This is a genomic window from Paenibacillus sepulcri, from assembly GCF_042647105.1.
In the GTDB taxonomy this organism is placed as follows: domain Bacteria; phylum Bacillota; class Bacilli; order Paenibacillales; family Paenibacillaceae; genus Paenibacillus_Z; species Paenibacillus_Z sepulcri.
On sequence record NZ_JBHRUP010000001.1, the window covers coordinates 5,287,058 to 5,402,400 of the forward strand.

General features: G+C 53.3%; 95 protein-coding genes (2 of these 95 running past the window's edge). 71 read left to right on the forward strand and 24 right to left on the reverse strand.

The window, feature by feature from the left end:
* The 3 genes from ACFOLF_RS23270 to ACFOLF_RS23280 form a co-directional block, all read left to right on the forward strand.
* Positions 1-381: the 3' portion of an AraC family transcriptional regulator gene (locus ACFOLF_RS23270; protein WP_210038792.1), read on the forward strand. It extends 1,950 nt beyond the left edge of the window; the window shows 381 of its 2,331 coding nt (coding positions 1,951-2,331); its start codon lies beyond the left edge, outside the window; the stop codon is at positions 379-381.
* 114 nt (positions 382-495) lie between these two features.
* A complete protein-coding gene (locus ACFOLF_RS23275) occupies positions 496-2,673 on the forward strand; it encodes a glycoside hydrolase family 88/105 protein (RefSeq protein WP_210038793.1) in 2,178 nt (725 codons plus the stop codon).
* A 116-nt stretch (positions 2,674-2,789) separates the two neighbouring features.
* Positions 2,790-4,151, forward strand: a complete 1,362-nt coding sequence (locus ACFOLF_RS23280) for a glycoside hydrolase family 28 protein (RefSeq protein WP_210038794.1) — start codon at positions 2,790-2,792, stop codon at positions 4,149-4,151.
* 29 nt (positions 4,152-4,180) lie between these two features.
* Here the strand turns inward: ACFOLF_RS23280 and ACFOLF_RS23285 are convergent, their stop codons facing one another.
* Positions 4,181-4,819 carry an NADPH-dependent F420 reductase gene (locus tag ACFOLF_RS23285; RefSeq protein ID WP_210038795.1) on the reverse strand — a complete coding sequence of 213 codons (639 nt, stop codon included), beginning with the start codon at positions 4,817-4,819 and terminating at the stop codon, positions 4,181-4,183.
* 129 nt (positions 4,820-4,948) lie between these two features.
* On the opposite strand from ACFOLF_RS23285, the gene ACFOLF_RS23290 reads away from it, so the two are divergent.
* Positions 4,949-5,278, forward strand: a complete 330-nt coding sequence (locus ACFOLF_RS23290) for a winged helix-turn-helix transcriptional regulator (protein ID WP_210038796.1) — start codon at positions 4,949-4,951, stop codon at positions 5,276-5,278.
* 162 nt (positions 5,279-5,440) lie between these two features.
* Here ACFOLF_RS23290 and ACFOLF_RS23295 read toward each other — a convergent pair whose 3' ends face one another.
* The gene (locus tag ACFOLF_RS23295; RefSeq protein ID WP_210038797.1) at positions 5,441-5,647 is read right to left on the reverse strand and encodes a hypothetical protein; all 207 of its coding nucleotides are present in this window, start codon (positions 5,645-5,647) and stop codon (positions 5,441-5,443) included.
* A 275-nt stretch (positions 5,648-5,922) separates the two neighbouring features.
* Between ACFOLF_RS23295 and ACFOLF_RS23300 the strand changes: the two genes are divergently transcribed.
* Entirely contained in the window at positions 5,923-7,695 is a 1,773-nt protein-coding gene (locus ACFOLF_RS23300; protein ID WP_210038798.1) for a methyl-accepting chemotaxis protein, read from the forward strand.
* A gap of 111 nt (positions 7,696-7,806) precedes the next feature.
* Here ACFOLF_RS23300 and ACFOLF_RS23305 read toward each other — a convergent pair whose 3' ends face one another.
* Complete coding sequence (locus ACFOLF_RS23305; RefSeq protein WP_379113519.1) at positions 7,807-8,355, reverse strand: HupE/UreJ family protein; 549 nt, start codon at positions 8,353-8,355, stop codon at positions 7,807-7,809.
* Between the two features lie 245 nt (positions 8,356-8,600).
* Between ACFOLF_RS23305 and ACFOLF_RS23310 the strand changes: the two genes are divergently transcribed.
* The 7 genes from ACFOLF_RS23310 (at position 8,601) to ACFOLF_RS23340 (ending at position 15,325) form a co-directional block, all read left to right on the forward strand.
* The gene (locus ACFOLF_RS23310) at positions 8,601-9,578 is read left to right on the forward strand and encodes a YpdA family putative bacillithiol disulfide reductase (RefSeq protein ID WP_210038799.1); all 978 of its coding nucleotides are present in this window, start codon (positions 8,601-8,603) and stop codon (positions 9,576-9,578) included.
* A gap of 118 nt (positions 9,579-9,696) precedes the next feature.
* Entirely contained in the window at positions 9,697-10,143 is a 447-nt protein-coding gene (nikR, locus tag ACFOLF_RS23315; protein ID WP_210038800.1) for a nickel-responsive transcriptional regulator NikR, read from the forward strand.
* A 201-nt stretch (positions 10,144-10,344) separates the two neighbouring features.
* Positions 10,345-11,907: an ABC transporter substrate-binding protein gene (locus ACFOLF_RS23320; protein WP_210038938.1), complete on the forward strand. Its 1,563-nt coding sequence runs from the start codon at positions 10,345-10,347 to the stop codon at positions 11,905-11,907.
* 18 nt (positions 11,908-11,925) lie between these two features.
* Complete coding sequence (locus tag ACFOLF_RS23325) at positions 11,926-12,915, forward strand: ABC transporter permease (RefSeq protein WP_210038801.1); 990 nt, start codon at positions 11,926-11,928, stop codon at positions 12,913-12,915.
* Positions 12,915-13,778 (forward strand): ABC transporter permease, encoded by an 864-nt coding sequence (locus ACFOLF_RS23330; RefSeq protein ID WP_210038802.1) that lies wholly within the window; start codon positions 12,915-12,917, stop codon positions 13,776-13,778. Before ACFOLF_RS23325 ends, ACFOLF_RS23330 begins: the two co-directional genes overlap by 1 nt.
* Positions 13,779-13,806: 28 nt before the next feature.
* On the forward strand, positions 13,807-14,733 hold the full coding sequence (locus ACFOLF_RS23335) for an ABC transporter ATP-binding protein (protein WP_210038803.1): 927 nt from the start codon (positions 13,807-13,809) through the stop codon (positions 14,731-14,733).
* A complete protein-coding gene (locus ACFOLF_RS23340) occupies positions 14,723-15,325 on the forward strand; it encodes an ABC transporter ATP-binding protein (protein WP_210038804.1) in 603 nt (200 codons plus the stop codon). Before ACFOLF_RS23335 ends, ACFOLF_RS23340 begins: the two co-directional genes overlap by 11 nt.
* 150 nt (positions 15,326-15,475) lie before the next feature.
* Here ACFOLF_RS23340 and ACFOLF_RS23345 read toward each other — a convergent pair whose 3' ends face one another.
* A complete protein-coding gene (locus tag ACFOLF_RS23345) occupies positions 15,476-15,928 on the reverse strand; it encodes a GNAT family N-acetyltransferase (protein ID WP_210038939.1) in 453 nt (150 codons plus the stop codon).
* A 274-nt stretch (positions 15,929-16,202) separates the two neighbouring features.
* Here ACFOLF_RS23345 and ACFOLF_RS23350 point away from each other — a divergent pair, with 274 nt between their 5' ends.
* The 3 genes from ACFOLF_RS23350 (at position 16,203) to ACFOLF_RS23360 (ending at position 21,060) form a co-directional block, all read left to right on the forward strand.
* Positions 16,203-17,933, forward strand: coding sequence for an ABC transporter ATP-binding protein (locus ACFOLF_RS23350; protein WP_210038805.1), 1,731 nt, complete (start codon positions 16,203-16,205; stop codon positions 17,931-17,933).
* A gap of 70 nt (positions 17,934-18,003) precedes the next feature.
* On the forward strand, positions 18,004-19,827 hold the full coding sequence (locus ACFOLF_RS23355) for an ABC transporter ATP-binding protein (RefSeq protein ID WP_210038940.1): 1,824 nt from the start codon (positions 18,004-18,006) through the stop codon (positions 19,825-19,827).
* 219 nt (positions 19,828-20,046) lie between these two features.
* Positions 20,047-21,060, forward strand: a complete 1,014-nt coding sequence (locus tag ACFOLF_RS23360) for a zinc-dependent alcohol dehydrogenase (protein ID WP_210038806.1) — start codon at positions 20,047-20,049, stop codon at positions 21,058-21,060.
* Between the two features lie 71 nt (positions 21,061-21,131).
* On the opposite strand, the gene ACFOLF_RS23365 is transcribed toward ACFOLF_RS23360, so the two are convergent.
* From ACFOLF_RS23365 to ACFOLF_RS23385, 5 genes are all read right to left on the reverse strand, one after another.
* Positions 21,132-22,322 carry a response regulator gene (locus ACFOLF_RS23365; protein ID WP_210038807.1) on the reverse strand — a complete coding sequence of 397 codons (1,191 nt, stop codon included), beginning with the start codon at positions 22,320-22,322 and terminating at the stop codon, positions 21,132-21,134.
* Positions 22,319-24,121 carry a sensor histidine kinase gene (locus ACFOLF_RS23370; RefSeq protein ID WP_210038808.1) on the reverse strand — a complete coding sequence of 601 codons (1,803 nt, stop codon included), beginning with the start codon at positions 24,119-24,121 and terminating at the stop codon, positions 22,319-22,321. Before ACFOLF_RS23370 ends, ACFOLF_RS23365 begins: the two co-directional genes overlap by 4 nt.
* Positions 24,122-24,311: 190 nt before the next feature.
* Positions 24,312-26,114 carry an S-layer homology domain-containing protein gene (locus ACFOLF_RS23375; protein ID WP_210038809.1) on the reverse strand — a complete coding sequence of 601 codons (1,803 nt, stop codon included), beginning with the start codon at positions 26,112-26,114 and terminating at the stop codon, positions 24,312-24,314.
* A 35-nt stretch (positions 26,115-26,149) separates the two neighbouring features.
* Positions 26,150-28,255, reverse strand: a complete 2,106-nt coding sequence (locus ACFOLF_RS23380; RefSeq protein WP_210038810.1) for a hemoblobin-interacting domain-containing protein — start codon at positions 28,253-28,255, stop codon at positions 26,150-26,152.
* A gap of 295 nt (positions 28,256-28,550) precedes the next feature.
* On the reverse strand, positions 28,551-30,077 hold the full coding sequence (locus tag ACFOLF_RS23385; protein WP_210038811.1) for an MFS transporter: 1,527 nt from the start codon (positions 30,075-30,077) through the stop codon (positions 28,551-28,553).
* A 116-nt stretch (positions 30,078-30,193) separates the two neighbouring features.
* Here ACFOLF_RS23385 and ACFOLF_RS23390 point away from each other — a divergent pair, with 116 nt between their 5' ends.
* From ACFOLF_RS23390 to ACFOLF_RS23460, 15 genes are all read left to right on the forward strand, one after another.
* The gene (locus ACFOLF_RS23390) at positions 30,194-31,159 is read left to right on the forward strand and encodes a helix-turn-helix transcriptional regulator (protein WP_210038812.1); all 966 of its coding nucleotides are present in this window, start codon (positions 30,194-30,196) and stop codon (positions 31,157-31,159) included.
* A 68-nt stretch (positions 31,160-31,227) separates the two neighbouring features.
* On the forward strand, positions 31,228-31,476 hold the full coding sequence (locus tag ACFOLF_RS23395) for a hypothetical protein (protein ID WP_210038813.1): 249 nt from the start codon (positions 31,228-31,230) through the stop codon (positions 31,474-31,476).
* 7 nt (positions 31,477-31,483) lie between these two features.
* Positions 31,484-32,401, forward strand: a complete 918-nt coding sequence (locus ACFOLF_RS23400; RefSeq protein ID WP_210038814.1) for a helix-turn-helix transcriptional regulator — start codon at positions 31,484-31,486, stop codon at positions 32,399-32,401.
* 68 nt (positions 32,402-32,469) lie between these two features.
* On the forward strand, positions 32,470-32,631 hold the full coding sequence (locus ACFOLF_RS23405) for a hypothetical protein (protein WP_210038815.1): 162 nt from the start codon (positions 32,470-32,472) through the stop codon (positions 32,629-32,631).
* A 429-nt stretch (positions 32,632-33,060) separates the two neighbouring features.
* Entirely contained in the window at positions 33,061-34,983 is a 1,923-nt protein-coding gene (thrS, locus tag ACFOLF_RS23410) for a threonine--tRNA ligase (RefSeq protein ID WP_379113521.1), read from the forward strand.
* 602 nt (positions 34,984-35,585) lie between these two features.
* The gene (locus ACFOLF_RS23415) at positions 35,586-37,913 is read left to right on the forward strand and encodes a helix-turn-helix domain-containing protein (RefSeq protein ID WP_210038816.1); all 2,328 of its coding nucleotides are present in this window, start codon (positions 35,586-35,588) and stop codon (positions 37,911-37,913) included.
* A gap of 560 nt (positions 37,914-38,473) precedes the next feature.
* Entirely contained in the window at positions 38,474-39,403 is a 930-nt protein-coding gene (locus ACFOLF_RS23420; RefSeq protein WP_210038817.1) for an ABC transporter permease, read from the forward strand.
* 22 nt (positions 39,404-39,425) lie between these two features.
* A complete protein-coding gene (locus ACFOLF_RS23425; protein WP_210038818.1) occupies positions 39,426-40,313 on the forward strand; it encodes a carbohydrate ABC transporter permease in 888 nt (295 codons plus the stop codon).
* A 96-nt stretch (positions 40,314-40,409) separates the two neighbouring features.
* The gene (locus ACFOLF_RS23430; RefSeq protein WP_210038819.1) at positions 40,410-41,951 is read left to right on the forward strand and encodes an ABC transporter substrate-binding protein; all 1,542 of its coding nucleotides are present in this window, start codon (positions 40,410-40,412) and stop codon (positions 41,949-41,951) included.
* A 27-nt stretch (positions 41,952-41,978) separates the two neighbouring features.
* The gene (locus ACFOLF_RS23435) at positions 41,979-43,898 is read left to right on the forward strand and encodes a hypothetical protein (protein ID WP_210038820.1); all 1,920 of its coding nucleotides are present in this window, start codon (positions 41,979-41,981) and stop codon (positions 43,896-43,898) included.
* A gap of 560 nt (positions 43,899-44,458) precedes the next feature.
* Positions 44,459-45,364, forward strand: a complete 906-nt coding sequence (locus ACFOLF_RS23440) for an aldo/keto reductase (protein WP_210038821.1) — start codon at positions 44,459-44,461, stop codon at positions 45,362-45,364.
* A gap of 117 nt (positions 45,365-45,481) precedes the next feature.
* Complete coding sequence (locus ACFOLF_RS23445) at positions 45,482-47,365, forward strand: heparinase II/III family protein (RefSeq protein ID WP_210038822.1); 1,884 nt, start codon at positions 45,482-45,484, stop codon at positions 47,363-47,365.
* A 19-nt stretch (positions 47,366-47,384) separates the two neighbouring features.
* Positions 47,385-48,209, forward strand: a complete 825-nt coding sequence (locus tag ACFOLF_RS23450; RefSeq protein ID WP_210038823.1) for an amidohydrolase family protein — start codon at positions 47,385-47,387, stop codon at positions 48,207-48,209.
* A 59-nt stretch (positions 48,210-48,268) separates the two neighbouring features.
* On the forward strand, positions 48,269-49,390 hold the full coding sequence (locus tag ACFOLF_RS23455) for a glycoside hydrolase family 88 protein (protein ID WP_210038942.1): 1,122 nt from the start codon (positions 48,269-48,271) through the stop codon (positions 49,388-49,390).
* A gap of 15 nt (positions 49,391-49,405) precedes the next feature.
* Positions 49,406-50,047, forward strand: coding sequence for a hypothetical protein (locus tag ACFOLF_RS23460; RefSeq protein WP_210038824.1), 642 nt, complete (start codon positions 49,406-49,408; stop codon positions 50,045-50,047).
* 120 nt (positions 50,048-50,167) lie between these two features.
* On the opposite strand, the gene ACFOLF_RS23465 is transcribed toward ACFOLF_RS23460, so the two are convergent.
* Complete coding sequence (locus tag ACFOLF_RS23465) at positions 50,168-50,383, reverse strand: hypothetical protein (protein WP_210038825.1); 216 nt, start codon at positions 50,381-50,383, stop codon at positions 50,168-50,170.
* A 315-nt stretch (positions 50,384-50,698) separates the two neighbouring features.
* On the opposite strand from ACFOLF_RS23465, the gene ACFOLF_RS23470 reads away from it, so the two are divergent.
* From ACFOLF_RS23470 to ACFOLF_RS23480, 3 genes are read left to right on the forward strand one after another with little or no spacing between them, the layout of a single operon-like run.
* Positions 50,699-51,547: a protein phosphatase 2C domain-containing protein gene (locus ACFOLF_RS23470; RefSeq protein ID WP_210038826.1), complete on the forward strand. Its 849-nt coding sequence runs from the start codon at positions 50,699-50,701 to the stop codon at positions 51,545-51,547.
* 30 nt (positions 51,548-51,577) lie between these two features.
* Positions 51,578-52,366, forward strand: coding sequence for a hypothetical protein (locus ACFOLF_RS23475; protein WP_210038827.1), 789 nt, complete (start codon positions 51,578-51,580; stop codon positions 52,364-52,366).
* Positions 52,367-52,393: 27 nt separating this feature from the next.
* On the forward strand, positions 52,394-53,020 hold the full coding sequence (locus ACFOLF_RS23480; protein WP_210038828.1) for a phosphatase PAP2 family protein: 627 nt from the start codon (positions 52,394-52,396) through the stop codon (positions 53,018-53,020).
* A gap of 42 nt (positions 53,021-53,062) precedes the next feature.
* Here ACFOLF_RS23480 and ACFOLF_RS23485 read toward each other — a convergent pair whose 3' ends face one another.
* Positions 53,063-53,236: a hypothetical protein gene (locus tag ACFOLF_RS23485; RefSeq protein WP_379219526.1), complete on the reverse strand. Its 174-nt coding sequence runs from the start codon at positions 53,234-53,236 to the stop codon at positions 53,063-53,065.
* Between the two features lie 553 nt (positions 53,237-53,789).
* Here ACFOLF_RS23485 and bioA point away from each other — a divergent pair.
* From bioA to ACFOLF_RS23565, 16 genes are all read left to right on the forward strand, one after another.
* Positions 53,790-55,151 carry an adenosylmethionine--8-amino-7-oxononanoate transaminase gene (bioA, locus tag ACFOLF_RS23490; protein ID WP_210038830.1) on the forward strand — a complete coding sequence of 454 codons (1,362 nt, stop codon included), beginning with the start codon at positions 53,790-53,792 and terminating at the stop codon, positions 55,149-55,151.
* Positions 55,148-55,885, forward strand: coding sequence for a dethiobiotin synthase (gene bioD, locus ACFOLF_RS23495; protein ID WP_210038831.1), 738 nt, complete (start codon positions 55,148-55,150; stop codon positions 55,883-55,885). The genes bioA and bioD overlap by 4 nt, the downstream gene beginning before the upstream one ends.
* A 13-nt stretch (positions 55,886-55,898) precedes the next feature.
* On the forward strand, positions 55,899-56,897 hold the full coding sequence (bioB, locus tag ACFOLF_RS23500; protein ID WP_210038832.1) for a biotin synthase BioB: 999 nt from the start codon (positions 55,899-55,901) through the stop codon (positions 56,895-56,897).
* Between the two features lie 18 nt (positions 56,898-56,915).
* The gene (gene bioF / locus ACFOLF_RS23505) at positions 56,916-58,094 is read left to right on the forward strand and encodes an 8-amino-7-oxononanoate synthase (RefSeq protein WP_210038833.1); all 1,179 of its coding nucleotides are present in this window, start codon (positions 56,916-56,918) and stop codon (positions 58,092-58,094) included.
* Positions 58,091-58,906 (forward strand): alpha/beta hydrolase, encoded by an 816-nt coding sequence (locus tag ACFOLF_RS23510; RefSeq protein ID WP_210038834.1) that lies wholly within the window; start codon positions 58,091-58,093, stop codon positions 58,904-58,906. The genes bioF and ACFOLF_RS23510 overlap by 4 nt, the downstream gene beginning before the upstream one ends.
* Positions 58,869-59,738 carry a malonyl-ACP O-methyltransferase BioC gene (gene bioC, locus ACFOLF_RS23515; RefSeq protein WP_210038835.1) on the forward strand — a complete coding sequence of 290 codons (870 nt, stop codon included), beginning with the start codon at positions 58,869-58,871 and terminating at the stop codon, positions 59,736-59,738. The genes ACFOLF_RS23510 and bioC overlap by 38 nt, the downstream gene beginning before the upstream one ends.
* Before the next feature lie 99 nt (positions 59,739-59,837).
* Positions 59,838-60,434 (forward strand): RNA polymerase sigma factor, encoded by a 597-nt coding sequence (locus ACFOLF_RS23520; protein WP_210038836.1) that lies wholly within the window; start codon positions 59,838-59,840, stop codon positions 60,432-60,434.
* 1,096 nt (positions 60,435-61,530) lie between these two features.
* A complete protein-coding gene (gene ehuB / locus ACFOLF_RS23525; protein ID WP_379113523.1) occupies positions 61,531-62,469 on the forward strand; it encodes an ectoine/hydroxyectoine ABC transporter substrate-binding protein EhuB in 939 nt (312 codons plus the stop codon).
* A gap of 2 nt (positions 62,470-62,471) precedes the next feature.
* Positions 62,472-63,122 carry an ectoine/hydroxyectoine ABC transporter permease subunit EhuC gene (gene ehuC, locus ACFOLF_RS23530; protein ID WP_210038837.1) on the forward strand — a complete coding sequence of 217 codons (651 nt, stop codon included), beginning with the start codon at positions 62,472-62,474 and terminating at the stop codon, positions 63,120-63,122.
* A gap of 7 nt (positions 63,123-63,129) precedes the next feature.
* On the forward strand, positions 63,130-63,795 hold the full coding sequence (gene ehuD / locus ACFOLF_RS23535) for an ectoine/hydroxyectoine ABC transporter permease subunit EhuD (protein WP_210038838.1): 666 nt from the start codon (positions 63,130-63,132) through the stop codon (positions 63,793-63,795).
* 20 nt (positions 63,796-63,815) lie between these two features.
* Positions 63,816-64,667 (forward strand): ectoine/hydroxyectoine ABC transporter ATP-binding protein EhuA, encoded by an 852-nt coding sequence (gene ehuA / locus ACFOLF_RS23540; protein WP_210038944.1) that lies wholly within the window; start codon positions 63,816-63,818, stop codon positions 64,665-64,667.
* A 151-nt stretch (positions 64,668-64,818) separates the two neighbouring features.
* Positions 64,819-65,316, forward strand: a complete 498-nt coding sequence (gene ectA, locus ACFOLF_RS23545; protein ID WP_210038839.1) for a diaminobutyrate acetyltransferase — start codon at positions 64,819-64,821, stop codon at positions 65,314-65,316.
* A 44-nt stretch (positions 65,317-65,360) separates the two neighbouring features.
* Complete coding sequence (ectB, locus tag ACFOLF_RS23550) at positions 65,361-66,614, forward strand: diaminobutyrate--2-oxoglutarate transaminase (protein WP_210038945.1); 1,254 nt, start codon at positions 65,361-65,363, stop codon at positions 66,612-66,614.
* Positions 66,615-66,657: 43 nt separating this feature from the next.
* Complete coding sequence (locus ACFOLF_RS23555) at positions 66,658-67,065, forward strand: ectoine synthase (protein WP_210038840.1); 408 nt, start codon at positions 66,658-66,660, stop codon at positions 67,063-67,065.
* Complete coding sequence (thpD, locus tag ACFOLF_RS23560) at positions 67,065-67,964, forward strand: ectoine hydroxylase (RefSeq protein WP_210038841.1); 900 nt, start codon at positions 67,065-67,067, stop codon at positions 67,962-67,964. The genes ACFOLF_RS23555 and thpD overlap by 1 nt, the downstream gene beginning before the upstream one ends.
* 18 nt (positions 67,965-67,982) lie before the next feature.
* A complete protein-coding gene (locus tag ACFOLF_RS23565) occupies positions 67,983-68,492 on the forward strand; it encodes a DUF2179 domain-containing protein (RefSeq protein ID WP_379113550.1) in 510 nt (169 codons plus the stop codon).
* Positions 68,493-68,606: 114 nt separating this feature from the next.
* Here the strand turns inward: ACFOLF_RS23565 and ACFOLF_RS23570 are convergent, their stop codons facing one another.
* From ACFOLF_RS23570 to ACFOLF_RS23580, 3 genes are all read right to left on the reverse strand, one after another.
* Positions 68,607-69,740: an MFS transporter gene (locus ACFOLF_RS23570; protein WP_210038843.1), complete on the reverse strand. Its 1,134-nt coding sequence runs from the start codon at positions 69,738-69,740 to the stop codon at positions 68,607-68,609.
* An 18-nt stretch (positions 69,741-69,758) separates the two neighbouring features.
* Positions 69,759-70,538 (reverse strand): DeoR/GlpR family DNA-binding transcription regulator, encoded by a 780-nt coding sequence (locus tag ACFOLF_RS23575; RefSeq protein WP_210038844.1) that lies wholly within the window; start codon positions 70,536-70,538, stop codon positions 69,759-69,761.
* Positions 70,539-71,111: 573 nt separating this feature from the next.
* Positions 71,112-71,444, reverse strand: a complete 333-nt coding sequence (locus tag ACFOLF_RS23580) for a winged helix-turn-helix transcriptional regulator (RefSeq protein ID WP_188994965.1) — start codon at positions 71,442-71,444, stop codon at positions 71,112-71,114.
* 202 nt (positions 71,445-71,646) lie between these two features.
* On the opposite strand from ACFOLF_RS23580, the gene ACFOLF_RS23585 reads away from it, so the two are divergent.
* A complete protein-coding gene (locus ACFOLF_RS23585) occupies positions 71,647-72,585 on the forward strand; it encodes an aldo/keto reductase family protein (protein WP_210038845.1) in 939 nt (312 codons plus the stop codon).
* Positions 72,586-72,820: 235 nt separating this feature from the next.
* On the opposite strand, the gene ACFOLF_RS23590 is transcribed toward ACFOLF_RS23585, so the two are convergent.
* From ACFOLF_RS23590 to ACFOLF_RS23605, 4 genes are all read right to left on the reverse strand, one after another.
* Entirely contained in the window at positions 72,821-73,435 is a 615-nt protein-coding gene (locus tag ACFOLF_RS23590) for a YitT family protein (RefSeq protein ID WP_210038846.1), read from the reverse strand.
* Positions 73,436-73,616: 181 nt separating this feature from the next.
* On the reverse strand, positions 73,617-74,624 hold the full coding sequence (spoVAD, locus tag ACFOLF_RS23595; protein WP_210038847.1) for a stage V sporulation protein AD: 1,008 nt from the start codon (positions 74,622-74,624) through the stop codon (positions 73,617-73,619).
* A 1-nt stretch (position 74,625) separates the two neighbouring features.
* Positions 74,626-75,108, reverse strand: a complete 483-nt coding sequence (gene spoVAC, locus ACFOLF_RS23600) for a stage V sporulation protein AC (RefSeq protein ID WP_210038848.1) — start codon at positions 75,106-75,108, stop codon at positions 74,626-74,628.
* A gap of 83 nt (positions 75,109-75,191) precedes the next feature.
* A complete protein-coding gene (locus tag ACFOLF_RS23605) occupies positions 75,192-76,052 on the reverse strand; it encodes a DUF421 domain-containing protein (protein ID WP_210038849.1) in 861 nt (286 codons plus the stop codon).
* A gap of 188 nt (positions 76,053-76,240) precedes the next feature.
* Here ACFOLF_RS23605 and ACFOLF_RS23610 point away from each other — a divergent pair, with 188 nt between their 5' ends.
* From ACFOLF_RS23610 to melA, 4 genes are all read left to right on the forward strand, one after another.
* A complete protein-coding gene (locus ACFOLF_RS23610; RefSeq protein WP_210038850.1) occupies positions 76,241-76,447 on the forward strand; it encodes a DUF1657 domain-containing protein in 207 nt (68 codons plus the stop codon).
* A gap of 110 nt (positions 76,448-76,557) precedes the next feature.
* A complete protein-coding gene (locus ACFOLF_RS23615; RefSeq protein ID WP_379113525.1) occupies positions 76,558-77,967 on the forward strand; it encodes a SulP family inorganic anion transporter in 1,410 nt (469 codons plus the stop codon).
* A gap of 168 nt (positions 77,968-78,135) precedes the next feature.
* Positions 78,136-79,047 (forward strand): AraC family transcriptional regulator, encoded by a 912-nt coding sequence (locus ACFOLF_RS23620; protein WP_210038852.1) that lies wholly within the window; start codon positions 78,136-78,138, stop codon positions 79,045-79,047.
* Positions 79,048-79,204: 157 nt separating this feature from the next.
* Positions 79,205-80,713: an alpha-glucosidase/alpha-galactosidase gene (gene melA, locus ACFOLF_RS23625; protein ID WP_210038853.1), complete on the forward strand. Its 1,509-nt coding sequence runs from the start codon at positions 79,205-79,207 to the stop codon at positions 80,711-80,713.
* Between the two features lie 177 nt (positions 80,714-80,890).
* Here melA and ACFOLF_RS23630 read toward each other — a convergent pair whose 3' ends face one another.
* The gene (locus tag ACFOLF_RS23630; protein ID WP_210038854.1) at positions 80,891-81,706 is read right to left on the reverse strand and encodes a phytanoyl-CoA dioxygenase family protein; all 816 of its coding nucleotides are present in this window, start codon (positions 81,704-81,706) and stop codon (positions 80,891-80,893) included.
* A gap of 84 nt (positions 81,707-81,790) precedes the next feature.
* Here ACFOLF_RS23630 and ACFOLF_RS23635 point away from each other — a divergent pair, with 84 nt between their 5' ends.
* Together ACFOLF_RS23635 and ACFOLF_RS23640 are read left to right on the forward strand one after the other, a co-directional pair.
* Positions 81,791-82,666 (forward strand): helix-turn-helix domain-containing protein, encoded by an 876-nt coding sequence (locus ACFOLF_RS23635; protein ID WP_210038855.1) that lies wholly within the window; start codon positions 81,791-81,793, stop codon positions 82,664-82,666.
* 384 nt (positions 82,667-83,050) lie between these two features.
* On the forward strand, positions 83,051-83,887 hold the full coding sequence (locus tag ACFOLF_RS23640) for an oxidoreductase (protein WP_210038856.1): 837 nt from the start codon (positions 83,051-83,053) through the stop codon (positions 83,885-83,887).
* A 238-nt stretch (positions 83,888-84,125) separates the two neighbouring features.
* On the opposite strand, the gene ACFOLF_RS23645 is transcribed toward ACFOLF_RS23640, so the two are convergent.
* A complete protein-coding gene (locus tag ACFOLF_RS23645; protein WP_210038857.1) occupies positions 84,126-85,139 on the reverse strand; it encodes a LacI family DNA-binding transcriptional regulator in 1,014 nt (337 codons plus the stop codon).
* A 229-nt stretch (positions 85,140-85,368) separates the two neighbouring features.
* On the opposite strand from ACFOLF_RS23645, the gene ACFOLF_RS23650 reads away from it, so the two are divergent.
* The 5 genes from ACFOLF_RS23650 (at position 85,369) to ACFOLF_RS23670 (ending at position 92,915) form a co-directional block, all read left to right on the forward strand.
* A complete protein-coding gene (locus ACFOLF_RS23650) occupies positions 85,369-87,462 on the forward strand; it encodes an amylo-alpha-1,6-glucosidase (protein ID WP_210038858.1) in 2,094 nt (697 codons plus the stop codon).
* Between the two features lie 105 nt (positions 87,463-87,567).
* Positions 87,568-88,875, forward strand: a complete 1,308-nt coding sequence (locus tag ACFOLF_RS23655; RefSeq protein WP_210038859.1) for an ABC transporter substrate-binding protein — start codon at positions 87,568-87,570, stop codon at positions 88,873-88,875.
* A gap of 75 nt (positions 88,876-88,950) precedes the next feature.
* Positions 88,951-89,847 (forward strand): carbohydrate ABC transporter permease, encoded by an 897-nt coding sequence (locus tag ACFOLF_RS23660; RefSeq protein ID WP_210038860.1) that lies wholly within the window; start codon positions 88,951-88,953, stop codon positions 89,845-89,847.
* Positions 89,848-89,862: 15 nt separating this feature from the next.
* On the forward strand, positions 89,863-90,696 hold the full coding sequence (locus tag ACFOLF_RS23665; RefSeq protein ID WP_210038861.1) for a carbohydrate ABC transporter permease: 834 nt from the start codon (positions 89,863-89,865) through the stop codon (positions 90,694-90,696).
* 26 nt (positions 90,697-90,722) lie between these two features.
* Positions 90,723-92,915, forward strand: coding sequence for an alpha-L-rhamnosidase-related protein (locus ACFOLF_RS23670; RefSeq protein WP_210038862.1), 2,193 nt, complete (start codon positions 90,723-90,725; stop codon positions 92,913-92,915).
* Between the two features lie 255 nt (positions 92,916-93,170).
* Here ACFOLF_RS23670 and ACFOLF_RS23675 read toward each other — a convergent pair whose 3' ends face one another.
* A complete protein-coding gene (locus tag ACFOLF_RS23675) occupies positions 93,171-94,157 on the reverse strand; it encodes an NADP-dependent oxidoreductase (RefSeq protein ID WP_210038863.1) in 987 nt (328 codons plus the stop codon).
* Between the two features lie 57 nt (positions 94,158-94,214).
* On the reverse strand, positions 94,215-94,487 hold the full coding sequence (locus ACFOLF_RS23680; RefSeq protein WP_379113527.1) for a hypothetical protein: 273 nt from the start codon (positions 94,485-94,487) through the stop codon (positions 94,215-94,217).
* 209 nt (positions 94,488-94,696) lie between these two features.
* On the opposite strand from ACFOLF_RS23680, the gene ACFOLF_RS23685 reads away from it, so the two are divergent.
* A complete protein-coding gene (locus tag ACFOLF_RS23685; protein ID WP_210038864.1) occupies positions 94,697-95,311 on the forward strand; it encodes a TetR/AcrR family transcriptional regulator in 615 nt (204 codons plus the stop codon).
* A 174-nt stretch (positions 95,312-95,485) separates the two neighbouring features.
* Positions 95,486-96,010, forward strand: coding sequence for a hypothetical protein (locus ACFOLF_RS23690; protein WP_210038865.1), 525 nt, complete (start codon positions 95,486-95,488; stop codon positions 96,008-96,010).
* On the opposite strand, the gene ACFOLF_RS23695 is transcribed toward ACFOLF_RS23690, so the two are convergent.
* Positions 95,997-98,075 carry a glycoside hydrolase family 65 gene (locus ACFOLF_RS23695; protein WP_210038866.1) on the reverse strand — a complete coding sequence of 693 codons (2,079 nt, stop codon included), beginning with the start codon at positions 98,073-98,075 and terminating at the stop codon, positions 95,997-95,999. The two genes, ACFOLF_RS23690 and ACFOLF_RS23695, sit on opposite strands and share 14 nt — an antisense overlap.
* Before the next feature lie 328 nt (positions 98,076-98,403).
* Here ACFOLF_RS23695 and ACFOLF_RS23700 point away from each other — a divergent pair, with 328 nt between their 5' ends.
* From ACFOLF_RS23700 to ACFOLF_RS23725, 6 genes are all read left to right on the forward strand, one after another.
* On the forward strand, positions 98,404-99,336 hold the full coding sequence (locus ACFOLF_RS23700; RefSeq protein ID WP_379113529.1) for an ABC transporter permease: 933 nt from the start codon (positions 98,404-98,406) through the stop codon (positions 99,334-99,336).
* 18 nt (positions 99,337-99,354) lie between these two features.
* Positions 99,355-100,251 carry a carbohydrate ABC transporter permease gene (locus ACFOLF_RS23705; RefSeq protein WP_210038867.1) on the forward strand — a complete coding sequence of 299 codons (897 nt, stop codon included), beginning with the start codon at positions 99,355-99,357 and terminating at the stop codon, positions 100,249-100,251.
* Between the two features lie 80 nt (positions 100,252-100,331).
* Complete coding sequence (locus tag ACFOLF_RS23710) at positions 100,332-102,020, forward strand: ABC transporter substrate-binding protein (protein ID WP_210038868.1); 1,689 nt, start codon at positions 100,332-100,334, stop codon at positions 102,018-102,020.
* 199 nt (positions 102,021-102,219) lie between these two features.
* Complete coding sequence (locus tag ACFOLF_RS23715) at positions 102,220-104,679, forward strand: glycosyl hydrolase family 95 catalytic domain-containing protein (RefSeq protein WP_210038869.1); 2,460 nt, start codon at positions 102,220-102,222, stop codon at positions 104,677-104,679.
* Positions 104,680-104,715: 36 nt separating this feature from the next.
* Positions 104,716-105,759 carry a hypothetical protein gene (locus tag ACFOLF_RS23720; RefSeq protein WP_210038870.1) on the forward strand — a complete coding sequence of 348 codons (1,044 nt, stop codon included), beginning with the start codon at positions 104,716-104,718 and terminating at the stop codon, positions 105,757-105,759.
* The gene (locus tag ACFOLF_RS23725; RefSeq protein WP_210038871.1) at positions 105,743-108,130 is read left to right on the forward strand and encodes a glycoside hydrolase family 95 protein; all 2,388 of its coding nucleotides are present in this window, start codon (positions 105,743-105,745) and stop codon (positions 108,128-108,130) included. Before ACFOLF_RS23720 ends, ACFOLF_RS23725 begins: the two co-directional genes overlap by 17 nt.
* Before the next feature lie 950 nt (positions 108,131-109,080).
* Here the strand turns inward: ACFOLF_RS23725 and ACFOLF_RS23730 are convergent.
* Positions 109,081-111,753, reverse strand: a complete 2,673-nt coding sequence (locus ACFOLF_RS23730; RefSeq protein ID WP_210038872.1) for a family 78 glycoside hydrolase catalytic domain — start codon at positions 111,751-111,753, stop codon at positions 109,081-109,083.
* A gap of 327 nt (positions 111,754-112,080) precedes the next feature.
* Between ACFOLF_RS23730 and ACFOLF_RS23735 the strand changes: the two genes are divergently transcribed.
* Complete coding sequence (locus tag ACFOLF_RS23735; protein WP_210038873.1) at positions 112,081-114,444, forward strand: helix-turn-helix domain-containing protein; 2,364 nt, start codon at positions 112,081-112,083, stop codon at positions 114,442-114,444.
* Positions 114,445-114,532: 88 nt separating this feature from the next.
* Positions 114,533-115,343 carry the beginning of a beta-galactosidase gene (locus ACFOLF_RS23740; RefSeq protein WP_210038874.1) on the forward strand. 1,208 nt of this gene lie beyond the right edge of the window, so 811 of the gene's 2,019 nt are visible here — the first part of the coding sequence; the start codon lies at positions 114,533-114,535; its stop codon lies off the right edge, out of view.

The window sequence follows — 115,343 nt, forward strand, 5'->3', positions numbered from 1 at the left end:
CATAAGGTGGTCAAGGTGCTGGTTCAGGAGATGATCAGCAGGCAGGATTACCACTTGAAGCATATTATTGAGAAGGTCATTCTTTTTTTGAACGAACAATATATGACCGGACTATCGCTTGAATCATGCGCTGACAGGTTTGAAACGAGTCCTTATACGCTCAGCCGGGCGTTCAAGCAGATAGCAGGCATCAACTTCATCGATTACCTGACCGATATTCGAATCCGGAACGCCAAGCTGCTCCTTCTGGACCCCGACCTGAAAATTAACGAGGTCGCAGAGAAGGTTGGCTATCAGCACAGCTACTTCAACCGCATTTTCAAAAAATATGAGGGCATTACACCCAGCAGCTACCGCGAGCTGAACCGGCAAGGAAAATGACAGCGGGATCATCTCACCCAAAGCGCCAAACGGCAGGAAGGCGCATATAACAACGCAGGGACAAGCATGCCGTTGAGTGTTCCCGCAACAATGCGACAGGAGGTTCTTTAAGCCATGAATGAAGCGTATATAAATGAGCATGACAGCATATTTACGGCATGTGGCGGAAGCGTGGGCGAGGCATTAACAACGGTAACGAATCGCTACATCGGCAATCATCCGCAGCATCCGATGACCTGCCGGGCCTTCAATGCCGACGGGATACTGAAAAAGCACGATTACAGCTATGATTTCAATCTGACGGAGCGCTTTCCCGATATGCGAAACGGGCAGTACATCTATGCCTGGTCCAAATTCTGGAGCGAGCAGGACGCGCCAATGACCTTTATTTTGCATTGCTATGGACCCCTTCAATTTTTTGCAAATGGGGCTTCCGTATATAAAGCGAATCTGGCCGATGAATTGAATGCCAAGCGGAGAATACCCGTAACCGTACCTTTGAACAAGGGCTGGAACCATTTTGTCATCCTGTTTACGAAGACTGAGGCTGGCTGCGGGGGCTCCTTCGGACCCGGCTCATACAAGAGCAATCCGACCTACGTGCTGGCCCCGTCACCAGAGAGAAACGGGCACGAGGGCTGGATATACAGCGGTCCGCAGGACAAGCGACGGGAGCTGCCCGGCCCGCAAACCAAAGAGGGTGACAGCGGAATCGTCTGGTATCCGCGCCTGCAGTGGGGTGAGCGGGATCTCTTGCATCCCATGGCACGCATATTTGGAGATTTGAACAACCGTTATGCCGTAGCCTGGACGAAATTAACCTGCACTCTGGACGGCGCATCCTCTATTGTACTAAAGGGCCGGGCAGCGGGAATCGCAGATATATTCATCGACGGGAACAAAATAGCCGAACAGACGACGGGAGATTTTTCCATACCGCTCAATCTCTCATACGGTCGGCACGATCTGCATATTCGCTGCGCCGGCACCGTGGAGAATTGGGGATTCCGGCTGGATGAGCTGCCTGCAGGAGTCCGGCTGGCGCCGCCTTATCCCGTGGAGGGCGGAGCGGACGAGTGGTTATATGCCGGCCCGCTCGAAGCGGATGAGCCGCTGCCGCCAACCGGGACGGCTTATGCGCTGATCGATACGAAAGCGGGCGGCACCTTCTGGCGGCTGGATCAGCCCAATACCTGGGTGCGCCTCTTCGCGGACAACGCTTTGTTCGGCAGATGGAATTATCCGCTTGGCGTTACGCTGTACGGTTTGCTGCAAACCGGCAGGCTGCTCGATCGCGGGGATGTAACGGCCTATGTGCGAAGCCATATCGAAACCTGCACGCGGCTGTACAGCTATGCCATGTGGGACAAGCAGCAGTTCGGGGCGTCGGGTGTGCTCAATACGCTCGCTACACTTGACAGTCTGGACGACTGCGGCTCCTTCGGGGCTACCATGCTGCTGGCGCTTCAGGAGCAGGGCATGAACGGAGCTGACGAGATCGCAGAGTTGATCGCGGATTACATCTCTGGCGAACAATACCGGCTTCCGACGGGGGCCTTGTACCGCAAGCCGCGAATCGCCGATTTTACCCATGAAACGGTTTGGTGCGACGATCTGTATATGAGCGTGCCGTTCCTTTGCCGTTATTATCAGCGCACCGGCGACATCCGCTATATTGAGGACGCGGTCAACCAGCTCCTTCAGTTCAGGAAGCTGATGTATATTCCGCATCTGCAGGTCATGTCCCATGTGTATGACCTCACTTTGAACAAGCCCACCGTGGTGGCATGGGGGCGGGGGAATGGCTGGGTGCTGTTCTCGCTCTCCGAGCTGCTGGCGGCTCTGCCGGAAGATCATGAACAGCGCCGGGAGCTGCTTCGCTATTTTAATGATCTGTGTGAAGGGTATTTGCGGCTGCAAGGGGTGAACGGCCTGTGGCACCAGGTGCTGACAGACGCGGAATCGTATCAGGAGACTTCCTGCACCTCCATGTTTATATATGCTTTTGCGCGCGGCATTCGTTTCGGCTGGTTAACCGGCAAGCAGCGGTATGTCGAGGCGGTCCTGAAGGGATGGAAGGGAATGACGCAGATCTCCATCGACAAAACAGGCAATGTTTACGGCGTATGCAGGGGCTCCGGGTATTCATTCAATGGAGATTACTACAAGGATGACCTGCCTTGGCTGCTTAACGATACGCACGGTATTGGAATCGTGCTGCTTGCCGGGATCGAGGTTCTGCAAATGGAGCAGCTGCTAGCCGGGATGCATGCGGCTCCCCTTGGAAGCTAGTGGCTGTGGCTCACCAGGAGGCTAACTCGGGGGAACTCTTGTGAGCCCCTTCATGCGGATGCTCTGGCTGAAGCTTAAAAAAAATGAACTGCTTTGTGGAGACGGGCGGGAAAGAAATGAGACGAAACGAAGTTTTCTTGGTGAATGATTATGGCGCGGCTGCGGATGGAGACACGCTGGCCACCGCTTCAATTCAGGAGGCTATCGACGCTGCATGGGGCGCAGGCGGGGGCCGGATTGAATTTGCTCCGGGCTCCTATTTGACGGGGGCTCTGTTTCTTAAGTCCAATGTGCAGCTGCATCTGGCTGAAGGTGTGGTGCTGCGCGGTGCCGCAGGCGAGGAGGACTATCCTGAGCTGTGGTCTCGTGTTGCGGGCATCGAGATGAACTGGTACAGCGCATTGATCAACATTTGCGGTCAGGAGAACGCGAGCATAACCGGCAAGGGGACCATCGATGGACAAGGCAACTGCTGGTGGGATAAATATTGGAGCATGCGCAAGGTATATACGGAGCAGGGGCTGCGCTGGGTCGTCGACTACGACTGCAAAAGGCCGCGGAACATTCAGGTTATCGATTCGTCCCGGATCGAACTGAAGGATTTTACCTCTCTCCGCTCAGGCTTCTGGAACGTGCATATCTGCTACTCCGAGCACGTAACGGTGTCTGGGCTGACGATCCGCGACAATCAGGGCCCAAGCACCGACGGGATCGATATTGATTCGTCCTCCCATGTTCTGGTGGAGAACTGCTTCATCGATTGCAACGATGATAATCTCTGTATTAAAGCCGGGCGCGACGCCGATGGACTGAGGGTCAACCGGCCCGCCGAGGATATCGTTATCCGCAATTGCATAACGGGAGCGGGAGCCGGCATCACCCTTGGCAGCGAGACCTCCGGGGGCATTCGCAATGTAGAGATATACAATATCAAATCTGTCGGGACGAGCAACGGCCTGCGGTTTAAATCGGCGCGGAACCGCGGAGGTCTGATTGAGAATATACGGGTCCATAACCTGGATATGATCGATGTGCGTAATCCGTTCGGCTTCCTGCTGAACTGGAACCCCAGCTACAGCTATGCTCAAATTCCGGAAACCTGGGAGGGCGAGGTCCCTGTTCATTGGCAGGTTCTCGCAGAGCCCGTGCTGCCTGAGCAGCGGGGAATACCGGAGTTCCGCAATGTGGAGATCGCCAATGTCACGGTCAGGAATAATCTGCTCCCCGGTTCCGGCAGACCCGTATCCTATGCCTTCGAGGTGGAGGCGTATCCTGAAAAGCCGATCAGCGGCATCCGCTTGAGCAATATCTTGATAGAAAGCCATGCAGCCGGCACAATCTCGCACGCGAAGGACTGGACAATGAACGATGTGGTCATTCGCACATTGGATGGCGTCAATGTCCGCTTGAACCATTGTGATAGCGTTGACCTGCCGGAAGTGGAGCGCTTTGCTCCCAAGGCCTTGGAAGACTCATAGATTGCAAATCCTGGTCTGATCCATGAATATTAATCTCTCAGCAGCGCAAATGCCGCACCAGGCGACTGAAGCCGGATTTCGCTTATGACGCAAGCCAGCATGATGGATTCCTGCAGGCGGCTTTGCCGGATATCGCCCAGGTCGACGACGTCCTTCCACCCCAGATCGTTCAGGAGGAACGCGGCCTGGTTTTTGGCATGCCGTTCATTGCCGGACATAAACATAACGGGTACGCCTTCCCGGTATGCCGGCCGCACCATTCTTTTGTCGCTGACCGTATTGAGTGTTTTAACGACGCGGCTCTCCGGCAGCATCTGCTGCATGATTTCACCTGCTGACGTATTGTCGTACAGCAGCCGTGGACCGCTGCTGAACTCAACCGCGTTGCTTACATCAATAACCGTTTTGTTCTTCATGTATGAATGATCAATGTTATCAAGCACATCCGCCGCGCAAGACCAGGGAAGCGCCATGACAATGAGTTCACCGAACCGGGCCGCTTCGTTGAAGGAAACGACGTCCCCTTGTCCGCCTGCTGCTTGCTTCCATGCCCCGTGCTTCGCATGCTGCGGGTCGCGGCTGCTGATTGCCGCATGATGGCCGGCCCGTATCAGGCCATGGCCTATACCTGCCCCTACGCTGCCTGCCCCGATGATTCCGATATTCACAAACATCCTCTCCTCTCTAGATGAGATTATAAGAGCTTATGATGGGGCGGACAATAAGGCACTTTTTGGTTTCCAATATCCGCGAAACTGATATCGGGTATAATGGTTTTAAAAAAACGAGGTGATTCGATGCCTGTTAAGCCTAACGAGTGTCCGGTCGAAATTGTATTTTCCCTCTTAAGCGGGAAGTGGAAAATCCCCATATATAGACACTTATATAAGAATGGCGCTGTGCGATATGCCGAACTGCGCCGGCATCTGCCATCCATTTCAAAAAAGATGCTAACGGAGCAGCTCCGGGAGCTTGAGGCTGACGGCATAATTGACAGGGAAATTTATAGCGGAATGCTGCCGAAGGTAGAATATTCATTGACTCCGCGTGGACGGTCGATGATATCCTTTCTTGACATGATGAGCGAGTGGGGAGTTAAGCACTTTTCTTCGGGGCATTCACAATGACAGAGGGTAGCGGGAGAAAAAGAGAGCCCTTGATCCAGAGCTTCCGCTTTAACAGTCCGATATAAACGGTACGGAGTTAGACCAATAAGATTGAGGTATCATTTCGCCAGAGGAAGCCTGTTTCAAGGCTTCCTCCGGGAAGCGACGCATTCGTCTCTATAGTTAATGAGCGGCAGTAGACTGCTGACCGCTATTCCATTCCTTGATCTCCAGTTTGCTTTTGTGGCCCCATTTCTTGCCCAGCTTTTTCAGGAAGCTGCTGTTCTTCCGCTCCTCCTGCATCATTCGCAGGCCTCTCATCAGCATTAGGTGTCTGCGATCGTCATCGTGACTCAGCTTCCGCATTTCTTCGAAATATTCGCCATTCATGCTGTTTCGCACTCCTTCTAGGTGGTTTCTTCAAAAGGTAAATCTTTAGTCCTGGTTACTAATACCTATTATATCGGACGCCACTGAACAAATTCTGAAAGAATCCGGGTTTTTATGACATTTTATGGTGTAAATATGAAGGAATTGTGACAAAATGCATCAGGCTATTTTGCATTTACATATATACATATAGGTACTGGAAGCCGATATAAGCAGCATGGTCGTTTTATCGCAGCAGGCAGCAGGAATGATATTGTACAATCCGAAGGGACTGGATGAAGATTATGAAGGGGTTTGTGTGGTTTAGAAAACGCTTAACATTACGGATTGCAGCGGTGGTCATGGCGGTCTTTCTCCTGTTATCGTCATGTTATATCTGGCTGCAAATCAGCAATACGAAAACAGCGGCCAAGGAGGCGATTACGAGCTATGGCACGCGTATGGCCGGCAGCTATTCCAGCCATCTCGATACGCAAAGACTGGAGCAATTTTTAGCCGATCCGCAGGAAAACGAATTGTACTGGACGATCCGGCAGGGGCTTGACCGGTTCCGTGCGCAAATCGGCGCTCTGTATGTGTATATTGTCCAAATAGACGCAAGCCAGCGTCCGCTGATTATGATCGACGGCCAGCCGAAGGATTCGGACTCCGCATCTCCGATCAATGAAGTGACGGATATCCCCGCGGATGCGGTCAAGTCGCTGCTGGCTGGCAGCCCGGCGAATTCGCCGGTAATCGATAATCCGCAGTACGGCAAATATATCTCCTCGTACGCACCGATCAAACGTCCGGACGGAACGGTCATCGGCGTGCTTGGAATCGATACGGAAGCCTCGGTTATTGAAAGCATCGCAAGCGGCGCCATACGCGAAAGCCTTCCCTTTTATCTGCTCATCATCGCGATGACCTTGCTGGGACTCACGCTTATTGTATGGGTGCTCTTCCGTGCATTCCGTCCGCTTAAATGGATTGTATCCGGAGCGGAGAATATAGCGGCTGGCGAATTTGCCAAAGCAAACCGGCAGATGCTTGAGCATCCTGTTCGTTCGGAGGATGAGGTGGGCGCCATGTACAGGGCAATCGTCAACATGTCAACCAGCTTGAACACGATCGTCGGCGGTATGGTATCGAACATTGCCCAGACATCCGCGCAGGTCGCCCAATCCTCGGACCGGTTTGCGGCGGAAGCCCAGCATTTGCTTGAAATGAATACCCGTGTCAGCGAAGCTTCGGGCCTGGTGGCCGAGGGCGCAAGCGCCCAACGCATCAGCTCGGAAGAAAGCGCGGGCTCGATGGGGGAGATTGCGGCTATTATCCAGCGGATCTCCGAAGCGGCATCTGCGGTATCGGACGCATCCGTGCAGGCTCTCGAAAGCGCGGAATCCGGCAGGCATTCCGTCGGACGAATGAACAAGCAGATCCGCACGATTTCTGCGGCTACGGAGGAAGCTGCCTTGCGGGTGGCGACTCTGCGCAATTATTCGGTCGAGATCGAAGGAGCGTTGGCGGCCATTTCCCAAATTGCCAACCAGACGAAGCTGCTTGCGCTCAATGCATCTATTGAGGCGGCGCGGGCCGGCGAGCACGGTGCCGGATTCGCGGTTGTTGCAGGGGAAGTAAGAAAGCTGGCGGATGAGGCTTTCGTCTCCACGGAGCTGATAGCTTCATTGCTGCAAAATGTTCAAAGCGAATCGCTTCGCATCAGCGAGGCGATGGAGAATGGCGCAAGAGAAGTGCATACGGGGGAATCGCTATCCGTGGCGGCCGACGAGTCGTTTACGCATGTGGTGGAAATGTTCCGGGTAGTGACCGGACAAATTCAAGAGATTTCCGCCGGAACCGAGCAAATGACAGCCGGCTCCGAAGAGGTTCTGGCATCCAGCGTCACGATCGCCGAAATCGCCAAAGCCTCTTCCGACCAGACGCTTCAGATCCGGGAACTGGCGGACCAGCAGCTGCGCATCGTTAAGCAGTTTGCCGATTCCGCCGCAGAGCTGAGCGGGACGACGCATCATTTGCTTGCGGCCGTCAAGCAGGTAAAGGTGTAACTCGGACAAATAAAACGAGCCTTGGAAACAATCCGGAGGCTCGTTTTATTTGTCTATTTTTCAGTTCAGAAACAGCGGGCTTCAGGTGCTTGCTTCCCCCAATTAAGGAGTTTAGAAGAATACGCGCTGGGACAACCAGATTCCACCCAAAACAAAGGCCAATACGGAACCTGCGATAACGGCATTTCTGGAAAACTTCCATTTGTGCATCATCATGAGCAGAGGGAGGGCGACGCCGACCAACGTGATCTGAACAACCTCGATTCCGAGATTGAAGCTGAGCAGATCCACAGCCAGCTGGCTTTTGGGAAGATTCATTCCTTTAAGAATGTCAGCAAAGCCCATTCCATGGATTAAGCCGAAGAAGAACGTCAGCACCCAACGGTGACTGACCTGTTTGCGAATAATATTATCGATGGCGACAAAGCAGATGCTCAAAGCGATGGCAGGCTCGACAATCCGGGGAGATACATCAATAATTCCCAATACCGTCAATGATAACGTGATGCTGTGAGCGATCGTAAAAGCGGTGATCATGCCCGTATACTGTTTGAACGTCTGCCTTGCAACAACAAGAGAAAACAAAAATAATAGATGATCGTACCCGGATAAAATATGGTTCATGCCAAGTGTAAAGAAAGAATACCAACCTGAGTTCACTTATGTTCCTCCTCGAATGATACCAAGTTCATTTGCCGTTTCTGGATGAAAGAAGACTGTTTTATGCAGTATACCGTAAGAGAATTGGGAGAATATATCGATTTATGTCATCAAATTATTAAAAAATTATGTAGAACATGACCGGATTTTAAGGTTAATAACCCGAATAAATTTGTAATTGATGTGGAATGTCAAGTAAAATGACACAAGGATAACGTAATCTCAATGAACAAAGGGGAAATCAGATGAGAGAAGCAATCATAATAGGCGGCGGCCCATGCGGACTTTCTGTCGGGATGGCCTTGCAGGAGCAGGGAATTGATTACTTAATACTCGAGAAAAGGGCTATTGTAAATACGATTCTTTCATTTCCTGCTAATATGCGTTTTTATAGTACAAGCGACAGGCTGGAAATCGGAAATGTTCCCTTTTTATCAGAAGAAGAACGTCCCACCCGACATGAGGTAATGCGCTATTATCGCGCTGTCGTTACAAGGCAGCAAATGAATATTCTAACGTTTCATCATGTCATAAGGGTCGAACGTTCATCGGACGGCTTTCTCGTTCATACCCATAATCATCTGGGGAAAGAGGAAGTATTTGAAGCAAGAAGGATCGTAATCGCTACAGGGATATATGATCACCCGAGACTATTAGGGGTTCCAGGCGAGAACTTATCCAAAGTGATGCATTACTATACGGAAGGACACTCTTATTCGGGAAGGTCTGTTCTTGTTGCGGGAGGCAAAAATTCCGCGGTTGAAGCAGCAATCGACTTATATCGCAGCGGAGCGCAAGTATCGTTGGTTCACCGTGGCGCTACGGTTTATCAAGGTATTAAGCCCACCCTGCTGCTCGATATACGGAATTTGATTGAAAAAGGAAGAATCGGGTTTTATCCCGAGTCGGCAATCACGCGTATTGAAGAAGAGCAGGTATTCGTCCAAAGCGGGAATGAGCAAATTAAAATCCAAAATGATTTTGTATTTTCCTTAATCGGGTATCAGCCTGACCTTTCGATGCTGAACGATCTGGGAATTATGTTAGATCATCAAACTCAAATTCCGCTCTTTGACCCTGATACGTATGAAACCAATGTGGCGGACATATTTGTTGCCGGCGTCGTTACGGGAGGAATAACCAATAAAGTGTTTATTGATGATGGACGGCTTCATGGACCGAAAATTGCTGAAAAAATTGCGGCCGATATGGGCAGGAAATAGGAAGGATGCCGTATTTTGGTTAAAATGCCCGGTTTGATGCTGCTCCAAGGGGGGCATTTTTCATTTCATATCGCCTATGATACAATTTAGTGAAATGAAGGCAGGGCAGGGTGGTTTTATGGCAGACAAGGAAGAACTGATCCGGTTCGGAGTGGCGTTTCCGGCTCCATTAATCGAGCAGTTCAATCATTATATTGAGGAACAAGGCTATACGAACCGGTCCGAAGCGATTCGGGATATGGCCAGAAAAGCGATGCTCGATCCTGCGAAGCTTCCATCCGATGCGCATGTTGCCGGCACCATAGTCATGGTGTACGACCATCACATCCGGGATCTTCCTCTTCTACTGACAGAGCTTCAGCATCAGTTCCATCACGACATTATATCCACGATGCATGTTCACCTGAACCATAACCAGTGCCTGGAGGTCATCGTCGTTCGGGGCCGCTTATCGGGGCTTCGCACGCTCCATCATCAGATACAAGTACAAAAAGGCGTACATTATGCCGAGCTTTCCGTTACTTATGCGGAGGAACAGGGCTTGGAGATTCATGATCATAAATAAAAACAGGAATAAGCGATCGCCCCAAAAAGGGGCGGTCGTTTTTTTGTTGAAATATTCCAATATTTTTGAGCATGTCGGTGAAAAAGGGAGTGATTCCCTTTTTTTATTGTGCTACAATTTACTAAAAACGTGCCACATATAAAATCGATGGGATGGAGTGGGGGAAACGTGAGGAAGATTGGGGTTTATTCGATATTGGCGATGATGATTACCGGACTTCTGCTTGCGGGCTGCTCGTCATCCCCCAAGGAGAGCGGGAGCACCGGCAAAGACGAATTAATATTGGCTGTTGGCGCGGAACCGGAAACCGGGTTTGATCCAACGACAGGTTGGGGGCGCTACGGTTCACCGCTGTTTCAGAGCACACTGCTGAAGCGGGACGATGATCTGCGCATTGAGAATGATCTGGCAACCGGCTACGAGGTGAGTGATGATGGTACGGTATGGACGGTCAAGCTGCGGTCCAATGTTGTATTTACCGATGGCAAGCCGCTTACGGCAGAAGATGTTGAATTCACCTTTGATACGGCGGCCGGGAACGGCTCCGCCATTGATCTGACCAATTTGAAGAGCGTGCAGTCCGAAGGGGAGGGCACCGTCATCTTCACACTCAAGGAGCCGCAATCTACTTTTGTTTCTCTTCTTGTTTCAACCGGTATCGTTCCCAAACACGCATACGGAAAAGATTATGCGGAGCTCCCCATTGGATCGGGGCCGTATAAATTTGTGCAGTGGGATAAAGGCCAGCAGGTCATCGCCGAAGCGAATCCCGATTATTATGGCGTGAAGCCGTATTTCAAACGAATGACGTTTTTGTTTCTGAGTGAAGATGCAGCGTTTGCGGCTGCCAAATCAGGCAAGGTCGATGTGGCCTATATCCCGTCCTCCTACAGCAAGGAAACGGCAGCGGGCATGCGTCTTGAGGATATCAAAACCGTGGATAACCGGGGCATCCTGTTCCCCTATGTTCCGTCTGGCGGCCAAACCAGGGACGGCAATCCAATCGGCAACGATGTAACCGCGGATATTGCCATCCGCAAGGCGGTTAATGTGGCCATCGACCGGAGCGCGCTGGTTGAGGGAATTCTGGAAGGCTATGGCTCGCCCGCTTACTCGGCCAATGACGGACTTCCCTGGGGAAATAATCAAATCGTAATCAAAGACGCCGATGTGAATGAAGCGAAGACCATTTTGAGCGATGCGGGATGGACCGATACAGACGGTGACGGGATTGCCGAGAAGGGTTCGCTCAAGGCTGAGTTCAATCTTCTTTATCCATCCGGAGATATTGCCCGCCAATCGCTTGCTCTCGCCGCTGCGGATATGGTCAAGCCTGCCGGCATTCATATGAATGTGGAAGGGAAGAGCTGGGACGATATTGATAAAAGAATGCATGCCGACGCTGTGATGTTCGGCTGGGGCAGCCATGATCCCCTGGAAATGTACAACCTGTACAGCAGCACGTATCAGGGAGTTGATTATTACAACGCCGGTTATTACAGCAATCCGGTGGTAGATGACTGGATGAACCAGGCTCTTCGCGCAACGAACGAAGATGAGGCTTTGAAATATTGGAAGAATGCGCAGTGGGATGGAAAGACGGGACTCAGTTCGCTCGGGGACGCGCCATGGGCGTGGCTTGTGAATATCGATCATCTGTATCTCGTAAACGACAAGCTGGACATCGGCAGGCAGCGTATCCAACCGCACGGGCATGGCTGGCCGATCACGGATAATATCGAGGAATGGAAATGGAACAACTAGCGGAAAAGAGGGTTGGAAATGACATGCAATTTGGGTGCGTATCTGGGGCTGAAGCTGGTTCGTCTGGCGACGCTTCTGGCTGCTGTCAGCATCGTTTCGTTCACGCTTGTCAGTCTCTCGCCAATCGACCCGGTTCAGGCTTACATTGGATCGGATGTCATGCGTGTCGGGCCTGAGCAGCGCCAAAGCATTTCCGCTTATTGGGGGCTGGATAAGCCGCCCGCGGAGCAGTTTGCCCGTTGGGGATCGGCTCTGCTCCGCGGCGACCTCGGCACCTCGATGATATTCCGCGAGCCGGTGGCGGAGGTTATCGGCGAGCGGTTCCTGAATTCCGCCGCGCTGATGGCGATAGCCTGGCTGCTCTCCGGAATTACAGGGTTTACAGCCGGTGTAATAGCGGCGATGAAAAAAAACTCATGGATGGACCGCCTCATTCAGTGGTACTGCTATACGCTGGCGTCCACACCGACATTCTGGCTGGGACTGCTGCTGCTCATGTTTTTCTCCGTTTGGCTCGGGTGGTTTCCGATTGGACTCGGCGTACCCGCAGGCGTTCTTGCGGAGCAGGTTACGCTCGCGGATCGCATCCGGCATATCATTCTGCCTGCGCTGACCCTTAGCATCATCGGAATTGCGCCAATCGCGCTGCATACCAGGCAGAAGCTGATCGATGTTCTGGAGAGCGATTATGTACGGTTTGCCAGAGCCCGAGGGGAGAAGGGATTCGGACTGGTGCGAAGGCATGGTCTGCGCAATATTGCCCTGCCGGCCGTCACCCTGCAGTTCACCTCCTTCAGCGAATTGTTCGGAGGCGCCGTGCTGGCAGAGCAGGTGTTTTCGTACCCGGGCCTTGGACAAGCGACGGTTGAGGCGGGTTTAAGAGGGGATGTTCCGCTGCTTATGGGACTTGTCCTGTGCAGCTCGCTGTTCGTCTTTACAGGCAATACGATTGCGGATCTGCTGTATAAAGTAATTGATCCGCGGGTCCGGGAAGGCAGGGCGCTTTGATGGAAAATCCGGTTCAGCCTGCCGGGAACCCGGCATTTCGTTTCCGGGTCAATCGGCGGAAACGGGCGTTAGCATGGGCTGTTTGTCTCTCGGCTCTTCTTGTCGCGATCGGGATTCTTGCCATGCTGCTGGGGGACGGGCAGCTTGCAACGAATCTGGAAATCCGGAATTTACCGCCTTCGCTGCTGCATCCCTTCGGGACGGATTGGCTGGGGAGGGATATGTTTGTCCGCACGATCAAGGGGCTGGCGCTCAGTATCGGCGTAGGCATGATCGCCGCTGTCTGCAGTGTCATGATCGCCACCGCTGTCGGGCTGGCTGCCGCTACCCTGGGGAAAACAGCGGACCGGATCCTGTCATGGCTGATCGATCTGTTTCTGAGCGTTCCGCATCTGGTCGCTCTCATTCTTATCGCCTTTGTATGCGGCGGCGGCATTAAAGGGGTCATTATCGGCGTTGCCTTGACCCACTGGCCGGGTCTCTCGCGGATTATCCGCGCCGAAGTGCTGCAGCTGCGATCCGCCGAATTCATTCAGGTGTCCAGGCATCTGGGGAAATCGAGCTGGTGGGTGGCATCGCGGCATCTCATTCCGCATCTTGTTCCGCAGCTGTTCGTGGGTCTCATGCTGTTGTTTCCGCATGCGATATTGCACGAGGCCTCCATTACATTTCTTGGGTTGGGGCTGTCGCCTCATCAGCCGGCTATCGGCATTATATTATCGGAAGCGATGCGGTACTTGTCAACGGGCATGTGGTGGCTGGCGGTATTTCCGGGTCTTGGACTGCTCGTGATCGTCCGCTCGTTCGACCGTCTTGGCGACCATATGCGAACGCTCCTTGATCCGCGTCGCGCACATGAATAATTCATTGGAATGCGGGGTGAAAGCCAATATGGCACTGCTGGAGGTCGATAATCTCTCCGTTTCTTTCACGCAATATGACGGCGGCGGGCTGGGTCAGCATTCGGTTCAGCCCATCACGGGCCTGCATTTGAAGGTGGAAGCAGGAGAAGTCATGGCCGTCATCGGTTCGAGCGGTTCCGGCAAAAGCTTGCTCGCTCACGCCATTATGGGCATTCTGCCGGAGAATGCCCGGATGTCGGGAACGATCCGCTATGACGGGAGAACAATGTCCGCCGAGCGGCTGAATACATTGCGGGGCAAAGAAATTGCGCTTGTGCCGCAGTCGGTGAATCATCTGGATCCGCTCATGAAGGTCGGAGCGCAAGTAAGAACGACGGCTGCCGGCCCGGAGCCGCTGGCTGCGCAGCGGGCCATATTCAAACGTTACAGGCTTGCGGAACAGACTGAGCGGCTGTACCCTTTTCAATTATCCGGCGGAATGGCCCGCCGGGTATTGGTGGCGACAGCGACAATCAGCGGCGCCCGGCTTATCGTTGCGGACGAACCAACGCCGGGCATGCATCCGGACGATATGGCGGAAGCCTTGGCTACATTCAGGGAATTGGCCGATGAGGGCTGTGCGGTGCTGCTCATTACGCATGATATCGAAGCGGCGCTCCGGATTGCCGACCGGGTTGCGGTCTTTTATGCCGGAACAACGGTTGAAATCGCCTTGGCTGCGGATTTCGCCGACAATGGAGCGCAGCTGCGGCATCCATATAGCAAGGCGCTCTGGCAGGCGCTGCCGCAGAACGGCTTCCTGCCGCTTCCCGGTGCCCAGCCCGGACCGGACAATTTGCCGCCAGGGTGTCTGTTCGCCCCTCGCTGTGCGGCGGCCACTTCAGCATGCACGGATGACGGACCTGATATGCGGGATCTGCGCGGCGGATCCGTGAGGTGCTTTCATGCTTCTTAAGGGAGAAGGTCTCGGTTTCCGCTATGGCAAGGGACCATGGCTTTTCCGCAGTCTTGAAGTAGCGGTCCAATCCGGTGAAATCGTCGGTCTTGTCGGTCCGAGCGGATTCGGCAAGACGACGATTGGCCGGATTCTGGCCGGTTATGAGAAGCCGGAAGAAGGAGCCATAACGCTTGACGGTCAAGAGCTGCCCCGCAGCGGCTGTCATCCGGTTCAGCTGGTGTTCCAGCATCCGGAGCGGGCCGTCAATCCAAGGTGGCGCATCCATCGCATCCTTGCAGAGGCGGGCGAACCGGAGCCGGCCTATCTGCAGGAGCTGGGCATTGAGAAGGCCTGGCTGAAGCGATGGCCCAATGAATTGTCCGGAGGAGAGCTGCAGCGTATTTGCATCGCCAGAGCATTAGGCAGCAAGACCCGCTTTGTGATCGCCGACGAAATGACCACTATGCTGGATGCCGTTACGCAAGCGCAGATTTGGCATGCGGTGCTTGCGATTGCGCGCGAGCGGAAGCTCGGTCTTCTTCTGATCAGTCATGACCTGCATTTGATTGAGCGGCTCTGCCATCGATGGATCAGGCTGGGTGAGGCATGAGAAAGCTCCCGACCTCAAATAGTCGGTTCATTGTCAAAGTGGAATGAATAGAAAAAAAAGCAGCTGCTTTCATTTGTCCAGGAACCTCCGTCCCGCTTAAGCAGTGGATTCGGAGGCATTTTTATGTGGTTTTTTGAACTGGACCTTCCCCTACAGATCCTGCGCCAACCGTATCATGTCCACTACCTGTATTCCGTTCTCGAATATCTCTTCCGTGTAATGTCTGATGAAGAAGTCCCTGTCCACTCCGGTTATCCGGAACCCGCATTTCTGGTAAAGCGCAAGCTGCCCGATCCCTGAATTTCCAGTGCCGATTTCAATCGTCTTGTAACCGTGGCTCCTGGCCTGCTGAATGGCATGGTTCACCAGCCGCCTGCCTATACCTTGCCCCTGCTTGCTCTCATCAACGGCTATATTTACGATCTCGACGGTTCCCGGCCTCGTTGGCAGCAGCACATAGACGCCTGCGATCTCATCATTCAGTTCTGCGACGAAGCATTGCCCTCTTCGGATATACCCGTCAACGAGCTTGCGGGACGGATCCGCCAATAGCAGCAAATCCATCGGAGCTTGTTCATCTCCATGCAGTTCCCGGATTTCCATTTCATGCCACATCCCTCTAACCATAATTATGTAGTTTAACATAGGAAACTCCAAAGGCATTCCCAAAAGACATCTGCGGGATTAAAGCGGCGTGCAGGCGCGTGGAACCGGGGTAGGGAAAGATCCGTCGAACAGGAGGCTTCGGGAAGCCTGTATTTCTTAAATCCCTCATTCATTAAATGAATGACCGCATCAAATTTTGTGAGGGACGTATCCGCTTTGCGATGTGATATAATTTGGAGGATTATACATAACGGCAAGGGAGTCCTCTAAAGTGAGCTTTCTGAAACCTTACTTCCGCCAATTCGGCAAGCCTTTTTTCGCTGCTCTTCTTTTCCTCATGCTGGAAGCGTTCTGCGATCTGCTGCAGCCTCTGCTGATGTCGCGCATCATCGATGAGGGCGTCGCGAACAAGCAGATGGATTATGTGCTGCAGTTCGGCGGCTATATGCTGCTCGTCACGGCAGCAGGCGCAGTGGGTGCGTCCATGCGCAACATCATCTCCAGTCACGTATCGCAAAATTTCGGCACGAAGCTCCGCTCGGATCTGTTCCGCAAAATCCAATCCTTATCCTTCAACAGCATCGACAAGTTCGACCGCGCTTCGCTGGTCACCCGGCTGACCAATGATGTCACGCAAATTCAGAATTTTACGAACGGGCTGATGCGTATTTTTGTCAAAGCCCCGCTTGTCTGCCTGGGAAGCCTGATCATGGCCGTGCGGCTTAATCCGCCGCTGTCGGTTGTGCTGATTGCCGTCGTCCCGATCGTGGCGGTGCTGATCGTCTCCAATATGCGGATCGGCTTCCCGCGATTTGCCAGGGTGCAGACGGCGCTCGACCGGGTTAACGGACTCTCCAGGGAGTATCTCTCCGGCGTCCGCGTCGTCAAGGCATTTAACCGGTTCGATTACGAGGTCGACAAGTTCGACGAGGTCAACAGGGGCTACCAGACCGCCTCCACCCGCGCCATGCGGACAATGGCGCTGTTCAGTCCCGGCATCATGCTGTCGGTCAACCTCGGCATCGTTGCCGTCATCTGGATCGGGGGCATCCGCGTCGATCAAGGCCAGATGCAGGTCGGCCATATCATTGCTTTCATCAATTATATGACGCAGATTCTGTTTTCCCTGATGATGATCTCCAACGTATTCAATATGTTCATCAGGGCCAAGGCGTCCTCGGAACGGATCGGCGAGGTTTTCGCGGAGCAGGATGCGATGGCCTGGAAAGAAGAACAGCCGCGCGCGCCGGAGGCGACCGGAAGCGTCGAGTTCAAGGACGTATCCTTTGCCTATGTGGGCAAGGAAGCCGTGCTGCGGAACATTACGCTGAGCTGCCTTCCCGGAGAGACCGTCGGCATCATCGGCTCCACCGGCTCGGGCAAAAGCACGCTCGTCAGCCTCATTCCGCGATTCTATGATGCGGATTCCGGAACGGTGGAGGTCGGCGGGGAAGACGTGAGCGCGATCGAGCCGGCGAGGCTGAGGGAGAAAATTGCCATCGTGCCGCAGAAAACCGTGCTGTTCACGGGAACGATCCGCGAGAATCTGCTCTGGGGCAAGGAGGATGCCACTCAGGAGGAGCTGGAGCGGGCGGCGAGGATGGCGCAGGCGGAAGAGTTTATTCTGAAATGCCCCGAGGGTTACGAGACGAAGCTTGGCCAAGGCGGCGTCAATCTGTCGGGCGGGCAGAAGCAGCGGCTGTCGATCGCCAGGGCGCTTGTGCGGCAGCCGTCGATCCTCATTCTCGACGATTGCACGAGCGCCGTCGACGCGGCGACGGAGGCGAAGATCAAGGAGGCGCTGAAGCGCTATGCCGAAGGGCTGACATGTCTGCTGATCGCCCAGCGCATTACGTCCGTCATGGACGCCGACCGGATCGTCGTTCTCGACAACGGGGAGATCGTCGGCACGGGCAAGCATGACGAGCTGATGAGAAGCTGCAGGGCGTATCAGGAAATTTACCGGTCGCAGGCCGGGCAGGAGGTGGATGCCAGTGTCTGAACGCAGTGAGGAGAATGAACACCGCGAGCCGCAGGCTGGTACGCCTGCCCCTCCTCCCCCGCCGATAGGAATGGCGGGACGGGGCGGCTTCGGCGCCGGACGCAGAGGCGGCCCGGTTGTTAAGCCCAAAAACCTGGGCGCGACGTTGAAGCGGATGTGGACGTATGTCGGCAGCGAGCGAAAGCGGCTGACCGTTATCTTCGCCATTATCCTGGTTGATGCCCTCATTACGCTGACCGGTCCTTATCTTATCGGGATGGCTGTAGATGCGATGTCCGGCGCAGGGGGCGGGAAGGCGGTCGGGCAGGTCGATTTCAGCCTCCTTCAAGTCGCGCTGATTGCGCTTGTTGTTTCCTATCTTGCCGATGGCGGGCTGATTTTTCTGCAGGGCTGGCTGATGGCCGGCGTGGCGCAGCGTATCGTCGGGCGACTGCGGACATCGCTGTTCGGCAAACTGCAGAAGCTGCCCATCCGCTTCTTCGATACCCGGACGCACGGCGATCTGATGAGCCGCATGTCCAATGATATCGACAATGTCAGCAATACGGTGGCCCAGTCCGCCGTACAGGTCATGACGGGCTCGGTCGCGCTTGTCGGTTCGCTTGTAATGATGATCGTCCTCAGCCCGTGGCTGACGCTGGCGAGTCTGATTACGGTGCCCGGCGTTTTCCTGCTGACGCGCGCGATCGCCCGCTCGACAGGACCGCTGTTCAAGGAGCAGCAGAACCGGCTTGGCAGGCTGAACGGCCATGTGGAGGAGACGATCTCCGGCATCCACATCGTCAAGGCGTTCAACCGCGAGGAAAAAGCGATCTCCGAGTTCGACGAGGTGAATGCCGAGCTGTGCGGGGTCGGCATCAAGGCGCAGATCCGTGCGGGCTTTCTGATGCCGATCATGAACGTCATCAACAATATCGGCTTCGCCGCAGTGGCTCTCGTCGGCGGTATCCTGGCGGTGAACGGCCATATTACGGTCGGGGTGATCGCCAGTTTTCTCAGCTATTCGCGCCAGTTCGTTCGTCCGCTCACGGATATTGCCAATCTGTTCAATGTGCTGCAGTCGGGTGTTGCCGGCGTGGAGCGGGTATTCGAGGTGCTTGACGAGGAAGAGGAGCCGGAGGACCCGCCGGGCGCTGTGCCGCTTACGAACCCGCGGGGGCATGTCGTCTTCGACAATGTATCGTTCGGCTACCGCGCCGACGTGCCGATTCTGAAGAACGTCAGCTTCGACTCGGCAGAAGGAACGAGCACTGCGTTCATTGGCCCTACGGGAGCGGGGAAGACGACAGTCGTAAATCTGATCACGCGATTTTACGATGTTACAGAAGGCTCCATCCGGATTGACGGGCGCGATATCCGCGACTATACGAAGGACAGCCTGCGCCGGGCATTCGGCATCGTGCTCCAGGACACGTATCTGTTCTCCGGTACGATCAAGGACAATATCAAGTACGGCAAGCCGGATGCCTCCGACGGGGAGGTAGAGCGCGCCGCAGAGCTGGCCAATGCAGCAGCTTTCATCGCCAGGCTGCCGCTGCGCTACGATACCCCGCTCACCGAGAACGGCGGCAATTTGAGCCAGGGCCAGCGCCAATTGCTGGCGATTGCGCGGGTTATATTGGCCGATCCGTCTATACTTATTCTCGATGAGGCGACCAGCAGCATCGATACGCGGACAGAGCTGCATATTCAGGACGCGCTTCGGGGCGTGCTGCGGGGGCGGACCAGCTTCCTCATCGCCCACCGCCTCAATACGATCCGCGATGCGGATACCATTATGGTCGTCGACCGCGGCGCAATCGTGGAGAGCGGCTCTCATTCGGAGCTGATGGGGCGGCGGGGAATCTATTATACGATGTTCACGAATCAGTTCGGAGCGGTGGCCGGCGGTTAGCCGGCTCTTCGCCTGCTTTGTCCTGATCCGGCATTTCCAGTCCGCTGAACAATATTACAAAGGACAAGTGACGGACTGGAAGTGTAAAATGAGGGTAAGCAGAGTCAGTGAAGCTGTAAGCGCTTCAAAAAAACTCTGCGGGGATGACAGTTCAATTATTTCTGACAACCGGGCTGCGGTAAGCCTGCATCCAGCGGTTGCAGTGGGGGGAGTGTAAATATGGAAATAAGAAGCGCGTATTTGAAGGCACCATGGCAGACCGAGATCAGACGGGTCAGCATGCCGGAGGAGCCGCCGGCCAAAGAAGTGCTCATCCGGGTCGAGGCATGCGGCATCTGCGGTTCGGATCTGTTTGCGGCTGAGAGCAAAGCGAAGGAGTGGCAGTCCTTCGGCCACGAGGTCGCCGGCGTCATCGAGAAGCTGGGACCCGGCTGCGACGGCCTGCAGGTTGGACAGAAGGTCGTGCTGGAGTCGTCGAGCTTCTGCGGTCAATGTGAAGTATGCCGCAACGGCAGGGTCGATCTTTGCCGCAGCGCGCCGCATTTTTGGGGCCGCCCGGCCCTGGGGTTCAGCGAATATATGACGGTTCCCGCCTGCTGCGTCGTTCCATATGAGGGGCTCTCGCCGGAGGTGGCCTGCCTGGCGGAGCCGGCAGGCGTCTCGCTGGACATGGTGAAGACGGCCGGCATCGAGCTGGGCTCGCGTGTCTGCATCATCGGACCGGGACCGATCGGGCTGATGGCGATTCCGCTGGCACTGCGCAGCGGCGCGGTCCAGGTCGTCTGCATTGGCCGATCCGGCAACAGCAAGCGTTTGGAGGTGGCGAAGGAGCTCGGGGCGGAGGTCCTTGTTGTCAATGGGCCGCTGAGCGGGCGGACTGATCTGCATAAGAAATTCGACCGCGTGCTGACGACAGCGCCCGCGCACTTCCTGGGAGATGCGCTCCCGCTGCTGGCCTTCGGGGGCATCATCTCCTATATCGGGTTCGGCGCTTCGGGGGACGAGAAGATCGAGCTGGACGTCAATGATTTTCACGTCCGCAAGCTGCAGCTCCGCGCCAGTTATGCCAGCCCCGGCATATACCTGCCGATGGTTCTGGAGTATATGAAAGCAGGAGTCATACCCGGGGACAAGATCATTTCGCATGTTCTGGAGCTGGATCAAATGGAAGAAGCGATGAGGCTGTGCAGCAAGGAAAAGGAAACGACACTGAAGATCGTCATCCGGCCCTGATCGCCGGTACGGCATTCGAGCAGCCGGATCTCATAAAAACACGGAAATGGGGACCTGATACGGTCCCTTTTTCATATCGATGAGTTTCTATCAGCTCTGAGAGAAGAAATTTGTTTCATCCGCAGCTTTTCAGAATCCAGATCTGACAACAGCTGTTTGTATAGTTCATTCACTTCATACGAGGGGCTTATGCCCATTTCTTCATGCAGCATCTCCATAAATTGCAGGTATTGCCGGACCAGAGCCTCTTTGTTCTTCTGCAGCGCCAAGGCCTTCATCAGCAGCTTGATCGTTTCTTCATCCAGCTCGTTGTAGGCGGTCAGCTTCATCAGCAGCCGGAGGGCTGTTGGCGCATCCCCTCTACTCAGCAAGGCAGTGCACAATCTCCGGGAGAAAGAACTGTACATTTGCGATAGCCGTTCAACCTCGCTCCATGCCCAAGGGTAGGCGCGATCCCCGAACAATTCGCCGGCATAGAGCTGTTCAAGCGCAAGCGCCCTTTCGATATCCGCATCCTCCACGACGGTCATCTGTCTGCAGCCTTCTTCGAAGCTGAACAGATCGACGCGGGCATGGTTAAGATTCAAGGCATAATGGCTGCTGTCAGAATGCAGGCTTCCCTTGAGTCCGTTAGCATCGAGAAGCTTGCGCAGCTGATAGGCTGTCGTGTTTAGATAAACTTCCGCATTCTTTCGGGGCATTCCGCCGAAGATATCCTCGATCAGCCTCTCTCTGGTGACAAGACCGCCTTTATGGATGGCCAGATAGCCAAAAAGCTCTGCGCTTTTGCTGGTCTTCCATTTCACGATTTCATTGCGGATACTTCGAATTTCCATCCTGCCCAGACAATTAAACAGGACTCTAATAACGGAGGATTCCTGCTCCGCAGGCACAGGGTCGGGAAGTCGCTCGGAGAGGGCCCTTTGGACGGTTTGGTGAAGCCTTTCCTGCACGACAGGCTTCACCATATAGTCGTAAGCATAGACGTCGAAAGCAGACAGGGCATATTCCCGATGGGAGGTGACGAACACAAGCTTCGTTTGTCTGCCGCTCTCTCTTAACCGCTGCGCAAATTCAAGTCCGCTCTCCCTGGGCATGTTTATATCTATGAATATCAGGTCCACATCATGGTCATTCAAATAAGAATAGGCTGCGGTGGTCTCCTGAAAGCTGCCCATGATTTTCACCTCGCCGATCTTGCCGAGCATCCGTTTCATAATTAAGTGCATGGCTTTTTCGTCATCGATGATAAGAACCTTCACCCGGTTTCACTCCTGTCGATCTGATTAAGAGCATGAGATGGCGCCGGAGGAGGCGTCGGGATCGAGAAATAAAAGGTGCTTCCTTGAGAAGGCGCGCTGTCGAACCAGATTTCTCCCCCGTTCAAGCGGACGAATTCTCTGCACAGGGTCAGGCCCAGCCCGACACCCAGCTCTCCAGCAGTTCCCACTGACGGAACAGGATAGGCCTCCTGCAGCAGGGAGTCGATCTGTTCATCGGGAACCCCCGCTCCCGTATCGCTTACGGATACGATCATTTTATCCTCTGCCCGTTCAGCTCTTAATGTAATGCGTCCTCCATAATCCGTAAACTTAATCGCATTGGAAAGCAGATTGCGGATGATCAGATCAAGCATTTCCTTATCCGCGAAAACAAATGTTTCCTCTGGTATCTCGGACAGGATCCGGATGCTTTTGCCCTCGCTGCGCACCTGCAGGAAACGCACGCTCATCTGAACCGTACGGGCCAAATCCCGCACCGCCGGATTAAACACCATTCCGCCCCTTTGGCTCTGAAACCATTCCAGCAGACTTTCTACCAGGGTAAAGGTTTTCTGGATTTGCTGGCCCATTTCATGAACGATTTCCTCATGGCTCTCTCCGCAATCCTGCATCTCCTCCTCCATCAGCTGCATCAGATTGAGAAGCACCGCAAGCGGGTCGCGGATGTCATGGGCAACCACGTTGAACATTTTATCCTTGAACGTATTCAGCTCCTGCAGCTGTCTGGCATTGTCGAGAAGCCTTTCCTCATAGCGGACCGTTTCCGTTACATCGCTCAACAGAAGCATTTTGCCGGCAGGCTTGAGTTTCTTGTCGATAATAAGCGATACCTGAACATTAAAAAAACGCTCTTGGTCCTGATTGGATATTTGCATTTTGTTTTCCGAGGACGGCTCCTGCATGATCCGTTCCAGCAGCTTTGGATAAAACGTGAAAACAAGCGCGGCCGGCTGTCCGATGGCTTGTTTGCGGTTCAGGCCAACGATGACCCGGACTGCAGCCTGGTTAAAGCCGGTTATCATATGGTCCAGATCAAATACGATGACGGCATCCTTCATCGATTCAAACACCTTTTGCACGGCCAGAGGGGCAAGCCTCAGCATATTGAATTGATAGATTCCGAATAAGAAGAACACGCTGGAAAATATGAATCCGAACGGAGAGATGTCAATAGGCATATTCGTAATTAAATAAACAAGCGTAAACCCGTAAGGCATACAGGAGCCGATCAACATGAGCGTGATTTGCCTCTTCAAGGGAGCTGCCGCTTTCCGGTGCATTTGAAGCAATAAAATCATTCCGATAATAAAGAAGAAATACGAATATACAACATGAACGAGATACATCGGTCCTTTGACCAACGTAACAAGAGGGAAGCCCTCCAGATTATTGATTGTCATGCTCCTGTAAAATAAATGATGCCATTCGTTCGTATTATGGGCAATAAAGGTAATGACAGGTACGATCATAAGCGCTATTACAAGCCATTTGCGGACAAGCGCCTGGCGCCCCGTCAGCTGCAGAACCATGATAAACCACAGCATCGTGCCGAAAGGAATGCCGATATATTCGATCCGCAGCCAGAAGCGTATATGCTCCAGGGAGGGGCTGATAATTTCAAAGGCATATCCGAATGTGTAGAACGCGCTGGTCAGCACCCCCAAGCCGTAGCTTATGGCAACGGGAAGCTCTCTTCTCTTCCAGGAAAGATAGGAGATGACCAGCGTGCAGCAGGTGGCCGCCATCAGCAGCGCCGATAAATACAGATTGTAGCTCATAGATGACTGCTCCCATGCAGAATATGATCTTACATTACGTATCTTCCATGTTACCAGAAACCAAATAAAATCACAGACAAACCTGCGGCAATTCCCGTCTGCTCCGCCTCAACGAGCTTTAAAAAAGAGCACTGGCCCAAAGGTCAGCACTCTTCTTCAATAATCCGGTTAATACCAGTCATCAGGAGCTTTAATTAATAAAATGAGCAGCCTGCATGAACCGTTTTAGCATGGTTGCCGCTTGTGCGCGGCTGGCATTGGCTAAAGGGACAAATGTATCGTTTGTCATACCGGTAATGATATTGGTTTCGACAGACTGCGCTACAGCTGCTTGCGCCCAGCTGCTAATCGCGGCTTTATCTTGAAATTTAGCCAATAGTTCATTTTGTTTCCCGGAAACATCAATTGTTTTACCCGCGGCCTTAATCGCTCTTGCCACCATAACTGCCATTTGCTCACGGTTGATTGTGTCGTTTGGTTTAAATGTGTTGTCGGTAAAGCCGTCAACGAGCTTTGCTTGGACAGCTGCGCCGATTGCGCCTGCAAACCAGTCACTGGATTTTACATCTGCGAAATCAGCCGAAGCTGTCTCAAGCGATAACCCCAGGGAGCGAACTAACAATGCCGCGAATTCTGCTCTTGTGATGCTGCTGTCAGGAGCAAAGCTGCTATCCGTTACACCCTTCACGACCAGCTTGGAGGCCAGCAGCTCAATATCGGCTTTTGCCCAGTGCTTGCTTACATCATGAAATGTTTTAGTGAATGAAAGGACGGTATAGACACTATTGCCGTTCCGCTTGAATGTAACCCTCGTGAGGTTATCTGTCTGCTTCTCAAAGACGGCGGGTACAAAGGAAAACTGACCCGTCGAAGGATCGTAAAGGACAACTGTCGCAGTATCATCCTCAGAAATCGCCAGTTCTATATTTCGATCCACATAGGTTGAACCGAAATGGTTCAGCTCCACCGTTTTCCCGTTTCCTGCCGCTATGACTGAAAATTCAATTGCGCCCCCCAGCTGGGAAGCCGCAATATCCATCGCGCTCTCTTTGATCCTGGCATTCAAGTCTGTTGAAGCCGGGGAGATATTAACTTGGATGCTTATATTCGCATCTGTAGTGCCCAGGCTTTGAGCCAGTGCGGCAAAGTCAATAATACGGAGTGGTAATGAATACTCTCCATCATTGGTCTGCAAGGAAATGATAGTATCAGGCGCATTTAAAGCAGCAGCAGCCAATACGGATGAGGCGATATTGAATTGAACTCCTTCGCCCGCCGGATTATTGAACGAAATAAAAACAATCGGAGCGTCTCCGTGATTGTCCTGACCGGCCGCTTTTGCAAGCGCGTCAGCGAGAGCTGCGCTGTCTTGAGTAACCGTAGTCGTCACACGGCCATCCGCTGCTGTTGAAGATACAGTTGTATTCTTGCTGGTATCCACTTTGACTGGTTCCGCGTTGGATTTGGCTGGAGTGATCGGCTTGCCTGATGCGGGTGCGGGTGCGGGAGCTGGGGAAGAAGGGGGTGTAATCGTTCCAACAGGACCGTTACCCCCAGTATCGCCATCGTCACCATCGTCACTGTCATCGCCATTGTCGCCATTGTCGCCATTGTCACTGTCGTCGCCATCGTTGCCGCCGCCGCTGGAATCCACCGCTTTGACAACAAAATCCTTGCTGTCCGTTTGGTCGGCTTGTCCGGCAATAACTTTATAAGTACCCACTGTCTCGCTATTAGCTAAAGTGAAGGAACTCGAAAACTGTCCGCCGTTTACCTGAACGATATCGTAATACACGGTAGCGTTGTTGGGGCGCAGCACCTGGATTATCACTTCATTCAGAGTGGAGGTGCCGGCAATAACCACAGAACCTCCCGGCTCTACAGCAGCTATTTCATTCAGCGCAACCGCCGTACTGCTTGCAAATACCGCTGCAGGCACGAGAGATAAACAAAGTGTTACAATTAATATCAAACTAAACTTGCGTAATTTCACTTTTACATTCCTCGCTTCCCTTGTATTGTATTTTCCTAAGTCGCATTATGATAGTCTTGAACCATACTCATGGCCTGATCCAGTTCAAGCTGCGTCTTCACCGTAGCCAGGTTTAACCCAAGACCCGCGGCTTCGCTGCTGTATTTGCTTACTACAAAAACCTTTACCGTATAATTTGGATTCGAAGCAGCATCATTTACATTGAAGTTTGCTGAATATGTGCCTGTATTTACTTTTAAATTTGCCGCAACAATGCTGACAGGCGTCGAACCGTTGAATAACTCGAATACGACTGTTTGATTTCCGATTGAATCATTTTCATAGGCGTTGTTGAACAAATTGATTTTTGCTGTAATACCATTTAGCGCACTCACCTCGGGCGCCGTCACATAGAATACTTCAGAGGATTTGTAGGCTCTGCCTTCAAAATATTTGGTGCTGTAACCTGCGGCATCCACATAAAAATCGTAATAGTGACCCTCTTGAAAAACCCCGCTTGCAATGGTGAGTTTACCTTCGGTCAAGGCATATTCAGAACTGTTCAATTCCCTGTACGTTCCGACAGTATCATCATATAATCTGATTACTTTAACCTGGCTTCTCCACTGGGCATTATCTGCAAAAACAAACTCGCTTGCCGCGTTGCTGAGTACATATCCGGTAATGTCAGGCGTGTTGTAGGCAATCTCCTGATCTATTGCGAGATTCCGTTGATAGCCATTCGAAAAGCCGACCACGTTCGCAGCCACTTTAACCTTTATGGAACCGCCTTTTTTCCCATCATGGAAGAAGACCGTGATTTTATTCCCTTTAAGAAGAAGGGTATCCAGCTCGTCCAAAGCTGCGTAGGTTAAGCCGTGATCGGTTGATATCGTAATTTGCTCTTTCAGGTGGGAAACCCCATCGGCTAGCGTATAATCTACCAGCTCCGAGTTTGAATCGGAATAAAACTCCAGGCTCATCCACCGGCCATCATGTGAGAAATACCCGTTGCTGAGACCGATTTCCGTATTTAGCTGGTAAAACCATTCCGTATTCACAGAGGCATCTGATATATTCCCTGCCGCGTCTTTAAAATGACCGGGGTAAAATGAAAAATAATACTGATAGCCTGTCAATGGTGCGGCAAAGTGAATGGTTGCCACATGACCCGAGAAGGTTAACGTAGTATCTGCTGGAAGGCTGTACTCCCAATTATTGGAGTTATACCACTGGATATTCTGCAAAAAGCTCTCGTCATTCTCCAGGGCATTGTATACATCTTCATCGAAGACGATATTAAGATCCTGCGGGCTTGAAAAATAGGAAGATTGATAGACGGGCATCGTCGTATCTGCGGGTGCCGGGTCCACACCTCCGGCATTTGCTGTAATCAAGGCAGTTAACCGGCTATCAGCTTGAACATTCCCGTAGCTGTCCTTAAGGGCATTTCCATCGATCGAGATTTGATTGTCGGCTCCTGACAAGGCCTCGGCAAAATGGATCTGCAGCTTACCGGAATCAATGGATACCGCATCCCCTTCCACTAAGCCTTTCCAATTGGATTGGGTGCCTCTTATTAAATAAATGGAGCTGCCCAGATTCGAGTCCGTATTATCAAAAACATCTTCATTGAAGGTAATCGTGACATCATGATTGTCGCTGCTTATTGCTGTACTTTGGATGACGGGAGGGCTGACATGCAAATTCATTTCCTCATTGAGGTTGCCCGCTTGATCCTTCAGCGTCCCGCTTGCGATTTTAATAATCGTAGCTGCTCCCAGTATGACTTGCATATCGTTATCATAATCTATATATATTTGATCTGACTCACTCTGATAGACTTCACTTTGCTGTTCGGATACAGGCGCAAAATGTTCCCCGTCTGCCGCAACACTTATTTTACTTTTTAAATAAGCGGTTATTTCAGTCTCATCTAATCCATCCGGTGCATTAATGGTGAAAGCTTCGTCAAAATTCAGGTACACCGATTCTCCGTTGGAGGATTCAGCACCTGTAAAAGTTGGGGGGACAGTATCGGGGGCAGCATGAGCTGCAATAGGCGAAATGGTTAAGACGGTTGCAACCGTCATCGCAATTGCCATCGATTGTGAAGCGATCCTCATTAAGCCTGACTTGCTTTTTTCTTTTCTTCTTGCCATGTGATTTCCCCACTCCTGGTTATTAGAATAGTATTTCTGCATACCCGGATTAGTATATTCCTCCCCAATGACAGAAGAATGACAAACTTCGACAATTAATAGAACTTGGCGCTCTGGAGGTAGTAAATTTATGGCGTGACCATGGGGTGGGTTTGTAGGCCTGTAGATGTATAAGTTATATGTTTCATCCCAAGAAATGATCTAAAGCAATTATATAAATCAGTGGTTAAGACCGGTCTATGGCTTACGCAGAACTCTCGCATAGTTTGCTGTCGAAGTCGGGCCAGCAAAGCTATTACCGTTTTTGATTACGGAATTCCTCAGTACGGCCAGTAGCCGGAGCTGCTGACCGGGGAATTTGATGGGTTTTGCCATACCACAGCGTCGAACCGAATTGAAGGAATCCGGCAATATATAGAGGCAGCATAAACTGTCCTTCTTCTATTAATTTGCCAAAAACCCCCGGCCACAGGACGGTCCCTGTCCGAAGCAAAAGAGAGGCTGCTCTGGATGGCCATGAGCGTTTGCGCCGCCGTATCGTTTCCACCATAACAACCGAACGATTCCCGCGTGTCCCAAGATTAAATGCGATACACCCGATGTTCAATACAGCGGTCAGCCAAAACCAGGGGGACCACGGCAGTGCCAGTACAAAAACGATTCCGGCCAGCTGCATACAGACAATGGTTTTTACAGAACCGAACCGTTTGGCTGCGTGGATGCTGACCAGCGAAAATACGCCCGTCAGCATATAAGAGGCAGCCATCACAAGACCGATCATCCCTGAAGATACGCCAAACTTCGCAGATAGCCAATAAGAAGTCATCGTGCTGGATAATGTAACCGCGATGGCGTTCACCATATTTATAAGATTCAGGAGCTCCTGTTGTTTCTCCATGGCGAGCTTCGTCATCTCAGGGGAACTGGGCGGCATCACATCATTCGCATCATTCATCAGTAAAGCTTTCGGCTTGCCGCCCGTAATTCTGAAGACGGCTGCACTGATGAATAGCACAAAAACGAGCACAGGTATATAAAGCGAAACGACCGGCAGCAGGCGATTCCATAGCGGGATTGCCGCTCCCAACACTAGTGCGGCAACCACCAGCAGAGCCGGCAGCTTTCCCTGCGGACTTTTTGCTGCTTGCGCGGGAGCGCTATCCTTTATTTTCCCGGGGTCCGTATGGGCATCCGCCTTAACTTGGGGAGTTTTGCGCTTGCCTCCTGCAATTTTTGCAATAACACAGACGCTTCCTGCAGTGAACAGAAAAATCAACGCGAATAAGGGACGGTATCCAAAAGCACCTGGCAGCAAGTGTCTCCACAGCGGCGGGAGGCTGGAAATTACGGCACCCAATCCCATGCCCAGGTAGCAGAGCAGCGCCTGGGTTCCAAAAATAGAATTGGCATTCCTGCGGGCATAGGATGACAACCAGGCGCGTTCAATGGGCGTGACCGGACCGCCCGATCCGGTATGTCCCCAGCCAAAGCCGGCAGCGGCAACAGCGGCAGACAAAGCGATGCTGCTGCTGGTTACCGTAAGGATCAAAGCGGACACGGCTGTCATAATTTCGAAGAGGAGCATGAAGCGTTTTGGACCCAGAAGTGCATTCAACTCGCCGGCAAACGAAGTCAGGACCGCTCTGACCAAGCCCGTACCTGCGAATAATGCCCCAATGGCACCACCTGTCCATCCAAGCTCCTTCAAGTAAAGGCTTAAATTGACAACGGCGATTCCCTGGCACAGGCTGCGAAGGATCCCGGCGAGCTGCAATAACTGTACCGTTTTATGATGGCCAAGCCATGCCCATACTGTTTTCATGTGAACTCCATTCTAAAAATGTGATCGCCCCATAGGGAATTGAACTCATCTTAGCATGCAATTCTTGACACCTTATGTCAGTGATAGATAAGATAAAGGAAAAAGAGGGTTGAACCATGCGCGCAGACCGGCTCATATCCATTTTGATGCTCATACAGACCAGGGGCAGGATAACCGCGACGGAGCTTGCCCGGCTTCTGGAGGTGTCGGAACGCACCATATATCGTGATATCGATGCGCTCAGCACGTCAGGATTTCCGATTTATGCCGATCCCGGAGTCGGCGGCGGCTTCTCATTGCCTGCAGATTACCAGACCCGGATCGACGGATTGACCACTCCGGAAATTCACGCGCTGTTCCTTAGCGTGATGGATACGCCTTTGCGGCAATTGGGGATTGGCGAATCTCTTCGATCCGCCCTGCTGAAGCTGCTCAATGCGCTGCCTAACCAAAACCGGCAGGATGCGGAATGGATCCGCAACCGTATCTATCTTGACACGGATTTGTGGCATCCCCGCAAAGATAATGCGGCTTTCATCAGAAGCGCGCAGCTGGCCATCTGGGAGGAGAAACAGGCCGTCGTGTCCTATACAACGCGTGCCGGCAATGAAATTACGCGAACAATCAAGCCGTACGGTCTGGTTGCAAAATCGGGCATCTGGTTTATAATCGGCGGGGCGGGGGACAAAACGCAAGCGTACCGCTTATCGCGGATTCGTTCGTTTCAAATGACAGATGAGCCGTTCAGCCGCCCCGAAGGGTTCGATCTGCAAGTCTCGTGGCAGGAGTGGGTTGCCCGTTTCGAATCAAGGGAGGCTTCCTATCCGGTGGTTGTGGAGGTTGCCGAGGCTGCGATTCCGTTCTTGTCCCGGGAGGTGGGAGTGGATGTCCTGCAGCAGGGTGGGCAGTCCCATTCCTCCATACGGTCCGGCTGGAAGAGGTTCACATTGTCTTTTGAGAACGAGACTGCCGCCCGAGGACGTATGTTCGCGCTGGGCTTGCAGGTGGAGGTCATTCACCCGGCGGAGCTCAGGCAGAGCCTCCGGGACCATGCGGCAGAGATACTGAGGATTTATTCTTAATGGCTTCCGGTCACGACTAGCAAATCATACAATTCGTCGCAAAATTTAACGCTGGGGGTTGTTTGTCTTTGCATATTGGCGTAGATTTAGACAACACAGTTCTTGATGCCACTTCCAGGGTAGATGTGCTGATTGATGATGGTCCTCATTATGCGGAGGAATTTGCTCTTGCAAACAAGCCGGTTATTTTATACGAACAGCCTTATAATTCGTCCGTTACTAATGACCTGGTATTGCGCGCTGCAGATTGGATTGAAGTAAAACAGCATATTGACAGCCTGGAATCCAAATATGCGCATACCGGACAAAGGCGGTGATCCATTCATGAAGCTGGAGAGGCTGATATCCATTACATATGCGCTGCTGAACAACGAGGTGGTCTCGGCTTCGGAATTGGCGGACAAATACGGCGTTTCGCAAAGGACCATTTACCGGGACATAGAGGCTATCTGCGCGGCAGGCATCCCCGTCGTATCCTATCAGGGCGTGAACGGCGGGTATGGGATCATTAAAGAATACAAGATGGACAAAAGCCTGCTCGGTTCCGACGATATCGCCTCCTTGATCACCCTTCTAAACAGTACGGCAACCGTATTCCAGGATGAGCGGGCACAACAGACGATTCATCGGCTGAAGACCGTTCAGAGCAAGAATAGCCGTACTCCGAGCCTGACGATGGATCTGGGAAGCTGGAGGGCCTACAATGAAATTCTCCGAACTCTGCGTTCAGCGATTAACGCCGGCCAGCTTGTCCGATTTTATTATATGAGTGCCAAGGATGAGCGTATGGAGCGGACCGTTGAGCCTGTCAGCCTGCTGCTGAAATACGATTCCTGGTATTTATACGGATTCTGCCGTTCGCGCAGCGACTATCGGGTTTTCAAGCTGACGAGAATGTCGGAGCTTGCTGCCCTGCCGGAATTGTTCGAACGCCGTCACAACGTTCCCACCGAAGATATTTTCTCCGGCGGCGGAGATGTTCAGGAGCAGGTCGAGTATGCGGTCATCCATTTCTCGGCAGGCCCGCTCGCCAGGGTGCTGGATGAATTTTATCTGGACGAGAAAAGGTTCAATGAAGACGGCACGCTTACGCTGACGATTGCCCAGTCTATCGATACCGATTGGCTGATGGAAAGGCTGCTGAGCTTCGGCGAGGATGTGGTCGTTCTCGAACCGCCCTCACTGAGGCGCCGGATGAAAAAGAAAATTGAAAATATGTTAGCCCGATATGATGAAGTATGACACTCTGTTGTCATACTTTTTTATTTATAATGAGCTCAAATACGATTAACGGAAGGAAAGTGGAGCTGATGATCAATCATCCCTTTTTCTATGAAGAACAGATGAAACTGCATAATCGTGAGCTCAAAAAAATCGATAGCAATGCCTGGATGTGGATTGAAACGAAGCGGAAGCGGTCCATGAGACTTCTATCTTCAGTGATTGCCCTGATCGGTCTGAAAAGCGTATAACCTGCATGACCGCATATTTTGAGAACATCGTTTGAGTTTGTGCTTGACCGCGTATCGCCAATTCATTATACTGTGGGAAATTGAATATGAGGCGATAATCAAAGACATGGTTCAACGTAACGGACTGTCCAGAGAAGGAGTCAAGGCTGAGAGCTCCCCGGTGACCGGATGTGGAATTACCCCTTTGTAGCCGTGGCATCGAACCCGCTGCGAATGACAGCAGCCGTTAGTAGACGAGACCGAATCATCCCCGTTACCGGATGTTTCAATGAGGATCCTGCCTGTCTAAGCAGCGCATATGACGCGGCTTGAGGCGGATCGAATGAGGGTGGAACCACGAGCTTGAACGCACTCGTCCCTTTCCAGGGATGGAGGCGTTTTTTTGCGTTCACATAAACGAAAATACCGGAGAAAAGGAGGAGAAGGACAATGGCAATGAAGCGGGTTCAAGTAAGAATGCAGGATGGAAAAATACGAGAGGTGGAGCAGGGAACCACGGCTCTGCAGGTTGCCGAGGCGATCAGCGCGAGCTTGCGGAAAAGCGCCGCGTGCGCCCGGGTAGACGGCCGGCTTGTCGATCTGGACACAGCGCTTGTCGAAGACTGCGCTCTGGAAATTGTCACACTGGCAAGCGAGGACGGCCTGGCTGTCTACCGGCACAGCACAGCCCATCTGATGGCCCAGGCCATCAGGCGCTTATATGGGCAGGAAGCGGTAAAGCTGGGCATCGGGCCGGTCATTCAAGACGGCTTCTATTACGACATGGATTTGGCGAAGCCGCTTTCCGTCGATGAACTGGGACCCATCGAGGAAGAGATGAAGCGGATCGCGCAGGAGGATCTGCCGATTACCCGGCGGGAAGTATCAAGGACCGAAGCGCTGCGGATTTTCGGAGAGCTTGATGATCCGTACAAGCTGGAGCTGATTCGCGATTTGCCGGAGGCTGCCGTCATTTCGATCTATGATCAGGGTGAATTTTTCGATCTGTGCCGGGGCCCGCATCTGCCATCAACAGGCCTGATCCGTGCCTTCAAGCTGCAGAGCGTGGCTGGCGCCTATTGGCGGGGCGACTCCAGCAAGAGCGTCCTCCAGCGGGTGTACGGAACAGCTTTTGTGAAGAAAACGGAGCTTGACGAGCATCTGCAGCGGCTGGAGGAAGCGAAGAAACGCGATCACCGCAAGCTTGGCAGAGAGCTGGAATTGTTCATGTTTTCCGAGGAGGCTCCGGGAATGCCGTTTTATTTGCCGAACGGGATGATTATCCGTAACGAGCTGGAGGAATTCTCGCGCAGGCAGCAGCGGCAGGAAGGCTACGAGGAGGTCCGTACGCCGCTCATGATGAATCAGCGGCTGTGGGAGGAATCCGGCCACTGGGACCATTACCATGAGAATATGTATTTTACCGAGGTGGACGAAACAAGATTCGCGCTCAAGCCGATGAACTGCCCGGGACATATGCTGATCTTCAAAAACGCCCTGCGCTCCTATCGGGAGCTTCCCATCCGGATCTCCGAATTCGGACAGGTGCACCGTCACGAGTTCTCGGGAGCTTTGAATGGAATGATGCGGGTGCGGACGTTCTGCCAGGATGACGCGCATCTGTTTGTGCGGCCCGACCAGATTGCGGAAGAAATAAATGCCGTTCTTGCTTTGATTGACCGCTTCTACAGGGTGTTCGGGTTCGATTACAGGCTGGAGCTGTCGACAAGACCGGAGGACTCCATGGGTTCTGCCGAGCTGTGGGAAGCAGCGGAATCAGCCCTGCGCAATGTGCTCGAGGATCGTGGAATCCAGTACCGGCTGAATGAAGGCGACGGGGCTTTCTACGGGCCGAAAATCGATTTTCATATTCTGGATGCGCTTGGGCGCAGCTGGCAGTGCGCCACGGTTCAGCTGGATTTTCAGATGCCGGAGAAATTCGATCTGAGCTACATCGGGGATGATAACCAGAAGCATCGTCCGGTTGTCATTCACCGGGCTGTGTACGGCTCCATCGACCGCTTTATCGGCATTCTTACAGAGCATTACGCCGGGGCATTTCCGCTCTGGCTGGCTCCCGTACAGGTGAAGCTGCTGCCCGTATCCGATCCATTTTCAGATTATGCGGTAGAGGTAAAGCGGCAGCTTGAACGGTCGGGTATTCGTGCCCAGGCGGACCTGCGGAGCGAGAAGCTCGGGTACAAAATCCGGGAAGCGCAGCTGCAGAAGGTTCCTTATATGCTGGTGCTGGGCGAGCAGGAGCAGCAGACAGCCGCTGTGGCAGTCCGCAAGCGGGGAGAGGGCGACCTCGGCTCCATGAGCGTAGCGGAAGTAACGGAGCTGCTGCTCGGGGAGATTGCGGGCAGGCGTTAGCGGGCGGCCAAATGGAAGAGACATCGAGGCTCCCTCAATGCAGCAGAAGCAATGGCGCTGTTGCTCCCGGAAATCGCGGGCAAGGGTAGCGGCGGCCAATCGGAGGACACCGTTGCTCCGTCAAATTGGGTAGGGCAGCGGCACCGCTGTTTAGGGAGAACGCGGCAAGGGTATTCGGGGAACCGGCAAGTCCAAAAAAAACAGCCCATGCGGCAAGCCCCCGGCAGAGATTGTTGTCAGTTACAGCATATTCCTGATAAAAATTGAAGCTTAATAGTACAGCAGAAAGGCCGGATTATGCGGGTTCCATATCGCATAATCCGGCCTTTTTCAACTCTTTGGTATTAAGCTTCACTCTGAAAATGTCGATAAGGTCTGTGGGAAGAAGCATTTTTTGCCGCCAGAGGGCGGTGAAATCCGTTTCTTCTTGCATATTAAGAACGTATAACAGTTGGCGTCTACTTTTCTGAATTTTTTTATGTGAAGAAACTAACTTGACGCCATGTTCTCGCCGCCTATTCCGACAGATACACTCGTCCCGCAAACCTGCTTCGTGATATAATGGCGGCATTATCGCATACAAAAGAGGGAGGGGCATCCCCATGGGCTTGTTTGCGCTCTATCGTTCACGCAATTATTTCAAACGCATCTTCTTCACAACCATCCTGCTTATCGTGCCCCTGCTGCTGATCTTCTGCAGCGTCCTGTACGCCTTCTCGCGGAATACCGCCCTTGAGCTTCAGCAGGACGCCAACCACAAGGTTCTCAGCCAAATCAACTACAATATCGACAACCTGAATGAAATGGTTACGAATTTGACCGTATCCACCTTTAATGACCGCGATATCATCTCTTTATTGAACAGTCCTTCCCTCGATATGTTCCAATTCTATAATAAGCTGGAGAAGATGGACCGGATATTGATCTCCAATCCTTATCTCAGCTCCATTGCGATCTATAACAGCTCAAATAAATGCTATTATTCGACCACCTTTCTTTCGCCGATCAGCTGTGGGGCGAAGGAGCCTTATAATATTTTGAAAGCGTTTTTAGAAAAGAACCGGACGTTCCCCAAGCTTACGCTCCAGCCCATGACGGAAGAGGACGGGGCAGGCAAAGGCTCGGTATTATCGCTGCTGATCTACAGCTCGGCAGGCGACTATTCGTCCAGCCAGAGTATTCTGATGCTGAATGTGAAGTCCTCCTGGATGTTCGATAATATCCGCATGATCAACGAGTTGGGCGATAATTCGTCAGGTTATGCCTTCATTATCGATTCGCAGGGCAATCAATTCAGTCCCCGCGAGCAGGCGGCCCCGGACGACAGCATTATGCAGGAGCTCAATGGCAGGCTGCTGGATGTCGAGGCGCCCTCGGGTTATTTTATCGCCAAGACGGCGCAGGGCAAGCAAATCGTCAATTATCTCACCTCCAGGGTGAATGGCTGGAAGATCGTCAGTGTTCAGCCCTATGATGCCGTTTTTGGCAAAATCAATGCCATCGGGACGTTCTCCCTTGTGGTTCTGCTTTTATTTGTGGCGATTTCGCTGTTTGTTGCCGCATTTGCTTCAATAAAGCTGTACAAGCCGGTCGGCAAGCTGATGAATCAGCTGAATCTTCCGCCGACGCTTGACCGCGAGCGGGTGAGCGGCAGCAGGGACGAACTGGGCTATCTGTCCTTCGTCTATGAGGATATGCAGACGACCATGAGTCTTCTCCGCAACGACCGTGAAGCGAGCCGTGACGTGCGGCATCATTATTTTCTGAAGCGCTGGCTGATGGACAGTCCCGGCATATCCAGGAGCGAATATGAGGAGTACTGCCAGGATCGCGGGTTGGATGCCGACTCCACCTTTGTGCTTTGCCTGCTAAAGATTGACGATTACGCCAAATTCCGCGATTCCCGCAATGAACGGGAGCAGAAGCTGGTCAAATTCGCCGTGACCAACATCGTGGAAGAGATCATCGCTTCGCATGATGCCGATCCGGCGGTGGATATGGCAAGCGACCATCTGGTCCTGCTGATTCGCCATCCTCAGGTCGGAGCGCAGCCGGACTCCGCGCTGCTTGAGCGGCTTCGGCTGATCCAGGATACGGTCAGCGGTTATTACAAGCTCACGCTGACCATCGTCGTGGGCCAGCCTTTCAATGATTACAAGCAGCTGACGCAGCAGTATGAGCAGCTTCAATTTTATTCCCTGCACCGGATGGTCCTGGGCAAGCAGGCGTTGATTACGCCAGAGCTGTATGCGGCGGAAGCCGGCGAGGCAAACGAGCAGATCCCCCTTGATCTGGAGAAGCGTCTCTCTGAGAGCATCCGCAGCAATGATCTTCCTATGATGAAAGCCAGGCTGGATGATTGGATGTTGTGGATCAAGGGCCTTCATATTGAGCAGATCGATTTTGCTGTGCTGCAGGTTATTATGGTCATCCACCAAACCATCCGGGAGCTGAACATTCAGCATGTGCAGACCGTTATGAGCAAGCTGAAGCGCTATACGAACCTGATTCTGGAGCAGGAAACGCTGGAGGATATCCGAGAGCAGATCGAGCATGTTCTGGAAGAGCTGGTCAATGAGCGGAATCATGTCAAGACGGGCAAGCAGAATTTCCTGGTCGAGGCGGTCAAGGAGATTGTACAGCTGAATTATACCGATCCCAATTTAAGCCTGCAAAGCATAGCCGCTATCATGAAAATGTCCTCGGCCTACCTGGGCCGGTATTTCCGCAGCAGCGAATCTCTGTCCGTGGCTGATTATATGAACCAGGTGAGACTGGCGGTGGCGATGAAGCTGCTGGAGCAGGAGGAGGACAGCGTCATCGAGATCATGCATAAAGTGGGCTACAGCAGCGAGAGCAATTTCTTCAAGCTGTTCAAGAAAAATATCGGCATGACCCCGGGCGAATACCGCATCGCGCGGAGAGGGTAAGGGCAAGAGCGATTTGTAAGGAGGCGGGCCGGGCTGCCCCTGCCTAACGGCTGGCTTAATGCAGTATGACAGGCACCACTGGAATCGAATGCTGTTGGAATACCTGTGCAGGATTCCACGATTCCGGGGGTGCCTTTTTTATAGTACTCGGCAGCGCTCGCGAATATAAGAAAGGACAATTTTTCCTGGGGTAGCGGGCAGGCGGGGCCAGCTAGGGTGGGGCATGCAGTGGTGGAGCACGTCGGGTGAGCTGTAGTAAGGTTTTTCCGGCTTAGAGGGGTTCAACCCGAGGTCGACAGCAATGTGGCAGGTTGAACCACATGAGACATGAACCACATGAGACATAACGGCATAGCGCCCAGAGGCCATCGAACGGAGCGGCCGGAATTCCCTGCGGAAAGCCGCAAAAATCACATTTTAACAGTCATAGCCTGAATGAACAGTGCGAATTGAGCAGCCGTGAAGTGCGCAAATCGCAGTCGATGTATGAATTTAGCAGTGTTCAAGAGGCGGGCGGCAGCTTCATAATCGGAAGTAACACGTCAGAGAGGGGTGAGGCCATGAATTCCACCAGTCGGTTTCGCGCCGGATGGAGGCGCTGGAACAGGAACCGGCAGCTGTTCATTCTTACACTGCCGGCTCTTCTGTTCAAGCTCATCTTTAACTACCTTCCGCTAATCGGTTTGGTAATCGCTTTCAAAAACTACAATTACGCAAAAGGCCTGCTCGGGAGCGACTGGGTCGGATGGGACAACTTCAAGTTTTTCTTCACATCCGACAATGCCTTCCGCATTACCCGCAATACGATCCTGTATAATTCGGCCTTTATCGTGCTGACCATTCTGATTGCCGTCACGCTGGCCATTCTCATGAATGAAATCAACCGGCGTTGGCTGAAGCTGCATCAGACCGTGCTTATTCTGCCCTATTTTCTGTCCTGGGTGGTAATCAGCTACGTGACGCTTGGCTTCTTCGATCAGACGAGCGGTTACCTGAACGAGCTGCTCATCCGTTTCGGGGGCCACCCGGTCAAATGGTATCAGGAATCCCAATATTGGCCTTACATTCTGGTGCTGGTGAAGCTGTGGAAAATGGTCGGCTTCTCGACGCTGATTTACTACGCAGGCATCATCGGGATCGATACGAGTTATTACGAAGCGGCCCGCATCGACGGAGCGAACAAATGGCAGGTCATCACGCGGATTACCGTTCCGCTGCTCGTTCCCTTGATTGTGGTTCTGTTCATTGTGGATGTAGGCAATATCTTCCGCGCCGATTTCGGGCTGTTCTATTTTATTCCCAACGATACCAGCTTCCTGTACGGGACAACGGACGTTATCGATACGTATGTCTACCGCTCCCTGCGCGTTGTCGGCAACATCGGGATGTCCACGGCGATCGGCCTCTACCAGTCGGTTGTGGGGCTGGTGCTGGTGTTAGCGGCAAATGCACTGATCCGAAAAGTTAATTCAGACAACGCCTTATGGTAAGCGTTGGAGGAGGTGAGAATCCATGTCCAATACGGCTAGTGCAAAATCCGCGCAGCTGATCATTAATCTGTTCTTTCTCGTGCTGTCGGCGCTGATCGTCATTCCGCTGCTGCTCGTCATTTCCATCTCGATTTCCGACGAAAAATCGCTGTTGACGACCGGGTACCGGCTCATTCCCAGCCATATTAATTTCAGCGCCTACTCCATGATTCTCCAAAATCCCGGACAGCTGCTGCAGGCTTACGGCGTTACGATTCTGGTTACCGTGGTGGGATCTGTGGCGGGCTTGCTGCTGACCTCAATGGTTGCCTATTCCATCTCCCGGGCGGACTACAGCTACCGGCGGGCCACGACGCTGTATGTGTTCTTCACGCTGCTGTTCAGCGGCGGCCTGGTGCCGTTCTATATTCTCGTGACCCAATATCTGGGCATCAAGGATTCCATCTGGGCCCTGATCATCCCTTATCTGATCAATCCGTTCTACGTGCTGATTATGAAAGGATTCATGGAGAAGCTTCCGGGTGAAATTTATGAGTCGGCAAAGATGGACGGAGCCAGCGAATACCGCATTTTTTTCAAAATCGTGCTGCCCTTGTCCACGCCGGCGCTGGCTACGGTCGGTTTGTTCATCTCCTTCGCCTATTGGAACGACTGGTGGCTGGGGCTCCTGTTCATCGACAACCAGAAGCTGGTTCCGCTGCAGCTGCTGCTGTACCGGATTATGAATACGATTGATTATTTGTCCAATAATATCGACAGGGTGAATGTCCAAATCGACATGACACAGTTTCCGAAGCTGTCCGCCCGCATGGCGATGGCCGTTCTGGCAGCCGGACCGATGATGTTCGTGTTCCCTTTTTTTCAGCGGTATTTTGTAAGCGGACTCACGGTTGGTTCCGTCAAAGGTTAATCCGGTTCATCCGCTTCCGCACGGCCAAGGCCGGACGGACTGTGACACATACAGCTTCAAAGAAGAGATGAATAGAAAACGGGAGGTTATAAGAAGATGACAAAGGCGAAAAACAAAGTGCTCATGGTCATGCTCGGCTTGATGGTTCTGGTTCTTTCCGCTTGCGGTTCCAACACCGGCAATAATGACGCGAATGACGCGGCCGGCAGTACAAACACCCCGAACTCCGGGGCAGCCGGCGAAACGGCTGATAATGGCGCCGATACGTCCAAGGAAGTGGAGCTGACCTGGTATTTCCCGGTTTCGGCAGTTCCCGCCGCTATGGATAAGGTCGCTGCGGAAGCGAACAAAATCATCAAGGAAAAAATCAACGCGACTGTCAAATTCATGCCGGTGGCGTTCGGGGATTACACGCAGAAGATGAACACTGTGGTCGCATCCGGGGAGAAAACGGATTTGATCTGGACCTCCAACTGGAATTTTGACTATGTGCAAAATCAGGGCAAGGGCGCATTCCTTCCGCTCAATGAGCTGATTGACAACTATGCGCCGGACGTTAAGGCCAGCATGCCGGATTTTGTCTGGAAGGCGACTGAAATTGACGGGCAAATATACGGCGTGCCCAATTACCAAACGGTAACGAACCGCGAAGGCTTCCTTATTCAGAAGCGCTATATCGACAAGCTGGGCATAGATATCAGCACGCTCAAGAAGCCTTCCGATCTGACGCCGATTCTGGAGAAAATCCATGCGGACGACAGCTCCGTCATCCCGATGGGCATGGACAACAAAGGGAAATTCGGCAATATGAACCGCACCTACAATATGGAAAATGTCATCACGAATATTGCGGTCATCGATCTGAATGACCCGGGCAAAATCATCAATATGTATGAGACGCCGCAGTACGAGGAATATTTGGCCATGGTGCAGGACTGGTTTGAGAAAGGCTATATTAATCAGGACGCGGCAACGCTCAAGAACGCAGCCAATATGAATCTGACCGGCAATGTCATCACTTCCTATCATAATGTGCTGAAGCCGGGCGGAGAAGCGGAATCGAAGGTTCAGATGGGCGGTCAGGATATGGTTTATGTTCCTGTGACCGATGTATACACCGGCACAAACACGATTATTACGACAATGTCGGCGGTCAGCCGGACGTCCGAGAATCCCGAGCGGGCCATGCAGCTGATTAATCTGGTCAATACGGATAAAGAGTTATATAATCTGCTCATCTACGGAATTGAAGGCACGAACTACACGAAAACGGCGGACGACAAGGTCAAGCTGATTCCGGACAGCGGCTATGCTCTCAGCGATTGGGTACTCGGCAATGTATTCAACGGCTATGTGCTGGACGGCAAGGATCCTGAGGTTGCGAAGCAGACAAAGGCAGAGAACGAATCCGCGAAGCCTTCGCCAATTATGGGCTTCAAATTCAAATCCGATGCGGTCATGTCGCAAATTGCCAACGTCACCTCCGTGGTTGACGAGTATTCCCCCGGCCTGAATACAGGAGTCATCAGCGCGGCGGATAAGCTGGCCGAATTCCGCGACAAGCTGAAGCAGGCGGGCATTGACGAAATTATTGCAGAAGCGCAGAAGCAGCTCGACGCCTGGAAGGCTTCACAGTAAGGAAACGAAAAGGAGCGAACTTAACCTATGCCATTATCGGGAGAACGGGCGGAAATGCCCATCCTGCAGGCGGACACCCTATGGGCGCCTCCACAATGGGCGCTGACGGAGCGGCTGCTGATCGATACGCTGAACGAGGCGGCATCGGAATTCGTTGCCCGCTACACACGTCCGGACGGAACGCTGATCTGGCGGGACAATTGGCCCGGAATGGATGGATCGGACGATCCTTATGAAGCGTTCATGTATCTGTCTCTGCTCTACACAATTGGCGGGAGCGAGGAGGTCAAGCGGCTTTCCGGCTTCATGTGGGAAGCGCTTACCTGGCAGTGGACCGCGTATGGCCAGATTCATAATGAGTTTGACGGTTATTATGACTGGATGCATCATGGCGAAGGCTATTTATACTTTTATTTTCTGGGCATGAGCGACCCGGAGTCTCTGAAGAACAGGCAGCGGACCGTAAAATTCGCAGCCATGTATACCGGCGACGATCCTGCGGCTCCCAACTATGATAAGGAACTAAGGCTTATCCGCTCGCCGATTACGGGAAGCCGCGGTCCCCGGTTCGACATGACGGAGGAAGACTGGATCACTCACCGTGGGGTGCTGGATCATTATCCGGCTCCCTTCGAGGATCTGGATGGCGTCGATTACGCCAGCGGCACCTGCCGCTGGTCCGACGATCTGATCTACAGGCAAATCATCCAGCGGATGAACGAACGCAAGGCCAAAGGCGACGTGCCGTTGAACCTGAACGCAACGGGATTGATCACCCACGCCTTCCTGTTCACCGGGGATGAAGCCTATCGCATGTGGGTGCTGGGCTATCTGGATGCCTGGAGAGAGCGGACTGCCAGTAACGGGGGGCTGACGCCTGATAACGTTGGTCTGAGCGGGAAGATCGGCGAATACAACGATGGAAAATGGTGGGGAGGCTACTATGGGTGGCGGTGGCCGCACGGCTTCCTGACGATTATCGAGCCGATGATCAATGCGTCGATGAACGCGCTGCTGCTGACAGGCGACAAAAGCCAGCTGGATCTTGCAAGAAGCCAGCTGGATATGAACTGGAGTCTGGGCAAGGAGGATCAGGAGGGACGCTGGGTCACGCCGAACAAGCATACGGATGCCGGATGGACGGATTACCGTATACCCAATGCCGTGTATCCCATTCATCTGTGGAGCGTATCCATGAGCGAAGAGGATCTGCAGCGCGTCCGGCGCATTGCCATTCCGGAGTTTCTGAGACAAATCGATATTCCCGTCGTATCGGGGCGAAATCCGGATTCAGGCAAGGAAACGAAGCATTTCATCGGCAATCTGATTCCGTGGTTCCTGTTCATGCAGGGCGAATTTCCGGAATATCCCCAGCGCATTCTGGACGCCAATTACCGCCTGATCGCACAGCAATTGGGCAAAATGCGCTCAGAGGCGGGAGATCCCGCCAATTGGGACTGGGAAGATATTAACGGCATCCACACCTGGCAGGAAATGTGCCCGGTCTATATGGAATCGCTTGTACAGCTGACCTTCGGCGCGCCTGCGCATATTTCCCATGGCGGGCTGCAGCATGCCCGCATCCGTTATTATGACGGCCTGGGCAGGCGGCCGGGACTGCCTGAATCGGTCGGCGCTCTGATCGACCGTATATCCGAGACATCCGTTACGCTGACGCTGGTCAATTTAAGCCTGTTCGAGGAAAAGGAAGTTATTTTGCAGGGAGGAAGCTTCGGGGAGCATGCGTTCCGCAAGGCTGAGCTGTATGACGAGGCAGGCAGCAGGACAGGCAGCGCCGACGCGTCCGGCAAGTGGCTGCTGGTCAGGCTGGGCAGGGGCGCAGGCGTCAAATTGGAGCTGCAGATGGACCGCTATGTGAATGCGCCTTCCTATGAAACGCCCTGGCAGCAGGCGGACAGCACGCTCATGCTGCGAGGCAGGACTTAGAAGTCCGGTGATTGTCTGACGGTGCGTGCGGGAACGGCCGGAGAAACGCAAGCTTTGTGTGAGGGGGCGGCTGCGTAAGCAGCCGTATACCACAGCATTGCCGACAAGTGCTGCAGGCGGAAAACCCGTTTTGCAGCTCTCCGCGGATATCAAGTAGACGACGTTCTCGTCTGCGCAGCCGGATTTTTTCAGGGGAAGAAACGGGGTCTGCCGTCTGAGAGCGGCGAAGCTTTTTGAAATATATGGAAGTATATCATTTCATCTATTCTTTGCTTATATGTCTGAGGAATGAAACTTGCTGCGCCGCCAATAGGACGGCGAACGGCCGTTTCTTCTTGAAAATCAGAACGTATAAAATTTGGCCTCACTTTTTCTGATAATTGTGAGGAAGAAACTAACTTTACCGCCAGGGACGGCGATAGCCGTTACTTCTTGCCAGAATGCATAAGTATCACATTTATCCATTACTAGTGGGTCCAATGGAAGTAATTTACGCTGCCGCAAAGGACGGCATTAGCCGTTTCTGCTTGCGGGGGCTGATAAAGCAAGGAGGGAACGAAATGCAGTATACGACGCTGGGCCAAACCGGCATCCGGGTGTCGAAGCTCGGTCTTGGCGGCGCCCCCCTGGGCGGCGACTTCGGCGCAACTACGGATGAAGAGATAGAGCGCGTCGTTCACACGGCGCTTGATTCCGGCATTAATTTCATCGATACCGCTCCCCTGTACGGCAACGGGCAAAGCGAGCTGCGTATCGGGCGCGCGCTGAAGGGAAGACGCGCCGATACGGTGCTGGCAACCAAAGCCGTGAGGCGCGATCAGGCCTATACGTACGAGAATACCCTAAGCTGCTTCGAGGACAGCCTCCGCCGCCTGCAAACCGATTATATCGATCTCATTCAGCTGCATGAGCTGGAGCGGACGACCTTCGAGGAAGCGATGAACGGGACCGTCGCGGCTTTCCTGAAGCTGAAGGAGGAGGGCAAGGTGCGGGCGATCGGCGTCAATGCCGGCAAGCCCGAGCTGCTGCTGCCCTTCATTGCTACGGGGAAGATTGACATGGTGCAAAATTACGGCCGCTACATGCTGATCGATTTCTCGTCGAAGGACACGCTGCACCCCTTCGCCAGAGAACATGGAGTCGGCATTATCAACGGGAGCGTGCTGGGCATGGGACTGCTCGCAGATTCACCCGCTCCCTTCCTTCAGGGCCGGGAATTGCTTGAAGAGGCGGAGCGGCGCAAGGCGCATCTGGACTTTCTGCGCAGGCCCGGACCGAAGGGCCTGATCGAGCCGGCCATGCGCTTCAGCCTGACCTGTCCGGACATTGCGGTTACGCTGACGGGTACGAGCTCCGTGCAGTCGCTGCTTAAGAACATCAGCTATTGCGACGGGCAAGGGCTGCCGGAAGCGGAGCTTGCCCGTTTGTATGAGTTGTTTGGTGGGCTCCCGCCCGTCTTTGGCTGACAAGAGCCGGAACGAAGCCAGGAACCGGCGCCTATACAAGGCCTCCGGCATCGCCGGGAGCGAGGCGCGCTGCAGCAAGTAAATCAGAATGGTTAAGGAAGGCGATGAGCTTAAGCCATGGGCATCGATCAACTGACACTTCGCGAGCTGAAGACGGCGCTTGAAGAAGCGGACAGGGACGGTTATACTTTGTTCCCCGAATCATTAGCGGCCGATAACTGGAAGAAAAGCGCGGCTAAGCCGCTGTTTGCCCCTTTATGGGCGCAGGTGCGGGAGAAGGGCGCGTACTACGCGGCCAATCAGCCCGAGGTGCTGCCGTTCTCCGAATTTATCCTCTTCGGGAAGACGGGGGACCGGCAGACCTTCGAGGCCAAAATATTTGACAGGAGGATGCGCCTTACCGTGCTTTCCCTGCTTCGGCTGACAGACGGCCCAGGCGAATGGGATACGCCGCTTGAAGATTGCCTGTGGGCGATTTGCGAGGAATCGACATGGGTGTTCCCGGCGCATGTGGGGGTATACCGCAACGCGTACCCGGACGATATTTGGGACCGCGAAATTCCGCCGCGCGAATCGGTGGATTTGTTCGCTGCGATTACCGGCTTCGCGCTTGCCGAAATCCTGGCTCTGCTCGGAGATACGCTGCATCCCTGGATTCGAAACCGGATCCGCAAGGAGCTGGACAGCCGCATCTTCGGCCCGTTCTTCCGAGATCCGGCGCCGCATACCTGGGAGCTGAAGACCAACAATTGGCCTGCTGTATGCGCAGCCGGTATCGGCGCGTGCGCTATCTATGAAGAACGTGACAGCGAGCGGCTGTCGGGCATGCTGTGGCGGATTATTGACTCGATGAGGAACCATCTGAGCGGCTTCGACGAGGAAGGAGCAACGGCGGAAGGCGTAGCCTATTGGCAGTTCGGCTTCGGGTTCTATGTCTACTTTGCGGAGCTGCTGCGTGAGCGGACGGGAGGACGGATTGATCTCCTTGAGGGCGATAAGATCGGACGGATCGTCACTTTTCCGAATGCCTGCCTGCTCTCCGGCAGCAAGGTCGTCAATTTCTCCGATTCGGTGGAGCGGATTGATTTTAATCTGGGCTTGTTTGCGCGGCTGCATTCACGTTTCAGTAATGTCGAGGTGCCGCAGCAGCAGCCTGAGGCCAATCAGCTGTTCACTTATTGGGCCAATACGAGCAGGCTGATGATGTGGACATTGGACGGCGGAGATGCGGCCGAGGCGGCTTCCACAGCTGAAGCTTCGTCCAGCTCGGCTGGCGGCGAGCCGGTCCATGAGGATTATTATTTCAAGGGCCACCAATGGGCGATCTCCAAAAGCCGCAGCGGGGATGGTTTCATTGCCTTCGCCGCGAAGGGAGGCAGCAACGGGGAGCCGCATAACCACAACGATCTGGGGCACTTTCTGCTGCATGTGAATGGCGTCAGCGTGCTGGCTGACCCGGGAGCCGGCCATTATACGCGGCAATATTTTCAGCCCGGAATCCGGTACGAGACGCTGACCGCCGGATCGCACGGGCATTCAGTACCAATTATTGGGGGCAGAAGGCAGTCTGCGGGCAAAGAGTACCGGGTGGAGGTCATCCATTATGCACGCACGGAGGAAGAGGTTGGCTTTGATCTGGATTTAACCGGAGCCTATGACTGTCCAGGCTTGGCAGGGCTGACGCGCCGTTTCCGCTGGAAGCGATCAGCATCGGGAGCTTTCGAGCTGATGGTAGCGGACTCCCTGCGGTTTGAAGGACAACCGCAATCGGTGGTCGAAGTCTTTATTTCATCGGTTGAGCCGCTGCGGCCGGAGACAGGTACGCTGCTGCTTGGGCCCGTGGAGATGAATTATCAACCGGGGGCTTTTGAGCTGGAAATCGACCCGCAGACGGCCAAAGGGCTGAATGGGGAAGAGCGTGTCTTCTACCGCATTCTTTTGACGGCAATCAGGCCAGATCTGCATGTTGAGAGTGAAGTACGGTTTAAATGGCGGGTGTAATTCGGAAAGGGGTAATCGCATGTATGTAGACAGCCATGTCCATATGTGGGAGCTGGCACGCGGGGATTATACTTGGATTAAACCGGATACTCCGGTGATTGCGCGGGACTTCATTCCGGAAGAGCTGCTGCCTGCGTTGGAGCGTAATCATGTCGATTCGGTAATCCTTGTTCAGGCTGCGGCGACCACTGCGGAGACAGATTACATGCTGGCGCTTGCGGAGAAGGTTCCGTGGATCGCGGGGGTGGTAGGCGGGATGAGCCTGCTAGCGGACGATTTTGAGCAGGATTACGTCAGGCTGAGGGAGAACCGCCGTTTTGCCGGGATCCGCATCAACGGAGGCGATATTCCGGAGGCCGGAAGCAGCGCCGAGAGCCTGCTGCTGTCCAGGCTTTCCCGCCTGCAGTCGGACGGGCTGACGCTGGATATGCTGGTGACTGCCGTGCACTTGGGAGCTGCCGCCAAGTTACTGTCGAAGCTGCCGGATCTGAAGGCCGTCATCAATCATCTGGGCATTCCGGGCGTGAAGGATGAAGCCTGGGAGCCATGGAGCACGGGAGTCTCGCTGCTGGCGCAGCTTCCTGGCACCGCTTTCAAAATCTCCGGGATGCTGACCCAGGCGGGAGGGTTCTATCCGGAGCTTCTCTACCGCTATGTTCATCATCTGTGCGGGGCGGTCGGTCCCAAGCGGGTAATGTTCGGAAGCGACTGGCCTGTTGCGCTGCTCGGGGGCACTTATGACGAAGCAGTAGAATTTTTCGAGAAGGTGCTGCCGTCTGAATGGAGCGAGCCGGAGCGGAAGCTTGCGCGAAGCCTCAATGCCAGGCGCATCTATGGCGTGTGAAGGCCGGTGGCGGGAGCGCAAGAGATGACGGAACACAAAAAGGATGGGGGAATACAGGGATGCAGGATGCGGAACAGCTTCAATGGGCAGAGGACAAATGGCAGCAGATTATCGGCAAGGTCAGCCTCACAAGCAGGCGAATCGGCGACTCATTTCCCTATATTTCGATAGACGGACAATACTACAATGAAGAGCCGGACTGGTGGACCAATGGCTTCTGGCCGGGGCTGCTTTGGCTGATTTACCGGGAGAACGGAGATGAACGGCTGCGGAATCTTGCCGACTCTGTTGAGAGACAGCTGGATGCTCCGCTCCATCAGTACGAGACGCTGCATCATGATGTCGGCTTCATGTGGAGCCTGACGTCAGTCGCGCAGTACAAGCTGCTGGGCAATCCCGATTCCAGACGCCGAGCCCTGACGGCGGCCAGCCATCTGATGGGCCGTTACAATGCCAAAGGGCATTTCATCCGGGCCTGGAACCAGCCGGAACGCGTGGGCTGGGCGATCATCGACTGCCTGATGAATCTCGGGCTGTTATATTGGGCGAGCGAGGTGACGGGGGATCCCCGCTACCGTCATCTTGCGATGGAGCATTCGGATATGGCGCTGCGCGACATCATCCGCCCGGATGGATCGAGCAATCATATCGTAAGCTTCGATCCCGAAACGGGGCAGCGGCTTGGGGCGATCTCCGGTCAAGGCTACGCCGCAGATTCGGCCTGGTCCCGCGGAACGGCCTGGGCGCTCTACGGAATGGCGCTCGGCGCGCGGTATACGGGCGAGAACCGGTATCTGGATTCGGCAAGGAGGACGGCACAGATGTTCCTCGATCATCTGCCGGAGGACGGACTGCCGCCTTATGATTTCCGGGCCCCGCACGAGGAAGGCATGGGGATGGACTCCAGCGCCGCCGTTTGCGCAGCCAGCGGAATGCTGGAAATCGCCCGGCTCGTGCCCGCGGCGGATGCCCGGTACTATCGGGATGCGGCTTTTGGCATGCTGAAGAAACTGGATGAACGCTGCGGGACCTGGGATGACGACGGGGAAGAGGGCCTGCTGCGCATGGGAACCGCGAATTTTCCGAAGCGGGCATTCGTGAATGTTCCCATGATCTATGGCGATTATTTCTTCGCGGAGGCGATCTGCAAGCTGAGGGGACATGAGGAGCTATTCTGGTAAGGGGGGAATATGCGGATGAGAAGACGACTGGCTTATTCCATGCTTAAGACCGGAGGTTCGGAGCCTTTTCTGCATGTCCTGCAGGAGAATGGGGACGTACTTCAGGCAGTCCTGCAAAATCAGGGCATAAGCACGTTCTCCGTCTTTACGGGCGACAGGCATGTATGCCTGTATTACGAAACGGCAAACGATGATTTTGTTTTCGAATGGGAACCGGCGGCCGGCAGATGGCTGGAGAACTGGCCGGACGAAAGCGGCGGGCAAACGGTGGTATCGATGATCGATATTTTTCATGACGGCATGCCCGAAGATGCTGATTCCTGGCGCGGCTCGCACAAGGTGGAGCAGCGTGCCGGAGCGATAGCCCGGCTGAAGCCGGAGCAGTTCGCATCCTATGTCTTCTATCATTACCAGCTGCAGGAGGAGCGGCCCGAGGGCTTCAATAAAACCTATATCATCGGAGCACGCGGCACGCTGCTGTTCTCCTATCAGGAGCTTCCGGCAGAGGTGAGCGCTGTCCCGAGGCGAGGGCTTCTGGACACCAGCCGCACGCCGGAGGATTGGCACGGCACCATGGAGCCTCACTTCGAACGCTGGGCCGGTGCTGCCCATGGTCAGGAGCTGTGGCGTCCGCTGAGGCTGATTTTCAGCTTTTAGCGGAATGTCATCAGCCCTTATGGCCTGATCTCCTTCAAGGCCGCGTTCGGCAGCTTCTGCATCGCAAGAGCTCCCCGCGCACGCTGTGGCGATGCGTGTTTAGACGCCAGCCACACGCGGTTATCTTTTGCGCAGCTCAAAAAATTCGCAGTCCTTCCGGGCATAATAAGCGACATCGCTGACGCTGGACTGGATAACAATGGTCTGCTCGTCAAAGCGGACAATCACCCCGCCCGTATCAACAATATGATCATCCTTGAAAACACGGATGCGGAACTGGCGCTCCTGCGCTTCACTGAAATCCTGATCCGTCAATAAACGGCGATGCTGTGCCATTCTTCATGCTCCTTTTCATGAATCCCCATTCTTCCACAGGATGGGGATTTTGTTGTTTCAAGCCTGAATCTATGCCCGCTTGGATTCGATCCGGGCGCTGATGCTTGTTCATTGGCCGGTTCGGGTTGATGGGGTCGTACCCGTGCCTGGTCTCTATGAGAACAGGTTCATTATGTATCGGAATCATCATAAAGCCAATGCATGAAAATGTCGAGTGCCTGCCTCCCAAGCGGACAACTGCGCCTGCATGCCGATACTTGAATGGTGCCGCAAATACCTCCATAATAATAGAGAACCGATAGGGGGAGAAGGCTTTTGAAGCTGACGAGTGTTACCGTAAAAGGCGTAAGTCCGTGGAACGAGGATTCCCTCATAGTGAATGAAGAAGCCGGGCTGTTCGGCGTTGTGGACGGGGCCACCTCGCTCGTTCCTTATACGGGAGCCGGTGGAGAGACCGGAGGTTATCTGGCCGCGAGGCTGATTGCCGACTATTGCGATGCGCAAGAAGGCGTGGCTGTTTCTCCGCTTGGACTGCTGGAGGAGGCGAACCGGCTGCTGCGCGCGCGCATGCTGGACGCAGGCATAAGGCCGGAGCGGAAAGAAGAGCTGTGGAGCGCCTGCGCCGTCCTGATTCATATCGGGGAGAAATGGATTGAATTCGCCCATGCCGGCGATTGCATGCTGGCAGCTTACTATAGCGATGGCACGATACGGATCATCACACATGATCAACTGGCCCATGTCGACGACTGGACAAAAGCTGTATGGGCCGAGGGGGTTCAGGCGGGACTTGCGACGCGGGCGGAGCTGTGGGAATATGCCAAGCCGCAGATCATAAAGGGGCGGGATTTGGCTAACGCGCCGGGGGGCTATGCCGTGCTGAACGGCGATCCGGCATTTGTGGATTATGCGGAATTCGGGCGGATCAGCCGGACCAATATCGAGTCGCTCCTGCTATTGTCCGACGGTCTGTACATACCGAAGCAAGCAGGCGAATCCGATCGCGAGGGAGCGCTGGAGATCGCCGTCAAGGTGCGGGAAATGGGCCTTCAGTCTTATATCGACTGGCTTCTTGCCCTGGAGGAATCCGATCCCGACTGCGTGATATATCCCCGGGTCAAGAAATCGGACGACAAGACGGCGATTGTGATCAGTTTCACTTGAGTCATAAGTCCGCTAATATGGAGGCTGTTTATGTTTGAGCATTATGTGGGCATCGATTATTCCGGCAAAGCTTCACCGAGGCACAAGCATACCTCGATTCAGATATTTGAGGCCCTTGCCGGCGGGGAGCCGCAGCGTGCGCGTCATAACCGGAGCTGGTCGCGCCAGAGCTGTTACGCCTATCTGGCGGATTCGCTCAGAGCGCAGCAGGAAGGCAAACGGGGGGCGATGATTGTGGGAATGGATCACGGGCTGTCCTTTCCTTTGTCCTATTTTCGGGATGAGCGACCGCATAAGCCGGCTTTGCCTGACTGGATGGCCTTTTTGCGGCATTTTGACGAGCATTGGGGGGAGGCGAGGGAGAAGCCGGTGTCGGCGATTGCCTCCCCGACGCTGCCTTATCCGAATCCGACGGAGCTGAGAGTGACGGAGAAGTACACGTCTTCCGCGAAGAGTGTGCTTCACCTGAATCCGACGCTGATCTCCGTGGCGTTCTCCACGCATGCCGGGCTGCCCTGGATCTACGATCTCCGCAGGGAGTTCGCCGATATCTTGCACGTCTGGCCTTATGACGGTCTCAAGCCGCCCCCGCACAAGAGCGTGATCGCGGAGGTGTATCCTTCGCTGCTGCACAACCGGTATTCGTACCCCGGGGAGCTTGCCAAACGGGACGAGCGGGATGCTTATGCCATCGCGCTTTGGCTGCAGGAGCAGGACCGGTCCGGCGGACTGGGGCATTATATGAGCTTGTCCACACTGACGCCGCAGCAGACAGCGGAGATTGTTCCTTTGGAAGGCTGGATTCTCGGCGTACTGTGAGTTATAGAATATGGAGGTAAATGTTTGATGTGGGTTTTGTTGCTGCTGCTAGCTTTAGCAGGATTCGGGGGGCTTTCCCTGCTTGTCCAAAGAGACAGCCTAAAGCAGTTTGATCTTTCAATTATTCATGCCGTTCAAGGCTGGGAAAATGATTGGCTCACCCGGATTGCAAATGGCTTGTCCTATTTTGGTTCCTCGAAAATCGCCGTTCCATTCTCGCTTGTTATCGCCGTTCTGCTTGCTGTGGCGTTCAAGCACCGCAGGGAGATTGTATTGTTTATCGCCGCTTTGCTCGGCTCGTGGATGCTCAATGAAACGTTGAAAGCCCTGTATCAGCGGGCCCGTCCGGATATACACCGTATTGCCACGGAAGGGGGCTTCAGCTTCCCCAGCGGCCATTCCATGTCGGCCTTCACCTTGTACGGCATATTAACCTTTCTGCTGTGGCGGCATCTGCCCACCAAGCGCTGGCGAATTGCCCTGATTGCCTTCAGCCTGTTCATGATACTGTGCATCGGCCTCTCCCGCATCTATCTCGGCGTTCATTATCCATCCGATGTGCTCGGCGGTTACTGGGTCAGCGCCTGCTGGATCACCTTGTGCATCCGCCTGTTCCTCATCTGGCAAAGACGGACTGCAGCCGGCAGAGCGTAGCAGGGCTGCCTGTTGCCTGCCCTGTCTCCAGCCCGCGGTTCTTCAGCCGCAAATTCCCCATTCAACCCCATTCTGCTGATCCAGTCTCACCGCTTCTGGCAGCTCATCTCTTCGCACCGCGCGCAGCTCCCGGCACGCGGTGTTTCGCTGCATGAAGGTTCCCTGGTATTCAGCCTTATTCGGCAGCAGCCTGTAGGGCGGGCTTCGTGACCCCATTCTTCGGCATCGTTTCACTTGTTGGCAGACTCCAAGTAAAGATGCCAAGATACCTGTTCGCTTGTTAGAGATTGCGTGAATGCCGTGCACGCCGACAAGTACGAAGAAAGCTGGAGAAAAATGCACTTGTAATAATCAAATGGCCTTCATGAATGAGCTTTGTATGCCCTTCCCAAAGAGATAAATGGTCTATGCCATCGGACACCCGAATTAACGTCAGGGACATGAGCAAATCTGTGACGGATAATGCCTTGATCAGACAAGCTTTCATTAAATTTCTTACTCCTCAATAGGTGGATAAGCCGTGTTAAATTTATGTCCTTGAGAAGGTTCATTGGATTGTATGCCAGCCAGCAGACGCATGGAGGATGGCTATTAAACGGGATGAAGGAAGCTATAACGATGCCCCAGCAGTATTGTACGATGCGATAAAACCGCCGTATTCTTTCCCTTTACAGACATAAACGGGTTTGCTACAATGGCTTTACTTAATTGTTAACCATATTTTTGTTTATGGTTAACAATTAAAATGCCTAATGGATGGTGATGTCTTGTGCAAACGGATTACGAACGGCTTGCTGCTACAAGCCAGGCGCATCTATGGAATCCTTTTACCCAAATGAAAGACTATCATGCCTCGGAACCTCTCATTATCGAACGCGGCGAAGGCATCAGGCTGTACGATATTCACGGCAGGGCTTATTTTGACGGCTTCTCCTCGGTTTGGCTTAATATTCACGGACATAACGTGCCGGAGCTGAATCAGGCCATAACGGACCAGCTGGGCCGCGTTGCGCACTCCACCCTTCTTGGCATGGCCAATGTGCCCGCCATTGAGCTTGCCGGGAAGCTGGCCGAAATTACTCCGCCAGGACTGACGAAAGTCTTCTACTCCGACTCCGGAGCAACCGGTGTCGAAATTGCCATCAAGATGGCTTTTCAATATTGGCATAACCGGGGTGTGCGGGGCAAAACGCAGTTTATCACGATGAATCAGGCGTACCACGGGGATACGATCGGCGCGGTCAGTGTCGGTGCGATTCCGCTGTACCATGATGTGTTCCGTCCCATGCTTTTTCCTTCCCATGTCATTCCTTATCCTTATGCCTACCGCTGCGAGGGCGGAGAAACAGAAGCATTGGAAACTACGCTTACCGCCCTGCGCAGGCTGCTCCATTCGCAGGCGGCCAGCATTGCCGCTCTGATCGTAGAGCCGATTGTGCAGGGGGCATCGGGCATCATCGTGATGCCGCCTGGCTGCCTGCGGGAAATCGCGAAGCTGTGCCGCGAGCATGATGTCCTGCTAATCGCCGATGAGGTGGCGACTGGCTTCGGCAGGACGGGAGAGATGTTCGCGTGCGACCTTGAAGGGGTTTCCCCTGATCTGATGATCATCGGCAAAGGTCTTACGGGCGGTTATTTGCCTGTGGCGGCGACGCTTGCGACCGATGAAGTGTATGACGCGTTTTATGCCGATTACGGGGAGCAGAAAACTTTTTTTCACGGTCATTCCTTTACGGGAAACCCGCTTGGCTGTGCCGTGGCGCTGGCCAGCCTGAAGCTGTTTGAAGAGCGCAGTATGCTGTCAGGGGTTCGGGCCAAGGCATCTTTGGTGGAGCATAGGCTCGCAGCGCTTAAAGAACGCCCGCATGTCGGGGACATCCGCCAGCAGGGACTGATGATCGGAATTGAGCTTGTACGCGACAAGAATACACGCGAACCGTACGAATGGGTGGAGCGAATCGGCGTCCGGACGAGTCTTAAAGCCAGAGAACTCGGCATGCTGACGAGGCCGCTCGGCAATGTGATCGTGTTCATCCCTCCGCTTGCCAGCAGCGAAGCGGAATTGGAGCTCATGACGGCTATTCTGGTGGAAGCGATAATTTGCGTCACCGAGAGCGGGCCGGCGGCATGAACCAAACGAATGCACAGCCAATAAGAGGACTATTCGTGACGGGTACGGACACCGGCGTTGGCAAAACGGTCGTCACAGCGGCAATCGCCGCTGCACTTCGCGCCGAAGGAAGGAATGTCGGCGTCTGGAAGCCGGTTCAATCCGGCAGCACTTTTGGCAGTGGAAGGACTGATGCCCAGCAGCTGTTGAAGAGCACCGGGATCGATGAACTGCCGGAGGCGGTGGCTCCCTTCTCGTTTGCCGCTCCGCTTACACCGCTGCTCGCAGCCCGGGAAGCGGGAGTGACCCTTACGCTGGAGAAGCTGATTGCATCCGGCGGACCGCTTGCCAAGCGATACGATGCGCTCCTTGTAGAGGGAGCGGGAGGCGTGGCTGTTCCGCTGGCAGAGGATGCCCTCGTGGCGGACCTGATGGCAGAGCTTCGTCTGCCCGCACTTATTGTGGCCCGATCCGGCCTCGGCACGATTAACCACACGCTGTTGACGGTGTCATACCTGAAGCTTCGATTAATTTCCATTGTCGGTATCATCCTGAACGATGGCGAATCGGCAGAAACGCATGACGATCCGAGCCTCTCCACAAATGCAGAGCTGATCGAACATTACAGCAGAATTCCGGTGCTTGGCCGTCTTCCCCGGATTCATGCCCCGGAGGATACGAACACGCTGGTACATACCGTACGGCAACATATTCAATTCGCACTGGTCAAAGAGGCGCTTTTGGCTGGAAATTAAGGAGATGACCGAGATGAACACAATTTCACTTCAAATGGAATGGCAATCGTTCGCCCAAAAGGCGTTAAATGGGGAAAGCTTGACACTGGAAGAAGGGCTCGCCGTTCTGGAAGCCGGCAATGATGAGCTGCTGCCGCTCATGCATGCCGCGTTCAGTGTGAGGAAGTTCTTTTACGGCAGGAAGGTTAAGCTGAATATGATCATCAATGCCAAAAGCGGGTTGTGTCCCGAAGATTGCGGCTACTGCTCGCAATCCATCGTATCGACGGCTTCCATACAAAAATACAGCCTGCTGGATAAAGATACCCTGCTCGCCGGAGCGCGCGAAGCCATGGCGCGCAAAGCCGGAACCTACTGCATCGTAGCCTCGGGAAAAGGACCGACGGACAAGGAACTGGAGCAGGTCGCGGACGCGGTACAGGAAATCCGCAGAACCATGCCGCTCAAAATATGCGCTTGTCTGGGCTTGTTGAAGGACGGCCAGGCCGAGCGGCTGGCGGAAGCGGGCGTGCATAGGTACAATCATAACCTGAATACAAGTAAAGCGAACTACCCGGCAATCACCACTACCCACACTTATGGACAGCGTGTAGAAACTGTGGAAAAGGTGAAAGCCTACGGCATGTCTCCCTGCTCCGGAGTCATTATCGGCATGGGCGAGACCCATCAGGAAATTGTGGAAATGGCTTTTGCGCTCCGCGAGCTTGATGTGGATTCCATTCCGGTCAATTTTCTTAATGCGATACCGGGGACACCCCTTGAAAAAGCGGACCGTGTGCCGGCCCTAAAAGCGCTGAGAGTGCTGGCCTTGTTCAGATTTATATGCCCCTCCAAGGAAATCCGCGTGGCCGGCGGCCGCGAGGTCAACCTTCGTACGCTGCAGCCGCTGTCTCTATATGCAGCCAATTCCCTGTTTGTGGGCGATTATTTGACGACAGCCGGACAACATGTATCCGAAGATCATCAAATGATTGAAGATATGGGCTTTGAAATTGAAATTAGTGCTCTATGAGGGCAGGGCGGAATGATTATGAACTGGATGGAAAAAGAGCTTGAAATGATGACTGATGCTTCGCTGGAACGCACCTTGCGAGCCAGCGCTCCGTTGCCCGGATGCCCGGGTTACATCATGCGCGGGGGAAGAAAGCTGCTCGATTTGTCTTCCAATGATTATCTGGGACTTGCGCAGCATTACGCGATTAATGAAGCGATGCGCGAAGCTCAGTCCGCCGAAGGGGCCGGCTCCGGCGCTTCGCGCCTGGTGATGGGCAACCGGCCGTCCTTCGGCCGCCTGGAAACTGTGCTGGCCCTGTGGCAGAACTGCGAAGCAGCGCTTGTTTTTGCCAATGGCTACATGGCCAATACCGGGGTCATCGCCGCGCTGGCAGGCAGAGGCGATGTTGTATTCAGCGATCAGATGAACCATGCGAGCATCGTGGATGGCATCATACTAAGCCGCGCGGAGCATGCCCGATACCGGCATAACGATATGGAGCACTTGCGGGCTTTATTGAATAAGCACCGGGATAAAAAGAAGAAGCTGATCGTGACAGATGCCGTCTTCTCGATGGATGGCGACCAGGCTCCGCTGCGCGAGCTCGCAGCGATCAAGCGTGAATACGGTGCCATGCTGATGGTGGACGAGGCGCATAGCGGAGGGATATACGGCAGGCGCGGCGAGGGATTATGCCATGAGCTTGGCGTGCAGGCGGATGTGGATGTACATATGGGAACATTCAGCAAAGCGTTTGGCGTCTACGGCGCTTATGTCTGCGGCAGCCGTACGCTGATCCGATGGTTGATAAACAAGGCTAGAACCTTGATCTATTCGACCGCCCTGCCCGCATCCATAGTAGCTGGTATCGCCAAAGCGCTGGAGCTGGTTCAGACCGAGCACTGGCGCCGGGAACGGCTTAATGCTGCGGGCAGGAGACTGCGCTCTTCGCTTGGCGCCGCCGGTTTCAATATCGCTGCGGGAGATTCCCCGATCATCCCCGTCATTATTGGCGATAATGCAGCTGTCTTGCGTTTCAGCAGCGCTTTGGAGGCAGCGGGTATTGCATCGGCGGCAATCCGTCCGCCGACTGTGCCCAAGGGCACGGCGCGGATCCGCTTCTCATTGTCCGCCGCCCACACGGAACGGGAGCTGGCCGATGCCGCGGCACTCATCTGTGCCGCTGCCCTTCAATCAGGGGTGGCAGGTGGATGAGACATTCGGGTAACGGGCCACCTTTGCAGCAGGAGGAGTCCGGGGGCACGATTTTGTGGCTGGCTGGATGGAGCATGCCGGATTCGATTTTTGACCGGCTGCGCTCGCAGCTGCCGGATTTTCAACATCTTTCCGTACAGTACAGCGCTGCCGATTCCGAGGAGGCGATACTGCTTTTGACGGAAGCGGCAGTCAGGAAGGCTCTGTCACCAGACCGGGCTGCCAGTCAGACAGAAACTCGCTCCGGTCCCCTTCTGATTGGAGGCTGGTCGCTTGGCGCTTTGCTGGCGCTGAGACTGGCGGCTGCAGGCTGGGCCGATGGTCTCGTCCTGTTTGCGGCCAACGCAAGATTTATCCGCTCCAGGGAAGAGTCTGACCGAGGCTGGGCAGATATCTACCTCAGGCAGATGATTACAGGTCTTGCGAAGAATCGGGATGCCGTAGAGGCCCGATTTCGACAGCTTCTGCTGACGGAGGCGGAATGGAAGAGCGGACTTGGCGCCAGCCTCCCGCCGGCAGGAAGCTGGACGACTCCGGCGCTCCTTGCAGGTCTTCAGATTCTGCGGAACATGGAATGCCAGTCTCAGCTTCCAGCAATCCTTTGTCCGGCTCTGCTTATACATGGAATAGAGGATAAAATTTGCCCATACGGCGCTGCGTCAGAGCTTGCGGCACAATTGCCGCGGGCAGAGCTGCTGGCCCTGCCCGCTTGCGGGCATGCGCCTTTCCTGGAAAGGGAAGCTGATCTGGCCGATGAAATAAGGAGATGGTGGTATGAGCAGCGGCAAGCAGGCAATTCGGCATCAGTTTAACCGCAGCGCGGCGGGTATGTATGATATTCACTCCCGAGTGCAGCGCGATATGGCAGACCGGGTGGCGAGATCCCTGGACCAATGGAAGAGTGAGACGGACATGGCCGGGTTGGATATTCTGGAGATCGGCTGCGGCACGGGCGCGCTGACTGAAAGATTGGCCGCCCAATGGCCTCGCGCATCGATGACGGCTCTTGATATTGCGCCCGCTATGATCGATGCGGCCAAGCAGAGGCTTCAGTTGGACAAGGCCAACCAGGAGGGCAGAATTCGCAACCAGCGCGATCCTGTACGTTTTGTTCAGGCCGATATCGAATTATGGGCGGCTGATGCACCGAAAGACGCATACGATCTCATCGTTTCCAACGCCTGTTTTCAATGGCTGGACCATCCAGGGCAAACGCTTGGCCACATTCAGCGGCTGCTTCGCCCAGGAGGGTTGTTGACATTCGCCACCTTTGGGCCGGATACCTTCAATGAGCTGCATGCGTCCTTTCATGAAGCTTATACAGCCAGCGGGCATGCGCCGCAGCGGCACGGGCTTTCTTTTCAATCGGCAGATGGCTGGGTTAATCATCTTAATGAAGCGGGATTTGACAATATTCGCTGTGAGGGTTTTATTCAACGGGAAATCTACGCATCCCCCAGGGAATTTCTCCACTCAGTCAAGGCGATGGGGGCCAGCACATCCCAGGCCGACACAACACGCAGTATCGGGACGCGCCGCCTGTTTGCCGATATGTATAAGTCATATGAGGACAAATTCAGCGTACAGGGGGGCATTGCTGCCACTTACGACGTTCTGATCATTCAAGCAGAAGCCTCCCGTTAGTGCCATGGTCACGAATTAGGCCCGGATTTTTCATGTAGCTTTCATGTTGGTTTCATATTTGCGTGCTACACTGGGAAAAAACAGTGAGGAGGCGAATGCATGAGGCCGTGGGCTGAGTTTGAAGATGTCATTACCCCGCATCTGAATCATTTACGGACCTATTGTTTTTATTTGACGGCATCCCATTGGGAAGCGGAGGATTTGCGCCAGGAGACGCTGCTCCGGGCTTTCAAGCATTACCGCAGCAAGGGTGATGTCCAATATCCGCGATCATTATTGTATAAAATAGCCCGAAACGTTTACATAGACGCATATCGTAGGCGCAGGGGCATTATGGTTCCTATAGATGAAGCAGGTGAACAGTCCTATTGCGATGAGAATTATGCCTCCGTACGGGGACTGCTGGAGTGGGTAACGGAGCATTTGTCGGAGCGTGAAGTGGAAATGCTGCTGCTCGCCGAGGTGTTTCGTTATTCCTATCAGGATATTGCAGATGAACTGGATTGTACTGTACCTGCGGTCAAAATGGTGCTCCACCGTTCCAAGCAGGCTCTGCGCAAACGCGGCGCCCAGCATAAGGCTACGGGTGAACTGATCTCGCTCAAACCCCAGCTGAAGCCTCCCATGCGTATGCCCAGACGATCCTTCGTCGTCGACAGATGGACACGCGCCGTGATGAATTATGAAAGCAGATGAGCCGTAATAGCCGCATAAGCGCGAAGCGCGGACGGTCTTGTTCTGCTCTGCCGAGCATCGAGCGAAGCTACCTGTCTTAGTCTTATATCCGAGCATCGTGTGAAGCTACCGCTCTTATTCTTATATCCGAGCATCGAGCGAAGTTACCGGTCTTAGTTTTATATTTCGAGCATCGAGCGAAGCTATCGGTCTTATTCTTATCATTCGAAGTCATTGCGAAGCGCTATCGGTCTTATTCTGAAAGGCTGGTGCAAAAGGCCTGGCTGCGCATGAGGAAATGTCTGATATTCGCGGGGAGTTAAAAAGGCGATTTAGCTTTATCATTAGATGAAATAGCGGTTGTGGCGCTGAATTGGCTAATAAAGCGCGTCAAGCGCTCTTCTTTTTGTTGTATGGGCGGTGAAGTGCCATTCGGCTTGGCTTTGAATCTTGAGCGCGGAGCGGGCGGAATCGTTCTGGAGAAACGATAGTGGTCGCCTTTGTCTTTCGAAATTTACCGCTAAATGTTTCATCCAATCAAGAATTCCGAAGGACAACAGCGATCGTAAGAATGATCCGCCCGCGCAGCGTGCCTTTATCGATGTAAATTGACCCGCCCGCGCAGCGTGCCTTTATCGATGTAAATTGACCCGCCCGCGCAGCGTGCCTTTATCGATGTAAATTGACCTGCCCGCGCAGCGTGCCTTTATCGAAGTAAATTGATCCACCCGCGCAGCATACCCGTAATAGTTTCGCCTCAAACCACCTTTTAGCGAACAATCGCGAAAAAGGTGGTTTTTTGTTCATTCCTATCCCATTTTATCGTCAAATGTAAAATATAATTTATTTTTATTATAAAAATGTAATAAAAGGGCGATTCAATTTATAATTATTGTTTATTTATCATAGATGACCTCTGATGTAAAACTCCTTATGCAGGATCATACGGCAATATACAAGAGGAAAAAGGAGGATGGGGCGGATGAGGGTGGCTCTGCCTACGAGAGCCAAAAATAAGCAATTTTATCCTGAAATACTGGAAATGACCTCCTGCGGCAAAGATGTTAGCCTTATATAAGTCTTCTTAATAAATATAGACGAAGGGTTGTGTAAGCATTTGAAGAAGGTTTGGGCGATCGTCGTTTTGCTGCCAATGCTTTTGTTGGCGGCATGTGGTCAGAACAGCAATGAACCGGCTGGCGGCAACAATACGGCTGGGACATCACCGGCAAATAACAATGCCAATGCATCCGGGGGGAACAGCCAGGCGACAGGGACCTTGGCTGACGCGCAGAAAAAAGGATCGGTAACAATCGGTTTCGCCAACGAGAATCCTTATGCATATAAAGATGCCGACGGAAAGCTGACCGGTGAGGCGGTGGAGATTGCCCGCGTTATCCTGGATCGGCTGGGCATTAAGGAAATGAAGGGAGAATTGACCGAGTTCACTTCCTTGATCGCAGGTCTGCAGGCCAAACGCTTCGACATGATTACGGCGGGGATGTTCATTAATCCCAAACGCTGCGAAGCGGTGCTGTTCGCTAATCCCGAGTACAGCATCGGCGAAGCGATAGCGGTGAAGCAGGGAAATCCGCTCAAGCTGGGGAGCTATAAGGATATTGCCGATAACGACAAGGCCAAGGTTGCGGTTATGGCCGGTGCCGTTGAGCTGGATTATCTGAAGGCGTCCGGCATTCCGGAGGATCGGATGGTTATCGTACCAGATCAGGATGCGGCCATCAGCGCGCTGCAGTCCGGACGCGCCGATGCCATGACGATGACGGGACCGGCCCTGCAATCCAGACTGGACAGTGCGAAGGACGCCAAGCTGGAGCGGGTCATGGACTTTGAACAGCCAATGGTGGACGGAAAAGATGTTACGGGCTACGGCGCTACGGCCTTCCGTCCGGAGGATACGTCTTTCCAGGAGGCCTATAACGCAGAGCTTGAGAAGATGAAGGAATCCGGCGAGCTGCTGGAAATTCTCAAGAAATTCGGTTTTACGGAGCAGGAGCTGCCTGGAGATATGACCTCCAGCCAGTTATGTGAGGGATAATCATGACTCCGACTTGGTCGGCGATGTTTCCGCTCCTGTACGAAGGGGTCAAGATTACGATTCAAGTTACGGTAATGGCCGGGATTGTCGCATTGATTGTTTCTGTGGCGGCTGGTCTTGGCCGGGTATCGAGCTATGCGGTTGTACGCGGTATTTCCCGCATCTATGTTGATCTGTTTAGAGCCTCCTCCCTTCTTGTACTTATGTTTTGGATCTACTTCGCTCTGCCGTTTGCGGGAATAGAACTGAGCAAGATGGTGACGGCAGTGCTGGCGATCGGCTTGAACTGCGGGGCATACGGCTCGGAAATCGTACGAAGCTCCATATTGGCTGTTCCTTCCGGTCAGTATGAAGCCTCCTTGGCGCTGAACCTGACCCCTCGGCAGCGAATGTGGCGCGTGGTCATTCCGCAGGCCGTTGTCCGCATGCTGCCGCCTTTTGGAAATTTATTGATCGAGCTGCTGAAATCGACCTCGCTGGTCTATTTTATTACGCTGAGCGATCTTACCTATGAAGCCATGATTCTCCGCAATAATTATTTATCATGGACACCGCAGATATTTGGTCTGCTGCTTGTGATCTATTTTGCCCTGTCTGCATGCATCACGGTCACAATCCGGCTGCTGGAACGCAAATTTGCGGCTTGGAGGTGAATGAGAGATGTGGAAATGGGATTATGTCTGGGATTTATTGCCGGAGCTACTCGGCGCTCTGCGGGTAACGCTTTATGCGACCTTGTGCGGGTTTCTGGTTGCGGCTGCAGTCGGCTTGCTGCTGGCGGTTGGTTCCCGCTCCAGATTTGCCGTGTTGCGGTATACGATCCGCGGCTTCGTGGAGTTCGTGCGCAGCACGCCGCTGCTGGTGCAGGTGTTCTCGCTGTTTTATATTTTGCCGATGCTGTTTCCTTCGGCTTCCTTATCCGCGTTCACGACTGGGGTAATCGGGCTGGGGCTGCATTACAGCACATATTTGTCCGAGGTTTACCGCTCCGGCATCGACGGAGTGCCCCGCGGTCAATGGGAAGCGGCCAGCGCGCTTAATTTTACGAAAACGCAAACGTGGATCAAAATTATACTGCCTCAGGCTTTCCGGCCGATTGTACCGGTGATGGGCAACTATTTGATTGTTATTTTCAAGGAAACTCCGATATTGATGGCGATTACGCTCGTTGAGCTGCTGCTCACCGCGAAGAATGCCGCCTCTGATTCCTATCGGGTGTTTGAACCCTATACCGTTGTAGGAGTGCTGTTCCTGATTATCAGCCTGATCATGACCGTGCTGTTCCGGTTTCTGGAGAAGAAGCTTAACGGGAAATACGCAGGGTAAGGAGTGAGGTCCGAATGAGCATGCAGTTGGAGAAACAAACAGAGGAGCTGGACGCACGGGAAGACCGGAACGAGAGGTTCGCGGATGTCCAGCCGATTGTAAAATATAACAATATAACGAAATCCTTCGGGGAGCTGGAGGTAATCAAGGGTGTGGATCTGGAGCTTTATCCGGGAGAGAAGATCGCTATGATCGGACCGAGCGGATCGGGCAAAACCACGCTTGGCCGCCTGCTCATGACGCTCGAGGAGCCGACTGGCGGAACAATCGAACTGGATGGCGAGCTGCTGTGGCATATGGAGGTCAAAGGCAAGCTGGTCCGTGCGGACGAGAAGCATCTGCATCGGATGCGGGGCAAGGTGGGGATGATCTTTCAGCATTTCAATCTGTTCCCGCATATGAACGTCCTGCGCAATGTGACGATGGCTCCGCGTACCGTGCTGGGCTTGTCCAGGGAAGAAGCGCATGACCGCGCCATCACGATGCTGCGCAAGGTGGGGCTGGAGGAGAAGCTGGAGGTGTATCCTTCACAGCTCTCTGGCGGACAGAAGCAGCGCGTCGCCATTGCCCGGGCGCTCGTCATGCAGCCCAAGGTGATGATATTCGACGAGGTGACCTCCGCGCTTGATCCCGAGCTGGTCGGCGAGGTGCTGGAGGTTATTAAGGAAATCGCCCGCGAAGGCGAGATGGCGATGCTGCTGATCACGCATGAAATGGAGTTTGCAAGAGACGTGGCCGACCGGATCATCTTCGGCGCGGAAGGCAGAATTGTGGAGCAGGGAACGCCTGAGCAAATATTTGAGAATTCACAGAGCGAGCGCCTGCAGTCCTTCCTCGGACGCTTCGCCGGCGCTGCTTCCCAATCATTATGACAAAGGGGCAAGGCCGATGGGAGGCAATCCGCCCCTCGATGAGGTTGTGCCAGGAAGAAATGACTGTCGCCATCCTTTGGCGGTAATGATGAATTTCTTCCCCGGAACTTATAGAACACGGTAGAGGTGAAGCGTTATACAGCTTATAAATTTGAATAAACCGTCGGCCTCCGACGGCAAGCAGGTATGGCAGCTGGTGAAGGATGCAGGGACATTGGATCTCAATTCCGTATACAGCTACATCATGCTGTGCGATGTTTTTCGCGATACCTGCGTCATCGCTGTCCAGGAGGAAAGAATCGTGGGGTTTATGTCCGCTTACAAGAGACCGGATCAGCCGGATACGCTGTTTATCTGGCAGGCTGTGGTTGGCAGCGCTTGGCAGGGTAACGGATTGGGCAAAAAAATGCTCCGCGAGCTGCTGAGCCGGGAAGAAAATGGCCCGATCCGCTTTGTTGAGGCGACGATCGGACCGGATAATATGGCTTCACAAAGGATGCTCATGGGACTTGGCGAGGAAAATGGCGGACAATGTCATATTACGGAATATTATCCGGCCGCTTATTTTCCCGAAGAATCCGATCATGAGCCGGAGCTGCTGTTTCGTGTCGGACCGTTTACAAATAATTCTTTAGGAGTGATTCGGTGAGCGAAGTCAAGAAGGACGCAGCGGATTTAAGGGTGTTCGACAAGATGGAGTCAGAGGTGCGCAGCTACTGCCGGAGCTTTGAGAAGGTGTTCCATAAGGCCAAGAACGCCAAGCTGTGGGATATCGAAGGCCGGGAATATATTGATTTTTTTGCCGGCGCGGGGGCGCTCAATTACGGTCATAACAACCCGGCTATCCGCACCCGGCTGGTTGACTACTTGCTGGAAGACGGAGTGACCCACAGCCTGGATATGGCGACAAAAGCGAAAGAAATGTTTCTGAAGCGGTTCACTTTATCCATTCTGAAACCGCGCGGACTTGATTATAAAATTATGTTTCCCGGCCCGACAGGAACGAATTCTGTGGAGAGCGCCATGAAGATTGCCCGCAAGGTTACGGGACGCAGGAATATTGTCTGCTTCACCAATGCCTTTCACGGGATGAGTCTGGGATCGCTTGCCGCTACAGGCAATGCGTTCAAGCGCAAAGGAGCCGGCGTCGATCTGCCCAACACGAATTTCATGCCTTATGACGGCTATTTCGGCGAAGGCATCAATACGGTGGATATGATGGAGAAATATCTGGATGATCCGGGAAGCGGGTTCGACCTGCCGGCAGCCATCATTCTGGAAACGGTGCAAGGCGAAGGCGGATTGAATGCGGCCAGCCCGGCCTGGCTGAAGAGAGTCCAGGAGCTGTGCCTGAAACGGGACATTCTGCTGATTGTGGACGATGTGCAGATGGGCTGCGGACGTACGGGGACTTTCTTCAGCTTCGAGGAAGCGGGCATTAACCCGGATATCGTATGCCTGTCCAAGTCGATTGGCGGTTACGGTCTGCCGATGGCGCTGACGCTCATTAAGCCGGAATACGATCTGTGGCATCCCGGCGAGCATAACGGGACCTTCCGCGGGAACAACCTCGCCTTTGTCGCCGCAGCCGAGGCGCTTTCCTACTGGGAGGACGGGGCGTTCGAGAAAGAACTGGCCGGGAAAGCCAGCCGTATTGAAGAGGCGCTGAGCCAGCTTCTGAAGGAGCATCCCGAGGTCAAAGCCTACAGGAAAGGGAAGGGGCTGATTCAGGGCATTTCCTTCGACCCGCCGCAGCTGGCCGGACAACTGAGCGCAGTCGCCTTCAAACGCGGCGTCATCATGGAAACATCGGGTCCGCATGACGAAGTCGCCAAGCTGATGCCCCCGCTTACCATTGAATCCTCCGTTCTGGAGAAGGGGCTGGCCATTCTTAAGGAAAGCTTTGAAGAAATCGTACAGTCGGAGCGCATTGGGGCGCTGGTTTAAGTGCTTGCGAAGTGCAGGCAAATTAGAGAGGAGAGCGATAAATATGATTGTCAAGCATTTAGAGGACATTGTGGACTCCAAGTATGATATCGATACCGAAACCTGGAACGCCCGGAGGCTGCTGCTCCGCAAGGACGGCATGGGTTTTTCCCTGAATGATACGATTATCAAAGCCGGCACGGAAACGACCATCTGGTACAAAAATCATGTGGAGGCCGTTTATTGCATCGAAGGAGAAGGAGAGATTGAAATCGTCGCCACCGGCGAGAAGTTCCCCATCCGTCCGGGCATGCTGTATGCGCTGGACGGTCATGAGAAGCATTATCTGCGGGCAAAAACGCAGGTGCGGACGATATGCGTGTTCAACCCTCCGCTAACCGGCAGCGAGGTGCATGACAAGGACGGGGTTTATCCGCTGATGGAAGAGGCTGAATTGGAGGCGAACCGCTAATGAGCATAAATCTGGCAAATTCCAAGAAGACTAGAGAAGATAAATATCCGTCCCGGATTTCCGACAAGCCTGCTATCGTGGAGCGCGCGGACCCTGTTGTCTACAGCACCTGGAAGTCAGGCAGCCCATTGACCCAAGAGCAATTCCGGTTCTACGACAGGAACGGCTATCTGTTTCTGGATCAGTTCTTCTCCGGTGAGGAGGTCGCCGATTGGCGCTCCGAGCTGAAGAAGCTCCAGCAGCATTACGGGCAGCGTGAGGCGGAGCATGTCATTCGCGAGCCGGGCGGGACGGAGGTGCGCTCCATCTTCGCGGTTCATGAGCATAATGAACGCTTCAAGGAGCTCTCGGCCAATAAACGTCTGACCGCAATCATCAACGAGCTTCTCGGCTCGCAAACCTATATCCATCAGTCCCGGATCAACTTCAAGCCGGGTTTTACCGGCAAGGAGTTTTACTGGCATTCTGATTTTGAAACCTGGCATGTGGAGGACGGGATGCCTTCCATGCGCGCGCTCAGCTGCTCCATTGCCCTGGAGGATAATTTTCATTTTAACGGCCCCTTGATGGTGGTGCCCGGCTCGCATAAGAAATTCGTTTCCTGTGTCGGGCAGACACCGGACGATCATTTCAAGCAGTCGCTCCGACGCCAGGAATACGGCGTGCCCGATGACGGCAGCCTGGCCCGGCTTGTGGGAGAAGGCGGAATCGAAACGATTGTTGGCGGTATAGGCTCCATCGTGCTGTTCGATTGCAATATTATGCATGGCTCGAACAGCAATATCACGCCTCTGCCGCGAAGCAATGTGTTCATGGTCTACAACAGTGTGGAGAATGCCTTGGAGAAGCCGTATTCGGGACAAGCACCCAGGCCGAATTATATTGCTGCTCGCGGGTAACCCGGCGTGAGCGGTCTTATGCTTGTTCTCTCTATCATAGCGATCAACGTCGTCTATGTTTCGATTTTTACGCTGCGCCTGATTCTCGTGATCAAAGGGAGAAGAGGCGCAGCTTCTCTTATGGCGATGGCGGAGGTTTTTATTTACCTGGCGGGGCTCAATCTCGTACTCCAGAATCTGTCCAATCCCATCAACATGGCGGCTTACTGCCTGGGCTTCGGCATCGGCGTGTATGCGGGCAGCCGGATTGAGGAATATCTGGCACTGGGCTATTCGGTCGTACAAGTTATCGCCGATTCCGCCGCAACCGGCCTGCCGAACAAGCTCCGCGACTTTGGCTATGGCGTTACATCCTGGATGGCGGAGGGACGTGACGGCAAACGGCTGGTCATGCAGGTTCTGGTCAAACGCAGCAACGAGAAGCGGCTCATGCGGAGCATCGGCATGGTTGCGCCCAAAGCGTTCGTGATCTCCCACGAGCCAAGGCAGTTCAAAGGCGGCTTCTGGACGAAAATGATCGAGCGGTGAGCGGGATTTACTGCATGCATAACCCAAGCAGATGTCTTCTCAGACAGCTGCTTGGGTTGTTTGAACTCGGATAATTTTTGACTAACCGAATGCATAACCGCGGGCGGGGATAGCCTATTTTTTATTCGGCTTCAAAGCCAGAAGCAAGGCCAGCATGCAAAGAGCGCAGCCAGCCAACAGCCATATCGTTAAAGCGGGCTGAAAATAATCCATGCTCCGGCCGACCAGCAAAGGCAGCACAGCTCCGCCGATTCCACCGGAAGCGATCAGGATACTCGTCGTTCGGCGGGTGTTATGGGGAAACAACCGGCTGGCATAAACAATGGCTATGGCGAAAATGCCTGCCAGAAAAAGCCCCAGCATGAGAACGAAAGCAAATACGGCAATGATCTTCGAAATAGCAGCCATACCGCAGAGAGCCACGAGAGCTCCGAAGGTGCCGGCAAGCAAAAAGCGCATATAGCCTGTTTTCTCGGCGATATAACCGGATAAGAGCCGTCCGGCAATCATCGAAGTCCAAAAGAAGGAGACACTGAGCGCAGCGCTTGCGTTCGAGAGTCCAAGACGTTCGGCAAACAGGGAGGGAAGGAAATTAATGACACTGGTTTCAAGCCCCACATAAATGAAGATAAAGCTTAACAGAACAAGCAATTCCATCATTTTCGCTGTACCGGCTTCAGTGTGCGCATCGGTTGCTGCGGTGTCTTGGTATACGGCAGACTTGAAGGATTGCATCCCCCAAATCAATGCCATCATGAGAGCCAATACCGCGATTACGGCGAAAGAGGCGAATGCCGATTGACGGGAAATAAACAGGCCGGAGAGGATTGGCATGACCAGCGCTCCGATGCCGAAGGATACTTCAAGACGGCTCATTACAATGGCTTTGCGATGGCCCATGGATTCCAGCAGCAGCGTTCCGACTGCGGTTTGTGCCGTTCCAAATCCGAATCCGTTTATGATCAAAGAGACAAATAAAATCGACCAATGCGGCTGGCTGTAAAGAATCGTATGAGCGATAAGCAGCAGCAAAAAAGCAGCGGTCAGGATTTTTCGATACCCCAGATGGCGCAGACCGAAGGGAACCAGCAGCACCCCTGCCAGAAAACCGGCAAACTGGGCAAAAATCAGCTGCCCTCCATCGCCGAAGCTTCGTCCGTACACATGGAGCACCTCTGACAGCAAGGAGCCAAAAACAACCGTAGAAAGTCCAACCAGCAAATACGATAAGCAGCCTAACCAGATCATTCTTGTATTCCTATTCATCTATTGGCCTGTCGGGCTTGAATCCGGTACGATCAGCAATTCCACATTGTTTTCGGCAAGCTTATCGGTAAGCTCCTGGTCCGGCTGCCGGTCTGTGATCAGCAGATCGATGGATTCCAACCCTGATATTTTGTAAAACATCTGATGGCCGAACTTGGTATGATCCGCCAGCACAATAACCTGATCGGCCCGGCGGATCATCTCCCGCTTCACATCTCCGTCTTCCTCGTGGGGATAGGACAGGCCGTTGACAGTAATGCCGCAGGCCCCCAGAAATAATTTGTCCACCTGATAATCGGACAGCTTGGCAATAGTGGATTGTCCATAGAGAAAACGGTGCTGAGGATTTAGTTCGCCGCCCAGCAAATAGGTCCTGACCCGCTCCTTGCGGGACAAGGCATCGGCAATATCAATCGAATTGGTAACCACGGCCACATCCCTGGAAGCTAGATGATCGGCCGTAAATTGTACGGTGGTTGAAGCATCCATCAAGATAAAATCCCCGTCCTTTATCAGGGAAGCCGCATACAACCCGATATCGCGCTTGTTCCCGGATTGCCTGACCAGCCGCTCCTTATATTCGTAGATTTCCTTGTTTTTTTGAGGCAGAACGGCTCCGCCATGAGTACGGTTGATTATGCCAAGCTCATCCATTTTCAACAGGTCGCGACGGGCGGTGTCCCGGGATACGTTGAATATTTCGCAAATATCCTGGATGCTTACCCGCTGGTGCTGCTCCAAATACGCTTTAATGGCGAGGATACGTTCTTCCTGATACATCTTCCACCTTCACCTCTATAGTTGCGATTTCACCCATTATAAGTTTTTGGAAGCTATATTTCAATCATTTTAAGTTATTATAAGTATTTGTAAGCAATTATACGCTATTTGAGTCTTCGAGTATCGGTTTCGGGTAGAGGCAATGGAAAAGGACAGCATGTTAAAATCAAGTTAGGAAAGTGTGCAGCGGGAGCGAGCCTGAATTTCCGATTTCAGCTTGACGGGGCACGAGCAAGCCGCATTAGGGGGTTGTCATAGGAGATTTTCATCCGGATATTCCTTCGAAAGGTCAATTGGCCGCCAATATCGATTGGATCAATGCATACGCGGGCAGAAGCTTGGCGATGAGGCGATAAGCTGCATCAAAATAACGCCTCCTTACAGGCCGCCGGGCATATCAACCGGCCCCCCAGGTCCCTTTTATAGATCGGGAAGACTGTATCATGCCGGCGGCTGAAGACGCGGATGCGATAGAAAGCGGAATGCTGCCGGCTGCGGCAGCCAGATTGCGGGAGAAGGTACAGGAAGAGCGGGAACGGCTGCTGGATCTGATTGCCCTTTAAATCTATGCCGTTACGTCCACTTGGCCGCCCAGAGCTTCATTTCCTTGAGGATCTGATGCAAATCGACGCCTTTGGGTGTAAGGGAATATTCAACGGTGACGGGGACGGTCGGAAATACATGGCGTTCAAGAACGCCCTGCTCTTCCAGATGGCGCAGGGTACTGGTCAGCGCGCGGGGGCTTACCGCAGAGATGAGACGCTGCAGCTCTCCGAACCGTTTCTTGCCGCCGAACAGCTCGCGAAGGACGAGAAAAGCCCATTTTCCGCCGATAACGTTAAGCGTTTTTTCAATATTGCAATCGATGCAGGCTGGTACTTTCGGAATATAGTTGTTTACGGACATGAGAATAAGCGCACTCCTTCTATGAAAGATTGATAGTAACTATTAGTATAGTATATATAGATAATATAATAAAATGATTAATATTTCACTACTTTTAAAATGATAGAAGCATGCGTAGAATAGAAGAGGTACCAAGCGCAGGTAGAATCGAATAAATGGACAAAGCTTCGGCTTTGCCAAATAAGAGGAGGATTTTCCTTACATGAATTATCGTAAACTTGGTGGCAGCGGATTGAAGGTAAGCGAGATCAGCCTCGGCAGTTGGCTGACATATGGCGGTTATGTAGAGCGTGAGAATGCGGTGAAAGCCGTTCAGAAGGCTTATGAGCTGGGGATCAATTCATTTGATACGGCTAATGTATATGAACGGGGAGCAGCCGAGACATTGCTGGGCGAAACGATCAAATCATTCCCGCGTGAATCCTATGTGCTGGCAACCAAAGCATTCTGGCCGATGGGCGACGGACCGAATGACCGCGGCCTTTCCCGCAAGCATGTAATCGAGCAGTGCAACGCCAGTCTGAAGCGTCTGGGCGTGGAATATGTAGATATTTTCTACTGCCACCGCCATGATCCCGAAACCCCTCTCTACGAAACGCTTCGCGCAATAGACGACCTGATCCGTCAGGGCAAGGTTCAATACGTCGGCGTCAGCGAGTGGACGGCAACGCAGATGGCTGAAGGATTGGGAACGGCAGACCGTTACCTGCTGGACCGCATCGTCGTGAATCAGCCGATCTACAATATGTTCGAGCGCTACATCGAGAAAGAGGTCATTCCGTTCGGCGAACGCAATGGCATCGGACAAATCGTTTTCTCGCCGCTTGCGCAGGGACTGCTGACAGGCAAATATACCTCGCTTGAGGATGTGCCCGCAGACAGCCGCGCAGCCAAGCTGGACTGGGTCCGCAAAGGAATTACCGAAGAGAAGCTTGCCAAAGTGCGCGCCCTCTCGGAAATTGCCTCAGAGCTGGATATCAAAGTCGGCCAGCTGGCTTTGGCCTGGATTTTGCGTCAGCCTAACGTGGCAAGCGCACTTGTCGGCGCAAGCAATCCTGATCAAGTGGTGGAGAATGTGCAGGCAGCAGGAATTGTGCTGACTGAGGATGTCATTGAGCGGATCGAACTGATCCTGAAATAAGAATGCTGTTATAGCAGCAGGGCAGCATGAACCGCTGAAAGCACAAGCCGGGATATTTACGATCCGGGCTTTGCATTCAGCGGTTTTTTTAAACCTTATAGAATTTATTTCACGCCTATAAATTTCTATAAGGTTTGAGGGAAGAAACTAACGATGCCGCCAAAGACGGCGCCGCCGTTTCTTCTTAGTTTCTCATTTATAGAGATGTTTACAGGCTCGGTTCTTTTAAAGCGGCTCATCTTCGTTTGCGTTTGATCAATGATGGCAAAAACAGCATTCTTCCACTGGTGCTGGTGATGAGAATCGTGGCAATTGCACCTGCGGTTATCGTCATTGCCGATAGGATGAAGGAGGTCGCGGTAATAAGCATGCCTCCAAGTCCAATCACGACAATATCCACCGCGAAGATCAGCAGGCCGACATTAATGGAGGTATCCTTGGCTACCAGATGCGCCAACAAATCCGTGCCCCCTGTGCTGACCTTATGGCGCAGCATGATGCCAAGCCCCGACCCTACGAATCCGCCTCCAATAATAGCGCTGCTGATCGGCGGCAGGGGAATTTGATAGTGATAGGGCTCGAACAGGTCTGTCAGAAAGGAAGACATCAGCATGCCAAGCAGGCTGCCGAGCGGAAATTCACGCTCATTATACCAGGAGACCAGAAATACGGGGATGCTGCATAGTATGATGACATTCCCTATTTTGAACCCGAAAAGATAGTGGAAGATGAGTCCGACCCCGATAAAGCCGCCGTCCATTATGTGATAGGGGACCAGGTAGAAATCAATTCCGGCTGCGATCAGCAGACTTCCAACAATAATGGCCAAGCATTGTGCGAAGGACGGCACTTTATCAACTCCCGGGGATAGGCATGTCTAATATATATGCTCTATCCCGGGATAGCTTGCTTAAATTTATTATATATTTTAAATATAGAGAAAGGTTAGTACCTAGTACTAACCTTTTCTCGAATTTTGTGGGAAGAAGCCTGCTGTCAGCCGTCATAAGGACGGAGCCTTCGATTTCCTCTTACTGGGCTTCAATAGATACTGCATGTGCGATGCTTGGAATGCTCTCACCCTGTTGAAAAGACAGCGGCGATAACAAGGCGCCTGTCGCAACGATAAGCAGCCGTTTCAGGTCCCCCTCGCGTATCCGTTTGAGCAAGTGTCCATACGTTACAGTAGCTGAGCAGCCGCATCCGCTCGCACCGGCCTGAACAGACTGGGTTTCATAATTGTAAATCATCATGCCGCAGTCGCCGAAGACGGTCTGATGGATGGGGAAGTTATGCTTCTCGAATAATTTGGTGGCGATATTATGGCCAACCTTGGCCAAATCACCGGTAACGATAAGGTCATAGTAATCCGGCTCGATTTGCAAGTCCCGGAAGTGAGCTTCAATCGTATCTACAGCGGCTGGCGCCATTGCCGCGCCCATATTGAAGGGATCTGTAATTCCCATATCAATGACCCGCCCGATCGTTGCCGACGTGACCACGGGTCCGGTGCCATATCTGGAGACAACGGCAGCGCCTGAGCCCGTAACCGTAAATTGCGCGGTAGGCGGTTTCTGCGAGCCGTATTCCGTGGGATAGCGGAACTGCTTCTCTACGCTGGCATTATGGCTTCCGGTCGCGGCAAGGACATGATGGGCCGAGCCTCCATTAACAAGCGTAGCGGCGAGCGCGAGGCTCTCCATAGACGTTGAACAGGCGCCGAACACGCCAAGATACGGAATTTCCATCGTACGTGCGGCAAAGCTGCTGCTGATGATTTGATTCATCAAGTCCCCGCCGATATAGAACTGAATATCCTCCTTCGCGAGTCCCGCATTCTCAATGGCGAGCTTGGAGGCTTCCTCAATCAGAACCTTCTCGGCCTTCTCCCAGCTTTTTTCCTTCAGCATCAGGTCGCCGTGGATGATATCAAAGTCATTGGCAAGCGGACCCTGCCCCTCGAAGGGACCGACTACCGTAGCGGCTCCCCGGATGACCGGCCGATTCTCAAATACCCAGCTTTGATGTCCTTTCAACATATCAGGATCCCCCTCCCGAGCCTTCGATTATCCATGTCAGGACGCCCACCACAAAGGCTGCCACGGTGCCGAAGACGATGACAGCTCCCGCGACTTTAAACATATTCCCGCCAACCCCCAGCACCAGTCCTTCGCTGCGGTGCTCGATTGCGGCTGACGCCATGGAATTGGCGAAGCCGGTGACCGGCACGGCTGAACCCGCCCCGGCCCATTGGGCGATTTTATCGTACACGCCGAAGCTGGTGAGAATCACTGAAATCAGAATCAGAATAGCAACCGTGGGATTGGCGGCCTCCTCCTTGTCAAAATCGGTCCAGCGGACAAACATGTCCTGTATGAACTGGCCAAGGATGCAGATGGCCCCTCCTACCAGAAAAGCGCGCAGGCTGTTAAGGACCGCAGGTCTCTTGGGCTCCAGCTGCGAGGCAAGCTCCTGGTAATCCCGCTGAACGGGCGTGGCATCTTTCAATTTCTCTTTAACCATGGGGTGATGTCCTCCTTTATTGTTAAGCCTTGGCTTCCATCTTATACAGAGAGCTTCCAATGCCGGGTCAGGCGAATAGGATGTCACCGGGTCAAGAAAGGCTTGAGCTCGGCAATCGTGTTCTGGAGAGCATAGGAGCAGTCCTCGAACATATTTTTCGCCTGCGGATCCTGTGTGGAGAGACTGAACATTTCGATATCCGCTTCGCATTTTTTGAGCAGCGCAAAGAGGGCGGCTTTCTTGCTCGGCTTCGGAACGACAAGCGCATCGTCGAACAGATCGACGTAAAGCTGCTTATCGGCGTCAACCTGACCGAGGAACACATTTTCAGGCGTAACGCCAATCGCCTCAAGCTCCGTATTCAACCACTGCCGGTTGAGCCCGATCGTGGCGAGCGGCTCATCCATGATTTTCCCGTCCATAATGACAGCCTGCGGCTCCTGCTCGGGGTTGACCTTCAATCCGATGTGCTTGGCTGTAAGCGGCTGATTATCCCGGGTGAGCAGCACGTTGATATCGCCGCTCGGCTCCATAATGGCGAATTCAACGTCAGATGCCAGGAATACATTTTTTCTGCGCAGCTGCTCCATCAATTCGTCCGTGGTGAGCCTTTCTTTCATCAGATTCTTCTCCAGGACTTTGCCATCCTTAATAAGGATGGTTCCCTTCGTATCGATGAAATCCCTGACAGCCTTGCTCTTGAGCTGCAAAAATTCAATGCCAAGCGATACGCCGACCCAGACGCACAGCGAGACGATTCCGAGAAACCATTTGGTATCGACATCCAGCGAAATATAGGCGGCCAAGCTGCCGATGGTAATTCCCGTTATATATTCGAATAAAGAGAGCTGGGAAACCTGTCTCTTCCCGAGCAATTTCGTCATCACAAAAAGCACAACAACCGCTAATAAGGTCCTTAACGCGACCAGCAACCATTCCGGCATATTCCCGCTCCTTTATAAGATCTGTCGTCTTCCATGGCAAATGTTTCTTTGTTAAATAGTCCCCCATGCCCTCCTCCTTAATTCATTAATGCCATTAATTAAAAGCTGAATTCCGGTGGGAATAAACCTATTCATATGGGGTAGAATACTCAGGGTAAAAAATGACTAGCCATATGGAGGTGAAAAAGATGACCGTATCATCCGATGTAAAAACCTGTGTCGCTTCGCTAAAAAGCGCTCAAGCCAGTCTTGAGCAATTCGCGCTGAGCACAGAAAACCAGGACGCCAAAACCATCTACACCAATGCCGCAGAAACGACGCAGCAGGTCCTTCAGCAGCTGGAAAGCCGCGTGCAGCAGTTGGAAAATGAAGAGCCTCAATATAAAGGCTTCTAGGCAAAACGGGCACATTTTTCATTGACCTGATGAGGGGTTCACGTTATGCTAGCCGAGTAGTCTTGCTCTACTTCGGCTAGCCTAACGATTCCTACTAGAGGTGAATGATTTTGAATGCTGTATGGCATAAGCAATGGACAACCAATGTTAAAGTAAACGTGCTCGCGGGAATGACCGCCACGCTTGCGCTTGTCCCGGATTCACTGGCCTTTTCCCTGATGGCTGGAGTGCCGCCTACGGTCGGTATTTACGCCTCCATCTGTATATTGCTCGTTACGACCTTCCTGGGAGGAAGGCCGGGGATGATCTCGGCGGCAGCCGGCTCCATGGCCGTGCTGATGCTGACGCTCGTGAAGGAGCATGGTATTGCCTATTTATTCGCCGCTACGATTCTTACCGGCATCATTCAATATTTGATGGGGGCCTTCAAGCTTGGCAAGCTGATGAATTTTGTCCCCCACGGAGTGCTGACGGGCTTCGTCAACGCGCTGGCGATTCTAATTTTTATGTCGCAGCTGCGGTATTTCCAGGGCGCAGCGTGGACGATGTATGCGCTCGTCGCTGCAACGCTTGCTATCATTTATGTGCTTCCGCGTTTTTTCAAAGCCATTCCATCGCCGCTCATAGCCGTTGCCGTGCTGACTTTGGCCGTATGGGCATTCGGGATGGGCGATGTTTCGCGTATCGGCGATATTGCCGTCATCGACGCGTCTCTGCCTTCCTTCCTGCTTCCGGATATACCGTTTAGCTGGGAGACATTGATGATTATCCTGCCCTATTCCTTGTCGCTTGCTGTCGTCGGGTTCACGGAGACGCTGCTGACGCATAATTTGCTGGACGAGATGACGGAGGAGCGGACAGACAAGAACAAGGAAATGCGCGGTCAGGGCATTGCCAATTTTGTCGCAGGCTTCTTTGGGGGAATGGCAGGCTGCGCGCTTGTGGCCGAATCCGTGCTCAATGTGAAGATGGGCGGGCGCAACCGCCTGTCGACGCTGGTTGCCGCTCTGTTTCTCTTTCTGTTGGTGGTCATCGCAGGCGACTTGCTCGCGCTTGTTCCCATGGCTGCGCTGGTTGGAATCATGCTGATGGTTTGCGCGGCGATCTTCGATTGGCGGTCGGTATTCAAGCCGCGCTCCGTACCGGCCAGTGAAACGGTTGTCATGCTGGCAACGGTGGCCTCCGTTGTGGCGACTCATGACTTGGCGGTCGGGGTGCTGGTGGGGGTTCTGATCAGCTTTATCTGGTTTGCGGTCCGGGCCTCCCGCGTGCATGTGCACAGCGAATGGGAGGGCAGCAAGCGCACTTACCGGGTGGAAGGACAGCTGTTCTTTGCTTCCGCAGCAGAGCTGGACAATCGGATCGAGCATGGCTGTGCGGCTGAGGAAGTGCATATTGATCTGAGCGCGGCCAAAATCTGGGATCATACGGCGCGAATATCGCTGCAGAAGGTGGTTGACCGGCTTACGAATGCCGGCAAGCGGGTAACCGTGCGTACCGATGAGAAGAAAGCTTTATAATGCAGGCGGTGCTTCCCAGGGGTTGAGGTCTTGGGCGGGCCGCCTTTTTGATCTTATAGAATGTATAAATTTCATATGTATCCATTTCTTTAAGATTTGAGGGAAGAAGCTAACGATGCCGCCAAAGGACGGCCAAGCCGTTTCTTCTTAATCGCGAGGAGGGCATTAATGGAGAATCTGTTCAGCTTATTCAATCCCAAATGGGCGCTGGAGGAATATCGGCCGCAAATTCTTGCTTACTATTATAAGCAGTGGATTGATTTCCATATGGGCTTTCACGCGCATCAAACTATTGAGATTATGTATGTCATCAGCGGCACCTGCACGGTTGTGGCCAGAGATCAGACGATTGCGATGCGCAAAGGCGACCTGATTATGCTGGACAGCGGCGTGGAGCATCGGCTGAGTGTGGACGGAAATCCATGCCGGATGCTTAATGTGGAATTTGTTTTTGCCGAGTGCGGGGGCAGCTATCCGTCACTGGGCCAGCTTGCAGCCGGCAGCCCTGCGCTGCGGCAGCTGCTGGACCGCGGGGAGCCATATATTGTTCTCCGCGATCCAAGCGATGTCTACCATACGCTCAAAAATCTCGTTACAGAGCTGGATACCGGCAGCGGGGAACATACAATGATGGCCAATTTGCTCATTTCGCAGCTGCTGATTCGGGTTGCGCGGCTTGCCGCAGAGGATCGGAAGGGTAACTCCGTCCGCCAGATCGACCGTTATGTCCGCAAGGCGGCTGATTATATCCATCAGCATTACGACGCCGATATTCAAACCAGGGACATTGCTGCCGCGGTTAATCTGCATCCGGTCTACCTGCAGCGGATTTTCAAGGCGAGCATGAGCATGACGATGACGGAATATTTGTCAGAGCTGAGGATTGAGAAAGCGAAGATGCTGCTCGCAAGGACGGATGTTCCGATTATCGAAATCGCCGATTATATAGGGCTAAACAGCAGGCAGTATTTCAGCGCCATGTTCAAGAAGCATACGGGACTATCCCCGGCAACCTATCGGAAATCCCGGGAGACGGTGCATGGATTCGATAATCAGGTTGCAATAGTTGACATCCGCTAGCCGAACCTGTTGCAAAATTGAAAACGCCTTCCTTGGCGTCCTGCTACAATGGGGTCAAAAGGTTATGAAGCAAACCGCAAGAAGTGCAAGAGCTTATGGGCTTCTTGCGGTTTTGACCATCCGGCGGGTCCGGAAACGATGAGGGAGGTTTTTTTCCATGTCTTTTAAAGTTGCTTTTATTGGTGCGGGCAGTATCGGTTTCACACGCGGATTGCTTAGGGATTTGCTGGCAGTTCCGGAATTCAACCATATGGAGGTTGCTTTTACGGACATCAATCCGCATAACCTGGATATGGTGACCAGGCTGTGCCAGCGGGACATTGATGAGAATGGCTTGTCCATCAAGATTCATGCGACTCCCGACCGCAGAGAGGCGCTCAAGGATGCCCGCTATGTGTTTACGGTTGTCCGGATCGGCGGTCTCGAAGCGTTCCAGCATGATGTGGATATTCCGCTCCGGTACGGGGTGGATCAATGCGTCGGCGATACGCTGTGCGCCGGCGGAATCATGTACGGCCAGCGGGGAATCGCGGAGATGCTGAATATTTGCAAGGATATCCGCGAGGTTGCCGACCCTAATGTGCTGCTGCTGAACTATGCGAATCCGATGGCGATGCTGACCTGGGCCTGCAATCAATATGGCGGCGTGCGCACGATCGGCCTCTGCCATGGCGTTCAGGGCGGCCACCGGCAGATTGCCCAGGCGCTGGGCCTCGAGAAGAAGGATGTCGATATCATCTGCGCGGGCATCAATCATCAAACCTGGTATATCAGTGTCAAGCATAACGGCGAGGATATGACGGGCAAGCTGCTGGAAGCGTTCGAGAATCATCCCGAATTCTCCAAGACCGAGAAGGTGAGGATCGATATGCTGCGGCGGTTCGGCTATTATTCCACGGAATCCAACGGCCATCTCAGCGAGTATGTGCCCTGGTACCGCAAGCGTTCGGATGAAATTATGGACTGGATTGATCTGGGCTCGTGGATCAACGGGGAGACCGGCGGTTATCTGCGTGTTTGTACGGAAGGCCGGAACTGGTTCGAGACGGAATTCCCGAACTGGATGAAAGAGGACCCGTTCGTCTATGCAGCCGACAAGCGCAGCGAGGAGCACGGCTCGTACATTATTGAAGGGCTGGAGACCGGGCGCGTCTACCGCGGTCACTTTAACGTGGTGAATAACGGCGTCATCTCCAACCTTCCGGACGATGCAATTATTGAAGCGCCGGGTTATGTGGACCGCAATGGCATCAACATCCCGCATGTGGGCGCTCTACCGCTGGGCTGCGCGGCCGTTTGCAATGTGAGCATTTCCGTTCAGCGTCTCGCCGTGGAAGCTGCGGTTCATGGCGACGACAAGCTGCTCCGTCAGGCGATGATGATGGACCCGCTTGTAGGCGCGGTATGCAATCCGAAGGAAATTTGGCAGATGGCCGATGAAATGCTCGTAGCGCAGGCGCAGTGGCTGCCGCAATACGGGCAGGCTGTTGAAGAAGCGAAGGCGCGCCTTGCTTCGGGTAATCTTATCCCTACCCGCGAGGGCTACAAGGGAGCGGCCCGCCTGAAGACGAAGACCGTCGAAGAGATGATGGAGAACCGTGAAGCGGCCAACCGTAACGCCGGCGAGGCGGATAAAGCCCAGGAGCGTCCCGCAGCGGCGCATTAAAGAATACCGCACGGATACCCTGTAGTTGTGGTAAATGACGATCGCCTCGCAGCGGCGGTTCCTGCTCCGGGAGCTTCGCGCGGTGGTGATCGTAATCAAAAAAACCCTGAACGGTCAGTCCGTTCAAGGGTTTTTTTGATTATGCAGCAATCTGGCCTCGAGCGGCCGCTGTCCATATTAATGGATGCCGGCAGCATCAAACTCGGAGCCGCAGGGTCCGCCGCCTTCATTGCTTTCGATCTCGAATTCACTGCCGTCAAAGCGGAACAACGGCTTGTAGCCTGCGCTGATCTTCGTGTCTTCAACACTGGCATAATGGCAGATGAGCGCTCTGCGGAACCGGTCCTTCGATACATTCGGGTAGGAGCCGTGAATAATGCTGCCGTTGAAGAATAGGACATCGCCGGCTTTCATATTTGTCTGTACGGGGCTGTAGCCCTCGGGTACATCCACTTCATGGCGGGTAAACGAAAGAGCGGGATCCGCTTCATGCGGGCACTGGATTTCCAGTTGATTGGACTTGGGCACGACAAGCATGCCGCCGTTATCCTGATCCGCATCGTCAAGAGCAATCCAGGCCGCAATGCAGGTGCCCGGTTCAACAAGCAGGTAGAAGTTATCCTGGTGCAGAGCCTGGCCTTTGGCTCCCGGAGGCTTGAAATACAGCATCGATTGGGCGGCCAAGGGATCTGTTCCGAACAGATCGGCCAGTATATTCATTAATTTCGGATGCAGCATATACGATTTGGACAGCTCGTCAAAGCGGTGGGGATGCATGATCCGCGGATACTGCTTGAGAATGTCTCCGGCTGCTTCCTCCGCGCTTGCCGCCTTGTAGAATTGGGGCGGCGCCTCTGTCCGCAGCTTCATATAATGCTCGCGCAGCATGGCCGCTTCCCCGGCAAACAATCCCGATAGCAGCAAAAATCCCTCTTGATCAAACTGCTTCTTCTGATCGGCATTCAATACGTTTCCAAGCTTTGCTGTCGTCATGGAAAACCCTCCTGATTTTACGGATTCATTGAATTCATGTATCCTTATTATAAGTTGACGATAATGATGGGAGGAATATATAGAATGGCTGACAATCTGGTTGATCCTGCTGCGGGCTCCTATTCGCTTAACTCCCGAATCATACTTGCGGGCGAATTTGAGCAGCCTGTCGGCTATCGGATAAGACGCCCGCAAGGGACGCGGGATTGGCTGCTGACCTTTACTTACGGGGGAGCGGGAAGCTTCGGGTTCGATGATGACCGCCACCAATGCGCCGCAGGCGATGTGGTGCTGATCAGACCGGGAGATCGGCATGATTATGAAACCCGCGAGGGTGAAGTGTGGAAATTTGTCTGGGCCCATTTTCTCCCGGAGCCGGGGTGGATCGATCTGCTGCAGTTTCCCAATAAGAAAGGGGAGCTGTTCGTGCTGCATATCGAGCAGTCCAACGTCCGGGAACGATTGCTGACCGCCTTCCGGCGCGTTGTGAGAGATAGCGTGAATGGGGATGTGCTGCAGCAGAGACTCGCGAATAATGCGCTCGAAGAAGTCATTTTGCTGCTTGGCCGTTATACCCGGCAGTTCGAGGGCGGGCTAATGGACTCGCGCATTGGACAGATACTGGACTACTTGAGCGAGCAATTCAGGGAGCAGCACACCATCGCATCCCTTGCCGGGCGGGTGGCCCTGTCGCCTTCCCGTTTCGCCCATCTGTTCAAGCAGGAAACAGGGGATTCGGTGATCGAGACGCTGCTGAAAATGAGGCTGAACTACGCGGCCCGGCTGCTTGAGCGGACGGCGTTGTCCATCGCCCGGGTAGCGGAGGATGTCGGTTTTGCAGACTCCTTTTACTTCACGAAGCAGTTCTCCGCCTTGTACGGGAAAAGTCCCACCGCGTACCGCAAGTCGATCGACTACGGATCTGCTGTGCAGGATGGTTCGGGGGACGAGCCGGTGTGAAACGTCCTTAAACAGGCATATTTTATTTTACCATTGACATTAAATGAATGATCTTTTATTATAAGTGACATGGAACGAAGCCATGAGATTAAATGACGATGATCAGAATCAGAGGGATATGAACGTTTCATTTGGATGGATCTGCATAGGATCACACATCTATTTAAGTGAACGTTCATTATTCAATCAGGCAAGGTGGTGCTGCTGAAGAGGAGTCTAATTTATAGGGAGCGTTCCGGATATGATGGCGATCTTTTTAAATATTATAAGTGTACGTTCATTTAATATTACAGTTTATTTGCTGCAAGGTATAGGAAGAAGATGCACATACTATTGGTTTTCTGCAAATAACTATATTGGACTAAAGAAGAGGAGAATGAACCCATGTCTGAACAAAAAGTATGGCTGGTAACAGGAAGCTCCCGTGGTTTGGGCCGCAGATTGGCTGAAGAGATATTGAAGAAAGGTGACAGACTGATTGCGACTGCCCGCAACCCCGAGCAGCTGGCCGATCTGGTTGACCGTTACGGCGGGCAGATCCACCCGCTTGCGCTCGACGTCACGGATCCGGAGGCGGTACAAGCTGTGGTGAAGGAAGCTGCCGCCGTGTTTCGCCGGCTGGATGTTGTCGTTAATAATGCGGGCTACGGCGATGTGGCTTCCATCGAAGACGTTACCCTGAGCGATTTTCGGGCTCAGATTGATACGAATTTCTACGGGGTCGTCTACGTTACCAAGGCGGCTGTGCCGATTTTGCGGGAGCAGGGTTTCGGCCATATCATCCAGGTTTCTTCCATCGGCGGACGTATCGGGACGGTCGGCTTGGCGGCATACCAGAGTGCAAAATGGGCCGTGGAGGGCTTCTCCGAGGTTCTGGCTCAGGAAATCGCCCCGTTCGGAATCAAGGTAACCATTATCGAGCCAGGCGGGCTGCGCACCGACTGGGCAGGTTCTTCCATGACCATTCCGCCGATCAGCGAGCCGTACGATCAGACCGTCGGCGCATTGGTGCGGATGTTCACCGGACACGGCGGACAAGCACCGGGCGACCCCGTCAAGGCTGCGAAGGTTATCATCGGCATCACGGAGCTCGATGAACCGCCGCTGCGTCTGCTGCTCGGAAGCGACGCCGTCGCCTTAGCGGAAACCGTCGGGCAGGCCCGGCTCGAGGCTGACGCCAAGTGGCGCCATCTTAGTGAATCCATCGGCTTCGACGAATAAAGAACGCTTTGCGGCCGTTCAGGCTGCCGGACCTGTTGATAAACAGGGAAGATCGCCCCTTTGTCTGGGATCAGGCTGAGGAATTAACGCTAACAAAGAAGCTGTTTCTTGAGGTTGTTCCAACTCAAAGACAGCTTCTTTGTCATATAGGGGCAAGGGAAGACGGTTTACGTGGCGGGCGGGGAGTCTAGCAGGCCGGTGATTGACCTCCTGAACAGCCAGTATTCTTCACATACCCTCAAAGAATAGTCCGCACGCTATCGCGCTTCACGAGCTCCGTATTAAGCACAATATAGCGGTTGACATTGCGTCCCTCCAGCAGATCAACCAGCAGCTGGGCAGCTTGATAGCCGGTCTCGTATTTATGCTGATTGACGGTTGTAATGGCGGGCGTATGGTATGCCGCTATGTCGATGTTGTCGAATCCGACGATAGAGATATGCTCCGGCACGCTCCGTCCCAAGCCTTTGACGGCTTGTATCGCTCCAAGGGCCATCAGATCGCTTGCGCAAAATACCGCCGTCAGCTCCGGATAGAGCGAATGCATGCGGTACATCGCTTCTTTGGCGGCAGCCTCGGAGAAGGAACCGTCCATCACGTAAGATTCGTTGTACGGGATGCCGTAGCTTGCAAGCGCATCGATATACCCTCTCAGCCGGTGTCGGCTGACGTCTGCCTGTGTATGCCCGTTAATCATCCCGATATGGCGGTGGCCATTCTCCAGCAAATGGACCATAGCCGTGCAGGCGCCTTTCACATTATCTGAAGTTACGTAGCCCACATTGGGGCCCTTCAGCGGAATGTCAATGAGAACGCATGGAATTTCCGAGGATACGATTTCCTCGAGATAAGGATCGTCGAGGCGGATGCCCATGATTATGACGCCGTCGACGCCTCTTTCATTGCAAAGCTTCTTATAGGATTTGGTTTTCTGCTTCTGCGGCGTTGTGCTGAACAGCACCAGATCGTAATCCAGTTCCCCGGCACGGTCGTTCATGCCGCAGAGCACCTCGAAAGCGATGTTGTCCTTGGAGCTGTCTCTGGTCACATTGGAGAGCAGCAGCCCGATCGTTTTTGATTTCTTGGAAATAAGCGAGCGCGCCGCTATGTTGGGGCTGTAGCCAAGCCGGTCGGCTACCGCCACAATTTTCTTGCGTGTTTCCTCGTTTACGTCACTGTAACCGTTTAACGCGCGCGAAACGGTGGTAATGGAAACTTGAGCGGCTCTAGCGATATCTTTAATGGTAACCAATATAGGATTCTCCTTCGGCAAAAATATATTAGGCGGGTAGATCGCGGATTGTGAAATGAACTTTAAAAAACTGTTGTAAATGCTTACAAGGCAATTTATAATACTAAGTATAGTCGATCCGAATCGTTTCGGAAAGGTCTCCGTCGAAAGGAGATATTTTTTTGGTTAAAATCCGAAACGTTTCGGAGTTGCAATGGCATCATGACAACAAGAGAAATGAGGTTTTAAATTGGATTACCGTGTTATCAAAGAGAACAATTTATTTCTGATTACCGACAAGCTCGGCAATATTTCGCCAGAGAGCGGAAACGGCCTGTACACATCGGATACGCGCTTTTTAAGCCATCTGGACATTTTTGTAAATGGGCAAAAACCAATCCTTCTTTCCTCATCGGCCGATGAAAACTTCGTCGCTGTTATCCGGCTGACGAATCCGCATATGGAGCAGGATGGAGAACTGATTTTATGGCGAGAATCAGTAGAAATCGTAAGAGAGCGCTTTATTTACGGCGGAGTTCTCTACGAAACGTTTCGGATTACCAGTTATTATCCAAAACCAGTCGATTTTGAATTTTCTGTTCGGATGGATGCGGATTTTGCAGATATGTTCGTTATACGGGGTTTTCAGTATGGGGAGCTTGGAACGGTTACCGGCCGTCATTCCGGTCCGGGAGAGCGCACGATTTCGTACATGGGCGCGGACCGCGTAACCAGAGAAACCCGAATCCGCTGGAAAGGTCCCGAGAATGTGGTGGACGCCGACGGGACCGTTCATTTCCGGATCGGATTATCCCATGCGGAATCGACTGAAATCTCTTTTGTCGTCATGCCTGTGATCGATGGAGCGGAGCCCACGCTGCACGAAGCGCCGGAAGCTCTTGCGAAGCTGAATGCGTCCTACGGGGACTGGAACGTCAGCTCCACCTCCATCCACAGCGACCTGCCGGCATTTAACAATCTCATTGACCGCAGTTTGCAGGATTTGCGGGTGCTGCTGACCGATCTCGGACACGGGCCGTTTCCCGTCGCCGGTCTTCCGCTGTTCGCGGTGCCGTTCGGACGAGACAGCCTGATTGCAGCGCTGCAGATGCTTCCGCTGAATCCGGAAATCGCCAAAGGAACGCTGCTGACGATGGCTTCTTATCAGGGAACGAAGGTGGATGAGTGGCGGGACGAACAGCCAGGGAAAATCATGCATGAAATCCGCTATGGCGAGCTGGCGGGGACGAATCAGGTGCCTTTTACGCCTTACTATGGCACGATTGACGCTACGCCGTTATTCCTGCTGCTGGCTGCCGAGTACTTCCATTGGACGGGAGATGCCGCATTGATCCGGCAGCTGATGCCGAATGTGGATGCCGCACTGGAATGGATCGACCGCTATGGCGATGAGGACGGCGATCTCTTCGTCGAATATGTCCAGAAATCGTCCAAGGGCATCGCCAACCAAGGCTGGAAGGATTCTGCGGACTCTATCGTCCATGCCGACGGTGAATATGCGAAGGCCCCCATTGCCCTGGTTGAAGTCCAGGGCTACGTCTACCAGGCGAAAACAAGACTTGCCCCGCTGTTCCGCAGCTTCGGAAGCGCTGAGCGCGCTGACCGGCTTGAAAGCGAGGCGGCCCGTCTCAAGGAGAGGTTCGAGCAGCAGTTCTGGATGGAGGATGAGCAGTTCTACGCCATTGCTCTTGACGGCGCGAAGCGTCAGGTGCATTCCGTTGCCTCCAACGCAGGCCACATCCTGATGAGCGGCATTGCTTCGCCTGAACGGGCGCGGGCGGTTGCCGGGCGTCTGGTAGCCGGCGATATGTTCAGCGGATACGGCATCCGCACGATGAGCACAGACGCTTCGGGCTACAACCCGATGAGCTATCATGACGGCAGCATATGGCCGCATGACAACTCGCTCAGTATAATCGGCATGAGCTGCAATGGTTTTCAGAGCGAAGCGCTCACCGTAATGGAAGGGCTGCTCAAGGCATCGCAATCATTTGAGTATGCCCGTCTGCCTGAGCTGTTCTGCGGGTATGGCGAATCGCTGGGGCAGCCCGTTCCCTATCCGGTCGCCTGTTCGCCCCAGGCATGGGCAGCCGGCACATCGCTGGCATTTGTTCAGGCTCTGCTGGGAATTGTGCCGGATGCGCTGGAGAAGCGGATTACGCTGAAGCCCGCGCTCCTGGCGGGCATGAATGTGCTTGAGATCAAACGCCTTCATATCGGCGATGGCCACCTTCACCTGCTGATTATGCGTGAAGCGGGAAGCGATGTTCCACAGGTTCGGGTCATGGCGAATGAAACCGGATATCAGTTGAACATCCTGTAAATGGGAACCTTCAGGTAATACCGGAAAGGGAGAGCCGCTTGAATCATGGAGGGGCTTTAGCTTTCCGAGCTATATATACTATATTTTAAGGGGATGTTATTCATTATGAAGAAAAAAGGATTATTGAGTCTGGTTTCCGTCCTGATTTTAACCCTGCTGCTTTCTGCCTGCTCTTCGGGCGGAAACAGCTCCAATGCCGGAAACGGAGAGGGCTCCGGAAGCAGCGCCGAGAAAGTGAAGCTGACCTTTACCCTCTGGGGAGATGTAAACAGCGGCGCCAACGAGCAGACGCTGGCTGACGAATTCAATGCGGCGCATCCCAATATTGAAGTCAAATTCGAGCCGGTACCCGGCGACGGCTATGGCACGAAGCTGACTGCGTCGCTTGCCGGCGGCACCGCGCCTGACGTATTTCTCGTCGGAGAAGGGGATTTCCGTTCTTTTGTGGACAAAGGGGTAATTGAGCCTCTGGACGATTATATCGCCAAGGATGATGCATTCGATATCAACATTTTCCAGAAGAGCCTGATCGACATGGAGAAATTGGACGGCAAGCTGTATTATCTGCCCAAAGATTTCAATCCGCTGGCCTTGTGGTACAACAAAAAGCTGTTTGACGATGCTAAAATCGAATATCCGAGTGCGGACTGGACCTGGGATGACATGACCCAGGCAGCCCAAAAGCTGACCAAGCAGGAGAATGGCAAATTCACGCAGTTCGGATTTAATGCAGGCACATGGGAATATCCGATCTATACGTATTTGTGGGCGAACGGCACGGACATTGCCAATGAAGACGGTTCAAAAGCTGAAGGCTTTATGAATGGCGAGAAAACGGTTGCCGCGATGGAGAAATATGTAGCGCTCTCCAAAGGCGAGAACCGCGTATCGCCGACGCCTCAGGATACACAAACGCTGGGCGGAGACTCCTCGATGTTCATGACCGGCAAGCTGGCCATGATGATTACCGGCCGCTGGGTCAAATCCGATCTCGACAAGTCGGATGTGGAATATGGATCAGCGCTTATCCCTACCGGTGCAGACGGAACACGCGCCGGCATTATCGCTGCCGCAGGCTGGGCGGTCAATTCCAAAAGCAAACATAAGCAGGAAGCTTACGAGCTTGTGAAATGGCTGTCCGGCACGGATGCCCAGAAGCTGCGTTCCAAAGACGGTCTGGTGCTGCCGGCAACGGTTACGGAATTGGAAGCGGTCAAATCGGCGGAGCAAGCCGACAAGGCAGTCATTGAGATGATGGATTACGCCCAGAAACCGGTGACCATGCGCTCAGGCAACGGTCCGCTGTTCAAGGATGAATTCACGCAGGCACTCGAAAAAGTGCTGCTGGGCCGCCAGGATATGAAGGCCGCTTTGGATGAAGCAGCCAAAAATGTGGATGCCAAAATTAAATAAATTCGTGTTCAAAATAAAATAGGCGAAGGGTGAAGCGTTGTTCGCGCTTCACCTTCTTTTATCAAGGAGGTCATTATGAATAACGCCAAATCTGAACGCACAGGATATCTGTTTATTCTCCCGTGGCTGCTCGGGCTTGTGATTTTCACGCTTGGTCCGATGATCTTCTCGCTGGTGCTTTCTTTCAGTAAGTGGGATGTCATTACCGGTGTGGAATCGATCCAATTCGTCGGCTGGGATAACTTTAAAGCTATATTTCATGACGATTTGTTCTACCAATCTTTGAAGGTTACCTTTATTTTCGCCTTGGTTTCCGTGCCGCTCTTTCAGATCATGTCCATTCTGGTTGCGGTACTGCTGAATATGCGTTCGCGGGGGATGAAGGTGTTCCGGCTTGTCTTCTTCATGCCGTCCGTCATTCCTGCAGTCGCAATCTCCATGATGTGGGTCATGATTTTCAATCCGGAGTATGGAATATTGAATCAGGCATTGGCCTGGTTTGGGATACAGGGTCCAGCATGGCTGCAGGATCCAAGCTATGCGCTGGGGGCATTGATTGTAATGGGGCTGTGGGGCATTGGCAATACGGTCATTATATATTTGTCCGGTTTGCAGGGCGTTCCCGAGGATTTGTATGAAGCTGCTGAGCTGGATGGCGCCGGTCCCTTCCGCCGGTTCTTCGGCATTACACTACCGCTCATCTCGCCTACGGTGTTCTTTAATGTGATTATGGGGATTATAGGAGGATTTCAATATTTCACCCAGGCGTTCGTCATGACCGAAGGCGGTCCGCTCAACTCGACGCTGTTCTATAATCTGTATTTGTATAACAAAGCGTTCAAGGAATTCGATATGGGCTACGCGTCGGCGCTCTCCTGGATTTTGTTCCTGATTATTATGGTTTTCACGATGCTGGTCATTCGCAGTTCCTCCCTCTGGGTCCACTATCAGGGCGACGATCAACGAGACTAGAAAGGGGATAATATCATGCTGCTCAATAAATTCAACCCGCTGCGGCTTCTTGCTCTGGTTCTGCTCCTTGCCGGGTCGGCTGTGGTGCTGGTGCCGATGCTGTGGACATTGTCTACGTCGCTGAAGACGCCGGCCGAAGTGTTTGGCACCCAATTCTTTCCGAAAAAATGGCTGTGGTCCAATTATGCGGATGCGATAACGGCCATCCCGTTTTTTTTGTTTCTCCGCAATACGCTGATTATCCTCGTGCCGGTCATGATCGGAACCGTCCTGTCGGCGGCGGTCAGCGCATATGGCTTTGCCCGCTTTAATTTCAAAGGGAAACGCACGCTGTTCCTCGTTCTGCTTGCGACCATGATGCTGCCAAGCCAGGTGACGATGATTCCTACTTTTCTCATGTTCAAGGAGGCGGGATTCTCGGATTCGTTCCTGCCGCTTATTCTGCCGGCTTTCTTCGGGGGCGGAGCGTTCAACATCTTCCTGATTCGGCAGTTTATGCGCGGAATTCCGCGGGAGCTGGATGAGTCCGCTTTCGTGGATGGAGCCAAAAGATGGCAGATTTTCACCAGAATCATGATTCCGCTCTCCAAGCCGCCGCTCATCGCGGTAGCGATCTTTACCTTTATGGGCGTGTGGAATGATTTTCAGGGTCCGCTTATTTATTTGAATTCCAATGATAAATATACGCTGGCGCTCGGACTGTCCATGTTCAAGGGCATGTACAACATCGAGTGGAATATGCTGATGGCCGCGACGATTCTCATTATGCTGCCGGCGCTCGTTGTATTCTTCGTGGCGCAGAAATATTTCATAGAAGGCATCTCTATCTCTTCTGCCGTGAAGGGTTAGATAATGCCGCTTAAGGAGGCATCATTATGATCAATACAACGAGCAAACATCCATTCAATCTCTATTATAATGCAGGCGAATATGTGAAAATCTGCGGGACGCAGGATGGCTATTTTCCCGATTTCGGGCATCATGTCGCCAATGAGATGGGCGGGGTATGGCTTCATCCCATCAAGCTGCTGGACGGCTTCTGGCTCAAAGTGACGGACATGGACAGGAGCATCTCTGTGTGGTCCAGAGCGGATGCCTTCACGAATGAATCCTGGGGCAGCACATTTGACTATGGCCACGGTCTGAGCCATATTCCGCTGAATATCAAACGTACCCAATTTGCGCCGGAGCTTGCGAAAGGCATGGTTGCCGGATACAAGCTTCATCATACAAGACAAGGAGAGCTCCGGCTGAAGCTGGAGCTGCTGGCGCGCACCGATCTGCGGCCGGTGTGGTTCTCCGATGAAATCGGTATCCATGACGGCGTTCAGGATGAAGCGGTGCAGCTCGGCAGCCGGGAGGTGCTGGTGAAGGACAGCAGCCACGATTGGTATGCGATGATCGGTACGGACCTGCCGGGGGACGGGATGGAATGCCGGCCGGATATTTACGGTCCGGAGTTTACAGCCGGCAATGGCTGCGGCATCAAATTCAGCGCGGAGATCATCATCCCTGCGGAGGGGGAATTCGAGTTCCATTTGTTTGTCGCCGGTTCCTATGCCTCTGCCGAATCCTGCCAGGAGACCTACCGCAGCCTGGAGCATGATCATGAACGCATGCTAAGCGATAAGCAAAGCGCTTATGACAACGTGGCCCGGCGGGCTCAGCTTACGATAGAAGGAGAAGCTGTGTTCAACGATATCTTCACCTGGGTCAAATGGAATAATCAATGGCTCATTCAGCAGGTGGACGGCATCGGACGCGGACTTACGGCAGGAGGACCGACTTATCCATGGTGGTTCGGCTGCGACAATACTTATTCCCTTCAGGGGGTGCTGGCGATCGGCGATCACCGGCTCGCCAAGGAGACGCTGGATTTGCTGCTGCGCAAGTCCGAAGAAGTGAACGGCAATGGGCGCTTCATCCATGAGGCCACGACCATGGGCGCCGTGTCCAATCCCGGAAATACGCAGGAAACCGCACACTATATCGCGTTCGTATGGGACTTATTTCTTTGGACCGGAGATGAGGCGCTGCTGCGCAGGCATTATGATTATTGCGTAAAAGGCATAGATTGGCTGCTCGGTGAAATGGACCCCGACGGCGATTTATTCCCATCCGGCTATGGAATCATTGAAATAGCCGGGCTCAACATGGAGCTGATCGACAGCGCCGTCTATACGGCCAAAGCGCTGCAGGCCATGACGGAGATGAGCCGCTGGCTGCAGGATGAAGAAGGTCATCACCGCTATAGCCTCCTGGCGAAGAGAAGCGCGGCCGCCATAAACGAGCGGTTCTGGATGGAATCGGAAGGACTGTTTGCCGATGCGGTTGCGCCCAAAAAGGAGATTGAGCCGAAGCTCGATTACATGACAGCGCTAGCCCAAGAGCAAGGAATTACCGGATATCGCGAATACTTGACAGGGCTGCTTGACGATGTGGAGGATGAGGCGGAGGACCGCGGCTGGCTGCTGAACAAGAACTGGGTTATTGTCACGCCGATGGAGACCGGGATCGCCGATCCGGCCAAAGCGCAGCTGGCGCTTGATCATATGCGCAATGACACGTTTATCGGTGAATACGGTACTTATTTGTCCGGCATCTATCAGCAGGGCACAATGACAATTTCGACAGGGGTTCATGCTGTTGCGGAGGCAGCAAGCGGCAATCCGGACGCGGCGCTGGATTTGCTGGAGAGAATGTTCAGGAGCTTCTCTTATGTGCTGCCGGGTTCCCTCTCCGAGATGTCGCCGGACTATGGCTGCGTGGTTCAGGCGTGGACGATCTATGCGGTGGCGGTTCCGGTCGTGCGCCATTTCTTCGGGATCAACCCGGCTGCCGCCCGCAAGGAGCTTGCGGTGAAGCCGCAGCTTCCCTCGGCCTGGAAGGGCAAACGCTGTTCAATGGAGCGGCTGGTGATCGGCGAGGCGGAATTCGATATCCATCTGGAAGAAAGAGAAGCTGCCCGCATCGTGTCCATCCGCAACGAAGCCTGCTGGAATGTGACAGTGGAATGGAACAACCGCAGGGTGCAAAGCTCGGAAGCGCTGATTGAGCTGGAGCTTTAGGTAAAGCTTATGCAGGGGTTGTTGGCGCTTCCGGTCATCGTGCATTCTATTCGAGAAGGTTCGAGTCTGATTGACGCGTATCATTTGTCGGGTGGGTCTTGTCATTTATCGGAGAAGGCGGAAACCGGCAATGGCGGTGCAGGGGGGACCCAGCACCGCCATTGCTTTATTTTTGCAACTTGATTTGATCAGGCAAGCTATCCGTCAAGTGCGCAAACTTACTTTTGAGACATCCCATCTCACCAAGCAAGAAGTTTATCCCATGTTTTTCGATATGACGATTTTTCCCCGTTTCGGCGACTCTTCGCTTTTGCGATACGCCTGAAGAAGGCCTTGAGCAGTAAAGGGATAGATCTCATCAATATGGATACTCAATTTATTCTCTTTCATATGGCGAACAATGGATTCAAAATCGGTACGGTTAGGTCTTGCCTGGAAGAAACGTGCGTCAATATCGCGGACCTTCGGATATTGATTGATCGCGAATGCCACCACTGAAATATAGGTTCCGCCATCCCTGATGACCGAGTAGTTCTTCTTTCCGATTTCTCCCGGTAACCCGGTACCGAAAGTGGATGGGTCCATAGCGGAATCCAATACGATATCAACAGGATCTGTTATTTGGGTGGCAATGTCGACTTTCGTGTAGTCGAACACCTCGTCCGCACCGAGTCCTTTGACGAAATCATGATTATAGTCCCTCGCGGTTGCGATAACATATGCTCCATGCTGCTTGGCCAACTGGACAGCCGCATGTCCCACGCCTCCGGCGCCGGCTTGAACAAGGATGCGTTGTCCCGGTTGAAGACGGCCATGCTCAAACAGCGCTTGCCAAGCTGTCAGGGCAACCGTAGGTGCGGCGCCTGCCTCTTCGAAGGAAAGACTCTCAGGGATAACGGCAAGAAGATCTTCCTCCACCGCAACATAGTCCATGTAGGAACCCCTCTGAACCATGCCCATGACACGATCCCCCGGCTTGAAATGACGCACTTTTTCGCCAACCTCTTTCACGATGCCGGCTGCTTCATTACCAAGAACAAGCGGCAATTGAAATTGATCCGGAAATTTATCGGCCATCGGACTCTGAAGAATCGCGCCGCTGCGAAATAGAATATCTGCGGGATTGATGGAAGAGGCGCGCATTTCGACGAGAACCTGTGTGTCGGTGAGTGCGGGAATCGGCACTTCCAGTTCCTCTAGCACTTCGGGGATTCCAAAGCTTGTCAAAGCAATAGCTTTCATGATTATGCCTCCTCTTAAATTGAACATACGTTGATTTTTCAACTGCCGCTGTTTCTACTATGTTAACTGGGCCATCGTATAGAAATGCTTGTTGACTGCAGCGAGCGCAGCATGCGAAACATGGAATGCTTGAATGTCCTTCTGTATTTCATAATGCAAATCCGCTGTTTCAAATATTTTGGCAAGCTCCTTCACTCTTTCGGTCGTTTGTCCATTTATTTCACCAAAAAAGGTTCCTTGGTGAGTTTTGGAACCGAATTGGGCGTATAGAACATCTTCTTTGATATCTCCGCCTGCACCCGGGAATCCTGGAAGTAACCGATCATCCACGATTCACACCGGCGTTAACTATCAAAAGTCTATGTTGTTTGATGTTCAATGTTGTCCTTCCTTTCAACTAACTAGTCACAGTTGTTTAAACAACATCTGTCTGATACGATAATAGTACGGCATGATGAGGATTTCAACCGGCAGAGTAAGCAAAACGTTGCATAGACAACAAATTTTGATATTTGATGTTTAAGAAGGGGGATATAGATATGGTAAATCAGGAGGATCCAAGAGTTTTACGGACACGACAGTTAATTAGGGAAGCATTCAGAGAGTTGTTGCAGAATAAAGGATTTGATGCAATAACCATAAAAGATATTGCACAGAGAGCCACTATTAACCGCGCCACCTTATATGCCCATTATGAAGATAAATATGCTTTGATGGAGGAAATTACAGAACAGGCTTTTCGCGAGATGATTCCTGAACAAGTGGTGAATGCGCGGGAGTTTACAGATGAAATATGCAGTCAGCTGGTCTTGCTGACACACCGCTACATCGTATATTTTTATCAGATATGCAGAATGGATTCCCAATCTATTGCTAAGCTTGTGGATGAAAAGGTAAAAAAGATGTTGCAGCAAATAATAGAAGGCATTTTTGTGCAAGGGGATAACCATCATATAGCAGACCGCCATCATATAAAGATCATTTCGGCCATGACAGGCGCAGCGATCTATGGCGCAGCGCATTATTGGTTAATTGTTGGGGAAAATAATCGAGCCGATTTACTTGTAGACATTGTTCGTCCCTATGTAATGAACGGTCTGGGGCTGAACCGCAATTGCGATGAATATTTAAACGATTCGCCGACAGCGCCTTAGGTTACAGCGCCTTAGGTTAATGCTCACAAGGCCCGATATTTCAGATTGGAAACGGAAGAGTGGTTACTCCCGGCCGTCGCCCCAGTATGACGAAACCCGGCTGTTGGAGTTGACTTCCGCCTTTCAGCAGCACTGATTGCGGCAGGACGAGATGATATGCAGCAGGATCAACCAATGCTGCAAATAAAAAAGATCCTGCAGACCAGAAGCATTCATCCGCAGCGGCTTATGGAGGCCGTAGACGCATTCATCAAGCATCTGGAAACAAAAGCTTATGGACTCCAAGCCAATGAACTGCTCCCATCTCCGCGTTTCGGCACCTGCGAGCGTCTGATCGTTTGGCTGGAAGAGGAGCTTATTCCATGGTTCGAACAAATGAGCGTCACGGATAACCGCTCAGAGATTCGAAAGGCCAAGCAGTATATTTCTGCAGGGGCAGCCTTCATGCCGGTGTTAAAAGAAAAAGGATCCTCCCCGCTCCTGCAGAATCGTATAAAACTGCTTGCGAAAGGGGGCGATCCTAACCTGCTGCCTGGGAGGCAAATTCATCACATGAAGCTTCAGGGCAATGACCGCCCCGCTCGTTGCTCGAGCCGCGCCCGGAAGCGATTCAATCCGCAGCCGCCTCTTGTGGTTGTCCATGTCTGTCCATGGATCCTTGGCGGCAACCCTGCTGCTATCGCGGCTAGAGCATCCTGACAAATCCTTCGCAGCGGACGGTCCATGACCCGTCCTGCGGAAACCCGGGAGCATGCGTATCCGGCCCGTCCTCCCAGCCTGAAGCCATCATGGCGACAGCGGTCAGCAGGCCGCCATTGCCAGGCAGATAGACGGACAGATCCGGCCTCTGATAATTATGCCCGTTGGGAAGATAGCTGTTTTTCCCCCGTTCCATTAATAGAGCTTCGACAGCCAATCGGCCTTCGCCAAGTCTGGCGGCAGTCATGGCAGTCATCGGATAATCCCATCCCCATGTATGATCCCAGTTCCAGTTCTTCCAGACCTCATGAAGCGTAAGTCTCATCGTTTCATGGTCAACCATCAGTCCCGGAAGCATACCGAGTGGTGCCAGCATGGTCGGGTGGTCGACAACGCCCGTTTTGTCCCGGAAGGTATCCGGTGCGGTTTCGGCCGCTGTATATACTCCATCCACTACCGGCAGTCTGGACAGATGCTGCAGAATATGATCCCAATTCTCGTCCCTGGGCAGGCCAAGCCGCTCTCTCCACATATTTGCGACCGATAACCCGAATGCCCAATAGCTCAGCTCAAAGGACGGATTGAAGGTGACGGCATGGTCGTAAATCTCCTGGGCGGGAGCAACCGGCGGACCAAGCACGTAGCGGCTATGCTCCTCATCCCACTCCGCAAAAGAGGCCATGAAAGCGGCGGATTCCAGTACGATTTCACGGTAGCGCGCAAGTACCCCGTCTCCGCCTCCGCTCCTATAGATAAGCTCGGCATAATAGATCGGATGGGGCTGCTGCCAAATTAGAAAAGGTTCAATGTAGCAGGGGCCGTTAACTCCATCGGGAGCGATGCATTTGGGCCATCTGGCACCGTTGTAGCCCTGCGAAGCGGCCAGCGCCTTCGCTTGCGGCAGGATATCACTGTACCAGCCCATGTTATTTTCCAGGAGCTCCGTCCGGTTCCATAATGCAAAATGAACAGAATGCCACCAATGCATCTCCAAATGGAATTTCCCGTACCAGCTGTTATGCGTAAGGCCGGATTCCTGGGGAGGCAGCGACCCGGACGACTGGATCGCGGTCAAATATTGGGACAATACGATGCGCCGCTCCAGCTCATGCGCCCGCGTGTCCGCGCTCCCCGCCAGCTCCACGGCAGCTCCGCTGCTCCAGAACGACTCCCAATGGCTGCGGCAGGCAGTCTCTGTCTCCCCGAAGGCAGGCAGCGGGTCTTCGTTGGCTTCAAGCCCGAAGCGGAAGCAAAGCTCGAATTCGCCGCCATGATCCTCCGCGGACGGCGTAAGCAGGAACTGATGCGGATTCGCTGAATCGCGGACGAATGAGCCGCCGGACCAGGCCGCCGTCATATAATGGACATCCGCATCAAGCGTCCGGCGAAGACGGATAGAAGAAGGCGACTGCGCTTCAATCTCCGTTTGATGCGCGTCCGGTTCATCCCACACCGGGCTGCCGGAGAAGGCTCCGCTTGCGTAAGGGAAACGGAAAGCGATGCGCAGCGCGCCATCTGCAATCAGCTCCGAGCCGATGCGTACGGCGATCAGATCCATATCCGGATGGCAGCAGGTCTCCACGACCGTCCGGAGCCTGGCTGCGCTGAAGCGGCTGGTAATTTTCCCGGACCACAGATCCAGCTCCTGCCGCATATCGGTCAGATCCCCGCTTGCGGCTTCGGCGCCGGAAGGCAGTGAGATCCGGAAGCCGATCTCTCCAAGCTGCAGCCGGTGCGGGTTGGCTTGAAGCCAATTGTATTCGGCGCTCCGCTGGCCGCGGGGCGAATAAGGGAAGCCGACGCTTCGTCCATTGAACGTGTTGTAATAAGTAAGCGGATAATGATCCATGCGGTAGCCTTCCGGATTGGGCAAGGTATGCCAGGCCCAGTTGGAGAGATGGCCTAGGGGAACGCCGCCGTCCGCATAAAGCGCCGGAAACGACTGAAGGCCGGTGGCATCGACCGTGAAGGCATAGTTTCCATTGCCGACCGAGAGCGAAGCGTTTTTGTCAAAGCCTTGTATAACGGGATGATGGCGTCCAACGAGAGCCTGCCTGTTGATCATCTGTGTCGCATCTCCTTTTCGGATGAAATGATTTACGCCACTATTATACGCGTGAAATGCCCGGATAAAAGGCAAAATCCCTATCTCCATAGCAATTGCATATTTCCCGGCAGAAGTTTATCTTCATGCGGCAGGGGTTATAAAATGCTGCACCATCCCGGTTTGCTGCACATTTGCTCCAATCTATTCCGGTGCACATTCCTTGGCACATTCATCTTGCGGATGCTCTACCCGTTTTTCTATACTTTGGTTGTCACGGCCGACGACAGCAGCTAAGGCAGCAAACAGGAGGGTCATATCCGCTTAAGAGGAGGGAGGGGTTATTGCAATGACCGGCATGAAGGCAACGGGAAAACATACATTCAAGCAAATGGCCAAGGTATGGCAGCTGTATCTGCTTATCTTACTGCCTGTCATTTACATTATTATTTTCAAATACGGCCCCATGTACGGGGCGCAAATTGCGTTCAAGGACTTCTCCGTGTCCAAAGGGATTATGGGAAGCGAGTGGGTTGGCTTCGCCCATTTCAAGGAATTCTTTCATTCCTATGAATTTACGAGAATTCTGAAGAACACGGTCGGATTGAGTCTTTACACGCTGCTTGCAGGATTCCCGCTGCCCATTATTTTCGCATTGAGCCTGAATTATGTCGGCAACCGATCCTTTAAAAAATCGGTGCAGATGATTACATTCGCCCCCTATTTTATTTCGGTGGTGGTGCTGATCGGGATCATGCTGCAGTTCCTGGCGCCCAGAACCGGTATAATCAATATCATTATCGGCTGGTTCGGAGGCGACGCCATTAATTTCATGGGAACGCCGGGTTATTTCAAGACGATCTATGTCGCATCGGACATCTGGCAGACGATCGGCTTCAACTGCATCATCTATATTGCCGCACTGACGGGCATCGATCCGTCCCAGCATGAGGCGGGCATTGTAGACGGGGCGACCAAGCTGCAAAGAATTTGGTATATCGATCTGCCGGGCATTCTGCCGATCGCGATCACGCTGTTTATTTTGAATACGGGCCATGTTCTGGATGTCGGATTCGAGAAGGTGCTGCTGATGCAAAACCCGCTTAATATGAGAACCTCGGAAGTCATAGACACCTATGTGTACAAGCAGGGATTGACGTCCATGGTGCCCAATTACGATTATTCGACGGCAATCGGATTATTTAAATCCTTCATTGGTCTGGTTCTGCTGCTCACTGTAAACAAGATTGCCAAGAAAGTCGGACAAACCAGCTTATGGTAGGAATAGGAAGGCGATAACATGGAATACAAGTTTTCGCAGCAATCATGGGGTGACCGTTTGTTCTCCATTGTGAATTATGTGTTTCTGGCATTCATGGCGCTGCTCGTGCTTTACCCGCTTATCTATATTGTGAGCGCATCCTTCAGCTCCTCCAATGCGGTCATCTCGGGACGCGTCTGGCTGTGGCCGGTGGAGCCCAATCTGGAAGGCTACAAGGCGATTTTCAAGAACAGCATGATTACGACAGGGTTCACAAATTCCATTATTTATACGGTCGCAGGCACCTCCATCAATGTCATACTTACGGTATTGGCTGCATATCCGCTGTCACGGCATGATTTTGTCGGGAGAAATTACTTTATGTTTCTGTTCGTCTTTACGATGATGTTCACCGGAGGACTCATCCCAACCTATCTGCTCGTTCAGGATTTGGGCTTGACGGATACAAGGTGGGCGATGCTTCTGCCGACCGCGCTATCCGTCTGGAATATGATTATTACCCGGACTTATTTCCAGACGACTCTACCGACTGAAATGCTGGAAGCGGCGCATCTGGACGGCTGCAGCGATCTGAAGTTTTTATGGAAGATCGTGATACCGCTTTCAGGTCCAATCCTCGCCGTTATTACGCTGTTTTATGCGGTGAGCCAATGGAATCAGTATTTCAACGCGTTAATCTATTTGAAGGACCGGGATTTATATCCGCTGCAAATTGTGCTGAGGGAAATTCTCGTGCAGAACCAGGTGGATCTTAACATGCTGACAGATGTGGAGCAGGCTGCGCAAAGAGAAGGACTGCGGGAGCTGTTGAAGTATTCGCTGATCGTGGTATCCTCCGCGCCGCTGCTGCTGATTTACCCGTTTGTCCAGAAGTTTTTTGTCAAAGGCATTATGATCGGATCGTTGAAAGGCTGATTCATTGAAAGCGGGCTCGTCATCAAGTAAACATTAACTGCCACAAGGCATCCATTTCTCTCATCATAGGAGCGTGTAACATGAAAAAGGTCGTCATGTCCGGAATTCTGGCTTTGCTGTGCCTGGCCGTTATTCTTGCCGGATGTTCAAGCAATACAAACAGCAGCAATAATGCGGCGAATCAGCCGGCGGGATCGGATAACGGAACAGGTGAAAGCGCTAACGTCGCGACAGCGGCGGGCGAATTTCCGATTGTAAAAGAAAAAACGACATTAAAAGTGATGGTTATGGGCGACGCCAACGTGGAGTCGTTCGATGATAACGAATTCACCAAATGGTACGAAGAAAAAACGAATGTCCATGTGGAATGGGAAGTCGTTCCCCCAATGAACGCGCAGGACAAATTGAATTTGACGCTTGCCGGGGGCGATCTGCCCGACGTTATTATGAACTTCAACGTGCCCGCGGCCCAGCAGATGATTTACGGACAGGATGGGGTTTTCCTTGAACTGTCGGACCTGATCGATAAATATGGCACCGAGACAAAGAAGATGTTCGAAGCGAATCCCTTGATCAAGCAAGTTGCTACCGCTTCAGACGGTAAAATCTATTCGCTTCCGTATGTCAGCGATTGCTACCACTGTACGGTTGTCCAGAAAATGTGGATTTACCAGCCCTGGCTGGATAAATTGGGCTTGAAGATGCCGACCACAACGGATGAATTCTACAATGTGCTGAAGGCATTCAAGGAGCAGGATCCGAACGGCAACGGAAAACAGGATGAGATTCCGTTTGCGGGCTCCATTGCGACACCGGGCAACAATATAGACAGCTTTGTTATGAATGCATTCATTTACGATAATCTAACGCATGATAACTTCGGCTTGCTGCTCCAAGACGGCAAAATCGATGCGGCTTTCAACAAGCCGGAATGGAAAGAAGGCTTGACCTACCTGCACAAGCTGTACCAGGAAGGGCTGATTTCTCCTGAATCCTTCACCATGGATAATGACCAGCTGAAGCGTATTGGCGAAAACCCGGATGTGCCGATACTTGGAGTCGCCGCAGCCTTTCACATGGGCAACTTCACCCAGTTCAACGGGGAGAGCGGGCGCTGGCTGCAGTACAAGGCGGTTCCGCCGCTTAAGGGGCCAAGCGGTCTCCAGGTTGCCAGCAATACGCCTTATACGGCTGTCAGCGGACGCTATATCATTACGAACGCCGCCAAGAATCCGGATGTCGCCATGCGTTGGGCAGATGCTTTCTATACGCAGGAAGTGCTGCTGAACGGGAAATATGGAAGAGAAGGCATCGAATGGAAGTACGCTGACGAAGGGCAGCTGGGCATTGACGGCAAGCCGGCGCTCTTCCAGGCGGTGACCCCGACAAGCGGAGCGCAGAGGATCAACTGGTATAACAGCTTCCCGATGAACGAAACCAATGAATTCCGCCTTGGCTGGGCTGTGACAGACCCGGAGGCTTCGGTTGAGCCGATTCTCTATAAGGAAACGCAGAAATACGAGCCGTTCAAGGTACCGGATCAGGATGTCATTCCGCCGCTGTACTTTACGACCGAGCAGTCCAATGAAATTGCCAATTTAAAAGCGACAATCGATGGACAGGTCCGAGAGATGAATGCCCGCTTTATTAGCGGCGACGCCGATCTGAACAAGGAGTGGGACGCCTACATCAAGCGTCTGGACAGCATGAATTTATCCCGGTATATCGAGATTTACCAGGAAGCGTACGATACGATGACCAAAAAATAAAGCTCCGCGAAACTGCGCAAGCATAAGCTCCGAGAGAAGAAACTTGGCTGGTCGCCGCTTAAAGAACGGCGCCAGCCCGTTCTTCTTTATCTTGTAGCAATGATTATTTCATTCCAACTAAAAGAAGAAACCGACTTTACCGCCGAAGGGTGGCGAAGCTATTTCTTCTTATTCAATATTCCATGGATATGAGGCGAATATGATGGTCGAACCCAGATCAAGCTCCACCTTTGCGCCAGCCGTTCAGGCTGCCCTGCATCCGATCGTCTGCAACCGGATCGCGCCGGATTTTTTCTCCGGGGCTCTGCTCGGCAACGGCGGCATGGGAGTCGTCGTCACGACCCGTCCCGATGCGGTTATTCTTCATTTTTCCCACAATAACGTATGGGATCAGAGAATCGCCGAACAGGATGCGGGGAAGGTTGGCACATTCAGCGAAGTATTCGAAAGATTGAAGCGGCTGCCCGATAACATCGGATCCTTGGTAGAGGACGAATGGTACCGGGAATACTGCCTGATGCTCAAAGAAACCTATAACAACCCGTACCCCCGGCCGATGCCTTGCGGTTCGGTTTTGCTTGGCTATGACCGCAGAAAAGCGGAGGTGCTCGGTCATACGGTTCATATTTCAAACGGCTTATGCGAGGTGCGCTTCCTGGTGGAGGGCATTCCCGCAACGCTCCGGATTTTTGTCGAGGCTTCGCGGGACCGGCTGTGGATGAGCTTTGTGAATGAAGCCGGAATGCCGATTGCCGCTCCTTTTGACCGGGTGCGGCTTATTCCCGATCCGTCCACACCGCAGGAATTCCCTCCGGCCGGATGTACGGCGGATATGGAGGCGGCATTCCTGTCCATGAGGCAGCTCCTCCCTTATCTGGAGAGCGGCACGGAGCGTCACAGCAAGGACAAGGCGTTCCGCCTGACACTGGGCTTGTCCGGCGGATCGCTTGCGCCGTTGTCGGTGAAGAATGAGACCCGCAGCGGCATTGTAGCGACGCATCTGGACGATTATATGAGCGGAGATAGCGCGCATATGCTGGAGTATAAGGTAAAACCCGACGGTCCATTCCTGGCGGCAGTCGACCTGGAAGAAGGAATGGACGTGCAGGTTTCTTGTTCGGCCGGCTTTTCCGGGGACATCCGGGAGGGGGAGATGGTTGCCTGTTTCGATAGAACCGGGGAGGCTTATGCTTCTTTCTGGAACCGTTCCGGCGTTCTGCTTGGCGACAAGGAACTGGAGAAAATTTGGTACTGGAACCTGTACTTCTTCCAATGCGGCGTAAAAGAGGGGGCAACTTGTCCCGGATTGTTCGCAAACTGGACCTATGACACTATCGGCTCCGCCTGGCATGGCGATTACCATCTGGATTACAATACCCAGCAGCCGTTCTGGCTGGCTTTTTCCAGCAATCATGTGGACCGTCATCTGCCGTATGTGGAGATGGTGCATCATATTACGCCTGTCAGCAGGAGATGGGCCGAGGACTATTACGGGCTGCGCGGCGCCTTCTATCCGGTCTCGGCCTTTCCCGTCGATATGGCGATCAATCCCAGTGCCGGACCTCCCTTCGGATGGGTCATGTGCACGACTCCGTGGGTGGTGCAGAGCTTGTGGTGGCATTATGTCTATACGATGGATAAGGCGTTTCTGCGGGATAAAGGCTTCGAGCCGATCAAGCTTGCCGTACTGTTCATGGCGGATTATATGAAACGCCCGGATGCCCGAGGCGCCCGGTGGGGCGATGACCGCTATCATATATTCCCGACGGTTCCTCCGGAGCTGTACGGATTGATGCCCGGATTCAAATATAATGCCGACAGCCTGACGGATATTACGCTGTTCAAATTCGTCTTTCGTGCCTATATAGAAGCCTGCGCGGCACTGGATATTGAAGGCGAGGAAGCCGCGCTCATCGGCGAAGTACTGGATATTCTGGAGCATCTGCCCGATTATCCGACAGCTCTGTCGCAGGAGCGGGGGGAAGTATTCGTATCCGTGCGGGGAGAGGATCCGGAAATGGTGTACAACACCCCGAACAGCGCGTTCACCGTATTTCCGGGGGAGGATCACGGGCTGCATTCGCCTGAAGACATCTATGAGATCGCCTGCAATTCATACCGCAACCACCGCAACGAAGGCGGCAACGAGCTTGTTTTCCAAAATCTGCAGGGGGCCCGGCTCGGCATTCTGGATTTGGAGAAGTTCAAGCGGCAAATCGAATACTGCATGATGCCGAACGGGACCTGCACGGATATGGTGCTTCAGGTCGGCGGCCGCTATAAAGACACGCTGAATTTCGATTTTATGTCGCGCATGGGCATATGGTTCGAGAATACCGCCCTGCCGGTCGTGATTAATGAATGTCTGCTGCAAAGCTACAATGGCATACTCCGTCTGTTCCCCAATTGGCCGGGAGAGCAATACGCGGAATTCCGGACCCTGCGCGCCGCAGGAGGATTTCTGGTCAGCGCTGCATGGGAAGACGGGGCTGTGCAATGGCTTGAAGTGCAAAGCGAGGCGGGCGGGAAGCTTCGCATATACGCGCCGTGGGAGAATGGGGCTGCTTGCGTCAGAGACATGAAGGAAGAGACGCTGCAAGGAGATATTGCGCTGGATACAGTGGCAGGTGAAGTTATCCGCTTTACAAGGCATGGATAACCACGGATGTATTAAACAACTTCGGAGGGATCTTCAATGAATATTGCGCCTTATATGACCCCTTATAAATATGGCAAGCCGGTATTGACCGGGTCGGGTCTGCCGGATCAATTTGACCAAAATGCGGTCGACTGCCCGTTTGTCTTTCAGCATCAGGACCGCTTCTACATGATGTACGTGGGATTTAACGGAATTGGCTACCAGACCGCGCTGGCGGTTAGCGAGGATCTGCTGAATTGGGAGCATCACGGCGTTATTCTGGAGCGGAACGAGCTGTCGAACTGGGATTCCAAAAATATTGCCGGCACCTGGATGCTCAGAGAGAACGAGCTTGAGGCGCCGCCTGTACTGAAGAAATGGGACAATAAGTATTGGCTTGCCTACCACAGCTATCCCGAGGACGGTTATGAGGAAGGCTCCGCCAAGATCGGTCTGGCCTATACGGAAGACGAGAATTTATTGGAGTGGCACCGGCTGCCTGACCCGATTCTGACTCCCGAGGAAGGGGAGGACTGGGAGAAGGGCGGCTTGTACAAGGAATGTCTGGTTGAACATGACGGCCTGTTTTATTTATTTTACAACGCCAAGAACAAAAACACATCCGGTTGGGTGGAGCAGACGGGCCTTGCAACCTCCACGGATTTGAAGACCTGGACCCGGCATGGGGATAATCCGGTGCTCCGCGTATCGGAAGAAGGCTGGAAAAGCGCTTTCGTCAGCGATCCATGCGTTCTGCGGAGCAAGGACGAGTGGGTGATGTTTTTCTTCGGCTATGATTACAGGCGCGCCCAGGAAGGGGTGGCTGTCTCTTCCGATCTATTCAACTGGGAGGCTTATCCGGAGCCTATTATCCGTATCGGCGCCGAGGGGGAAATCGATTCGACCTATGCGCACAAGCCAACAGTTATTACACATAACGGCGTGTTGTATCATTTTTACTGCTCGGCAAGGCCATCGCAGGACGGCGACCGGACACGCAACAACAACGGCAGGGAATTCCGCACGATAACGGTTGCAGCCTCCCGGGATGTATTTGAGCAAGCTTTACCGGGAGGGATGAGCGATGAAGCTTCAATATAACCATCCCGCGCGAAAATGGACGGATGCGCTGCCGGTCGGCAACGGCCGGCTGGGGGCGATGATTTTTGGCAGCGTGGAGGCGGAGCTGATCCAGTTGAATGAAGATTCGCTATGGTCCGGAGGACGCCAGGAATGGGAAGCTCCCCGTGCCCGGGAATCGCTTCAGTCAGTGCGGGAGCTGCTGAAGGCCGGCAAATATGTGGAGGCGGGTCTCGGCTGCAAAGAGCTGATGGGTCCGTATAACGAAGCCTATATGCCCTTGGGCGATCTGCGTATTCACTTCGAGCACGGCAATCTTGCCGCTTCTTATGAACGGTCGCTGGATCTGCGGGACGGGATTTCCCGCGTCAGCTACATGATCGGAGATGTCCGGCATACGCGGGAAATCTTCGCTTCTTACCCGGATCAGACGGTTGTCGTCCGTCTGGAAGCGGACAAGCCGGGGATGCTGAGCTTCCACGCCCGTATCGGAAGCCAGCTCCGCTGCCGGACTGCCGCTGCCGGGAATACCCTGATTATGCAGGGCAGCGCGCCGGAGTATTGCGGGGCTAACCATCAGAACCCGGACAATCCCATTCAGTATGGCGTTTGGGATGAAACCGATGCGGTTCGCTTTGAAGGCAGATTGGGCGCCAGACATGAGGGAGGCTCGATGACCGCTGATCATGATGGCCTGCATATTTATGGAGCAACCTCTGCAACGCTGTATTTCTGCGCTGCGACCAGTTTTAACGGCTTCGACCGCCCGCCGCGCACGGAGGGGAAGAACCCTTCTGGTCTATGCGGGGATTATTTGACAAACGCGCTGCAGAAAAACTACGATCAAGTCCGCGGCGATCATATCGCCGATTATACCGCCTTGTTCAACCGGGTGGAGCTGCATCTGGGAGAGCCGCTTGCTCCTGCGGATATGACGACCGAGCAGCGGATCAAAGCCTACGGCGGGCGCGACCCGGGTCTTGTTGAGTTGTTGTTCCAATATGGCCGCTACTTGATGATCGCCAGCTCCCGGCCCGGCTCCCAGGCTGCCAATTTGCAGGGGATCTGGAACAAGGACACGCGCCCGACCTGGAGCAGCAATTATACGATTAATATCAATACGCAGATGAATTATTGGCCGGCTCTGGCGGGGAACCTGGAAGCCTGCCATGAGCCGATGCTGGATTTCGTCGCGAATATGGCGAGAAGCGGGAGGAAAACGGCGGAGATTTATGGTGTACGGGGTTGGATGGCCCATCATTGCACCGATATCTGGTGCCTGACCTCGCCAAGCGGCGGCTACGGCAACGGCGAGGCCCATTGGGCAAGCTGGTCGATGGCGAGCCCATGGCTGTCCCAGCATCTATGGGAGCATTACGCTTTCTGGAAAGACGAGGCTTATTTGCGCGACACGGCTTATCCGATTATGAAGGAAGCCGCCTTGTTCTGTCTGGACTGGCTGTTCGAGGACGAGAGCGGTTATCTGGTTACCGGTCCATCGACATCGCCGGAGCACAGATTCCAGACCGCGGACGGTTTGGCTGGCGTCAGTCTTGCCTCGACAATGGACATGCAGCTGATCTGGGATTTGTTCTCCAACTGCATGGCCGCATGCGAGGTGCTGGAGGCCGACGATGAATTCAGGCGGGAGCTGGCTGCCGCCCGCGACCGATTATATCCCATGCAGATCGGCCAATACGGACAGCTGCAGGAATGGTTTCGGGATTTTGAAGAGCAGGATGTCCATCACCGCCACATTGCCCATATGTTCGGCGTTTATCCGGGACGTCAGCTGACGCAGCGCGGCACGCCTGACTTGTTCGCCGCAGCCCAGCGTTCGCTTGAGAGGCGCGGAGACGACGGGACGGGCTGGAGCCTGGCCTGGAAAGTTGGCCTGTGGGCCCGTTTCGGCGATGGCAACCGGGCGGCATCCTTCGTTCACAAGCTGCTTCAATTTTGCGAAACCGAGGAGAAAAACTACCACTCGGGCGGTGTTTACGCCAATCTGTTCGACGCGCATCCGCCGTTCCAGATCGATGGGAACTTCGGCGTCACAGCGGGTATTATCGAGCTGCTGATGCAGTCCCATCAGGACTTTATCGAATTTCTTCCCGCTCTTCCCGACGAATGGCCTGACGGCTATATCAAAGGCTTAAGAGCGCGGGGAGGCTTCGAGGTCAGCCTGAATTGGAAGAACGGCAGGCTGACGGAAGCGGAAATCGTCTCCCATGCGGGGGGGATATGCAGCATCCGCTGCGAGAACCCGTTCATTATCACGGCGAGAGACAGATCGGTTGCGACGGTATCAGTGGAATCGGATATTGTCGCATTCGCGACAGAGCAGGGCGCAACTTATCGAATTTCCCGGGAAATGGCGGAGATGGGGCTCTGACGGAAATCGCAGAAATCGCATCACAGATTCATACGGCTAAACCGGACTTCGGTCGGTGATATGCTGGATCCGGGATATGCTCGCGGTAAGGCGGAGGTAGTGGTGAATGGCCTGCCAACCGTGGAGAAGATAAGCTATTACCGCTATTCGCTGAGCAATCTGTCTTCGCAGGTCACCATCTACGGATCAGGCTCAAGAAGGGATCCATTATGAGGCAGGATTCCCAAACAGTCTCATTGACGGCAAGCCAGCTGTTAGCTACCGGGGAAATTGGCCGTCTCGACATTGGGCAGGATATCTATCCCTCGGGTGGGATCCAGGGACCGTCCGAATTAGTCTCAAAAACGATTGAGGCATTTGCCTGCTGACAGGCAGGACAAGAAAAGGCAAGAGGCTGTCGCTCGTGCGGATTTCATCCGCGGGAAGCGGCAGCCTCTTGCTACTATCTGGTCAACTTGAGATGCCTGCCGACCCCTTGCAGGAAAAACCGGCATAGAGGGGGAAGCGACCGGTGAAAAGAGCTGCATGGCTCATGCAATAAGGTTTTTCCTCGCTGCAGCGTCGTGATAGAGCGGGAGGCACGCTGCAAACAGGAAAAACCGGCATAGAGGGGGAAGCGACCAGTGAAAAGAGCTGCATGGCCCATGCAGCAAGGTTTTTCCTCGCTGCAGCGTCCGAATGGAGACCGAACTCGCTGCAAGCAGGAAAAGCCGGCCAAGAGGGGGAAGCGACCAGTGAAAAGAGCTGCATGGCCCATGTAGCAAGGTTTTTCCTTGCTGCAGCGTCCGAATGGAGACCGAACTCGCTGCAAGCAGGTCAACCGGCCAAGAGGATGGTGAGGCATCGGCCTTCGGTGCAAAATAATCGACCTGTCTTTTTTGAAAAGGACAGGACGATTATTTTACTGCAACCGTTCCGTTTCAACAGCCAATTCACAGCATAAGGCGTGCTCAAACCGCCGATTCAAAATAATAAGTGCCGGAGTTCACCCGCAGCACGGCGCAGCCGCCCTTGTAGGCAACAACCTTGATATCACGCGATTCCTCCAGCGCCGCATGGCTCTCGCTTACGCACGCGAGGGAAACCGCAGGCACATAAAGAGTGCCCGTGCAGTTGACGGGAATCGAGATTTCGAGACCGATCCGGCGACCGCCGAGGAGGTTCCAGCTGATCCGCGCTAGCCCGCCAGGCAGCCTGCCTGTAACTTCAAGATGATCAAGCTCCAGATCAATGTAGGGCTTGATGGTAAAATCATAGGTCTGCGCAGCGGAATTGAATTCGTAATCCAGACCGCCCAATCCCCGGTACAGCCATTCCTCCAGATGACCCAGCATAAAATGGTTTTGCGATTTGCCTACTGTCGGCCCATCCCATGCTTCCGTCAACGATGTGGCTCCGTGTTCGATCTGGTACCCGTAGCTTGGATAGTCCGTTTGGGCGGCCATCTCGCAGATGATGTCGGACCGGCCATGACTCGCCAGCGCCAGTAGAACATAGCGGTGTCCTACATCGCCTGCAGTCGTATGGTTAAGGAGGCTGTGAATATCCGCAACCAGATTGGCCAGCACCCGGGAGCGGTACTGCTCCTCAACCAGCCCGATAGCCAGCGACATCGCGTTGGAAGTCTGGCTGCCGGTTGCGTACTGACAGGTCGCCGGATTGAAGAATGTACGGTTATAGGCGTTTTTGATGGACTGGCTCAACACACGGTAGCGTTCTGCATCCTGTTCCCGGCCCAATTCACCGGCAATTCGGGCGAATACCGAGACAATCTGGTAAAACATGGCCGTCTCCGGCAGCGCAATGGGGGTGTTCTGCGCATAACCTGGGCCATTCTCGCCAATATCGTACCAATCGCCAAGGCCATCCTGGATAATAAACCCTTCCGAATTTGCCTCCAGATAACGGATATAGCGCTCCATACCGGTATAGTGCCCGGTTAATACCGTGGTGTTTCCGCAGGTCCGGAACAAATTCCAGCAGTTCATGATATAGGCGGCGCCCCAGGAAACAGAATGGCGGTACTTGCTCAGCTTTCCGTCGAATACGACATATTCCGGTGCGGTAGTAGGGACCAGGCCGCTTGGGAGCTGGGCTTCGCGAATATCCTCCAGCACCTTCAGCATCAATGATTCAACCGGATAATTGTACAGGAGGGAAGGACCCATGAGATGGGTTTGCTCCAGCCAGCAGAGCTTCTCCCGGTGAGGGCAGTCCGTGAACACGCTTTTCATATTGCTCAGGATCGCCCAATTAATAATCTCGTGCGTTTTGTTCAGCATAGGATTTGAGCTCATGAAGCTGCCTGATGCCTCGATATCCGGATAGATCATTTGTCCTTCTGCGGAAATTAGAACGGGAAGCCCGTCTGCCGCCTGCCCGCCTTCGACGGCAATATTCTCAATTTGCAGATAGCGGAAGCCATAATACGTAAACCGGGGGCTCCACACCTCGGTTCCTTCCCCCTTGAGGACATAATTGAATTCATAGGGGGAACCGGAATCCCGCTGATCGGCCGAACCGTCGGGGTACAGCAATTCAGAAGGGAGCATCCGGATCGAAGCGCCACGGGGACCTTGTACGGCAATTTGTGCCCAGCCCGAGAAATTTTGGCCAAAATCGATCGTATAAACATGGGGACGCTGCGGCACGATTGAGACGGGATGGAAAGTCTTCATGACCTTTAGCGGCGGGATTTGCTGCGCCTTCAATACGCCTGCGGGAGCTTCCGCATTGGCTGCGCGTCTCCATTTGCTGCCGGGGATGAATCCGGGCAGATCCCAGCCGTCTTGCTCCAGCCGGGCGTCATAGTCTTCTCCCCCATACATGCAGGAGAAGGTCAGGGGAGCGCAGGCGGTCATCCACTCGCCGCTGCTGGTAACGAATGCTTTGCTGCCGTCGGTATAAGAAAGCTCCAGCTGAATGAGACATTTGGGCCGGCCGAATGAGTGCTTGAATTTCGTGTATCTTCCGCCGGTTACGTTATAGAACCCATTGCCGACTATCGCTCCAAGGGCATTTTGTCCCTGCCGCAATAGACCGGTGACGTCATGGACCGCATACAGACAGCTTTTATCATAGTGGGTCCAGCCCGGATCGAGCACGCGCTGCCCAACCTTCAGACCGTTGAGCCGCAGCTCGTAATGACCTAATCCGCATATATATAGAACGGCTCCAGCCAGGGGCCTGTCCACGGTAAACTCATTGCGGAACAAAGGGATGCTCCCTGCATCCGCGTCCGGCCCAATTTCGGGCGTGCCGATCCATTGGGCAAGCCAGTCCGAAGAGCGGAGCAGGCCCATTTGCCACCAGGAGACAGCGCTCTCAGACAGGACATTGTCCTGATCCCGAACCTGAACCTTCCAATAATACCGTTTACGTGATTCCAGGGGTTTTCCTTCATAGGGAATGTGCATATTTCTCGCACTGCGGATTTCGCCGCTGTCCCATATTCCAGCTGTGCCGTCCTGCACTTCTTCTTGCGTCCCGGAAACGATGATCCGGTATGCGGTTTGCTTCACGGAGCGTCGCTGCGAAGAGCGGAAGCTCCATCCAAAGTCTGGATGCCCGACATCCAGTCCAAACGGACATTGCTGGCCTTCAACAAACAGGTCCTTTATCATCTGCTTATTCCTCCTTCAAACCCAGTGGATTTTCGACTCTGCTTATAGGGTGGAAACTTAACCTTGCATATAGTTTAAGAAATAGGCGCAGCTCAAGGATATAAGGAAATGCTGAGAATGGTGCACATTCCCTGAATGCCGGATATGCAATAATTCGGGAATATACACGGCATGCAATAGGAATTTGCATTTGAAAATTAATGTGCATTACCCAATAATCGGGTTCGCCTCAATATCCGGGATATGTTATTCTGGGTTCACAGAAAAAGAAGAGCCTGTATCGGTATCGGAAAGCGCTTACTTATTTTCAAAGGGGGAGACAAAGAAGTGCTGAGAACAATTAGAGAGAACAATAAATCCATATGGCTGCGCTTTTTTGTTCCATATCTGATTATTTTGATCGTACCATTGCTCATAGGCCTGTTTGCCTATACCAAGACATCCACGATTATGTCGAACGAAGCGGCCAAATCGAATCTGCTTCTGCTGGACCAAGCGAAAACCACCATAGACCGCAGACTGTCCGATGTGGAAATGCTGGCCCAGCAGCTGATCACCAATACCGGCGTGCTCAGTTTTCAGGGGATCCGCGAACCGTTCAAGGATACGAATCTGATCCGGCTGCTGGAAACCAGGAAGAGCATCGCCGACTACGGCCTGTACAATAATTTCATACTGGACTATGCCTTGATGTTCAAGAACAGCGAGATTGCGCTAACCCCGCATAAAACCTATACGCTGCCCAAGTTTTATCAGGACTATATGACCTATACGGATATGGATTACCAGACCTGGTACGATCAATTTCTGAAGCCTTATCACAAAAGAGAATATTTCCCGGCTCAGCCGGTTCGTTTGGCGGGCAAGAATGTGGATTTGGTCACTTATATCCAATCGATGGGTCTCTCCAGCAATCCACAGGGTGCCATCATGGTGCTGATTGACAATAAGGAGCTTATGCAGCTGCTCAAGGGGGTGGACGTTTCCAGCGGGGGATGGGCCTATATCGCCGATCAGAACGGAAACATTATCACGGGGGCCTCGGGCGCCGGAGAAGAAGGGGTGAAGCCGGTCAGTCTTGACGCCAGGCGGCCATCCGGATTTTTCAATCATCAAATCGGTTCCAAAACAATGAGCGTAACGTACACGACCTCAACCTACAATGGATGGAAATTCGTAGCCGTTCAGCCCACTTATGTGGTCATGGACAAAGTCAATTATATTAAGCGGATCACATTGATCGTACTTGCGGTTTCCTTGCTGCTCGGCTTGTTCTGTGCCTTGTATCTTTCGTACCGGAACAGCAGGCCGGTGCAGACGATCATCGCCAGAATTTCCGACAAGCTCTCCTTCGAGCATATTCGGGGCAAGGACGCATACGGCTTCATCGAGAATACGATCGCCCGGCTGATCTCCAACAATGAGGAGCTGGAGACCGAGATTGAAGCCCACAAGCCTTTCCTCAGGGCGGCTTTCTTCCAACGGCTGCTCGCAGGAAGCTTTATGACACTGGAGGAAATCAAGGCGCAGCAAAACCATATACGGATCAACCTGGACGGCAGGTTTTATATGGTGGCGCTGCTGCAGTTCGAGAAAAACGATCATTTCGATAACGCGGATCTGCTTCAGGAGCTGGATATCAAAAGAGTTGTGGCCAAGGAGGTCATTCGCTCTTTGTTTGAATCGGATGTCTATTTTCATGACGCCGGCGAGAATAAAACCGCTATGCTGTTTGTATGCAATTTTGATGATCTTGATGAGTGCCGCCGGAACATTACGGAGAACCTCATGAAAGCGGAAGAACTGCTCGGTCATCAATTCCAGGCGAAATCAGATTTTGCCGTAGGCGGAAGCTACAGCAATCTTCTAGAGGTATCCCGTTCCTACGAGGAAGCTATGCGGGCTTTGAATTATAAGGTCTCGGAGCTTTCCGAGGGAATCGTCTGGTACTGCGACCTGCCAAAAACAAATGAAAATTATGTTTATCCCGGCGATGTCGAAATCCGGCTGATCAACTATGCGAAGGTGGGAAACAAGAAGGAAGTCAGTGAAATTCTCGAGCAGCTGTATAAGTGGAATTTTCGGGACCGCAAGCTTTCGGCCTATATGTTCAGGCTGTTTTTATATGAATTGTCGGGCAGTTTCATCAAGCTGATTGATCAGGCTTCCATATCCGAGGCGGAAATTAGCGAATTTGTTGACAATATGATCAATCAGGATCAGATACACAACCAGAGCCGGATGTTCGAGTCCGTGACGGATACGTTTCTGAAAATATGCGACACGGTGGAGCTTCGCAAAAAAAGCCATAACAACGAGATGATTCAGAATATCATTGCTTTTCTGCAGGAGGCTTATGTGGATGAATCGCTGAATTTAAGCGCGGTTGCCGACCGGTTTCACATCTCGGAGATGTATCTGTCCCAGTTCTTCAAGGAGCAATCGGGGGTCAACTTCTCCAGCTACATTGAGGATCTTCGTATGAATCAGGCGAAAAATCTGCTCGGCGCAACCAAGCTTTCCGTGAACGAAATCGCAGCTGCGGTTGGCTATAATTCCTCTAATACATTTTGCCGCGCATTTAAGCGCATACATGCGACAACGCCGTTGGTATACCGCAAAACGCTGGGGAAGAAGAAGGATATTCTGATTACCCAGGACCGGATACAAAAAGCTGTACAGGATAAATAGATATGATGTATATTGTTAAATGTTTAATTGATCACATGAATACTAGCATGCGGTTTTCGTTTGGGGAATCATAAGGAGGAACGAAAGTATGAAATTTGGAGTGGATTATTATCCCGAACATTGTCCAAGCGATATTTGGGAATGGGACGCGGATCAAATGCGCGGCATGGGCATCGATCTTGTCCGCATGGCTGAATTTGCCTGGTCGAAGATGGAACCGGAGGAAGGACGGTACGATTTCGGGTGGCTCGACAGATCTATCGAAATCCTGAACAGCCGGGGAATCAAAACAGTGCTGGGGACGCCTACCGCAGCTCCCCCCGTCTGGCTGATGGAAAAGCATCCCGATATTTTTCCCGTGAATGCGAGCGGAATGCGTGTGAGCTTCGGCGGCCGCCATCACGATTGCCAGTCGAACGAGACATACCGCACGCATATACGCCGTTTTGTACGGGAGATGGCTCTGCATTACAAGGATCATCCCGCCGTTATCGGATGGCAGACGGATAATGAATTCGGCAACAGCCATCAGCAGCTGTGCTACTGCGATTCCTGCCGCAGCCGCTTCCAGCAATGGCTGGAGCAGCGGTATGGCGCGATTGAAGCGCTGAATGAAGCCTGGGGCACCGTCTTCTGGAGCCAGACCTACGCACGCTTCGATCAGGTTCCGTCTCCCATGCCGACGCCGAATTCCCATAATCCGTCGCATCTGCTCGCCTGGAAGCGGTTTTGCTCGGATTTGATTGTCGATTTTCAGAGGGTGCAGGTCGAGATTTTGCGGGAAATCTGCCCTCATCATTTTATAACGCATAATTTTATGGGTTTCTTCGACAAAACCGATTATTTCGAGCTTGCCAGGGATCTGGATTTCATCTCCCATGATCAGTACCCGATGCTTT

Bases quoted from the DNA above. Each gene is read 5' to 3' on its own strand.
- ACFOLF_RS23275 (WP_210038793.1), top strand. From the start codon at position 496: ATGAATGAAGCGTATATAAATGAGCATGACAGCATATTTACGGCATGT.
- ACFOLF_RS23280 (WP_210038794.1), top strand. From the start codon at position 2,790: ATGAGACGAAACGAAGTTTTCTTGGTGAATGATTATGGCGCGGCTGCG.
- ACFOLF_RS23290 (WP_210038796.1), top strand. From the start codon at position 4,949: ATGCCTGTTAAGCCTAACGAGTGTCCGGTCGAAATTGTATTTTCCCTC.
- ACFOLF_RS23295 (WP_210038797.1), bottom strand. From the start codon at position 5,647: ATGAATGGCGAATATTTCGAAGAAATGCGGAAGCTGAGTCACGATGAC.
- ACFOLF_RS23300 (WP_210038798.1), top strand. From the start codon at position 5,923: ATGAAGATTATGAAGGGGTTTGTGTGGTTTAGAAAACGCTTAACATTA.
- ACFOLF_RS23310 (WP_210038799.1), top strand. From the start codon at position 8,601: ATGAGAGAAGCAATCATAATAGGCGGCGGCCCATGCGGACTTTCTGTC.
- nikR (WP_210038800.1), top strand. From the start codon at position 9,697: ATGGCAGACAAGGAAGAACTGATCCGGTTCGGAGTGGCGTTTCCGGCT.
- ACFOLF_RS23320 (WP_210038938.1), top strand. From the start codon at position 10,345: ATGATGATTACCGGACTTCTGCTTGCGGGCTGCTCGTCATCCCCCAAG.
- ACFOLF_RS23325 (WP_210038801.1), top strand. From the start codon at position 11,926: ATGACATGCAATTTGGGTGCGTATCTGGGGCTGAAGCTGGTTCGTCTG.
- ACFOLF_RS23330 (WP_210038802.1), top strand. From the start codon at position 12,915: ATGGAAAATCCGGTTCAGCCTGCCGGGAACCCGGCATTTCGTTTCCGG.
- ACFOLF_RS23335 (WP_210038803.1), top strand. From the start codon at position 13,807: ATGGCACTGCTGGAGGTCGATAATCTCTCCGTTTCTTTCACGCAATAT.
- ACFOLF_RS23340 (WP_210038804.1), top strand. From the start codon at position 14,723: ATGCTTCTTAAGGGAGAAGGTCTCGGTTTCCGCTATGGCAAGGGACCA.
- ACFOLF_RS23345 (WP_210038939.1), bottom strand. From the start codon at position 15,928: ATGGAAATCCGGGAACTGCATGGAGATGAACAAGCTCCGATGGATTTG.
- ACFOLF_RS23355 (WP_210038940.1), top strand. From the start codon at position 18,004: ATGGCGGGACGGGGCGGCTTCGGCGCCGGACGCAGAGGCGGCCCGGTT.
- ACFOLF_RS23360 (WP_210038806.1), top strand. From the start codon at position 20,047: ATGGAAATAAGAAGCGCGTATTTGAAGGCACCATGGCAGACCGAGATC.
- ACFOLF_RS23370 (WP_210038808.1), bottom strand. From the start codon at position 24,121: ATGAGCTACAATCTGTATTTATCGGCGCTGCTGATGGCGGCCACCTGC.
- ACFOLF_RS23380 (WP_210038810.1), bottom strand. From the start codon at position 28,255: ATGGCAAGAAGAAAAGAAAAAAGCAAGTCAGGCTTAATGAGGATCGCT.
- ACFOLF_RS23385 (WP_210038811.1), bottom strand. From the start codon at position 30,077: ATGAAAACAGTATGGGCATGGCTTGGCCATCATAAAACGGTACAGTTA.
- ACFOLF_RS23390 (WP_210038812.1), top strand. From the start codon at position 30,194: ATGCGCGCAGACCGGCTCATATCCATTTTGATGCTCATACAGACCAGG.
- ACFOLF_RS23400 (WP_210038814.1), top strand. From the start codon at position 31,484: ATGAAGCTGGAGAGGCTGATATCCATTACATATGCGCTGCTGAACAAC.
- ACFOLF_RS23405 (WP_210038815.1), top strand. From the start codon at position 32,470: ATGATCAATCATCCCTTTTTCTATGAAGAACAGATGAAACTGCATAAT.
- thrS (WP_379113521.1), top strand. From the start codon at position 33,061: ATGGCAATGAAGCGGGTTCAAGTAAGAATGCAGGATGGAAAAATACGA.
- ACFOLF_RS23415 (WP_210038816.1), top strand. From the start codon at position 35,586: ATGGGCTTGTTTGCGCTCTATCGTTCACGCAATTATTTCAAACGCATC.
- ACFOLF_RS23420 (WP_210038817.1), top strand. From the start codon at position 38,474: ATGAATTCCACCAGTCGGTTTCGCGCCGGATGGAGGCGCTGGAACAGG.
- ACFOLF_RS23425 (WP_210038818.1), top strand. From the start codon at position 39,426: ATGTCCAATACGGCTAGTGCAAAATCCGCGCAGCTGATCATTAATCTG.
- ACFOLF_RS23430 (WP_210038819.1), top strand. From the start codon at position 40,410: ATGACAAAGGCGAAAAACAAAGTGCTCATGGTCATGCTCGGCTTGATG.
- ACFOLF_RS23435 (WP_210038820.1), top strand. From the start codon at position 41,979: ATGCCATTATCGGGAGAACGGGCGGAAATGCCCATCCTGCAGGCGGAC.
- ACFOLF_RS23440 (WP_210038821.1), top strand. From the start codon at position 44,459: ATGCAGTATACGACGCTGGGCCAAACCGGCATCCGGGTGTCGAAGCTC.
- ACFOLF_RS23445 (WP_210038822.1), top strand. From the start codon at position 45,482: ATGGGCATCGATCAACTGACACTTCGCGAGCTGAAGACGGCGCTTGAA.
- ACFOLF_RS23450 (WP_210038823.1), top strand. From the start codon at position 47,385: ATGTATGTAGACAGCCATGTCCATATGTGGGAGCTGGCACGCGGGGAT.
- ACFOLF_RS23455 (WP_210038942.1), top strand. From the start codon at position 48,269: ATGCAGGATGCGGAACAGCTTCAATGGGCAGAGGACAAATGGCAGCAG.
- ACFOLF_RS23460 (WP_210038824.1), top strand. From the start codon at position 49,406: ATGAGAAGACGACTGGCTTATTCCATGCTTAAGACCGGAGGTTCGGAG.
- ACFOLF_RS23465 (WP_210038825.1), bottom strand. From the start codon at position 50,383: ATGGCACAGCATCGCCGTTTATTGACGGATCAGGATTTCAGTGAAGCG.
- ACFOLF_RS23475 (WP_210038827.1), top strand. From the start codon at position 51,578: ATGTTTGAGCATTATGTGGGCATCGATTATTCCGGCAAAGCTTCACCG.
- ACFOLF_RS23480 (WP_210038828.1), top strand. From the start codon at position 52,394: ATGTGGGTTTTGTTGCTGCTGCTAGCTTTAGCAGGATTCGGGGGGCTT.
- ACFOLF_RS23485 (WP_379219526.1), bottom strand. From the start codon at position 53,236: ATGGGGTCACGAAGCCCGCCCTACAGGCTGCTGCCGAATAAGGCTGAA.
- bioD (WP_210038831.1), top strand. From the start codon at position 55,148: ATGAACCAAACGAATGCACAGCCAATAAGAGGACTATTCGTGACGGGT.
- bioB (WP_210038832.1), top strand. From the start codon at position 55,899: ATGAACACAATTTCACTTCAAATGGAATGGCAATCGTTCGCCCAAAAG.
- bioF (WP_210038833.1), top strand. From the start codon at position 56,916: ATGAACTGGATGGAAAAAGAGCTTGAAATGATGACTGATGCTTCGCTG.
- ACFOLF_RS23510 (WP_210038834.1), top strand. From the start codon at position 58,091: ATGAGACATTCGGGTAACGGGCCACCTTTGCAGCAGGAGGAGTCCGGG.
- bioC (WP_210038835.1), top strand. From the start codon at position 58,869: ATGAGCAGCGGCAAGCAGGCAATTCGGCATCAGTTTAACCGCAGCGCG.
- ACFOLF_RS23520 (WP_210038836.1), top strand. From the start codon at position 59,838: ATGAGGCCGTGGGCTGAGTTTGAAGATGTCATTACCCCGCATCTGAAT.
- ehuC (WP_210038837.1), top strand. From the start codon at position 62,472: ATGACTCCGACTTGGTCGGCGATGTTTCCGCTCCTGTACGAAGGGGTC.
- ehuD (WP_210038838.1), top strand. From the start codon at position 63,130: ATGTGGAAATGGGATTATGTCTGGGATTTATTGCCGGAGCTACTCGGC.
- ehuA (WP_210038944.1), top strand. From the start codon at position 63,816: ATGCAGTTGGAGAAACAAACAGAGGAGCTGGACGCACGGGAAGACCGG.
- ectB (WP_210038945.1), top strand. From the start codon at position 65,361: ATGGAGTCAGAGGTGCGCAGCTACTGCCGGAGCTTTGAGAAGGTGTTC.
- ACFOLF_RS23555 (WP_210038840.1), top strand. From the start codon at position 66,658: ATGATTGTCAAGCATTTAGAGGACATTGTGGACTCCAAGTATGATATC.
- thpD (WP_210038841.1), top strand. From the start codon at position 67,065: ATGAGCATAAATCTGGCAAATTCCAAGAAGACTAGAGAAGATAAATAT.
- ACFOLF_RS23565 (WP_379113550.1), top strand. From the start codon at position 67,983: ATGCTTGTTCTCTCTATCATAGCGATCAACGTCGTCTATGTTTCGATT.
- ACFOLF_RS23570 (WP_210038843.1), bottom strand. From the start codon at position 69,740: ATGATCTGGTTAGGCTGCTTATCGTATTTGCTGGTTGGACTTTCTACG.
- ACFOLF_RS23575 (WP_210038844.1), bottom strand. From the start codon at position 70,538: ATGTATCAGGAAGAACGTATCCTCGCCATTAAAGCGTATTTGGAGCAG.
- ACFOLF_RS23580 (WP_188994965.1), bottom strand. From the start codon at position 71,444: ATGTCCGTAAACAACTATATTCCGAAAGTACCAGCCTGCATCGATTGC.
- ACFOLF_RS23585 (WP_210038845.1), top strand. From the start codon at position 71,647: ATGAATTATCGTAAACTTGGTGGCAGCGGATTGAAGGTAAGCGAGATC.
- spoVAD (WP_210038847.1), bottom strand. From the start codon at position 74,624: ATGTTGAAAGGACATCAAAGCTGGGTATTTGAGAATCGGCCGGTCATC.
- spoVAC (WP_210038848.1), bottom strand. From the start codon at position 75,108: ATGGTTAAAGAGAAATTGAAAGATGCCACGCCCGTTCAGCGGGATTAC.
- ACFOLF_RS23605 (WP_210038849.1), bottom strand. From the start codon at position 76,052: ATGCCGGAATGGTTGCTGGTCGCGTTAAGGACCTTATTAGCGGTTGTT.
- ACFOLF_RS23610 (WP_210038850.1), top strand. From the start codon at position 76,241: ATGACCGTATCATCCGATGTAAAAACCTGTGTCGCTTCGCTAAAAAGC.
- ACFOLF_RS23620 (WP_210038852.1), top strand. From the start codon at position 78,136: ATGGAGAATCTGTTCAGCTTATTCAATCCCAAATGGGCGCTGGAGGAA.
- melA (WP_210038853.1), top strand. From the start codon at position 79,205: ATGTCTTTTAAAGTTGCTTTTATTGGTGCGGGCAGTATCGGTTTCACA.
- ACFOLF_RS23630 (WP_210038854.1), bottom strand. From the start codon at position 81,706: ATGACGACAGCAAAGCTTGGAAACGTATTGAATGCCGATCAGAAGAAG.
- ACFOLF_RS23635 (WP_210038855.1), top strand. From the start codon at position 81,791: ATGGCTGACAATCTGGTTGATCCTGCTGCGGGCTCCTATTCGCTTAAC.
- ACFOLF_RS23640 (WP_210038856.1), top strand. From the start codon at position 83,051: ATGTCTGAACAAAAAGTATGGCTGGTAACAGGAAGCTCCCGTGGTTTG.
- ACFOLF_RS23655 (WP_210038859.1), top strand. From the start codon at position 87,568: ATGAAGAAAAAAGGATTATTGAGTCTGGTTTCCGTCCTGATTTTAACC.
- ACFOLF_RS23660 (WP_210038860.1), top strand. From the start codon at position 88,951: ATGAATAACGCCAAATCTGAACGCACAGGATATCTGTTTATTCTCCCG.
- ACFOLF_RS23665 (WP_210038861.1), top strand. From the start codon at position 89,863: ATGCTGCTCAATAAATTCAACCCGCTGCGGCTTCTTGCTCTGGTTCTG.
- ACFOLF_RS23670 (WP_210038862.1), top strand. From the start codon at position 90,723: ATGATCAATACAACGAGCAAACATCCATTCAATCTCTATTATAATGCA.
- ACFOLF_RS23675 (WP_210038863.1), bottom strand. From the start codon at position 94,157: ATGAAAGCTATTGCTTTGACAAGCTTTGGAATCCCCGAAGTGCTAGAG.
- ACFOLF_RS23685 (WP_210038864.1), top strand. From the start codon at position 94,697: ATGGTAAATCAGGAGGATCCAAGAGTTTTACGGACACGACAGTTAATT.
- ACFOLF_RS23690 (WP_210038865.1), top strand. From the start codon at position 95,486: ATGCTGCAAATAAAAAAGATCCTGCAGACCAGAAGCATTCATCCGCAG.
- ACFOLF_RS23695 (WP_210038866.1), bottom strand. From the start codon at position 98,075: ATGATCAACAGGCAGGCTCTCGTTGGACGCCATCATCCCGTTATACAA.
- ACFOLF_RS23700 (WP_379113529.1), top strand. From the start codon at position 98,404: ATGACCGGCATGAAGGCAACGGGAAAACATACATTCAAGCAAATGGCC.
- ACFOLF_RS23705 (WP_210038867.1), top strand. From the start codon at position 99,355: ATGGAATACAAGTTTTCGCAGCAATCATGGGGTGACCGTTTGTTCTCC.
- ACFOLF_RS23710 (WP_210038868.1), top strand. From the start codon at position 100,332: ATGAAAAAGGTCGTCATGTCCGGAATTCTGGCTTTGCTGTGCCTGGCC.
- ACFOLF_RS23715 (WP_210038869.1), top strand. From the start codon at position 102,220: ATGATGGTCGAACCCAGATCAAGCTCCACCTTTGCGCCAGCCGTTCAG.
- ACFOLF_RS23720 (WP_210038870.1), top strand. From the start codon at position 104,716: ATGAATATTGCGCCTTATATGACCCCTTATAAATATGGCAAGCCGGTA.
- ACFOLF_RS23725 (WP_210038871.1), top strand. From the start codon at position 105,743: ATGAAGCTTCAATATAACCATCCCGCGCGAAAATGGACGGATGCGCTG.
- ACFOLF_RS23730 (WP_210038872.1), bottom strand. From the start codon at position 111,753: ATGATAAAGGACCTGTTTGTTGAAGGCCAGCAATGTCCGTTTGGACTG.